This is a genomic window from Microbacterium deferens, from assembly GCF_045517775.1.
Taxonomy (GTDB): domain Bacteria; phylum Actinomycetota; class Actinomycetes; order Actinomycetales; family Microbacteriaceae; genus Microbacterium.
This window is the reverse complement of record NZ_JBEUWT010000001.1, coordinates 228,750-341,056: the sequence shown is the minus strand read 5'-3', so window position 1 is coordinate 341,056 and position 112,307 is coordinate 228,750. Positions and strand designations below refer to the sequence as shown.

The window sequence follows — 112,307 nt, the reverse complement described above, 5'->3', positions numbered from 1 at the left end:
GAGCTGATGAAGCAGGCCTCGAACATCCGCAAGGCGACCGATCCCGACGAGGTGCTGTTCGTCATCGACGCGATGATCGGTCAGGACGCCGTCAACACCGCCAAGGCCTTCCAGGAGGGCGTCGACTTCACCGGAGTGGTGCTGTCCAAGCTCGACGGCGATGCGCGCGGTGGAGCGGCTCTGTCGGTGGCCTCGGTCACCGGCCGTCCGATCATCTACGCGTCGACCGGTGAGGGCCTCGACGACCTCGAGCCGTTCCATCCCGACCGCATGGCGAGCCGCATCCTCGACCTCGGTGACATCCTGACCCTCATCGAGCAGGCCCAGTCGGCCTTCGACGAGGAAGAGGCGATGAAGGTCGCCGAGAAGCTCGCGACCTCGACCTTCACCCTCGAGGACTTCCTCGAGCAGATGCAGCAGATGAAGAAGATGGGCTCGATGAAGAAGATGCTCGGGATGCTCCCGGGTATGGGCTCCATGAAGCAGCAGATGGAGAACTTCGACGAGCGCGAGATCGATCGTACCGAGGCGATCATCCGTTCGATGACGATCGCCGAGCGTCGCAATCCGAAGCTTCTCAACGGTTCGCGGCGCCTGCGCATCGCGCGCGGTTCGGGCATGACCGTCACCGACGTGAACGCGCTCGTACAGCGCTTCGATCAGGCCGCGAAGATGATGAAGACGATGGCCCGCGGCGGGGTGCCCAACATCCCGGGCATGGGTCCGGTTCCCGGAGCGGGGCGTCCGGGAGCCTCCTCCAAGCGAGGCAAGCAGCAGAAGGCGAAGGGGTCGCGATCGGGCAACCCGGCCAAGCGCGCCGCCGAGAACGCCGGCATCGCCGCATCCGCCCCCGCCGCTCCGGCGGGGTCGGGTTTCGGCCTCGGTGGTGCCAAGGGCGCCGCTCCGTCGGAGGCCGACCTCGCCGAGCTGCAGAAGATGCTCGGCCGCGGCTGACGCGTCGCATGCGCCGTCTCGAACGTAGGAGATGGCGCGCACACAGGCCGTTTCTCCGCGTGTCGTCCTACCTCCGCGCCATGACCTACGCCGGGCACGGCTGATCGCGCCCGGCTCGTCCTCCCCAGCACGCTGAGAACGACAGTTCTCCACGGCGGCACCGGTTGGCGCCGTCACCGGGGCCCGTCGTGAGCGAACGTAGCGGGATGCGTCGTCCTCCCTTCACCGCGTGGCTCCGAGAGAACGGCGGGATCGCACATTCCGCCACCGCCCGGGGCGCGGGGTATTCTCAGCGCGCCATGGCCGACGCGGTGGCGGCCGGCCGCGTAGACCGGGTGCGTCGGTCGTGGCTGGTGACGCGTGATGCTGATGCCGTAGCGAGGTCGGCCATCGAGGTCGGTGGTCGTCTCACGTGTGTCAGCGCCGCGGCCCGATGGGGCCTCTGGGTTCCGCCCAGCGACGGACTCGTCCATGTGGCGGTCAAACCCACCGCCTCGCGCGTGGAAGGAGGGTCGCTCGTCGTTCACTGGGGGAATGGGCCCATGCCCGTGCCTCCCCACTGCGTCGAAGACCCCCTCATCGACGTGCTGTTCCACGTCGCTCGGTGTCAGTCGCGTCGAGACGCATTCGCGGTGTGGGAATCGGCGGTTCGGCTGGGCATGGTCGAGCCCTCCGAGCTCGCACGCGTGATGTGGAGGTCGACGGCCGCCGCAGACATCGCCGAGCATCTGTCGGCGCTCAGCGACTCCGGACTCGAGTCGATCTTCGTGCATGGCGTGCGGGCCCTCGGGCTCGCGGTGCGCCAGCAAGTGTGGATAGACGGGCATCCGCTCGACGCCGTCATCGGAGAACGCCTGCTCGTGCAGCTCGACGGATTCGCGCACCACTCGAACGCGCAGGATCGCCGGCGCGATATCCGAGCCGACGCCAGGCTCGCGCTCCGCGGCTTCACCACGCTGCGGTTCGACTGGTATCAGGTCATGTTCGACTGGGCGTTCGTTGAGCGAACACTCCTCCTCGCGGTGGCGCAGGGGCTGCACCTCGCACCGCCGAGGTTCTGAGCGTAGGACCCGGCGCGAGGGTAGGACGTTTCGCCGCAGATCGTCCTTCGTCGGCGCCATCTCCTGCTTTCGGCGCAGGGAGGGGCGGATGCTGCGCGCTACAGCGATGACAGCAGGTGCTCGCGCAGCGTGGGTCCGCCCCGGAACTCGCGGATCAGGTGCTGAACGACCTGGCGGAGATCGCCGTCGGCCGCGTCGGCGACCGCGATCTGGCGCGCGGAGCTGCCGCCGGTGGCGAGGATCGTCTGCAGGCCCTCGAACTCGCGCGCGCACTTGAGCTCCGACGCGACATCGCGCAGCCGATCGATCGTCTCGTGCAGGTGCTCGACGACGGGCTCTTCGCGTCCGTCCGCGTCGACGATGACCCTGGCGTCGAGCCCGTAGCGTGCCGCTCGCCACTTGTTCTCCCGGGCGAACCACGGCTGGATGCGGGGGAGTTCCCGCCCTTCGTCGAGATCGCGCGAGAACTGCTCGACCAACGTCTGGACCAGCGAGGCGACGGCGGCAAGCTCGGGAAGGGTCGACATGCCGTCGCAGGCACGCACCTCGATCGTTCCCCAGCGCGGCGCAGGGCGGATGTCCCAGCGCACCTCGGACGCATCGGCCATCACGCCGGTGCGCGCCATGTCGTCGAGATAGCCCTCGAACTGCGCCCAGTCGTCGAGCGGCCAGGGGAGTCCGGCCGTCGGGAGCTGTTGGAAGACCAATGCGCGATTCGATGCGTAGCCGGTGCGCTCGCCCGCCCAGAACGGACTGGAGGCCGAGAGCGCCTGCAGATGCGGCAGGTAGGTCGTGAGGGCGCCGATGATCGGCAGCACCTTGTTGACGTCCTCCACGCCGACGTGGATATGGATGCCCCAGATCATCATGTTGCGCCCCCACCATTGGGTGCGCTCGATGAGGCTCTCGTACCGGGTCTTGTCGGTGACCTGCTGGTCGTACCACTGCGCGAAGGGGTGGCTGCCGGCGCAGAGCAGCTCCAGATGGCGCGGCTCGGTCTCGGCCCGGACGGCGGCGATCGCGTCCGCGACGTCATCGACGGCCGCGGCGACCGTGTCGCCGATACCGCTCGTGATCTCGACCGTGTTCGTCAGGAGCTCGCCCGTGACGGTGAAGCGCTCGAGCGCCGTGGAGTCCTCCAGCGCATCCAGGATCTCGGGCGCGCGCGGGACGAGGTCGCCCGTATCCGCGTCGGCGAGCATGAGTTCCCACTCGATCCCGACCGTCGAACGGGGGGATGTCGCGAAGGGCACCGTCATGGCCACATTCTGACATCCCGCGATCCGCGAGCCGTCGTTTCGCGGCACGCGCCGTCATCTGGCAGAATAGAGGGTCGGACCCGGTACTCGACCCTCTATCCAGTTCCCGGTCCACCTATTTGAGCTTCCGCCGGGTGTGCACCCCACTCTCCAGGCGTTCGGTTCGTTCGCTTTCCACACATTCAGGAGAATCGTGGCTGTAAAGATCCGTCTCAAGCGCCTGGGCAAGATCCGTGCGCCGTACTACCGCATCGTCGTCGCCGACTCGCGCACCAAGCGCGACGGCCGTGTCATCGAAGAGATCGGCAAGTACCACCCCACCGAGGAGCCCTCGTTCATCGAGGTCGACTCCGAGCGCGCGCAGTACTGGCTCGGCGTCGGCGCTCAGCCGAGCCCGCAGGTGCTCGCGATCCTCAAGATCACCGGCGACTGGGGCACCTTCAAGGGCGACGCGAACGCGACGTCGACGCTGAAGACCAAGGCCGAGAAGGTCCCCTTCGAGGTCGACTCCTCGAAGAAGTCGGTCATCAAGCCCAAGGCCGACAAGCCCGCCGCGGCCCCGGCCGACGCTGAGGGCGACGCCGACGCGGCGTCCGCCTCCGAGTAAGCCGTTGCTCGCCGCCGCGCTCGAGCACGTCGTCAAGGGGATCGTGGATCACCCCGACGCCGTGTCCATCCGTTCCTCCACGTCGCCTCGCGGTGACGTGCTGGAGGTGCACGTCCACCCCGATGACCGGGGTCGCGTGATCGGGCGCGGCGGACGCACGGCCAAAGCCCTGCGGACGGTCGTCGGCGCTCTCGCCGACGGTCGCCGCGTGCGGGTCGACGTCGCCGATGACTGACGTGCCCGCCGAAGGCCGCGCGCACTCCCCGCGTCCGGCCCGCACCCAGCTGCGCGTGGGTCGCCTCGTCAAGGCGCACGGGCTCAAGGGTGCCCTCAAGATCGAGCTCTACACCGACGACCCCGACGGTCGTTTCGCGCCAGGGTCGACCTTCACGCTCCAGGTTCCCGAGTCGTCGCCGTGGCACGGCAAGCCGCTCACCGTGCGCGAGTTCCGCTGGATGAACAGCCACCCGGTCGCCTTCTTCGAGGGCGTCGACGACCGCAGCGGAGCCGAAGAGCTGGTTCGCGCCATCCTCTGGATCGACGAGGATGCTGAGTCCGCCCCCGTCGAGGACGACGCCTGGTACGACCACCAGCTGGTCGGCCTCGACGTCGTGCGTGACGGTGCCGTCGTGGGCCGCGTGATCCGCGTCGATCATCTCCCCTCGCAGGATCTGCTCGCCGTGCGCCCCGCGGGCGCCGCCGACGACGAGATCCTCGTCCCCTTCGTGAAGGCGATTGTGCCCGAGGTCGACATCTCCGCGGGGCGCGTCATCGTGACCCCTCCGGCAGGTCTGTTCGAGGAGCTCGAGTCCGACGAATCCGAGACGGCCGCCGGCAAGGCCGACGTGGCGGAGCCGGCGGCGACCGAGTCCTCCGAGGGCGACGACACGGACCGCTGACGTGCGCATCGACGTCGTCACGATCTTCCCCGCCTTCTTCGACGCTCTCGAGGTATCGCTCCTCGGCAAGGCCCGCGGCGCGGGCATTCTCGACGTACGTGTGCACGATCTGCGCTCCTGGGCGCACGATCGTCACCGGACGGTGGACGACACGCCCTACGGCGGCGGCGCCGGCATGGTGATGAAGCCCGAGCCCTGGGGCGCAGCGCTGGATTCGATCGTGGCGGATGCCGGCGACGACCCCACGGCGCAGCATCCGGTCATCATCTTCCCCTCGCCCGCGGGGGAGGTCTTCACTCAGGCCACGGCTCGCGAGCTCGCCCAGGAGTCCCACCTCGTGTTCGGCTGCGGTCGCTACGAGGGGATCGACGAGCGTGTGTTCTCGTACGCGGAGACGATCGGCCGCGTGCGGCTCGTGAGTCTCGGCGATTACGTGCTCAACGGGGGAGAGGTGGCGTCGATGGCGATGATCGAGGCCATCGGCCGTCTCGTGCCGGGCGTCGTCGGCAACCCGGCGAGCCTTGTCGAGGAATCGCACGAGGACGGCCTGCTGGAGTACCCGTCGTACACGAAGCCCGCTTCATGGCGCGAGCGGGAGGTGCCGCCGATCCTGCTCAGCGGCAATCACGGGGCGATCGCCGCGTGGCGTCGCGAGCAGCAGATCGAGCGGACGCGCGAGCGTCGTCCCGACCTGCTGCCCGAGTAGCCTTCCGCGCGTCAGTCGACGCCGAGGAACGAGCGGTCGGTCAGGACGATCGGGCCGTCGGACGTCATGGCCACGGTGTGCTCGGCGTGCGCCCCGCGTGAACCGTCGGCGCTGCGCAGGGTCCAGCCGTCTGCGTCGGTGACGAGCTTGTCGGTGGTGGCCAGGAACCACGGTTCGAGTGCGACGACCAGCCCCTCGCGCAGCGGGTATCCGCGTCCGGCTTTTCCGTCGTTGGGCACATGAGGATCGCCGTGCATGACCCGGCCGACACCGTGGCCGCCGAAGTCGGTGTTGATCGAGTAGCCGTCCGCGTGGGCGACGGCGGCGATCGCTGACGAGATGTCGCCGATCTTCTGGCCCACCACAGCCGCGTCGATGGCGGCGGCGAGGGCGCGCTCGGTGGTGTCGATGAGGGCGAGGTCCTCGTCGCGCGGGGTTCCGACGACGAACGAGACCGCCGAATCGGCGACCCATCCGTCGATCGCGACGGCGAAGTCGAGCGAGACCAGGTCGCCGTCGCGGAGGGCGTAGTCGTGGGGGAGTCCGTGCAGCACGGCGTCGTTGATCGATGTGCAGATGACTTTGCCGAACGGGCTCGCGCCGAACGAGGGGTGGTAGTCGATGTAGCAGGACTCTGCGCCGGCGCGCCGGATCAGTTCGTGCGCGCGGCGGTCGATGGCGAGGAGGTTCGTGCCGACCTTGGTGTCATCGCGGAGTGCGGCGAGCGTCTCGGCGACGAAGCGACCCGCCGGGCGCATGGCGTCGATCTCGGCCGGGGTGCGCAGTTCGATCATGGGTGTCCTTTCGACCGCTCTATTCTTCCGCGACACGACCGTGCGACCTATTCGTCACGGCGCGAATCCGAGAGGATGCTTCGGGCTCGCCCTGCAACGGCAGAGACGTCGAGACCGCCGCGTAGCATCGAAGCATGTGGCTCCGACGGCTGTTCTTCCACTGGCTCTTCCCGGCTGCCGTGGTGCTGCCCCTCTGGCTTCTCGTCGGGTGGGGTGTGTTCCAGGCGGGCGGGCTCGCCTTCCTCTGGGTGCTGTTCATCGCCGCGCCGTCGGTGCTGGTCGGGCAGACCGTGCTCGCTCTGCTCGTCCGCTCCCGCGGGAGCGTTCGTGCGGAGCGCGCCGTGTCGTGGTGGGACGTCCTGGCGTTCTCGGTCTGGCACGCGCTGATCATCGCGACGGGATTCTTCTCGTCGTGGTTCGCTCTCTCGCTCGTCCTGGCGATTCTCGCGGCGGTGGGGGTCTTCTGGGCGAGCGTCGCGCAACTCTGGCGCGAGAGCCGGGCATCGGTCATGCTCCTGCGCACAGCTGACGGCACCGGGTACATTCCGCCGACGCGGCCGTCGTCCACCCCGAGAGCCGATCCGACGGTCGTCGTCCTCGAGGAGCGCCCTCACCAGTCGTAGGGGGTTTTGGACCGCTGCCGCATCCGTGGCAGAATAGTCGTTTGTGTCCTGACCGGTTCTGCCACAGGGGAACCCGCCGCATTCGCGGCACGGACGCGTCATCCCATTCTTGAACACATCATGCTGTCGACCTGTGGCGGCCGCAGGAAGAGACGATCATGCAGATCCTCGACGCAGTCGACGCGGCTTCGCTCCGCACCGACATCCCGACCTTCGCCCCCGGCGACAACGTGAAGGTCCACGTCAACATCACGGAGGGCAACCGCTCCCGTATCCAGGTCTTCCAGGGCATCGTGCTCGGCCGCTCCGGCGACGGTGTTCGCGAGACCTTCACGGTCCGGAAGATCAGCTTCCAGGTGGGCGTGGAGCGCACCTTCCCCGTGCACAGCCCCGTGATCGACCACATCGAGGTCGTCACGCGCGGTGACGTGCGTCGCGCGAAGCTCTACTACCTCCGCAACCTCCGCGGCAAGAAGGCCAAGATCAAGGAGAAGCGCGACGCTCGCTGAGTCGCTTCTCTCGAACGCCCCGGGCTGATGCCCGGGGCGTTCGTCGTACCCCCGTCCGACATCGGTCGAGATGGGCGGTCCGGTGCACCGCAGGCGGCGGAGCGTGTGCGAACCTTGTGTGTGCGGTTCCCGAACGGCGGCGAGCCGAGTGAGGCATCCCATGAGCAGTGACCAGGCCGCCCCCGCCGACGAAACGGCCCCCGTTCTAGCGGAGGACAAACCGCGTCGTGGATGGTTGACGTTCCTGCGAGACGTCGTGGTCATCGTTCTGATCGCGCTGCTGGTGTCGTTCCTCGTCAAGACCTTCCTCGTGCGTTCGTTCTACATCCCGTCGGCGTCGATGAATCAGACGCTGATCGAGAACGACCGCATCCTCGTCGATGAGATCACCCCGCGCTTCGGCGGGTACGACCGTGGTGACGTCGTCGTCTTCCGCGATCCCGGCGGCTGGCTCGAGAAGGCGCCCCAGGTGCCCGTCTCGCCCTTCACCGAGAGCGTGGAGTGGGTGCTCTCGCTCGTGGGCCTCGCGGCCCCCGACAGCGACGAGCACCTGATCAAGCGCATCATCGGCGTCGGCGGCGACCACGTCGTCTGCTGCAACGCCCTCGGGCAGACGACGGTGAACGGGCAGGCGATCGACGAGACCGCCTACCTGAACCTCCTCCCCGGCAAGACAGCGCCCGATGTCATGGAGTACGACGTGACGGTGCCCGACGGCTCGATCTGGGTGATGGGCGACAACCGCGACAACTCGCAGGACTCCCGCTTCCACCAGGATCAGCCCGGGGGAGGGTTCGTTCCCGTCGACAACGTCGTGGGTCGCGCGTTCCTCATCACCTGGCCCTTCGACCGCTTCGGGCTGATCGACTTCCACCACGAGGTGTTCGCGGGGGTGCCTGCGCCGGAGGCCGCGCCGTGACGCTCCCCCCGGAGACGGCGTCGTGACCGTCATCGAGCCGCGTCTGACGCTGGAGCGTCGGCTGCTCAAGGACTACCCCCTGGTGATCGCCTGCGACGAGGTCGGGAGGGGCGCCCTTGCGGGTCCTGTCGCCGTCGGTGCTGCGGTCGTCGACCCCGCTCTGTCACGCACACGCATCCCGGCAGGGCTACGCGACTCCAAGCTGGTTCCTGAACCCCGGCGTGCCGACGTCGCCGCTCGGGCGGCATCGTGGGTGTCGGAGAGCGCGGTGGGGTGGGCGAGCTCGGTCGAGATCGACGAGATCGGGATCATGGCGGCGCTCGGTCTCGCCGCCGTCCGGGCACTGGCCGACCTGCGCGCACACGGGGTCGTGCCCGAGACGGCGATCGTGATCCTCGACGGCAACTACGACTACATCACCCCCGCCGGTGCCCAGGGGCTGCGCGTCACGCCGATCATCAAGGCAGACCGCGACTGCGCCAGCGCTGCCGCCGCCTCCGTGATCGCCAAGGTCGCGAGGGATGCGCTGATGGTGACGTTGCACGACGACCTGCCCGCGTACCACTGGGCGCGGAACAAGGGATACGCGAGTCTCGACCACCGCGAGGCGATATCCACGAACGGCCTCAGCGCCCATCACCGGCACTCCTGGGCCATCGCAGACGCACCGACGCTCTTCTGACCCCCGCTGTGCCGGGCGCACGCGCGCGCCCGTAGGATGGAGCAACCATGGATGACGATGCTTTCGAGGATTATGACCGCGAACTCGAACTCGCCCTTTACCGGGAGTACCGCGACGTTGTCTTGCAGTTCCAGTACGTGATCGAGACCGAGCGGCGGTTCTACCTTGCGAACGAGGTGAACGTCGTTCGTCGCGATACCGAGCACGACTTCTACTTCGAGATCTCGATGACCGACGTCTGGGTCTGGGACATCTACCGGGCCGACCGGTTCGTGAAGTCGGTGCGCGTGCTCACGTTCAAGGACGTGAACGTCGAGGAGCTTTCGCGGCGGGACTTCCAGCTGCCCGAGGAACTCTCGCTCGACAGCTGACGCCGCAGCATCCGTTCCTCCCCAGGAGGCGGATCATCCGTTGCGCCCACAGCTCGTCGGAGAAGCCCCGTCTGAGCTCCCCGCTCCGCGCACCATGGGGGCATGGCAGCCAAGGACGATTTCGGACGCGCCGGTGAACAGCGCGCCGCCGACCACCTGATCACCCTCGGATACCGGATCATCGACCGCAACTGGCGGTGTTCCCAGGGGGAGGTCGACATCGTCGCCGTCCGCGAACGGACGCTGGCGGTGGTCGAGGTCAAGACCCGGCGGTCACTGGCGTTCGGCCACCCCCTCGAGGCCATCGACGACCGGAAGGCCACGCGGCTCTGGCGTCTCGCGGCAGCGTGGATCGCCGCGCACCCGCAGGAGGCCCGGGGGCGCAGGCTTCGTCTCGACGCGATCGCGATCACCGGGGCGGATCCCGCGACGGGCGTGCTCGAGCACCTGGAAGACGCGCTGTGAGCGTCGCACGCACTCTGTCGGTCGCGCTCAACGGCCTCGAAGGAGCGATCGTCGAGGTCGAGGCCGACCTGTCGGAGCAGACGCCGAAGTTCGTGATCATCGGCCTCCCCGACAAGTCGCTCGGCGAGGCCGTGCAACGCGTGCACAACGCCTGCGTGAACAGGGGCCTGGCGCTTCCGCGACGGCGCCTCACCGTGAACCTCTCTCCCGCCAGCCTGCCGAAACAGGGATCCGGCTTCGACGTCGCCATCGCTGTCGCGGCGCTTGCGACGGAACGTGAGATGGATGCGGCGGGCGTCGCGTCGACCGTACATCTGGGCGAACTCGGTCTCGACGGGCGTCTGCGTCCGGTCCCGGGCGTTCTCCCCGCAGTCGCGGCGGCGGCACGCGCCGGGATTCGACGTGTGGTCGTGCCTCGCGCCAACCTCGCGGAGGCCGAGCTCGTCGACGGGATCGAGGTGTGCGGTGCGAGCTGCCTCGCCGAGGTCGTGCGGTGGCACGGGCTCGACATCGACATCCCCGCGGTAGAGCCGGTGGCGTTGGCCCGCGAACAGGTCTCCGCCGACGAGGTGCCGGAACTCGCTGACGTGATCGGCCAGCGCGAGGCGATCGACGCGCTGCTCGTCGCCGCGGCGGGAGGGCACCATCTGCTCATGAGCGGACCACCCGGCGCGGGCAAGACGATGCTCGCGCAGCGTCTCCCCGGCATCCTGCCTCCCCTCGACGAGGCCGCCGCGCTGGCCGTCGGTTCGGTGCGGTCGCTCTCGGGCGAGCCGGTGACCCGGCTCTCGAGGGTGCCACCCTTCGAGTCGCCGCATCACAGCACGAGCATCGCCGCGTTGGTCGGCGGCGGATCGAAGATCGTTCGTCCCGGCGCGATCGCCCGTGCGAGTGAGGGGGTGCTCTTCCTCGACGAGGCGGGGGAGTTCGCCTCGAGCGCGCTCGACGCGCTGCGCCAGCCTCTGGAGTCGGGGTCGATCGTCATCCATCGCTCCGGAATCACAGCCGCGTACCCCGCCCGGTTCCAGCTGGTCGTCGCCACGAACCCCTGTCCGTGCGGAAACTTCGCCGTGCCCGGGGCGGAGTGCGTCTGCCCGCCCCAAGCTATTCGGCGCTACTTCTCGCGGCTGTCCGGGCCGCTGCTCGATCGCATCGATATCGAGTTATCGATGCGACGAGTGGTCGTCGCCCGCAACGATCCTTCGCTCGGTGGGTCGATGACGACCTCCGCCGCACGCGAGAAGGTGGGCGAGGCCCGGGCGAGGGCAGCCCTCCGGCTGCGTGACACCCCGTGGCGGCGCAACGCCGAGGTGCCCGGCTCGTGGTTGCGGCAGGGGCCGCTGGCCCCGGCCCCGGTGGTGAGGCGCCCGATCGACGCGGCGTTGCATCGGGGGATGCTGACGCTGCGGGGCTACGACCGCGTGCTGCGCGTGGCATGGTCGCTGGCTGATCTGGCGGGGCGCGGAGCCATCGACGTGGGCGACGTCGGTCGCGCGCTGTACCTGAAGAAGGGAGTGCCGGCGTGATGCGGATCGAGGTGACCGCCGCGTCCGCCCGTGCGACGCTCTCGGGCGTGCGCGAGGTCGACGACGACGATGCGACGCTCATGGACGCCTTCGCTCGGTTGATCTGGGGGGTCGTCGTCGAGCCCGGCGACGGAGTGGCCGGACGCGTCGTGGAGCAGTGGGGCGCCGCCGAGGCTCTGCGGCGCCTGGTCGCGGGTCAGTCGTTGACGACGGACGGCATCGATGCGTCCGATCTGGCGAAGGGCCTCGCCCGGTGGAAAACCCGCGGCGACGCGACGGCTGTGCGGGCGGCCGTCGAGTCCGCGCGTCGGACGGGTGCTCGCCTGATCCTCCCCGGCGACCCCGGGTGGCCGGGCCGTCTTGCCGACCTCGGCGTCCACGGGCCGTTCGTGCTGTGGTCGCGGGGCGACACCGCGCTCGTCGCCGACGACCGGCGAACGGTCGCCATCGTGGGGGCGCGCGCAGCGACCGCCTACGGCGAACACGTGGCCGGGGAACTCGCGGCGGAGCTCGCATCGGCCGGGATCACGATCGTCTCCGGTGCCGCATACGGCATCGATGGCGTCGCGCATCGCTCCGCGCTCCACGTCGGTGGGCGGACGGTGGCTCTGCTGGCCGGGGGAGTGGATCGGCCCTACCCCTCGGGTCATGCCGCTTTAATCGATGCGACGGCGCGCTCCGGCGCAGTCCTCGCGGAGACCCCGTGCGGAACGCCCCCGACGAAATGGCGCTTCCTCGCGAGGAACAGGCTGATCGCGGCGCTGGCCGACGCGACCGTCGTCGTCGAGGCAGGTGTGCGCAGCGGTTCGCTGAACACCGCCGCGCACGAGGCCGCCCTCGGCCGGCCCCTCGGGGCCGTTCCCGGAGCGATCACGAGTGCGTCATCCGCCGGGTGCCATCGCGTCATCCGTGACTTCGACGGCGCGCTCGTCACCTGCGCCGGCGACGTGCGCGAGATGCTCGGCCTGAGCGACGCACCCACTCTGTCGTTCGATGAGACCCGCACCGATGAGATGACCCGTGTGCTCGACGCCATGAGCACCCGGCAGTCACGCAGCGCTGATGAGATCGCTCGGCGCAGCGGCATCGCACCTCAGGAGGCGGAAGGGTTGATCGCCCTCGCCGAGCTGTCGGGGCAGGCTCTCGAGCGGGCGGACGGGTGGCGACGAGCACCCTCCACCCGATGACGCGCCGACGCGGCACACCGCGGCGCCGGCAACGGAAGGCATGCTGGGCACATGGAATGGGAGCGAGCGGTGGAGGTCTACCTCCGTCAGCTGACGGAGGTGCGCCGACTCTCTCCCGCCACCGTCCGCGCCTATCGTTCCGATCTCGCCGACCTCCGATCTCATGTCGGCGACGTCGACCTCGATCGCATCGATCTCGAGGAGTTGCGCTCGTGGCTGTGGTCTGTGACCCAGGCCGGCTCGGCGCGGTCGACGATCGCGCGGCGAACGGCCACCGTCCGCGGGTTCTTCGCGTGGGCGGCCGAGCAGGGGCTGGTCGCCGTCGATCCGGCACTGCGTCTGGTGACACCCAAACGCGGTCGAACTCTTCCTCGCGTCGCGACGGCCGATGCACTGCGCGAGACCCTCGATGCCATGACGGACATCGCCGCCGAGGGCGACGCGATCGCGCTCCGCGACCACGCGATCCTCGAGCTGCTCTACGGGGCGGGGATGCGGGTCTCCGAGCTCTGTGGTCTCGATGTCGACGACGTCGACCGTGAACGTCGCACCGCGCGTGTGCTCGGCAAGGGGTCGAAGGAGCGCGTCGTTCCGTTCGGCGCTCCCGCGGGGCGCGCCGTCGATGCCTATCTCGTGCGCGGTCGTCCGGTGCTCGCCTCTCGTGCGGCGGCGGCCGGCAGAGCACTCCTGCTCGGTACGCGCGGCGGTCGAATGGGCGTCCGCAGCGTGTACGACCTCGTCTCGCGCACACTGGCGCCGCTCGTGGGAGCCAGCGTCGGCCCCCACGCCCTCCGCCACTCCGCGGCCACGCATCTGCTCGATGGGGGCGCCGACCTTCGAGCCGTCCAGGAGATCCTCGGCCACGCGAGTCTGGGAACCACCCAGATCTACACCCACGTCTCGAGCGAACGTCTGGCGGCCACGTACCGCCTCGCCCACCCCCGCGCCTGAACCGACCCCCGACGCTACGGTGGTGAAATGCGCACCCGAGCCCGCTCTCTCGCCGCCGCCCTCGCCCTCGTGAGTGCGCTCCTCGTGGCCGGATGCTCCGCGGTGTCGCAGCCCATCGTCACGCGCCTCCCTTCCGACGGCGCGCCGGCCGCCTCGGCCACGCCGTCCGCATCCGCCTCGTCGTCCGCATCCGGCACACCCACTACCTCGGCGAGATCCTCGTCGACCCCGTCGCCGTCGGTCGAAGACGCGGACGACTGCGGCGGTCAGGCGCGGACCATCACCGCGAGCGATCGAACCATCGTGCTGACCGGGCAGTGTCCGCTCGTTCGCATCGAGGGGAACGCGGTGTCCGTCGATGCTCGGGGCGCGAGCGTGGGCGCGGTGTCGATCGCGGGAGACCGCATCGCCCTTACCGCCGAAGCCATCGGCGACACGACGGTCGACGGCAATGACGCGTCGCTGGAGGTTTCATCGGTCGGTGCTCTGACGATCCGCGGTGATCGCAACGCGGTCACCGCACCGGGTGGCGGGGGAGACGTGGTCGTCTCGGGCAACGACAACACGGTCACCGCTCCGGTGTCGAACGTCACGGTCGACGGACAACGCAACCGCATCGGTTGATCAGCAGCAGGGGAGCAGTACCGCGCGCGGCACGCCGCCGAGCAGCAGCATCGGGTTGATGTAGTTCCCATCGAGGCGCACTCCGAAGTGGAGCACCCCCGGCGGTGTGTGCCCGCCCTCGCCCTGAGCGGCCACGATGTCGCCTCCGAAGACGACGGAACCGATCGCCGCCCGCGGCTCGACCGGCTCGAGTGTCGTCACCAGGCCCCCGCCGTGGTCGATGGTCACCACCCCGCGCCCGGCCACCGGCCCGGCGAAGACGATGATCCCCCCGGACGGTGCACGCACGGCGCCCCCGTCCCACACCAGGTCGACTCCGCGGTGGCCCGGGCCGTAGGCGTGCGCGGGCGCGGCGAAGGGTTCGACGACCTGGACGGTGTCGACCGGCCAGCGCCATCCGAGCGCCGAGAGGTCGACCGTCTCGGCCGACGATGCATCAGCGGTGGCGATGAGTGCGACCGCGGCTGCTGCCGCCGCGATCGGCAGGAATCGGGCGCGTGTCGACATGCCAGCGAGCCTCGCCTCTCGGAGCGCCAGGGGAGCGGACGCCGGTCACGCGGTGGTGAATGTCTTGCCTTCGGCGGCCTGGGGAGGAGAGGCCGGTCCCGAGCGGCGGGCGTGCCCGGGAAGCGGGGCGCGCTGATAGAGTAGACGTTGCACCCCGTGTATCGGGGTGACTCCGCGTGCCCTCAGCGCTTCGTGGTTCTTCGAACCGCACCGCGCGGCATCCCGCACCCATCGGTCCCTGAGAAGTTTCAGGGTGGGTGCGCGCCGGGCACCAGGCCCGCCGCTCCTCCGGACCGGCGAGATCAACCGCAGACGGCGCGTGCGCGCGCCGAGAACAGGAGAACGGCCATGGCCGTCGTCACCATTCGCCAGCTGCTCGACAGCGGCGTCCACTTCGGACACCAGACCCGCCGGTGGAACCCGAAAGTCAAGCGCTTCATCCTCACCGAGCGCAGCGGCATCCACATCATCGACCTCCAGCAGTCGCTGACCTACATCGACAAGGCGTACGAGTTCGTCAAGGAGACGGTCGCCCACGGCGGCACCATCCTCTTCGTCGGTACGAAGAAGCAGGCGCAGGAAGTCCTCGCCGAGCAGGCGACGCGCGTCAACCAGCCCTACGTGAACCAGCGCTGGCTCGGCGGTCTGCTCACCAACTTCCAGACGGTCTCCAAGCGCCTCGCTCGCATGAAGGAGCTCGAGGAGCTCGACTACGAGAACCCGGCCGAGAGCGGCTTCACCAAGAAGGAACTCCTTCTGAAGAAGCGCGAGCTCGACAAGCTCCACAAGTCGCTCGGCGGTATCCGCAACCTGCAGAAGACCCCCTCGGCCATCTGGGTCGTCGACGCCAAGCGCGAGCACCTCGCCGTCGACGAGGCCAAGAAGCTCGGTATCCCCGTGATCGGCATCCTCGACACGAACGCCGACCCCGACGAGTTCCAGTACCCGATCCCCGGCAACGACGACGCGATCCGTTCGGTGAGCCTGCTCACGCGCATCATCGCCGACGCCGCCGCCGAGGGCCTGATCCAGCGCCACAACCCCACCGACGAGGCGGCCACCGAGGCCGAGCCCCTCGCCGACTGGGAGCGCGAGCTGCTCGAGCAGGGTGCTCCGGCGCAGTCGTCGGCCGACACCGAGAAGGTCGCCGACCTGGGTGAGGCCACGGCCGAGGCCACCGAGCTCGTCGCCGACGAGCAGGTCGAGACGACCGAGCGCGCCACCGAGTCGATCGCCGACGCCCTGGGCGCCGAGGCGCACGACGAGGCCGTCGCGGCCGCCGCCGGCGAGTCGACCGAAGAGGTCGCCGCCGACGAAGCCGCCGACGCCAAGTAACCGGCGCTTTCCCCGCAGACGCTACGATCGGCGCGCCCGCCCTCCGACCCCGGTCGGAGCGGCGGGCGCGCCGGGCATCCGTCACCCACATACGAACCAAGGAGCCAGCACCCCATGGCAAACTTCACCATCGCCGACATCAAGGCGCTGCGAGAGCAGCTCGGCACGGGCATGGTCGACACGAAGAAGGCGCTCGAAGAGGCTGACGGCAACGTCGAGAAGGCCGTCGAGATCCTCCGTCTCAAGGGAGCGAAGGGCAACGCGAAGCGTGCCGACCGTTCCACGAGCGAGGGCCTTGTCGCCGCGCGCGAGCTGAACGGCAAGGTCACCCTCGTCGAGCTCGCCTGCGAGACCGACTTCGTCGCGAAGAACGAGCGCTTCATCGCCCTCGCCGACAAGGTCGCGGATGCTGCGGCCGCCGCCGCCGCGGACTCGGCCGAGGCGGCTCTCGCCGCCGACGCGAACGGCCAGACGGTCGACCAGCTCATCTCCGACGAGGCAGCGATCATCGGCGAGAAGGTCGAACTGCGTCGCGTCCGCACCCTGTCGGGCGACCACTTCGAGATCTACCTCCACAAGACGAGCAAGGACCTCCCGCCCCAGGTGGGCGTCGTCCTCGCCTACTCGGGTGACGACGCGGAGACCGCGCGCAGCATCGCGCAGCACGTCTCGTTCGCCAACCCGTCGTACCTCTCCCGCGACGACGTGCCCGAGGCCGACGTCGACAAGGAGCGCGAGATCGTCACCGAGATCTCCCGCAACGAGGGCAAGCCGGAAGCAGCTCTTCCGAAGATCGTCGAAGGACGCGTCAACGCGTTCTTCAAGCAGGTGTCGCTGCTCGACCAGGATTACGCGAAGGACAACAAGCTGTCCATCGCCCAGGTCGCGAAGAACGCCGGCATCACCCTGACCGACTTCGCCCGCTTCAAGGTCGGCGCGTAGCTCGTCTCCAGAGCCCGGGATGCATCAGCATCCCGGGCTCTTGTCTTGCCCGCGACATGCGCGCGGTACCTTTGAACCCGACGAGAGGACGACACCCGTGATCGATGAGAACTCCACCCGACGCAGGGTTCTGCTGAAGCTCTCCGGGGAGGCATTCGGTGGGGGGCAACTGGGGGTCAATCCCGACGTCGTGAGCCAGATCGCCCGCGAGATCGCCGCGGCCGTAGACCAGGTGGAGATCGCCATCGTCGTCGGCGGAGGCAATTTCTTCCGTGGTGCCGAGCTCAGCCAGCGCGGCATGGACCGCGGTCGTGCCGATTACATGGGCATGCTGGGTACGGTCATGAACGCCCTCGCCCTGCAGGACTTCCTCGAGCAAGCGGGTGCCGCCACGCGCGTGCAGTCGGCCATCTCGATGACACAGGTGGCCGAGCCTTACATCCCGCGCCGCGCCGTCCGGCACATGGAGAAGGGTCGCATCGTCATCTTCGGTGCGGGCGCCGGGCTTCCGTACTTCTCCACCGACACGGTGGCCGCGCAGCGCGCTCTTGAGACCGGTTGCACCGAGGTGCTGGTCGCGAAGAACGGGGTCGATGGCGTCTACACCGCCGACCCGCGCACGGATCCGACGGCGACCCGTATCGACCACATCACCTACATGGACGCCCTGCAACGCGGCCTGAAGGTCGTGGACTCCACGGCCTTCAGCCTCTGCATGGACAACCGGATGGATATGCGCGTGTTCGGGATGGAGCCCGCCGGCAACGTCACCCGTGCGCTGGTCGGGGAGCCGATCGGTACGCGCGTCTCGGTATGACGGTTCGTCGCGCCCGGGAAGCGCGCCGCACCGCCGTTAGAGTTATGGCACAGGTTTTACGAATGGAGTCACCGTGATCGCCGAAGTTATGGCCGATGCAGGAACGCGCATGGATCGCGCCGTCGAGGCGGCGAAGGACGACTTCGCCACCGTTCGCACCGGGCGGGCGAACCCGCAGATGTTCCAGAAGATCCTCGTGGACTACTACGGCACGCCGACGCCGCTTGCGCAGCTCGCATCGCTGAACAACGCCGAGGCTCGCACGCTCGTCGTGACCCCTTACGACAAGTCGGCGCTGAAGGCCATCGAACAGGCGATCCGCGACATGCCGAACCTTGGAGCGAACCCCACGAACGACGGCAACCTCGTGCGGGTGACGCTTCCCGAGCTGACGCAGGAGCGTCGCAAGGAGTACGTCAAGATCGTGCGCACGAAGGGCGAGGACGCGAAGGTGCACGTCCGCGGCATCCGTCGGAAGGCGAAGGATGACCTCGATGCGCTGAAGAGCGAGATCGGCGAAGACGAGATCTCCCGTGCCGACAAGGAGCTCGACTCCCTGACGCGTGCGCACGTCGACGCGATCGACGATGCACTCAAGCGCAAAGAAGCAGAGCTGCTCGAGGTCTGAGAATCCCCGTGACCGACGCCCCCGGGTCGGAAGGCTCTGAGCCGTCCGATCCTCCGATCAGCCGCCGTGAGAGCGGTGGGCTCCGACGCGCGCACAGCGCGGCCGATGCCCCCGCCACGACGGTGTCCGGCGCGCGTTCGGCGCGCGCGGAGTTCGAGACCCACGTCGCACACGCGCGGGCGGAGTTCGAAGAGGCGAACGAGCGGATCAAGCAGCGCACGGGCCGTGATCTCATCCTCGCGATCGTCATCGGAGTTGCGATCGGCGTCGTCGTCGTCGCGTCGCTGATCTTCTTCAAGTGGATCTTCCTGCTGTTCGCGATCGGCGCGACCTCGCTCGGCGTCTTCGAGTTCGTCCGTGCTCTGCGAGCGTCGGGCCGCCGCGTCGACCTGATCCCGCAGCTGCTCGGCGGCGTGGTGCTGATGCTGAGCGGCTACTTCGTCGATCTCTGGTTGCACTGGGTGCTCACGGTGGTCGTCGTCGTCGTGCTGATCGTCTGGCGGCTCCTCGGGCAGATGTTCTCCCATGACGGGCGCACGTACGGGGCGGTTCTGTCCGACGTGCTGATCACCGGTCTCGTCGTCCTGTACGTCCCGTTCCTCGGGAGCCTCGCGATGATCCTGCTCAGCCAGGACGGCGGGGAGTGGTGGGCCCTGGCTTTCATCATCATCACGGTGGCCGCCGACACCGGCGCCTACGTCACGGGGCTGACGATCGGTCGGCACCCGATGGCACCGCGGATCAGTCCGAAGAAGACGTGGGAAGGTTTCGGCGGCGCGTTCGTGGCGGCGCTGATCGCCGGCGTGCTCCTGTCGCTGTACATGCTCGGCCTGCCGTGGTGGACGGGGTTGATCATCGGTGCGGTCATTCTGGGAACGGCCACGATCGGCGATCTCGGAGAGTCGATGGTCAAGCGAGACCTGGGTATCAAAGACATGAGCTCCTGGCTCCCCGGACACGGCGGAGTGCTCGATCGTCTCGATTCGATCCTTCCGTCGGCGACGGCTGCGCTCGCGCTCTTCTACCTCCTCTCACCTCTGGCGGTGTCCTGACGATGTCTTCCGAAGTCGATACGGCCGCGACCGAGTCGCCGTTCCCCGAGACGTTCGGGCGCCAGAAGGGGTACGAGAAGCGTGCCGTCGACGCGTTCCTCGCGCAGGCGCGGGCCGCATTCGAAGCCGATGAGCCCGGCACCCTGCGATCCGCGGTCGTTCGGGAGACCGCGTTCCCTCTCGTGAAGAAGGGCTACGCGATCGCCCCGGTGGACGCCGCGCTCGGAAGGATCGAAGACGCGTTCGCCGCTCGTGAGCGCGAGCAGGCGATGTCGCGGCGCGGAGCCCGCGCCTGGGTCGCCGAATCGCGACAGACCGCGCAGGTCGTGCTCGATAGGCTCACCAGGCCCCGCAGGCATCGCTTCGACCGGGTCGGCGTGCTCCGGTACGGCTACCGCATCGACGAGGTCGATCTCGTGGCTGACAAGATCGCCCGCTACATCGCGTCGGGCGACCCCGTCACACCCGACCAGGTACGGGCGGTCGCTTTCCGCATGCAACGCGGCGGATACAGCGAGACGCAGGTAGACGCCGTGCTCGACGCCGTCGTCGAGGTCATGCTCGCGGTCGGGTGAACAGACGCGCCCCACGCGGGTGACAGCCCCGCTGCCCGCCCGTTAGACTCGACCGCATTGTGACTCCCGGCACCGACTTGACTCGCGCTTCTTCGCGCCGCCTCGCACGTCGGTCGGACGCGACGGTCGACGTCGTCTCGCCGGTGGCCTCCGTGCGTCCGCAGCCGCGCTGGTCGCGGCGTCGCGGTGTCCTGTCGGTCTTCGCCGGGTGCGCCGCACTGGCGTTCGCGGTCGCCTACGTCGGCCCTCTCGGAGGGGCGGTCGTCGACGCGCGAGCCGCGGAGTCGGACGGCGTCTCGCTCTACGCCGTCGCGATGGACGACGCCCAGTCGTTCGCGAGCGGGGCCGACGGCGCGGCGGCATCGCTCGACAGGGCGGGCTACTCCGTCTACGTGACCCCGAAGCCCACGCCGACCCCGACGCCGACTCCGAGTGCGAGCGCGTCGGGCGGCACATCTCCGCAGTCTATCTTCGCGCGCCCGCAGTACACCGGCGGCGGATCGGCCGCGGAGTGGATGGCCGCCGCGGGCATCGCCGAGAGCGACCGGGGCTACGTCGATTACATCGTGTCGCGCGAGAGCAGCTGGAACCCGAACGCCACCAACGCCTCGTCGGGGGCCTGCGGGCTCGTGCAGGCCCTGCCGTGCAGCAAGGTGCCGGGCAACGGCTACGACCCCGTGGACAACCTGCGATGGGCGACGGGATACGCCGAGGGGCGGTACGGCAGCTGGTCGGCCGCGTACGACTTCTGGACCCGCAACCACTGGTGGTGAGCGAGCCGCGTCATGCCCCGCTCACATCGCCGTCGTCCTGACCCCTCCTCGTCGGACGACTCCCTCGACCGTCTGATCGCAGGGTGGAAGCGCTCGGAGACTCGTCGCGGCGCCGAATGGACCGTGCAGCCCATCTCGGCGTCGAAGGCCGTCAAGGCCTACACCTGCCCGGGGTGCGGCCGCACGATCGCGGCCGGCACGGCGCACGTCGTGACCTGGCGCGCAGACGGCGTACTCGGCGATGCTGCCGACCTCGCGAATCGACGACACTGGCACACGCACTGCTGGAGATTGGGCTGACATGGAGATCCGAGGACCGATCGTGCTCCCCGCGCGCCGCGAGGACATCGAACTGCAGACCTCCGACGGCCTCCGGCTCGTCGGAGAGCTCGCTCTGCCCGAAGAGACCGCACCGGTCGCGACGCTCGTCACGCTGCATCCGTTACCCACGGCCGGCGGCTTCATGGACTCCCACATCATCCGCAAGGCTGCGGCGCGGCTGCCTGCCCTCGCCGATCTGGCGGTCCTGCGTTTCAACACCCGGGGCACCACCTCGCCGCGGGGGACGAGCGAGGGCACCTTCGACGGAGGGGCGGGGGAGAGGTTCGACGTCGCTGCGGCCATGCACGTGGTTCGCGAGCGGGGCCTGCCCCGCCCCTGGATCGTGGGGTGGTCGTTCGGCACCGAGCTCGCGCTCAAGTACGCCCGCGAGCACGACATCGAGGGCATCATCCTGCTCTCGCCTCCGCTGCACCGGGCAACGCCTGAAGAGGTGGCCGCGTGGGCGGGTGACGACCGTCGCGTCGTGATCCTCGTCCCCGAGTTCGACGACTACCTGCGCCCGGCCGAGGCCGCCGAACGGTTCGCGTCGATCCCCGATGCCGAGCTGATCGCCGTCGAGGGCGGGAAGCACCTCTGGGTCGGCGAGGCGCAGACCGCGCGCGTGCTCACCGAGATCGTCACAGCGGTCAACCCGGGCGCCCTGCCGCTACCGACCGAATGGCCGGAGAACCCCGAGGCGTCCTGACCCGCGTCAGCGTTCGTTCTGCCTCGGAATGATCACCTGGCGGTAGATGATCAGGATGCTGGCAGCCACCGGGATCGCCACGAGCGCGCCGAGCAGCTGGCCGAGCGCCGCGCCGGCGAGGGCGGCGATCACGACGACCGCCCCGGGAATGGACACGGCGCGGTTCATGATGCGCGGCGAGACGATGTAGGCCTCGATCTGCATATAGACGAGGTAGTAGACCGCCGCGACGAGGGCGAGAGTCGGCGACTGGAGACCGAAGAGGCCGCCCCCGCCGCCGAGGCCCGGGATCAGGCACGTCAAGACGATGATCGTCGAGCCGGTCAAGGTGCCCACGAGCGGGATCAGCGAGAAGAAGAAGGCGACGACGGCGAGCACGGCCGGGAACGGGGCGCCGATGATCGTCAGGAAGATCGCACTCAGCACGCCGTTGATGACGCCGAGGCTGATCTGGCCGATGACGTAGAAGCCGACCGAGTCGACGATCTGTTCGGCGAGGTCGATGAAGCGCGGACGCTTCGAGGCGGGAACGAGCTGATACACCGCGGACTTCAGCGACGGGGTCGAGGCGGTGAAGTAGATCGTCAGGATGAGCACGATGAACGCCCCTCCGAAACCGGTGATCACGGCGCCGAGGATCGCGATGATGCTGCCGCCGATCTCGCCGCCGATCGAGCCGACGTCGAGAGAGGTGTACCAGTTCTCGACGTATTGCCACGCCTGGTCGACGTTGATGCCCGGGAAGTTCGTCTGCACCCACTGCCGCACCTGTTCGACGATGTCGTCGAGGTTGCTCGTCTGGACGATGACGTCGATCTGACCGATGAGCTGCACGATCTGGTCGACGATGATCGGCACGACCGCGAGGATGATGCCGGCGAAGACCGCGAGGACGCCGAGGATGGTGACGAGCACCGCCGCCCAGCGTGGCAGTCGGCGCTTCTCGAGCCAGCCGACGATCGGCTCGAGGCCGAGTGAGAGGAACAGAGCCGTTCCGACGTACAGCAGGATCGTCGAGAGTGCTTGGATGCTGCCGATCAGCAGAAGCCCGACGCCGACGCCCAGCGTCGCAACGAGCGCGACGCGGAACGGGTTGTGGATTTTCACGGTGCGCTGCTCCTGACTCGGACCGGTCGTTGCCGGGGGTGAGGTCAGAATACGGCGCGGCGGGGGTGATTCGCGGAAGCGGGCCCATCGGGACAACTTTCAGGCGGTGTTGGATAGTCTGGAATGTCGAGTAGCGGTTTCCGCCCCGGAGACCGGCGATGGGGTAGGTGTATTCGTGCGTTTCGTGTGGGCCGTGGTGGCGTTCCTCATCGCTGCCGTCATGATCGGAGCGGGCATCGCCCAGCGGACGGTCTTCGAAGGTCCTTCTACCGAGACGCAGACGATCCAGACCGACGGCTCGGCCGCCTACACGCTCATCGACGGCGCGGTCCTCACCCGTCTCCCCGGCGCTCAGACGGTGACCGCCGAGGGCGACGGGGCGGTCTTCGCCGCCTACGGGCGCACCGCCGATCTTCGCGCGTGGCTCGCCGACACGACCTTCACCGAGGTCACCGTCGACGGCGAGGGCGCCGTGTCGAATGCGACGAGCACCCCGACACCCACCCCGACATCCACTCCGAGCCCCAGCGCGTCTGCGGGTGCGGCGGCCGACGAGGCCGCTACCGATGGCGAGTCCGCCGGTGACGACGCGGCCGCTCCGGTCGTGCGCAACCCCGCAGGATCCGACCTGTGGCTGGAAGAGTTCCAGGGCGACGGTTCGCTCACCATGCCGCTCCAGCTTCCCGACACCATGAGCGTGCTGCTCGCCTCGGACGGAAGCGAACCCGCACCGTCGACCATCGTGCTGTCGTGGCCCGTTCCCGTGACGACCCCCTGGGCCGGCCCGTTGATCGTGGGCGGATCGATCGTGCTGCTCGTGGGCATCTTCCTGTACGTGCTCGCGATCCGGCACTCGCGCCGGTCGCGCGGCCCGCGCAGGAAGGGCCTGCCCATGCCTGTGACCGAACCGATCGACCTCGCCGTCGAGGGTGCCGACAAGGGCGTGATTACCTCCGGTGCCCCCGCCTCGCGCAGGTCGGTGTCGTCGCGTCGACGCGCCCTCGTCGTCGTGCCTGCGGTGGCGGCGACGACGCTCCTGTTCGCCGGTTGCTCGGCCGACGCGTGGCCCGACCTCGCCAGCTCGGCCACCCCGACGCCCACCGAGACGGTGATCGTGCCCGAGGGTCAGCAGGCCCCGGCCGTCACCGAGAACCAGGCGGAGCGGATCGTCTCCGAGATGGCCGCGACGATCGCTTCGGCGGATGCCGCGGGCGACGCAGGTCTCGCCGCCACCCGTCTCGGCGGCGCGGCCCTGGCGGAGCGCCAGACCAACTACACCCTTCGCGCCGCGATCCCCGAGCACCCCGCCCTGCCGGCGATCCCCGCGTCGCCCGTCGAGATCGTGCTGCCGCAGGCGTTCGACGGCTGGCCCCGTTCGGTGCTGACCGTGGTGGAGAACGACGCCGACACCACTGTCGCCCCGACCATCATGCTCCTGACCCAGGAAGACCCCTGGTCGGACTACAAGGCGATGTACGTGGCGAGCCTCGAAGCATCCACCGAGCTTCCCGACGTCGCCGCATCCTATGTCGGTGCATACCAGGTGCCGCCCGACTCGGGCTTCCTCTCGCTCGCGCCGGACGACCTCGCCGCCGCGTACGCCGACGTCATCAACAACGGCGAGAACAGCGAGTACTGGTCGAAGTTCGACACGCAGGGCGACCTTCTCCTCGCCGGCATCCAGGCGAACAAGGACCAGCGCACCGCCGATCTGGCGCAGACCGGCACGAACACGGCCGAGATCGCCTTCGAGTCGGTTGCCGGGTCGCAGGAACCCTTCGCCCTCGCGACGCTCGAGGGCGGCGCGATCGTGGCGGTGAATGTCAACGACAACGACACGGTGAAGCCGACCAACACCGATGCCGTCATCAAGCTGCTCGACAACCCGGCGGTGAAGACCCTCACCGGCGTCGAGGAGTCGTCGACGGGCTTCTTCACCACCTACTCCGACCAGCTCTTCTTCTATGTCCCCGCCCAGGGCTCGAGCGAGCAGATCCGTCTGCTCGGGTATCGGTCCAGCATCCTCGAAGCAAAGGTGATCCCGTGAGCACGCCCGCACCCGGTGCCGTCATGCGCGGAGCGGTGGACCTGTCCACCCTGCGCAACCGTCCGCAGCCCCCCGCCGAGGGAGCGGCACCGCCGGCGCCGTCCGGCGACGCCGGAGCCCTCGTTCGCGACGTCACCGATCAGACGTTCGGCGAGATCCTCGAGCTCTCGCGCACCGTTCCGGTCGTCGTCGACCTGTGGGCCGAATGGTGCGGGCCGTGCAAGCAGCTCAGCCCGATCCTCGAGAAGGTCGTGATCGAGCTCGGCGGACGCGTCGTGCTGGCGAAGGTCGACGTCGACGCGAACCCGCAGCTCGCACAGGGCTTCCGTGCCCAGTCGATCCCCATGGTCGTCGCTCTCGTCGCGGGACAGCCGGTGCCGATGTTCACCGGCGCGGTGCCCGAGCAGCAGGTGCGCGAGGTCTTCGCGCAGCTCCTTCAGCTGGCCGCGCAGAACGGCGTGACCGGTTCGCTGTCGGTCTCGGAAGAGCCGGCGGATGCTGCCGAGCCCGAGGAGCCCGCATTGCCGCCGCTCCACGCCGAGGCATTCGAAGCCATCGAGGCGGGCGACTACCCGCGTGCCATCGCCGCCTACGAGAAGGCTCTCGCCGAGAACCCGCGTGACGACGACGCTCGCGCCGGGCTCGGCCAGGTGCGTCTGCTCGATCGCGTGCAGGGGCTCGACCTGCAGGCAGCTCGGGCGGCTGCCGCTGCGTCACCCTCCGACGTGCAGGCCCAGTTCGCGGTGGCCGACCTCGACATCGCCGGTGGCCACGTCGAGGACGCGTTCGATCGCCTGCTCGAGCTGTTCGCGGCTCTCCCCTCCGACGACCGCGCTCCGGTGCGGGAGCGCCTGCTCGAGCTGTTCGGCCTGGTCGGCGATGCCGACCCGCGCGTCGGCGTCGCGCGCCGCCGCCTGACGTCGCTTCTCTTCTAAACCGGCGAGACCACGTTCCACGCAACGAGACCCCGACATGATGTCGGGGTCTCGTTGCGTGGAACGGGTTTCGCGGTCAGGAGGCGGTGTGCTTCAGGAAGAGCACTCCGAGCGGGGGGAGCGTGGGGGTCGCGCGCCCGTGGTCGTCGGCGTGGACCACGCCGTAGTTTCCGACGCCCGAACCTCCGTAGACGGTGGCATCGCTGTTGAGCACCTCGGTCCATACGCCGCCCTCGGGCAGGTCGATGGCGTAGTCGTGCACCGGCTCACCCGAGAAGTTGGCGATGACGACGACGGTGTTCCCGTGCGAGTCTCGCCGCGAGAAGGCCGAGACGTTCGGGTTCCACGAGGGCCCCCCGAGCCGGCCGAAGGCCGCGCCGTCGTGATCGCGCGCCCACAGAGCCGACTCCTCGCGGTACACGCGGTTCAGCGCTGCCACGAAGTCGTGGAGCTGAGCGTGGGCGGGCTGCTCCAGCATCCACCAGTCGAGTCCTCGGCCCTCTGACCACTCGGACATCTGGCCGAACTCCTGGCCCATGAAGAGCAACTGCTTGCCCGGGTGCCCCCACATGTATGCCAGGTAGGCGCGCATGTTCGCAAGCTTCTGCCAGTGGTCTCCGGGCATGCGGCCGAAGAGGCTGCCCTTGCCGTGGACGACCTCGTCGTGGCTGATCGGCAGCACGAAGTTCTCGGTGAACGCGTAGACGAACGAGAACGACAGTTCGCCCTCGTGATGGGCGCGGTAGAGCGGGTCGCGGGAGATGTACTGGAGCGAATCGTTCATCCACCCCATGTTCCACTTGAAGCCGAAGCCGAGCCCGCCGTGCGAGGTGGGGGCTGTGACCCCGGGGAAGCTCGTGGACTCCTCGGCGATCATCGCGATGCCGGGGTAGCGCTTGTAGGCGGTGGCGTTCACCTCCTGCAGGAACCTGATCGCCTCGAGGTTCTCGCGGCCGCCGTACTGGTTCGGAGCCCACTCGCCCTCGTTGCGCGAGTAGTCGAGGTAGAGCATCGATGCGACCGCGTCGACGCGCAGCCCGTCGACGTGGAACTCCTCGAACCAGTAGAGGGCGTTCGCGACGAGGAAGTTGCGCACCTCGCTGCGGCCGTAGTCGAAGATCAGCGTGCCCCAGTCCTTGTGCTCGCCGCGCCGAGGGTCGGGGTGCTCGTACAGGGGCTCGCCGTCGAACTGCGCGAGAGCGAAAGCATCCTTCGGGAAGTGCCCGGGAACCCAGTCCATGATCACGCCGATGCCCGCCTGGTGCAGACGATCGATGAGATACCGCAGATCGTCGGGTCCGCCGAACCGGCTCGTCGGAGCGTAGTACCCGGTCACCTGGTACCCCCACGATCCGCCGAACGGGTGCTCGGCCAGGGGCATGAACTCGACGTGGGTGAACCCCTGCTGGGTCACGTACTCCACCAGGGGGTCGGCCGCGTCGCGATAGCCGAGGCCGGGCCGCCACGAGCCGAGGTGCACCTCGTAGATCGACATGGGCTGATCGGTCACCGGCGCCGAGGACCGTTGGGCAATCCAGGTGTCGTCGGTCCAGGTGTAGTCGGAGGAGGTGACCACGGATGCGGTGGCCGGGGGAACTTCGGCAAGACGGGCCATCGGATCGGCCTTCTCGATCCAGTTGCTCGCCCGCGTGAGGATCTCGAACTTGTAGCGGGCGCCGACACCGATCTCGGGGATGAACAGCTCCCAGACGCCGCTGCCCCCCATGGACCTCATCGAGTGCGCCTGGCCGTCCCAGCCGTTGTGATCACCGATCACGCGCACCGCGCGCGCATCGGGTGCCCACACCGCGAATGCGACTCCCGCTGTGCCGTCGAGCACGCGCTCGTGCGCGCCGAGCACCCGCCACAGCTCTTCGTGACGCCCCTCGGCGATCAGGTGCAGGTCGAGTTCGCCGATGGTCGGCACGTGCCGGTACGGGTCATCGGCGGTGTGCGACGATCCGTCGTCGTAGGTCGCGGTGATCGTGTAGCGCCCGGGCGCCGCGGCGATGTCGGCCTCCCAGATCCCTGCTCGGAGATGACTGAACTCGACGCTCGAGCCGTCGGCGAGCTCCGCCGTGACGGTCGACGCGAGAGGACGGCGCGTGCGCAGCACCCCGGTGCCGTCCGCGTCGGTGTGGACGCCCAGCACCGAGTGCGGATCGTGGTAGCTGCCCGTCGCGATGGTGTCGAGGACGACGTCGTCGGGGGTGGATGAGCGGCTCATCGGGTCTCCTTCACGTGCAGGATGTGGACGGGCTCGACGAACGCGTCGAGACGCACGAAGTTGTGCTGGCCCCACGTCCACTGGGCTCCTGTCACGAGGTCTTCCACCTCGAACGTCTCACCGGCTGCGCCGTCCACGCCCCAGATCCTCGTGTCGAGGTGGACGGTGGTCTCGCGAGCAGAGTGCGGGTCGAGGTTCGCCACGACGATGATCGTGTCGTCGCGACCGGTCGGACTCAGCGCCGCGTCGATGTGCTTGGAGTAGACGAGGATCGCGTCGTCGTCGGTCCAGTGGAACGAGATGTTGCGCAGTTGCGCGAGCGCGGGATGCGCGCGGCGGATCTCGTTGAGGCGGCGCAGGTACGGCGCGATCGACTCGTCGCGCTCCTCGGCTCCGGCCCAGTCGCGGAACTTGTATTCGTACTTCTCGTTGTCGATGTTCTCTTCCGACCCCGGCCGTGCGACGTTCTCGATGAGCTCGTACCCGGCGTAGACGCCGTACGTGGGAGCCGCGGTGGCGGCGAGCGCCGCGCGGGTCTTGTACGCCGGCCGACCGCCGTACTGCAGATACTCGGTGAGGATGTCGGGGGTGTTGACGAAGAGGTTCGGCCGCAGGAAGTCGGCCGTCCCGTGGGCGAGACCGGTGAGGAACTCGGTGAGCTCCTCCTTGGTGTTCCGCCAGGTGAAGTAGGTGTAGCTCTGCTGGAACCCGGCCATGCCGAGCCCCTGCAGCGGGGCCGGGCGGGTGAAGGCCTCGGCGAGGAAGACGACGTCGGGGGATTCGGCGTTGACCGTCGCGATGAGCCACTCCCAGAACTGCAGCGGCTTCGTGTGCGGGTTGTCGACGCGGAAGATGTTCACACCCTGCGCGATCCAGTGGCGGACGACGCGCAGCACCTCGGCGCGGATGCCCTCCGGGTCGTTGTCGAAGTTGACCGGGTAGATGTCCTGGTACTTCTTCGGCGGATTCTCGGCGTACGCGATCGAGCCGTCGGGGAGCGTCGTGAACCACTCGGGGTGCTCGGCTACCCAGGGGTGGTCGGGGGAGGCCTGCAGGGCGAGATCGAGAGCGATCTCGATGTCGTGGCGTCGGGCCTCCGCCACGAAGGCGCGGAAATCGTCGAGGTCGCCGAGGTCGGGGTGGATCGCGTCGTGTCCACCCGCGGCACCGCCGATCGCCCACGGCGATCCGGGATCGCCCGGCTTGGGGTCGAGCGTGTTGTTGGGTCCCTTGCGGTTCCGCTCGCCGATCGGGTGGATCGGCGGGAGGTAGAGCACGTCGAAGCCCATGCCGGCGACCCCGGCCAGTCGCGCGGCGGCGGTGCGGAACGTGCCGCTCACGACCGTGCCGTCCTCGGCGCGCACGGCACCCTCGGAACGCGGGAAGAACTCGTACCAGGCGCCGACACCGGCGCGCTCGCGCTCGACGAGGAGCGAGTGCTCGTCGCCGACGGTGGCCAGCGACGCGAGCGGGCGCCGGGCGAAGGACTTCTCGATCTCGGCGTAGCGGACGACCTCGAGTGCGGTCTCGTCGGATGCTGCGGGGTCGCGGAGGGTCACGGCGCCGCGCTCGAGCAGGCGCCGCTCTTCGGCCGGGCGCGACTTCTCTTTCGCGGCCCGACTGAACAGGAGGGCACCCGACTCACGCATGAGCGCCGCGTCGACTCCGGCGGAGATCTTCACGTCGGCCGCGTGCTGCCAGGTCGTGAAGTCGTCGGCGAACGCCTCGAAACGGAACTTCCACACGCCCTGCTCGAGCGGCACGATGAGGGTCGACCACCGGTCGAAGCCGTCGCCGAGCGCGCTCAGGCGGTGCAGCGACTCGTCGCCGCCGGGGGAGAACAGCCGCACGTGCACGCCGATGCGGTCGTGGCCCTCACGGAAGGCGGTGACGGTGAACGGCACCGCCTCGCCGACGTAGGCGGTCGGGTCGAACCTGCCACCCGGAACCTGCGGAAAGGGGAGGGCAAGCGGAATGCGAGGAGTCTGCGTCGCCCCCGGAGAGGGCGTCGCGACCACCGGTCGGACAGGGATGGACGAGGCGCTACGCCACGCCGAGGGGGAAGGAGTTCGCGTCGTCGGAGCCACGGTTGAAACCTACCGTGGCTCTCCGGCGCATGACAGCGGACCGGAAGCGGTTGACAGATGCGTCGTGATCACTCAGCGACGAAAAGTCGCATCGAGGTGCCCACGAGGGAGACGGTGTCGCCGGGCGCTGAAGCGCCGTCCTGCGCGGCGGGCCGCTCGTCCGCGCTCGACCAGACCGGCACGTAGCGTGCGACGCCGTCGAGCAGAGGAAGGGTGACGTCGATGGGGCGTTCGTCGCCGTGCACCATCAGGAGCACCGTGTTCGGGTCCTCGAATTCCGGAGTGGAGGTGGCCACGTACTGCAGCGTGCGGTGCGCCGGGTTCGTCCACCGGTCCTCCGACATCGTCTCGCCGCGCTCGTCGTACCAGGCCATCACCGAGGCGGACGGCGTCGACTCGCCGGAGCGAGCGAAGCGCGTCGGGCGCAACGCGGGGTTGGCCTGCCGGAGGCGGATCAGCTCGCGCACGTGGGCGAAAAGGTCTTCCTGCCAGGGCTCGTGCTGCCACGACAGCCAGGTCAGCGCCGAGTCGTGGCAGTAGGCGTTGTTGTTCCCGCGCTGGGTGCGTGCGAACTCGTCGCCCGCCGTCAGCATGGGTACGCCCGCCGACAGCAGCAGCGTGCCCAGCAGGTTGCGCATCGCTTTGCGGCGCGTTGCGAGGATGCCTTCGTCGTCGGTCTTGCCCTCGGCGCCGTGGTTGAAGGAGCGGTTGGTGTCGGCGCCGTCGCGATTGTGCTCGCCGTTGCCGATGTTGTGCTTGACGTCGTACGAGACGAGGTCGCGGAGGGTGAAGCCGTCGTGAGCGGTGACGAAGTTCACGCTCGCCAGGGGCCCGCGCTCGACGCTGAAGGTGTTCGACGACCCCGCGAGGCGCGTCGCGAAGCCGCCGACCCCGACGGGCGCGGTGTCGGCTCGTCGCGCATAGTCGACGTCGCTCAGCCAGAAATTGCGCACACGGTCGCGGTAGCGGTCGTTCCATTCCGACCAGCCGGCCCCGAAGTTGCCGGTCTGCCATCCGCCCATCCCGACATCCCAGGGCTCGGCGATCATCTTCACGTCGGCGAGCTGGGGGTCGTGGAGGATCGCCTGCAGGAGCGGATGCTGCGGGGTGAACGCGTGAGTCTCGTCACGGCCGAGTGTGGCCGCCAGGTCGAAACGGAAACCGTCGACCTGCACCTCCTGAGCCCAGTAGCGCAACGAGTCGATCACCAGTCTCGCGGCCGCGTCGGTCGAGGTGTCGACGGCGTTTCCGCACCCGGTGACGTCGATGTACGTGCCGTCTTCGGTCTGCCGGTAGTAGTTGCGGTTGTCGATGCCGCGAAAGCTCGTGCGCGGCCCTCCGATGCCCTCCTCCGCCGTGTGGTTGTAGACCACGTCGAGGATCACTTCGAGGCCCGCCTCGTGGAGCAGCTTCACCATGCCCTTGAACTCGCGGAGGATGGCCTCCGGCCCCTCCCGCCGGCTCTCGGCCGTCGCGTAGGCACCGTGAGGGGTGAAGAAGTTGAGGGAGTTGTACCCCCAGTAGTTCGTCAACCCGAGCTGGAGCAGCCGTGGCTCGGTGGCGAAAGCGTGCACGGGCAGGAGCTCGACGCTGGTCACACCGAGCGTCTGCAGATGCTCGATCATTGCGGGATGCGCGAGGCCGGCGTAGGTGCCGTGGAGCGCCGGGGGCACATCGGGGTGGCGTTTCGTGAGGCCCTTGACGTGACCTTCGTAGATGACCGTCCGATCGAGAGGGATGCGCGGTTTGCGCGCGTCGCCCCAGTCGAACCCGCCGTCGACGACGACGGAGCGCCAGTCCTCGTATCCGCCGGAGACGAGGCCTCGGGAGTACGGCTCGACCAGGAGTGTCGTCGGGTTGAAGGTGTTCCCGGAGCCGTGCGGACCGTTGACCCGGATCGCGTACCGCGCGCCGGGACGCAGCAGCTCGCTCGTGACGCTCCATACGCCGTCACCGGCGTCGGACATCGGGAGCACCGCGGTCGCCCAGTCGAGATCGGTGTCGTCGAAGACGACGAGATCCATCGCGTCGGCGGTGCCCGACCACACCCGGAGGGTGGCGATCCCGTCCGCGCCCCGTCGCACGCCCAGGTCATCGAGCGCGGGACCGAGGAAGCGGGGGCCGGAGAGGACGGAGGGCGTCTCGGTGCGGACCATGCGTCCTAGAGTAATGAGGCCGGAAGTCCGGAAAGTTACGCAAGGAGGCGGCGTGGCCGTCTACGTCGATCATGCGGCCACGACGCCGCTGCGCCCCGAGGCGCGAGCCGCGTGGCTCGAAGCCCAGGACGTCGTGGGCAACGCTTCGTCGATCCACGGCGGCGGACAGGCGGCTCGCCGCGTGCTCGAGGGCGCTCGCGAGCGTCTCGCCGCGGTGCTGGACTGCGACCCGGTCGAGGTGGTGTTCACCTCGGGTGGTACCGAGTCGATCAACCTCGCACTCAAGGGACTGTGGTGGTCACGGCGTCCGGCTGCCGCCTCTGTGGTGCTGCCCGATGGTGAGCACCACGCGACGCTCGACGCCGTCCGCTGGCTCGCCGACCACGAGGGCGCCGCGGTCGTCCCGGTGCCCCTCGACGCGGTGGGTCGCATCGATCCCGGCGCGTTCGCGCACGCGCTTCCCGGCGCGGCGGTCGCGACCGCTCTCGTGGCGAACAACGAGGTGGGCACGGTCAACGACGCCGCCGGACTCGCCGCTGCCGCCGCAGCCGCGGGGGTCGCGCTCCACCTCGACGCCGTCTCGGCCTTCGGACACCTGCCGGTGTCCTTCCGGCGGTGGCGGGCGGATGCGGCGGGCCCCACCGGGCTCGTCGCCGTGAGCGTATCGGGGCACAAGGTCGGAGCGCCCGTGGGCGTCGGTGCGCTCGTCGTGGGCCGGGCGGCGACCCCGACGCCGCTGCAGCACGGCGGCGGGCAGCAGCGGGGCCTCCGAGCCGGGACGCAGGACATCGCCGGCGCAGCCGCGTTCGCCGTGGCCGCGGAGCTCGCCGTGGGCGAGCGCGAAGAGGAGGCGCGGCGTCTCGACGGTCTTCGCGACGCGCTGGCACGCAGCATCCGAGACGCCCTTCCGGAAGCCGAGGTGCTCGGCGACCCGGTCGACCGCATCCCGGGCAATCTGCACGTGCTGTTCCCCGGCGCGGCGGGGGAGACCCTGCTGTTCCTGCTCGATCAGGCCGGCGTGTCGGTGTCGACGGGGTCGGCCTGCCAGGCCGGTGTTCCCGAACCCTCGCACGTCGTGCTGGCTCTGGGGCGGAGCGAACGCGACGCGCGCTCGGTGCTGCGGTTCACTTTCGGACGCACCTCCACCGCCGCGGATGCTGAGGCCGTCGCCCGTGCGCTGCCGCTCGCCTACGAGCGCGCCGCCGCCGCTCGCTGAGCCCCGGCGCGCGGCGCTCCGTAGACTGGAGGAATGCGGATTCTTGCAGCCATGAGCGGTGGCGTCGATTCGGCCGTCGCGGCCGCCAGAGCCGTCGACGCGGGCCACGAGGTCGTCGGCGTGCACCTCGCCCTCTCGCGCGCAGGCGGCACGCTCCGCGCCGGCAGCAGGGGATGCTGCACCATCGAGGACGCCATGGATGCCCGGCGGGCGGCCGACAAGCTGGGGATGCCGTTCTACGTCTGGGACTTCTCCGAGCGTTTCCGCGACGACGTGATCGACGACTTCGTGGCGGAGTACCGCGCGGGCCGCACCCCCAATCCCTGCATGCGCTGCAACGAGAAGATCAAGTTCGCCGCTCTCCTGGAGCGCGCCATCGAGCTCGGGTTCGACGCGGTGTGCACGGGGCACTACGCGACCCTCGTCGACGGACCCGACGGGCTCGAGCTCCACCGGGCGTCCGACTCCGCGAAGGATCAGTCCTACGTCCTCGGCGTGCTGACGGCCGAGCAGCTGGCGCACACGTATTTCCCGCTGGGCGACACGCCGTCGAAGGCGCTGGTGCGGGCCGAGGCCGCCGAGCGCGGGCTGACCGTGGCGCAGAAGCCCGATAGCCATGACATCTGCTTCATCCCCGACGGCGACACGCGCGGATGGCTCGCCGAGCGCGTCGGCGCCGAGCAGGGCGAGATCCTCGATCGATCGGGCGCGGTGATCGGTCGTCACGACGGAGCGCACGCCTTCACCGTCGGTCAGCGCAAGGGGCTCCAGCTCGGGGTTCCGGCCGCCGATGGCAAGCCCCGGTTCGTGCTCGAGGTGCGCCCGGTGTCGAACACGGTGGTCGTCGGTCCGAAGGAGGCCCTCGCGACCGCCGAGATCGCGGGGGAGCGCCACTCCTGGGCCGGTCGCGCGCCGGCTCAGACGGCGTTCGCCTGCGACGTGCAGATCCGTGCGCACTCGGATCCGGTGCCCGCGCGTGCGACGGTTGCCGACGGCTGGGTCACCGTGGTGCCGGACGAGCCCTTCGACGGGGTCGCTCCCGGCCAGACCGCCGTCCTCTACGACGGGACACGCGTGCTCGGGCAGTTCACGATCGCCCGCACCGTGTCGGCGGTCCCGGCCATCGTCTGACGCGACGGCGCGGTGGTGTCCACCCCGCGGAGATGTCTGCGCCGCTCTCTAAACTGACGGGATGGCTGACGGCGTCGACGAACTCCCCGACCTCACCCTCGATGAGGCGCGCGACGAGGTCACGTCGCTGGTCGAGCGCATCCTCGGCGCGCGCGACGCGTACTACGGCGCCGACGCAGAGCTCGTCGACGATGCCACCTACGACGGGTGGATGCGGCGGCTCGAGGCCATCGAACGTCTCCACCCCGAACTGCAGGGGCAGGACAGCCCGACGCTCTCCGTCGGCGCAGCATCCGGCACCATGTTCGCCCCGGTCCAGCACGCCGAGCGCATGCTCAGCCTCGACAACGTCTTCAGCGCCGACGAACTGCGCGAGTGGTGCGAGAAGGCCCAGGCGGCAGCCGGACGCGCCGTGCGGTGGCTGACCGAACTGAAGATCGACGGGCTGGCGATCAGCCTGCGCTACGAGAACGGCGTGCTGACTTCGGCTGCGACGCGCGGCGACGGCCGCACCGGCGAGGACGTCACCATCAACGCGGTCCGGGTGCACGGCATCCCGCAGCGGCTGACCGGCACCGGGCACCCGCCGATCGTGGAGGTGCGCGGCGAGGTGTTCATCCCCGTCGCGTCGTTCGAGCAGCTCAACGCCCTGCAGGCTCGGATGCGCGAGCGCGTCGTCGACGAGGCGCGTTCGCGAGGCAGGGGCTTCGACGAGGCCCGGGCGACGCTGAGCGCCGAGCGGCGATTCCCGGCGTTCGCGAACCCTCGCAACGCGGCGAGCGGCGGTCTGCGGCAGCAGCTCGAGAAGAAAGACGGCCTCGAACTCGAGGCAGGGCAGGCGCGTCTTGATTCGCTGCGCCTCCTGGTTCACGGCATCGGTGCCTGGCCGCACCCGCCGGTGGCGTCGCAGAGCGAGGTCTACGAGCTCCTCGCCTCCTGGGGGCTGCCGACCAGCCCCTACTACCGCACGTTCGACGACGTCGACGGCGTGCTCGGCTACGTCACCCATTACGGCGAGCACCGTCACGACGTCGAGCACGAGCTCGACGGCATCGTCGTCAAGGTCGATGAACTCGATCTCCACGACGAGCTGGGAGCGACCAGCCGCGCGCCGCGATGGGCGATCGCCTACAAGTACCCGCCCGAGCAGGTCAACACGAAGCTCCTCGACATCGTGGTGTCGGTCGGGCGCACCGGGCGAGCGACGCCGTTCGCGGTGATGGCGCCGGTGCGCGTCGCCGGCTCCGTTGTGAGGCAGGCCACGCTGCACAACCAAGACGTCGTGAAGGCGAAGGGCGTGCTGATCGGCGACACGGTCGTGCTGCGCAAAGCGGGCGATGTGATTCCCGAGGTGCTCGGTCCGGTCGCCGAATTGCGCGACGGAACCGAGCGCGCTTTCGTGATGCCCGAGCGGTGCCCCGAGTGCGGCACACCGCTCGCACCGGCCAAGGAGGGCGATATCGACCTGCGCTGCCCCAACGCGCGGTCGTGTCCCGCGCAGGTGCGCGGTCGCGTCGAACACATCGGCTCGCGGGGCGCTCTCGACATCGAAGCGCTCGGCGAAGTGACCGCGGCGGCGCTCACCCAGCCGGAGGTTCCCGAGCATCCGCCTCTCGACACCGAGGCGGGTCTGTTCGATCTCACCCTCGAAGAGCTCGTGCCGATCCAGGTCGTCGTCCGCGACTCCGAGACGGGGCAACCCCGGATCGATGAGGTCACCGGCGAGTACGTACGGCGCACTCCGTTCCAGAAACTCGGGCCTGCGACCTACCCGCCCGGCGCCGAACTGCTCGACGCCGCCGAGCGCCGACGAGCCGGAATCCGCAAGGATCATCGAGAGGTGCTGCCGTCGGAGCAGGCGATCAAGCTCATCGCCGAGCTCGAGAAGGCCAAGACCAAAGACCTGTGGCGGCTCCTGGTGTCCCTGAACATCCGCCACGTGGGCCCCGTCGCCGCCCGCGCGCTCGCTCACTGGTTCGGCTCGCTCGACGCCATCCGCTCGGCGTCGCGCGACGAGCTGGCGGCCGTCGAAGGCGTCGGCGGCATCATCGCCGACTCGCTGGTGGATTGGTTCGCCGTCGACTGGCATCGGGACATCGTCGATCGATGGCGCGACGCCGGCGTGAGGTTCGCCACACCCGGGCATCCCGGTCCGGGCGCCGCGGCGGGTGTCGGGGGCGTGCTCGAAGGTGTCACGGTCGTCGCGACCGGCTCCCTGGAGGGCTACAGCCGCGAGGGAGCGCAGGAGGCGATCCTCCAGGCCGGTGGCAAGGCCGCCTCGAGCGTGTCGAAGAAGACCGACTTCGTCGCGGCGGGCCCCGGTGCCGGCTCGAAGCTCGCCAAGGCCGAAGAACTGGGTCTGCGCATCATCGATGCGGCCCAGTTCCATGTGCTCGTCACCGAAGGCCCGAGCGCGCTCCCTCCGCGAGGTGACTCGGGCGACTGATCGGTGAGCCCGAGTGTCGTACCTTTGTTCTACTCTCGTCGCATCGAGAGAGGAACACCGATGACCACCATCGACTCAGCCACCCGAGCGTGGCTCGATCAAGAAGACCGTCGTACCGCTGATGTGATCCGCAGGTATGGCGTCGAGATCGTCTATGTCGGCGTCGACGCCTGCTGCGCGGCCTGCGGCACAGGCGTCGACGGCGCCAGGGCAGATGCCGCCCCGTCCGATGAGCTCACCTCGTTCGCCTATACCGTGGGGCTCTTCGGAATCGGTCATCCCGAAGTGCTCGTCTTCGGTCTTGGCCCGGCCGACTCGTGTCGATTGCTCAACGATGTCGCCGAACGAGTTCGGGAAGGGGGCGATCTCACGGAGGGCCAACTCCTGGAGTTCTCACACGGGCGACGACGGGTACTCGTCGAGCGGGTGCCCAACCCCGGTGAGATCGCGTTCGCGGCGAACAGGTTCTACCAGCGCCCCGCCCAGGCGTCTGTCGGACTCCTGCAACTCAGTTATGACGATGACGGAGGCCACTTCCCAGGTCAGCCCGGTTACTCGCTGGCGGGCTCGCTGCAGCCGAGACCCGGCACGTTCCGTGCCTGAGGATGCCGCTACTCGGCCGCACTCGCGAGAAGGCGATCACGCACCTGACGGCGCAGCACCTTGCCGATCAGCGACTTCGGCAGGTCGTCGACGACGACGACCCGGCGCGGCACTTTGTAGGGCGTGAGAATGCCACGCGCGAAGGCGCGGATGGCCTCCTCGTCCAGGGCTGCTCCGGGTGCCAGCACGACCGCGGCGACCACTTCTTCACCGCTGTGCTCATCGGGAAGGCCGACCACTGCGACGTCCTCGACCAACGGATGCTGCCGGAGCACGTTCTCGACCTCGGTCGGAGCCACGTTGAAACCACCCGTGATGATGAGCTCCTTGATGCGGTCGACGATACGGACGAACCCCGCATCATCGATCGTCACGATGTCGCCCGTGCGGAACCATCCGTCGACGAAGACCGCCTCGGTCTCTTCGGGGCGACCGAAGTAGCCGCCGAAGACCTGCGGACCCCGCACCAGCAGCTCGCCCGCTGCCCCGGGGGCGACGTCCGCCGTGGGGTTCTCGGGGTCGACGACGCGGCACTCGGTGCCGGGAAGCGGCAGGCCCACGGTGCCGGGCACCCGGTTCGCGGCGACCGGGTTCGCCATGAGCACCGGCGAGCATTCGCTGAGGCCGTAGCCCTCGACCAGGAATCCGCCCGACTCCGCCTCGAAGGGCACGACGAGGTCGTGCGGCAGCGCCATCGCGCCGGAGATGGCGATGTCGGTGCCGGTGAGCGGAACCCCCTTCTCGAGAGATGCCTTCAGCAGACGGTCGGCGATCGGCGGCACGAGAGGAAGGAACGTCGCCGGATGCTTCTTCGTCACCGCGAGCACCATGTCGGGATCGAAGCGGGGGAACAGGACGAGCCGGGCGCCCATCGACATGGCGAAGGTGAGGCAGAGCGTCAGGCCGTACGCGTGGAACATCGGCAGGACGGCGTAGACGACGCACCCCTCGCCGCGAACGATCTGAGGCACCCACGCCCGCGACTGGGCGGCGTTGGCGAGCAGGTTGCGATGGGTGAGAGACGCGCCCTTGGGTACCCCGGTCGTTCCACTCGTGTACTGGATGATCGCGAGATCGTCGGTCGCAGGACGAGGGTGCGAGGGCGAGAGCGAGGTGCCGGCGAGCAGCTTCTGCCACGGCACGGTGCCCGACACCCTCTCGGTGAGGGCCGCACGCGACTCGCGGGCTTTCGCGATGGGGAGGCGCAGGGCGAACCGCGTGGCGGCGGGCATCGCCCGCGTGACGTCGATCGAGACCAGCGCATGCACGCGCAGGTCTGCGGGGAACTCCTGGACGGTGCGCACGACCTTGTTCCAGACGATCGCGTGCTTCGCACCGTGATCCTCGAACTGCTTGCGCAGCTCCCGCGGCGTGTAGAGAGGGTTGTGCTCGACGACGACAGCGCCGAGTCGAAGGACGGCGTAGAACGCCACGATGTGCTGCGGACAGTTCGGGAGCACGATCGCAACCGGATCGCCGGCCTTCACTCCGAGAGCGCGCAGCCCCTCGGCGGCGCGGGCGATCTGCTCGTCGAGGTCGCGATAGCTGGTCACCCGGCCGAAGAACTGCAGGGCGGGGGCATCGGGATAATCCCGCGCCGAGGCGTCGACGATGTCGACGAGCGAACCCGACACGGCCTCGAGATCGGACGGCACCCCTTCCGCGTAGCTGGCGATCCAGGGGCGCGGCGGGTCGTAGGTCGTCACGCGCACAGCCTAGCCAGCGATGCGTCGGGCACCGAGGTGCGTCGCCGTGCAGACCTAGACTGGGGGAGTGTCTGAAATTACCCCCGATCTCGTGCGCCATCTCGGCGTGCTCGCCCGGATCCAGCTGAACGACGAGGAGGTCGAGCGCCTGACCGGCCAGCTCGACGCGATCGTCGACAACATCGCGAAGGTGTCGCGAGTCGCGACTCCCGACGTCGTCGCGACGAGCCACCCGGTGGCGCTGGAGAACGTCTTCCGAGCCGACGTGCCTGGCGGGGAGCTGAGTCGAGAGCAGGTGCTGCAGAACGCGCCCGATGCGACCGAAGACCGATTCCGCGTGACAGCGATCCTGGGGGAGGAACAGTGAGCGAACTCACTCGTCTGAATGCCGCCGACCTCGCGTCGGCGCTTGCTCGCGGCGAGGTGTCGAGCGTCGAGGCGACGCGCGCGCACCTCGACCGCATCGCGGCCGTCGACGGCGACGTCCACGCCTTCCTGCACGTCAGCGACCACGCGGTCGCTGTCGCCGAGGACATCGATCGGCGACGGGCCGCGGGCGAGGAGCTCGGCCCCCTCGCGGGCGTGCCGCTTGCGATCAAGGACGTGTTGGTGACCACCGACATGCCCTCCACGAGCGGCTCGAAGATCCTCGAGGGGTACATGTCGCCCTACGACGCGACGGTCGTTGCGCGCTCGCGCGCCGCGGGTCTCGTTCCCCTCGGCAAGACCAACATGGACGAGTTCGCCATGGGGTCATCCACCGAGCACTCGGCGTACGGGCCGACGCGCAACCCGTGGGACCTCGACCGCATCCCGGGCGGTTCCGGCGGGGGCTCAGCCGCCGCGGTGGCCGCCTTCGAGGCCCCTCTGGCGCTCGGTTCCGACACCGGAGGCTCGATCCGTCAGCCCGCGCACGTCACCGGCACCGTCGGCGTGAAGCCGACCTACGGGGGCGTCAGCCGCTACGGAGCGATCGCGCTCGCCTCGAGCCTCGACCAGGTCGGCCCCGTCACGCGCACGGTGCTCGACGCGGGCCTCCTGCACGACGTGATCGGCGGGCACGATCCGCAGGATTCGACATCGCTGACCGACGCCTGGCCGTCGTTCGCCGACGCGGCGAGGGACGGCGCCCGGGGCGACGTGCTGCGCGGTCTGAAGGTCGGAGTTGTCAAGGAACTGCCCGACAGCGGGTTCCAGGCCGGAGTCTCCGCGTCTTTCCGCGCGTCGCTGGCGGCCATGGAAGCGCAGGGCGCCGAGATCGTCGAGATCAGCGCCCCCCACTTCGAGTACGGGGTGGCGGCCTACTACCTCATTCTCCCGGCGGAGGCATCGAGCAACCTCGCGAAGTTCGACTCCGTGCGGTTCGGCCTGCGCGTGACGCCTCCCGGGGGCGCGACCGTCGAGGAGGTCATGGCCGCCACGCGCGAAGCAGGCTTCGGAGACGAGGTGAAGCGCCGCATCATCCTGGGCACCTACGCCCTGTCGGCTGGCTACTACGACGCTTATTACGGAAGCGCGCAGAAGGTGCGCACGCTGATCCAGCAGGACTTCGCCGCCGCGTTCTCGGCCGTCGACGTCATCGCGACACCGTCGGCGCCGACTACCGCGTTCCGCATCGGCGAGAAGATCGACGACCCGCTGCAGATGTACTTGAACGACGTGACCACGATTCCCGCGAACCTCGCCGGTGTGCCGGGGATCTCGATCCCCTCCGGACTCGCCGAGGAAGACGGCCTGCCCGTCGGCATCCAGTTCCTCGCGCCGGTTCGTGAGGACGCCCGCCTCTACCGCGTCGGCGCCGCGCTCGAAGCTCTGCTCGTCGACTCCTGGGGCGGCCCCCTGCTCGACCGGGCGCCGGTCCTTCGACAGGCTCAGGCAACGGAAGGTGTGGCGTGATGGCCAAGAGTGCATTGATGGACTTCGATGAGGCGCTCGAGCGCTTTGAACCCGTGATGGGTTTCGAGGTCCACGTGGAGTTGAACACCGCGACGAAGATGTTCTCGGGCGCGCCGAACCCCGCCAACGAGGCCAATCACGGCGCCGCGGCGAACACCCTCGTGGCTCCTGTCGACATGGGGTTGCCGGGGGCGCTCCCCAACGTCAACGCGGAAGCGGTTCGCTACTCGATCAGTCTCGGCCTCGCGCTCGGATGCTCGATCGCCCCGTCGAGCCGTTTCGCGCGCAAGAACTACTTCTATCCCGACCTCGGGAAGAACTACCAGATCTCGCAGTACGACGAGCCGATCGCGTTCGAGGGCGAGGTCGAGGTGGAGCTGGCGGACGGCACCCTGGTTCGCGTACCGATCGAGCGCGCTCACATGGAGGAGGACGCCGGCAAGCTCACGCACGTCGGCGGCGCGACCGGGCGGATCCAGGGCGCGGAGTACTCCCTCGTCGACTACAACCGCGCGGGGGTCCCGCTCGTAGAGATCGTCACCAAGCCGATCTACGGGGGCGAGCACCGTTCGCCCGAGATCGCCAAGGCCTACGTTCAGGCGATCCGCGACATCGTGCTGTCGCTCGGCATCTCCGAGGCGCGAATGGAGCGCGGAAACCTCCGCTGCGACGCGAACGTCTCCCTCCGCCCGCGCAGCGCCGAGGGCGAGGCGCCGGCGCCGCTGGGAACCCGCACCGAGACCAAGAACGTGAACTCCATGCGTTCGGTCGAGCGCGCCGTGCGCTACGAGATCCAACGGCAGGCGGCGATCCTCGCCGGGGGCGGCACGATCACTCAGGAGACCCGTCACTGGCACGAGGACACCGGGACGACCTCGCCGGGACGGCCGAAGTCCGATGCGGACGACTACCGGTACTTCCCCGAGCCCGACCTTCTTCCCGTCGCGCCCTCGATCGAGCTGATCGAGGAGCTGCGCGCGCAGCTTCCCGAGCCGCCGGCGGTGCGTCGTCGCCGGTTGAAGGCCGATTGGGGCTTCACCGACCTCGAGTTCCAGGACGTCGCCAACGGCGGTCTCCTCGCCGAGGTGGAGGCGACCGTGGCTGCCGGCGCGAGCCCGGCATCGGCGCGCAAGTGGTGGACCGGCGAGATCAGCCGTATCGCCAACGCCGCCGATCGCGAAGCATCCGATCTCATCGCTCCGGCCGACGTCGCCGCGCTGCAGAAGCTCATCGACTCCGGAACGCTCACCGACAAGCTCGCCCGCCAGGTTCTGGAGGGCGTCGTCGCGGGGGAGGGCACGCCGCAGGAGGTCATCGACGCGCGCGGGCTCGCGGTGGTCTCGGACGACGGTGCCCTGATCGCCGCGATCGACGAGGCGCTCGCGTCCCAGCCGGATGTCATGGCGAAGATCCGCGACGGAAAGGTGCAGGCCGCCGGTGCGATCATCGGTGCCGTGATGAAGGCGATGAAGGGTCAGGCCGACGCGGCGCGCGTGCGCGAACTGATCCTCGAGCGCGCCGCCCAGTGATGATCTCCTCGCCGCGATGTCGGTGGGGAGAGCGAGAATCGAGCCATGGGTCGAGCTGACGGATCGGGGCGCCTCGTCTCGTCGGATGCGGCGGACGACACCGGCGCAGGAATCCTGCACGTCGACATGGATGCCTTCTACGCGTCGGTAGAGGTGCTCGACGACCCGTCGTTGCGCGGCAAGCCCATCATCGTCGGCGGCACCGAGGGTCGCGGCGTGGTGTCGGCGGCCTCGTACGAGGCACGTCGATACGGCGTGCGGTCGGCGATGTCGATGGGGCAGGCGCTGCGCCTGTGTCCGATGGCCACAGTGGTCAGTCCTCACTTCGACCGCTACGTCGCACTGTCGAAGCAGGTGATGTCGATCTTCTCCGACGTCACCCCGCTGGTGGAGCCCCTCTCGATCGACGAGGCATTCCTCGACGTGCGCGGCGCGCGTCGTCTGTGGGGGAGTCCCGGCGTGATCGCGCGCGCTCTCCGTCAACGCGTGCGCGACGAAACCGGTCTCACGTGCAGCATCGGCGCGGCGGCGACGAAGCACGTGGCCAAGATGGCGTCGACCATCAGCAAACCCGATGGGCTGTTGATCGTGGCCGAGCACGAGACGGCGGCGTTCCTCGCGCCACGACCCGTCCGTGCGCTCTGGGGCGTCGGCCCCAAGGCGTCGGAGGCACTCGAGTCCCGAGGCATCCGCACGGTCGGTGACGTGCTCGGCACGCCTCGCCATGTGCTCGATCGAGCCCTCGGCGCGGCGATGGGGGAACGCATCTGGAACCTCGCGCGAGGCATCGATGTGCGCGAGGTCGACACAACCCGCGTCGAGAAGAGCATCGGCCATGAAGAGACCTTCTCCGACGACATCTCCTCGACCGAGGTTCTCCACGTCGAGCTGCGTCGTCTTGCCGACCGGGTGGGTTCACGGCTCCGCGGCCACGGGGTCGAGGCGTCCACGATCGCCATCAAAGTGCGCTTCTCGGATTTCACCACGCTCAGCAGGTCGCGCACGCTCGCCGAGCCGTCGGCCGTAGGCCAGCGCATCGGCGAAGCGGCGATCGAACTCTTCGACGCCATCGAGCGCCCACTGCCCGTGCGGCTGATCGGAGTTCGTGCCGAGAAGCTCCGCGCCCCCACGTCGGGCTTCGCCCTCTGGGATGACGACGAGGAGTGGCGCCGGGTCGAGGGTGCGCTCGACAACGCGACCGCGCGCTTCGGCAAAGGCGTCATCACGAGGGCAGCTCTGCTCGGACCGATGCGCGACACGGGGGCATTGCCGTCGCATCCCCGCCCGTCGTCTCACGAGCGCTGATCCGACCGTCTCGCCGCCGTCAAGGCCTGGGAACCCGGAAGTGCGGCGGGTACGGTGGGGTCATGCCCAATATCGCACTAGAGCTCGGTGAGCAGTCCGCCTCCTTCGGAGTGACGTCCTCCTACGGCGAGCAGCAGGACGTCGACGGGGTCCGCCTCATCCCGGTGGCTCTCACCTGGACCGGCTTCGGGGGCGGTTCTGACGAGTCCGGCAACGGCGGTGGCGGTGGCGGCGGGTACTCCCTGCCGCTCGGTGCCTACATTCGTCGCGGTGACGATCTGCGGTTCGAACCGAACATCGTCGCTTTCGCCGCCGTCGCTATCCCGCTCGTGTGGGTGGTCGGACGCGCGCTCAGCCGTGTCATCCGCGCACTCAAGAAGTAGCGTCGACCCGGTCGCTCGCGCACTCGACACGGCTGTCGCGCGCATCCTCGATGCTGTGATCGGGGTCGAGGCCGTGAACCCCGTCATCCTGATAGACGGGCAGAGCGGCGCGGGTAAGACCACCCTCGCGCAGCGCGTCGTCGAGAGATGGCCCGTGCCGGGCCGGGTTCAGTCGGTGGCGCTGGATTCCCTCTACCCCGGATGGGACGGGCTCGAGGCCGGCGTCGAATACGCACGCGGGGCCATCCTCATGCCGCATGCGCGCGGAATGATCGGAGTGTGGCATCGGTGGGATTGGGTCGAGGAGGCCCGCGCCGAAGCACACGCCGTCGACCCCTCGCTCCCCCTGATCGTGGAAGGCTCCGGACTCCTCACCCCGGCCACGGCGCGTCTGGGCGATGTCAGAGTGTGGCTGGAGTCTCCGGCACCGCAGAGACGTCGACGCGGCATCGCTCGCGACGGTGAGACGTATGAGCCGCACTGGGATCGCTGGGCGCTGCAAGAGGAAGCGCACATCGTCCGGGACGACCCGACCAGCCACGCCACGCTCGTTCTGGCGGTGCCGTGAGTCAGCGAGAGGCCTCTAGCGCCTGCACGAGACCGTCGAGGCGGAAGCCCAGCCACTCGTAGATTCCGAAGCGGGGGTCATCCTCGTCGTGGTCGTCTTCCGTCTCGATTCCGAGTCGCGATGCGAGCACGAGGCGTATGGCGGCGAGCACACGCATCCATGCCCCCGCTTCTTCGTCGTCGAGGGTGAGCACGAAGGCGCGCGTCAGCTCAGACTCTTCGGCCGTCGCGATGTCGAGCTCGGGCCCGCCGGTCGAGAGCGTCGCGAGCACCACGTCGGCGTCTTGCTGACGTCGGTCGAGCAGGTCGGAACCCGTCAACCTGCGGAACTCGGCGGAGGCGGCGGCGTCATCGGCATAGGCGTCGGGGAGGAGGCGCGCGACGGCGGGGTCGGGGGGAGTGGCGCCCTCGACGGACGTCGCTTCGAGCAGTTCGACGAACTGCCTCACCATTCCCGAGAGGTGCACGGCCTCGATGGCCGAGATCTCGAGGACGACGATCTTGTCGGTCATGACGATGCTCCATTTCGCACGGTCGCGCACAGGCCGTAGTCGTGCATGGCTTGGGTATGCAGTTCCATCTGTTCGCGCGGTCCGTGGGCGACGACCGCGTGCCCCTCGTGGTGCACCGCGAGCATCAGACGGGATGCCGTCTCGGCGTCGAAGCCGAAGTACTCCCGGAAGACATGTGCCACGTAGCTCATGAGGTTCACCGGGTCGTTCCAGACCACGGTCTGCCAGGCGTCGTCGCCGAGCCGATCCGTGTCGAGGTGCTCTTGGGCGTCGACAAGCGTGAGTGAGACCATCATGCCCATCCCAACTCATGCAGGCGCTCGTCGTCGATGCCGTAGAAATGCGCAATCTCGTGTACCAGCGTGGTGTGCACCTCGTCGCGCAGTTCTTCTTCGTCGTCGCATACGGCGAGATGGGCCTCGCGGTAGAGGATGATCCGATCGGGGAGTTCGCCGACGCCGTAGCGTTCCCGCTCGGTCAACGCCCAGCCGTCGTAGAGACCGAGGAGGTCGAGACTGCCGTCTTCCGCTCTGTCTTCGACGACGAAGACGACATTGTCGAGACCGTCGATCATCTCGTCGGGGAGTCGATCGAGCTCGTCCACGACGAGTCTCTCGAACGCGTCGGAACTCAGATCAAGCATTGGGGTGAGTAACGGGGCTCGAACCCGCGACATCGGCCACCACAAGGCCGCGCTCTACCAACTGAGCTATACCCACCATGTCTCCCGCTCGCGCGGGCAACCCAACAATTCTCTCACACTCCTGCCGTGAAAGACGACACGGTGGAGGCCGCGGCTGCCTTCGCCGCATCGCTGGTGGGCCCGGGCTCGGGCACGAACACCGCCTGGCGGTAATAGGCAAGTTCGCGGATCGATTCACGGATGTCGGCCAGCGCGCGGTGCCCGCCGTCTTTCGCCGGGGCGTGGAAGTATGCGCGCGGGAACCACCGGCGGGAGAGCTCTTTCACGCTCGAGACGTCGATGTTGCGGTAGTGCAGCCAGCGATCGACGCGGGGCATGTACTTCGCGAGGAACATGCGGTCGGTGCCGATCGTGTTGCCCGCCAGCGGCGCCTTGCCCTCGACCGGTGCGAACCGCTGAATGTACTCCAACGCTTGGAACTCGGCGTCGGCGAGGCTCACGCCGTGGGGGATCTCTTCGAGCAGTCCGGAGGAGCGGTGCATGTCGGTGACGAACTCGCTCATCGACGCCAGGGCCGAATCGTCGGGTTTGATAACGATGGAGAATCCGGGGTCGAGGATGCGGAGATCGAAATCCGTGACGACGACGGCGATCTCGACGAGTTCGTCGACGTCGAGATCGAGTCCCGTCATCTCGCAGTCGATCCAGACAAGTCGATCGTTCTCGGAGGCAGCCACCATGCGCCTCAGTCTAATGACGGCCGTCGACACAGGATGTGGAGTCCCCCAGGCACGATTCGAACGTGCGACAAACGGATTAGAAGGCCGTTGCTCTATCCACTGAGCTACTGGGGGCCGACGACCAGAGTACCGGGGGTCGCACCGGCACGCACTGGCGCACGCTCCGCGCCAGGCGTAGCGTCGGAACGACAGGCGTAAGGAGTCGATGATGACCGAAGCGAAGACGCGCAGGCTGTGGGTGGCCTACGGGCCGGCGGGTGCCGTGGGCAAGATTCAGACCGACGACGAGTCGTACGTCGTCCAGATGGCGGGTGCGGACGAGGAACTCGGGCGGTACCCGACCATGGAGATCGCCAAATCCGCCCTCACCGCGCATCTGAAGCCGGGGTCTGAGCGCCCCGAGTTCCGCGAGCACTGAGACAGGAGTGCCGGGCGGTCAGGCGTCGACCCGGACCCGGCGCCGTTCTTTCACGTCCAACAGCGGCAGCGCGTGGTGCACGAGCGGACCGATGCAGATCGCGAAGACCACGGTGCCCACGCCGACGGTCCCGCCCAGCAGCCAGCCGGCGATGAGCACTGTGGTCTCGACGAGGAGTCGGCACACCCAGATCGGCCACCCGAGACGGCGGTGCAGGCCGGTCATGAGGCCGTCTCGCGGTCCCGGGCCGAAAGCGGCTCCCAGGTAGAGGCCGGAGGCGAACGCGACCAGCAGAATCCCGCCGGCCAGCATCGCGCCGCCCGCCCAGAGGTCCGGTGCGGCAGGTACGAGCGCGAGTGTCGCTTGCAGAGAGGTGCCCACGAGCGCGACATTCGCGATGGTGCCGATTCCGGGCTTCTGTCGGAGCGGGATCCAGACGAGGAGCACGAGCCCGCCGAGGATGTTCGTCACCCAGCCGATGCCGATGCCGGTGTGGATCGAGATGCCTTCGGCGAAGACGGTCCACGGGTCGACACCCCACCCGGCGCGGACGGTCAGGGCGCATCCTGCGCCGTACAGCACCAGGCCGATGAGGAGTTGGAGGATGCGTCGAGCCATGCGAATATCCAATCAGGCAATTGGATCACACTGAACAGTCCAATACCGGTAATGTGGATTCATGGACTCACGGATATCGGCCCGCTCCCTCGCTGCCTCTCTGGGAGGGTGGCGGTCGAAGGAGCCGGTGTACGAGGCCCTCGCGGATGGCATCCGACTCCTGTGCCTCGACAATCGGATCGCACCGCGCACGGCGCTTCCGGCAGAGCGCGAACTCTCCGCCGAGCTGCGCCTGAGCCGCACGACCGTGGCGGCCGCGTACCGGAGCCTGCGCGACACCGGGCACATCGAGAGCGTTCGCGGCTCCGGCAGCATCACTCTGCCGCTGCGGCGCACGGATCCGGGGCATCGCGCCACCGGCGATGAGACGATCGACCTTCAGCAGGCGAGTCCACCGGCGTGGCCGGGACTCGCCGGCGTCATCACCGAGGTGGCCGCCGGCGCTGCGACGCTCGTCTCCACGGTCGGCTACGACATCGTCGGCCGCCCCGGTCTGCGAGATGCCATCGCCGCCCGCTACACGGCTCGGGGGATTCCGACGTCGCCCGACGAGGTGATGATCACGACAGGGGCGCAGAGCGCGATCCACCTCATCGCGTCGGTGCTGCTGGGCCGCGCCGACAGAGTGCTCATCGAGACGCCCACCTACCCCCACGCGGCCGACGCCTTCCGCCGAGCCGGCGCTCGCATGGTCGGCGTTCCGGTGACGACGTCGGATGGATGGGACCTCGATCGCGCCGAGCAGGCGTTCGCGCGAACCCTCCCGGTGCTCGCCTACCTGATGCCCGATTTCCAGAATCCGACGGGTCGCACGATGACGGCGCAGGAGCGTGCGATCATCGCTGCCGCCGCCGACCGTTCGGGCACGCTCGTCGTCGTCGACGAGACCACGTCGGATCTCAACATCGACCGAGCGGTCGAGCCGGAGCCGTTCGGTCGGGGGGAGGACCTGATCCGCCTCGGGTCGCTCGGCAAGACGGTGTGGGGTGGCCTGCGGATCGGTTGGATCCGCGCGGAGGTGGAGCTCATTCGTCGCCTGGTTTCGGCGCGGGCGGTGCACGACCTCGGCACGCCGGAGATCGAACAGGCGGTCGCGGAGGCGCTCCTGCCGCGTCTCGACGAGATCGCCCATCAACGCGCCCACCTGTTGCGACAGGGGCGCGATGCCGTCTCAGCGGCGCTGCGCGATCGGCTTCCTCAGTGGCGGGTGCCCGCCGCCGATGGAGGAGTCTCGCTGTGGGTCGAACTGGATGCCCCGCTGAGTTCCGGGCTGGTCATGGCCGCGCGAGCGCGGGGGTTGTACCTCTCGGCCGGTTCACGTTTCGCGGTCGAGGGCGGCTACGACCGCCACCTGCGCGTGCCCTTCACGGCCCCGGCGGCAAGCCTCGTCAGCGCCGTGTCGATCCTGGAGCAGGTCTGGCCGACCGTGCACGACGGTGCGCCTCGCGCGCTCGTCGACAGCTTCGACGCCGTGGTCTGAACGTCACCGCTGATAGCGGAGGCAGTCGAACGCGTCGGAGACGGCCCAGAATTCGCCGAGCGAGCGGAACGAACGCGTGCCGCCGTGGTAGCGCTCCGCCCGGAAGCTCCACTCGTCGCCGCTCGCTATTGCACGCACATGGCCGAGCGGTCTTCCGTCGGCGTCTGCCACTCGCCACAGCGTCGGCGCCGCGCGGGTGAGGCGCACCCACGGTGGGAGGTCGAATGTCGGGGTGTCTCGCTCCAGAATCTGCATGATCGTTCCTCCGTCCGAGTTCGAAGATATGTCCGACCTCCGACATCGCGCCCCGGGGCCAGCGGTTCGCCGATCGGCTCCTCCCCACCGGGTGACGGCGGCGTGGTCATCCCCAGAAGCACATCGTGCGCCGCCCCGCGTCGGCCCCACGGCGAAGCTGGATGCGCTCCGGCGCCCGACGGGCACTCGGGTGCCGGAGCATCCCCGACGGAAAGGAACCGAAATGACCGACACCATCACGTTCACGGGCAATCTCGCTGCAGAGCCGGAACAACGAATTCTCGGAGGCGGCGTGTCCGTCACCAATTTCCGCGTCGGGTCCACGCACCGCCGGTTCGACAAGTCGACCGAGCGATGGGTCGATGTGTACACGAACTGGTACCAGGTGTCGGCGTACCGCGCGCTCGGCGAGAACGCCTACGCTTCGCTCCACAAGGGGGATCGCGTGATCGTCACGGGCCGCCTGCGTCTGCGCGAGTGGGACAACGGCACCAAGCGCGGTCTCGCCGTCGAGGTCGAGGCGGACGCCGTCGGGCACGATCTGCTCCGGGGGCGCACGACCTTCCACAAGAACCGCGCCGCCGTCGAGCCCGGAGCGTCGGGCCCTGAGGTCGGGGCCGTCGCGGAGTCGTCGGGGCCCGCGCCCGTCGCCGTGGGAGCCTCGCCGGTCGCCGCGACCGACGCCGGCGGGTGGGGCATTCCGGCCGCGACGGTTGACCTCGCGCCCGAGGCCGAGCTCGCCGACACTCCATTCTGAGGTGCGCCCGTAGACTCGCAGCGTGATCGGATCCACCGCCTCCCGCCGTGCCGGCCTCGTCGTGCTCGCCGTCGCCGCGGCGACCGCTCTGGTCGGGTGCACCGATACGTCCGAGCCCGCGCCGACCGCGACGGTCTCGCTCACCCCGACGGCCGAGGCGCCGCCCACGGCCGAGGCGCCGACTCTCGTTCCGGACGGCGATGCTTCGGCGAACCTCCCGTATTTCGCGCAGATCGTGCAGTCGGTCGCTGCCGGACCCGACACCGGGCGTGCATACGTCGATGCCCTGGTCGCCGCGGGGTTCGACAAGGCGGCCATGCAGGTGACCGAGAACCAGTCGACGGTCGGCAATGCGGCAGAGAGCATGCAGTTCTCGGTGCGGTGGGGAGACGAGTGCCTGATCGGGCAGGTCGGCCCCTCGACAGGACAGCCCGTGGCCGTGGTCATGCCGGGACTCGCGGCCGGTCGGTGCCTCGTGGGCAACACCCGCCCGATCGATTGGTGACCCCGCGCCTCGGACGGCCCGGCTCGCGCCCCTAGACTGGGAACGATATGGCTGAGTACATCTATCAGATGGTCCGCGCGCGAAAAGCCGTGGGCGACAAATTGATCCTCGACGACGTCACGATGTCGTTCCTCCCCGGCGCGAAGATCGGAATGGTCGGTCCGAACGGTGCCGGTAAGTCGACGATCCTGAAGATCATGGCGGGGATGGACACGCCATCCAACGGCGAGGCGAAGCTCAGTCCGGGCTTCTCGGTCGGCATCCTGATGCAGGAGCCCGAACTCGACGAGACCAAGACCGTTCTGGAGAACATCCAGGAGGGCATCGCCATCAAGGCGAAGGTCGACCGCTTCAATGAGATCTCGGCGCTGATGTCCGACCCCGACGCCGACTTCGACGCACTCCTCGCCGAGATGGGCACCCTGCAGGAAGAGATCGACGCCGCCGACGCGTGGGATCTCGACTCACAGCTCGAGCAGGCCATGTCGGCGCTGCGCACCCCGCCCAGCGATGCGGCGATCGCCAACCTCTCCGGTGGTGAGAAGCGACGCGTCGCGCTCACCAAGCTCCTCCTCCAGAAGCCCGACCTGCTGCTGCTGGACGAGCCCACCAACCATCTGGATGCCGAGAGCGTGCAGTGGCTCGAGCAGCACCTGCAGAAGTATGCCGGCGCCGTCATCGCCATCACGCACGACCGGTACTTCCTCGACAACGTCGCGGAGTGGATCGCCGAGGTCGACCGCGGTCGCCTCATCGGATACGAGGGCAACTACTCGACCTATCTCGAGAAGAAGGGCCAGCGCCTCGAGGTGCAGGGCAAGAAGGACGCCAAGCTCGCCAAGCGCCTCTCCGAGGAGCTCGAGTGGGTGCGCTCCAACGCCAAGGGCCGCCAGGTCAAGTCGAAGGCTCGACTCGCACGCTACGAGGAGATGGCCGCCGAGGCCGACCGCACGCGCAAGCTCGACTTCGACGAGATCCAGATCCCGCCGGGCCCGCGCCTGGGCAGCATCGTGATCGAGGCGAAGAAGCTGCAGAAGGGCTTCGACGGGCGCTCGCTCATCTCGAACCTGAGCTTCAGCCTGCCGCCCAACGGAATCGTGGGCGTGATCGGTCCGAACGGTGTCGGAAAGACGACGCTCTTCAAGACGATCGTGGGGCTCGAGCCCGTCGACGGTGGCGAGGTCAAGATCGGCGAAACCGTCAAGATCAGCTACGTCGACCAGAACCGGTCGAACATCGACCCCCAGAAGACCCTGTGGGAGGTCGTGTCCGACGGACTCGACATCATCACGATCGGCAAGGTCGAGATCCCCTCGCGCGCCTACGTGTCGAAGTTCGGCTTCAAAGGACCCGACCAGCAGAAGAAGGCGGGCGTGCTCTCCGGTGGAGAGCGCAACCGTCTCAACCTGGCGCTCACCCTCAAGGAGGGCGGCAACCTCCTCCTCCTCGACGAGCCGACGAACGACCTCGACGTCGAGACGCTGAGCTCGCTCGAGAACGCGCTGCTCGAATTCCCCGGCTGCGCCGTGGTCATCACCCACGACCGGTGGTTCCTCGACCGCATCGCGACGCACATCCTCGCGTACGAGGGAACCGACGAGAATCCCGATCAGTGGTACTGGTTCGAGGGCAACTTCGAGGCGTACGAGGCGAACAAGGTCGAGCGGCTCGGTCCGGACGCCGCCAACCCCAGCCGCTCGTCGTACCGCAAGCTCACGCGTGACTGACACGTCCTCGGAGCGGGGGAGCGCCATCGAACCGGATGCTGCGCGCCCCCGCATCCACGTGTCCATCCATCTGCGATGGGGCGACCTCGACGCGCTCGGGCACGTCAACAACACCTCGATGCTGAAGCTGCTCGAGGAGGCTCGGCTCCGGGCGTTCTGGAAGGGCGACGGCGAGGCCGATCCTCTTCCTACCGCAGTCTTCGAGATGGACGTGCTCGAGAGCGGCGGGTCGCGTGCAACGCTCATCGCGCGCCAGGAGATCGAGTACTACCGGCCCGTCCCCTACGGACAGCGACCGCTCGACGTGCAGATGTGGATCGGGCGCATGGGCGGATCGAGCGCCGACATCTGCTTCGAGGTCTACAGCCCCCTGGGTGACGAGACCCCGGTGATCTACGCTCGCGCGACGGCGGTCGTGGTGATCGTCGATACCGCGAGCGGCCGGCCGACCCGTTGGAGCGAGCTGGAGCGCGCAGCGTGGGCGCCGTTCATCTCAGCGCCCATCGACTACCGGCGGGGCTCCGCGTCCTGACGCACCCGCACCATGACCTCTTGCGCGATGCTGGCGACGAGCGAGCCGTTCCGCGAATAGATCCGCCCGTTCGACAGCCCGCGGCCGCCTCGGGCGCTGGGCGACTCTTGAACGTAGAGCAGCCACTCGTCGACACGTGCGGGGCGGTGCCACCACAAGGCGTGATCGAGGCTCGCAACTTTCAGCCCGGGGGTCGTCCACGCGATGCCGTGCGCGCGCATGATCGACTCCTGAATGGTCATGTCGCTCATGTACGCGAGGGCTGCGCGGTGGATTCCCGCGTCGTCGGGCAGAGTGCGTTTCACGCGCATCCACACCGCCTGCCGGGCCACGGGTTCGTCGACCTCGACGTAGATGGGTGACGGCACGTGTCGAACGTCTATGGGGCGTTCGCGGAAGATCCGCCCGGAGTGCGGGTGCGCGCGAACGATCTCGCTCTCGATGTCGGGAAGCTCATCGGGGTCGGGGTACCCGTCGGGCATGGGCGCCTGATGCTCGAGGCCGGGATCCTCGTCCTGGAACGACGCGATCATCGAGAAGATCGGCACGCCCGACTGATAGGCCTGGGTGCGCCGCGTCGAGAACGAGCGACCGTCGTGGATGCGGTCGACCGAGAACGTGATGTCGGCGCTGGCGTCGCCGGGCCGGAGGAAGTACCCGTGCATGGAGTGCGGCGCGCGCTCGGCCGGGAGGGTGCGGGATGCAGCGACGACCGACTGGGCGAGCACCTGTCCGCCGTAGACGCGCCCGCCCGGCATCGCTTGCGAGACACCCGTGAAGATGTCCTCCGTCGTGCGCGCGCCCACGTCGCGGAGATCGAGCACCGCGAGCAGCGAGGCGACGGGATCGAGGGCGTGAGGCACGTGATTCTCCCGTTCCGACGAGCATCCGCCCGCCACTTGGTAGTTTAGGGCGGGTGTCCGCTCGCCTCGTGTTCCCCGATCCGCAGGGCGCCGCCGACGTCGTGACGTTCGCCTCCCGCGCCGCTCAGCTTGGCGACGGCGCCGTGCGGCTGCGCGCCGCAGAGGGGACTCTCGTGATGACGTCCGCCCCGCTCGCGCCGCGCGACCTGCTCGACGCCACCCCGACGGTGCTCGGCTTGCGCGCCACCGCGATCGATCCTGAGCTCGTCTGCGATCTCGTGCTGCCCGGCAGCGCTCTCGCGGTCGCTTCCGACGATGCGTCGCAGGTCGTCCTGCCCGATTCCGCCGTGACGGCGACGTGGGCCGGGATCTCGCCGCCGCGCGCGGGATGGCGACCCGTCGGTGAGGTCGCCGCATCCGTTCTCGCCTCGCGTGCGCAGGCGGGTATCGCCAGCGTCGCGCAGACCGTCCCGCGCGATGCGGGCGAGGAGATCGTGCAGAGCGTCCGGGCGGGCGTATGGGGTGCGGCCGAGCCCCTCCTCGACGGTCTGCCACTGGGCGCCGCCTTCGCGGCGTTCGCTCTCGGGTTCATCTCGGGCGAGGAGCAGGCCCAGGTGCGCGAAGCCGGCCCGTGGCGTCGGCTTTCGCTGCGACGGGGGCATGTGCTGGTGAGGACCACCGTCCGCAACGGGCTCACGGCCGTGCGTTCCACGGGCACCGCGGGTTAGACCGCCGACGCCGCGCGTCCGGCGATGCGCCCCGAGAAGAGGCAACCGCCGAGGAACGTGCCCTCGAGGGCCCTGTAGCCGTGCATGCCGCCGCCCCCGAAGCCGCTGGCCTCACCGGCGGCGAACAAACCCGGCACCGGGTGACCCCCGGCGTCGAGGACCCGTCCCTGTAGATCCGTCTGGAGTCCGCCGAGCGACTTCCTGGTGAGCACGTGGAGCTTCACGGCGATGAGAGGCCCCGCTGCGGCATCGAGGATGCGGTGGGGTGCGGCCGTGCGGACCAAACGGTCACCTCGAAAGGCGCGCGCGGAGCGCAGCATCGCGATCTGCGCGTCCTTGGTGACGTCGTTCACGATCTCACGGTCGCGCGCTTCGACCTCCGCCCGGACGCGCTCGACGTCGAGCAGATCGCCGCCGGGGAGCGCCCGCATACCGGCGAGGAGGTCGTCGAGGTTGTCGCGCACGACGAAGTCCGCGCCATTGTCGAGGAACGCTTGCACGGGCGCGGACGCGCCCTTTCCGAGACGTGAGCGCACCAGGAGCGGCACGTCCTTGCCCGTGAGGTCGGGGTTCTGCTCGCTGCCGGAGAGGGTGAACTCCTTCTCGACGATGCGCGAGGACAAGACGAACCAGGAGTGGTCGTGACCGGTACTGCGCAGATGAGCCAGTGTGCCGAGGGTGTCGAAGCCGGGGAAGAGGGGCACGGGGAGCCGCCGTCCCGTCGCGTCCAGCCAGAGCGAGGACGGCCCGGGCAGGATGCGGATGCCGTGATCGGGCCAGATCGACGACCAGTTCTGGATGCCTTCGACGTAGTGCCACATCCGGTCGGCGTTGATCACGTGCCCACTGGCGGCTTCGGCCACGGGGAGCATGGAGCCGTCGACGTAGGCGGGCACCCCCGAGAGCATCGTGGCGGGCGCGGTACCCAGGCGTTCGGGCCACATCGCCCGCACGAGGTCGTGATTGCCCCCGATTCCGCCGGACGAGACGATCGTGGCACGCGCACGCACGTCGAAGCGGTCGATCACGTCGCGGTTCGTGGCGGCGCCCCGTTCGGCGAGGCTCGGTGCCAGGACATCGCCCACCGCGCCCGTGACCACGCCGTCATGGACCGCCAGCTCCGAGACGCGGTGTCGGGGGAGCACCAGGAGGCGCCCGTCCGACTCGGCCTCATCGGCCGCGCGCAGGAACGGAGCGAGCACGCCCGGACCGGTTCCCCACGCGATGTGGAACCGAGGCACCGAGTTGCCCGGGCCGATCGCGCCGTATCCGCCGCGCTCGGCCCATCCCACCACGGGGAAGAAGCCCAGGCCGAGCCCGCGCAACCAGGAGCGCTTCTCACCGGCGGCGAAGTGCAGATACTCCTCGGCCCACCGGCGGGGCCACGCATCTTCCGCACGATCGAAGCCGGCGTTGCCGAACCAGTCCTGCCGCGCGAGGTCGAGCGAGTCCTTCACACCGAGACGGCGTTGCTCCGGAGAGTCGACGAGGAAGAGGCCGCCGAACGACCACCACGCCTGGCCCCCGAGGTTCGTGCGGGGCTCTTGGTCGACGATCACCACGCGCTTGTTCGCGAGGAGCGCCTCGCGCGTCGCCACCAGCCCGGCCAACCCCCACCCGACGACGAGCACGTCGGTGTCGTAGATGCGAGCGGTCATGGCGACTCCTTCGTCGTCGTGCGATGTCAGTCGGCGCTGTCGCTCCGGCTCGAGACGGGCAGCCCCGGGGCCGAACGCCCGTCGGAAGGGGTTCCGATGCCGGTCGGCTCGAAGGTGTTCACCATCGCCAGTGCCGCCCTCTGCAGATAATCCCACAGCGTGGCCTCGTGCAGGGGGGAGAGCTCCAGTTCGTCGACGGCAGCGCGCATGTGAGAGAGCCACAGGTCGCGGGCGTCGGGGTTCACGTGGAACGGCTGGTGCCGCATCCGCAGCCGCGGGTGACCGCGCTGCTCGCTGTAGGTGGTGGGGCCGCCCCAGTACTGCGCGAGAAAGAGTGTCAATCGCTCGGCGGCAGGACCGAGGTCCTCTTCGGGGTACATCGGCTTGAGCACCTCGTCACCCGCCACTCCCCGGTAGAACGTGTCGACGAGTCGCCGGAACGTGGGCATCCCGCCGATCTCGTCGTAGAAGCTCGTCTGCTCGGTCACTGGTCTTCCTCGCCGGTATCGGGTTTCGCCTTGGTGGCGGGGGGTGTCTTCTGCTCGCGGGCTTCGCCGCCCGGGTCGTTCGTCTTCGATCGCTTGCGCGGTTTCCACACCGGCCGATGCTCGACGGTCACCGGGTTGGGCCGGGTGCGGGGAGGATTCGCCCCGCGCACCCGCTGCGCGCCCTCGAGTCCGCTGAGGGTGATCGAGTTCAGCTGAGGAAGGGTGAGACCCAGTTCGTCGATCGCGTTCTTCAACCGCATCCGCAGCTCCCGGGCGACGTCGTCCTTCGCGTTGGCGCGGGTCTTCATGACGAGGCGGATGACGAGCGCGTCGCCGGAAACCGACTCGAGACCCCAGACCTCGGGCTGCTCGATGATGCGGGAGCGCCACTTCGGCTCGTCGGTGAGCGATTTCGCCGCGGCGAGCATGGCTCCCTCGACCTCCGGGATATCGGCGTTGGCCGGCACGGCGAGGTCGATGATGACCCGCGACCACCCCTGCGACATGTTGCCGATGCGCAGGATCTCGCCGTTGCGGACGTACCAGAGCGTGCCGTTCACGTCACGGACGTGGCTGACGCGCACGCTCACGTACTCGACGACGCCGGTCGCGAGCCCAAGGTCGACCACGTCTCCGATGCCGATCTGGTCTTCCGCCACGATGAAGATGCCGTTGAGGACGTCCTTCACGATGTTCTGCGCGCCGAAGCCGAGACCCGCACCCACGGCGGCGGTCAGCAGCGTCAGAGAGGCGAGCACGTCGGGGGCGACGACACCGACGATGAGCACGAGCGCGACGACGACGATGATGACGCTGAGGATGTTCTGCAGGATCGTGCCGAGCGTGCGCGTGCGCTGGACGAGCCGCACGGCCGCGAGCGGCGATCGCTCCAGTGCCTGCGTGTCGTCGACGTTCGCTTTGTTCTTCGCGCCGGAGACCACGCGGCCGACCACTCGACGGATGACCGAGCGAAGAAGCCACGACACCGCGAGAGCCACGACGATGATGCCGGCGACGCCGAGCAGGTTCATGCCGGCTGCCCGCAGCCAGTCCAGTACCGCTTGCCAGAACTCGGGGGTGAGGACCACGCCGGGGTTGGGCGGGTCGGTGGGTTCCGGGGAGGGCGCGGCGAGGAAGGAGGGCATCCCTCCCATGTTAACGACGAACGCCTCGGAGCCGGCTGGGCTCCGAGGCGTTCGAGTGGGTCGGTGTGCTACTCGGCGTCGCGCTCCTGCACCGACAGGGCGCGCTCGACGCCGGCGAGGTTCTCGTTCACGAGACGACGCAGCGCTGCGGGCGCCGAGGCGTTCTCGGCCAGCCATGCGCGCGTCGCGTCGCGCAGCGCGGTATCGGCGAGAGCCGCCGGGTAGAGCCCGACGATGAGGTACTGCGCGATCTGGTAGCTGCGCGAGTTCCAGATCGGCAGCAGCATGTCGAAGTACGGCGTGACGAAGTCACGCAGCACGCTCACGCCGGCGGGGTGTACGAGTCCGGCTGCCGCCGCGCGCACGATCGTGTTCGGGGCGTCGTCCTTGACCACGAGGGAGTCCCACGCGGCCCGCTTCGCCTCGACCGTCGGGAGTGCGGCCTTCGCCTGCGCCGCGAACTCGCCGCCTTTCGCCGTGTTGTCGGCGGCGAGGGCGTCGTCGATGTCCTTCGCCGCAACGGCACCGCCGGCGGCGAGCGAGACCAGCAGCTGCCATGACAGGTCGGTGTCGACGGTGAGACCGTCGAGCGTCGTGTCGCCGTCGCGGAGCGCGCGCACCCGGGCCCACTGCGCGTCGGTGGCGGCGGCGGAGGCGAAGGCGGTGACGAACTGCAGCTGGCTGTCGCTCTCGGGGGCTGCGGCTCGTGCCAGCTCCCACATCGCGTCAGCGACCTTGGCCCGGGTCTCGTCGCGCTTCTCGGGGGAGACGTAGGAATTCGCTGCGAGCTGCAGCTGGGCGAGCGTCGTGCGCACGGTCGTCGACTCCGTCTCGGAGCCGATGTTGCGCAGCACGAGGTCGACGTAGTCGGTGGCGGATGCTTCGGCGTCGCGCGTCTGGTCCCAGGCGGCTCCCCACACGATGGAGCGGGCCAGCGGGTCGCTGATGTCCTTCAGATGCGCGATGGCCGTTGCCAGCGACCGCTCGTCGAGACGGATCTTCGCGTACGCGAGGTCTTCGTCGTTGAGGAGCACGAGGTCGGGGCGCCGGACGCCGACGAGCTCGGGCACGTCGGTGCGGTCGCCGTCGACGTCGAGCTCGATGCGGTGCACGCGCTGCAGCGAGCCGCCCTTCAGCGAGTAGAAGCCGACCGCGAGGCGGTGCGGGCGGATGGTGGGGTAGTCGGCCGGGGCCGTCTGCACGATCGCGAAACGCGAGAGCGTGCCGTCGGTCGACTCCTCCAGCAGGGGGGAGAGCGTGTTCACGCCGGCGGTCTCGAGCCACTTTCGCGACCACGCGCCGAGCTCGCGGCCACTCGTCGCCTCGAGCTCGGTCAGCAGGTCGCCGAGCTCGGTGTTCGACCACTCGTGCTTGGCGAAGTAGGCGGCGACGCCGGCGAAGAACTGCTCGATGCCGACCCACGCCGCCAGCTGCTTCAGCACGGAGCCACCCTTGGCGTAGGTGATGCCGTCGAAGTTCACCTGCACGTCTTCGAGGTCGTTGATCTCCGCGACCACGGGGTGGGTGGAGGGAAGCTGGTCCTGGCGGTAGGCCCAGGTCTTCTCCATGGCGTTGAAGGTCGTCCAGGCCTCGGTCCACTCCGTGGCCTCGGCTGTCGCGATCGTCGAGGCCCACTCGGCGAACGACTCGTTCAGCCAGAGGTCGTTCCACCACTTCATCGTGACGAGATCGCCGAACCACATGTGGGCGAGCTCGTGGAGGATCGTGACGACGCGGCGTTCCTTCACCGCATCCGTCACCTTGCTGCGGAAGACGTACGTCTCGGTGAACGTGACCGCGCCCGCGTTCTCCATGGCTCCGGCGTTGAACTCCGGGACGAACAGCTGGTCGTACTTCGCGAAGGGGTACGGGTAGTCGAACTTCTCCTCGTAGTACGCGAAGCCCTGCCGGGTCTTCTCGAAGACGTAGTCGGCGTCGAGGTGCTCCCAGAGGCTCTTGCGCGCGAACACGCCGAGGGGGATCACGCGGCCGGAGGCGCTCGTGAGCTCCGAGAAGGTCGACTCGTAGGGGCCGGCGATCAGGGCCGTGATGTACGAGGAGATACGCGGGGTCGGCTCGAAGGTCCACGTGGCGACCCCCTCGCCCTGACCGGCGGGCTCGGGTGACGGCGAGTTCGACACGACGACCCAGGTCTCGGGGGCCGTGATCGTGAACTGGAACGTCGCCTTGAGGTCGGGCTGCTCGAACACCGCGAACACGCGGCGGGAGTCGGGAACCTCGAACTGCGTATAGAGGTACACCTCGCCATCGACCGGGTCGACGAAACGGTGCAGGCCCTCGCCGGTGTTGGTGTAGCTGCAGTCGGCGACAACGACGAGTTCGTTCCGTGCTTCGAGGCCGCTCAGGGCGATGCGCGAGTCGGAGTGCGCTGACACCGGAACGTCGCGGCCGTTCAGCGTGATCGAGTGAACGTAGCCCGAGATGAGGTCGATGAAGGTGTCGGCGCCCTCGACCGCGGAGAAACGGACGACGGTACGAGAACCGAAGACCTCCGCACCTCGCGTCAGGTCGAGCGCGATCTCGTACTCGATGCCACCGCCCGCGGCCGGGTCGACGACGGAGCGGCGCTGCTGCGCTTCGCTGCGGGTGAGGTTCTCTCCAGGCACTGACGTTCTCCCAGGGGTAGAGGGGTCGGATGCTGCGCGACGCGGCTGGCGCCGACGACAACCGTCCCACCCTATCTCCGGGGCCGATCGGCGCGGAGGGGTGGTTCGTTACACCATCGAGCTAACCCGGCGAAGCGAGGCGTCGGGAATGGAAGAATCGACGGCGTGACCGCCAACGAATCCCTCCAGCCAGCCCCGGCCGACGCCCACGCGACCGTGCTCTTCGCATCGCCCGCCGCGTCGTCAGGTGCTCCTCACGTCGAGACACCGGTCGCGTACGACGCGATCCTCCTCGCCGGATTCGGCGGCCCGGAGGGGCAGGACGACGTGATCCCGTTCCTGCGCAACGTCACGCGGGGTCGCGGCATCCCCGATGAGCGTCTCGAGGAGGTCGCCCACCACTACCGCCACTTCGACGGCATCAGTCCGATCAACGCCCAGAACCGCGCGCTGAAGGCGGCGCTGGAGGCCGAGATCGCCCGCCGCGGCCTCGGGCTCCCCGTCTACTGGGGCAACCGCAACTGGGCGCCGTACCTCGAGGAGGCCGTGTCGGATGCCGCCGCGGCCGGCGACACGACACTGCTGGCGGTGGCCACCAGCGCCTACAGCTCCTTCTCCAGCTGCCGGCAGTACCGCGAGGACTTCGCGCGCGTGCTGACCGAGACCGGAGCGGGAGCGTCGGTCACCATCGACAAGGTGCGCCAGTTCTTCGACCACCCGGGCTTCGTCGAGCCCTTCGTCACCGGAGTCCGTGACGCGGTGCAGGCCTTCGTCGCTCAGGACGTCGATCCCTCCGCCATCCAGGTGCTGTTCTCGACGCACTCCATCCCCACCGCCGACGCTGATCGCTCCGGCCCCCGCGACGTCGACTTCGGCGAGGGCGGCGCGTACGCGGCCCAGCACCGAGCCGTCGCGGAGGTCGTCATGGACGCCGTGTACGCCGCCGTCCCGGGGTCGGAGGGCGTGCTCGACTGGGAGCTCGTCTACCAGTCGCGCTCGGGCCCGCCCACGCAGCCGTGGCTCGAACCGGATGTCAACGACGTGATCGCCGAGCTGCCGGGCCGTGGCGTGGAAGCCGTCGTGATCGTGCCGCTCGGTTTCGTCAGCGACCACATGGAGGTGCTGTGGGACCTCGACACCGAGGCGATGGAGTCGGCGCAGGAGGTCGGCATCCGCGCGGTGCGCACACCGACGCCGGGCGTGGATCCGGCCTACGTCGCCGGTCTCGTCGACCTCATCGAGGAGCGCCTCAACGGCACGCCCGCCTCGGAGCGCCCCCATGAGACGAAGCTCGGGCCGTGGTTCGACGTCTGCCGGCCGGGCTGCTGCGAGAACGTGCGAGCGGGTTTCAAGCCCGCGGCCTCCGGTGTGCTTCCCTGATCCCGACTTCTGTCCCGACGCACTTCTAGGATGAGTGCCATGCGCATCCACATCGCGACCGACCACGCGGGTCTCGACTTCTCCACCCAGCTCCAGCACCACCTCGCGGCACAGGGCCACGAGGTCGTCGATCACGGCCCCATCGAGTACGACCCGGTCGACGACTACCCGGCGTTCTGCATCCGGGCAGCGCAGGCCGTGGTCCGCGACCAGGCCGCCGGCATCGACACCCTCGGCGCGGTGTTCGGAGGCTCGGGCAACGGCGAGCAGATCGCGGCGAACAAGGTGCGCGGGGTGCGAGCGGCGCTCGTGTGGAATATGGCGACCGCCGAACTGGCCCGCGAGCACAACGACGCCAACGTCATCGCGATCGGGGCGCGCCAGCACACGTTCGACGAGGCCGTCGCCTTCATCGACCGCTTCGTCGCTACGCCGTTCTCGGATGAGGAACGCCACGCGCGGCGCATCGCCCAGCTCGCCGCGTTCGAGAACGACGGTTCGCTGCTGCCCGACCCCCGTGCGGCGATCCGGGGCGGCGAAGACGTCGACGCCTTCGATCCGGAAGCAGGCTGATGCCTGCATCCGGATCCTTCGACGCTCTGCCCATCGAACTGCGAGCAGGCTGATGCCGGAGGGACACTCCGTCCACCGCATCGCCCGCCAGTTCGACCGCAACATCGTCGGGCGCCGCGTCGCAGCATCCAGCCCCCAGGGGCGCTTCGCCGACGGTGCCTCGATTATCGATGGTCGTGAGGCGACATCGGTGCGCGCGGTCGGCAAGCAGATGTTCCTGGAGTTCGATGACGTCTGGCTGCGCGTGCACCTCGGCATGTACGGCGCCTGGGACTTCGCCGGCGACATCATCGTCGATCCCACCATCGCCTCGTCGAACGGGCGCATGGGTCAGACGAATCAGCGCGGCACGGTCGTCGATGACGACAACGACGAGCCGATCATGGATGCGGCGGGCGAGAACTCCCTGTCGTCGATCGGGGCTCCCCGGCGCGCCCGGGGTCGTGTTCGGATGTCGGAGCAGACGCGAGGGCTCGAGGAGGAGACCGAATGGCCCCCGCCCGTCGTGGGCCAGGTGCGGCTCCGGTTGCTCACCGAACTGACGTGCGCCGATCTCCGCGGGCCGACGGCATGCCAGATCCAGACACCCGATGAGGTCGCTTCGACGATCGCCAAGCTCGGACCCGACCCGCTCGTCGACGATGTCGTCGAGGGGGAGGAGCGCTTCGTCTCCGTCGTTCGTCGCAAGCCGACGGCGATCGGCCTGCTGCTCATGGATCAGAGCGTCATCAGCGGGATCGGCAACGTGTATCGAGCCGAGATGCTGTTCCGAGCGCGTCAGAACCCCCACACGCCCGGGCGCGACGTGCCCGAGGAGATCGTGCGCGGCCTGTGGCGCGACTGGGTGCGGCTCCTCGCGATCGGTGTCGAGGCCGGCCAGATGATGACGATGGACGACCTCGACCCCCAGGCGTATCGCGCGGCCATGGCCAGCCGCGACGATCGCCACTGGGTCTACCACCGTGCGGGCCTGCCGTGTCGGGTCTGCGGGACGTCGATCATCGTCGAGGAAGCGGCCGGGAGGAAGCTGTACTGGTGTCCCCGGTGCCAGGCGTGACGGCTCTAGGCTGAGCGGATGCGGCAGAACCCGAGCTTCGCGATGACCGATGTGGGCGAGCTGCGTCGTCTCATCGAGCGGAACCCCTGGATGACCCTCGTGAGCAGTACGGACGACGGTCTCGTCGCCTCCCACTACGCGGTCCTGCTCGACGAGGATCGCGACGACCTCACCGTGGTCGGGCACGTCGGCAAGCCCGACGACCTGATTCTCGGGCTCGGTGAGCGCGAGCTGATGCTCGTGGTTCAGGGCCCGCACGGATACATCTCGCCGTCCTGGTACGGCGGCGCGGCCGCCGTCCCCACCTGGAACTTCGTGTCGGCCCACCTCACGGGCGTCCCCGAGATCCTCGCGCCGGAAGAGAACCTGCGCGTGCTCGACCGACTGGTCGAGCACTTCGAGCGGCGGGTGCCCGAGCCGCGGATGCTGTGGCAGAGACCGAACGACGACACCTTCGTCGAGCGGCTCGAAAGAGGAACCGTCGGATTCCGGATGACGCCCACGAGGATCGTCGCGAAGCGGAAGCTGAGTCAGAACAAGACGCCCGATGTGGTCGAGACCATCATCGCCGAGCTCAGCGGCGCCGGGGCGTACGCGCAGCCCGAGCTCGCCGCCGAGATGCGGCGCGCCGCGGACGCGCGCGTGCAGCGATGATCGGGGCGCAGATCGGCACGATCCGTGCTGCCCGCATCGCCGGAGCGGGACGGGAGGTGCTGCCGCACGACGGCGCCTTCGACGTGTTCATCGCCGCCGGACGCATCGTCGACATCGCGCCCACCGGGGTTCTGCGTGCGGTGGGCGAGGTCGTCGATGCAGACGGCTCGTGGCTCATCCCCGGGTTGTGGGACCACCACGTGCACGCGCTGCAGTGGGCTCTGGTCTCCCGGCGGATCGACCTGGGTCATGCGACGACCGCGCGCGAGGCGGTCACGATCATGGCGGCATCGACGCCGATCGACGGACGCCGCATCGGCGTCGGGTTCCGCGACGCGCTGTGGCCCGATGAGCCGTCGCTCGCGCTGCTCGACGAGGCGACCGGTGACCAGCCGGCCTACCTCATCAATGCCGACGTCCACAGCGTGTGGCTCAACACTGCGGCCTTCGCCCGGGAGGGATTCCCCGCTGACCCCTCGGGGTTCCTCCGGGAGGAGGACGCCTTCGAGATCTCGCGCCGGCTGAACGCCGCGGATCCGCTCGGGGGCGATCGGCTGGTAGAGGAAGCCGCGCGAGCGGCTGCGGCCCGCGGCGTCGTCGGGATGGTCGACCTCGACATGACGTGGAACGACGAGCCGTGGATGCGGCGCGCGGCCGCGGGGTTCGACGTGCTGCGCGTGCGCTACGGCATCTACCCGCAGCATCTCGACCGCGCGATCGCCGAGGGGCTGCGGACGGGCGATCCGGTTCGAGGTTCGGCGGGCAGCCTCATCCGCACCGGGCCGCTGAAGGTGATCACCGACGGCTCGCTCGGTACGCGGACGGCAGCGTGCGGGCACCCGTACTCCGACGACCCGCACAACCGGGGCGTGCTGACCGTCGATCCCGCAACCCTCACCGATCTCATGATGCGTGCGACCGGTGCGGGGCTGGAGTGCGCGATCCACGCGATCGGAGACGTCGCGAACTCCCACGCCCTCGATGCGTTCGCGGCGACCGGCGCGGTCGGAACGATCGAGCATGCGCAGCTGGTCGCCGCGGCCGACGTCCCGCGGTTCGCCCGTCTGGACGTCACGGCGAGCGTTCAGCCCGAGCACGCGATAGACGACCGCGACGTCACGGACGAGATGTGGGCGTCCCAGACCGCGACGGCCTACCCGCTGCGGGCTCTCGCCGACGCCGGTGTCAACCTCGTCCTCGGGTCGGACGCACCGGTCTCGCCGCTCGATCCCTGGGCCGCCATCGCGGGCGCGGTGTACCGCACCCGGGACGGCAGAACACCCTGGCGGCCCGAGCAACGGATCGACGCGGCGGTCGCGCTGGCCGCGTCGACGGCCGGTGGCTCGCGCGGCGGTGCGCGCATCGAGCCTGGGGCCCTGGCTGATCTGGCCCTCTGCGAGAACGACCCGCTGGGCGCGTCCGAACTCGAACTGCGCGGCATGCAGGTCTCGGCGACGCTGCTGGGCGGGCGGCTGACGCACTGCACGTGATACGACGAAGGGCTCCGGGATCGACCCGGAGCCCTTCGTCGTAGAGTGCGTGGTTACGCGGCGAGGTGCGCGAAAAGGAACCAGCGGTCCTTGTCGAGGCCCCGCTTGATCTCGATCGCGACGTCCTGGCTGGTGAGGTCTGTCTCGTCGAGTCCGTCGACAGCGGCCTGCAGGTCTCCGAGGACGGCGTCGATGTCGGCGAGGACCGCACGGATGATGACGTCGGACGGGGCGAACCCGGCGGGGACGCTGGTCTGCTTCGCCTTCGACGCGACGCTCTGCAGGCGCGAGTCGATGGGCAGCCCCAGGGCGACGATGCGCTCGGCGGCAAGGTCGGACCAAGCCTGAGCGTGGCTCACGATCGTGTCGAGCAGTTCGTGGACGCCGATGAAGTTCGCGCCGCGCACATGCCAGTGCGCCTGCTTGCCGTTGACGACGAGTGCCTCGAGGCCGAGGACGACGGGGGAGAGGAACTGGGCGGTGGCGGCGGCCATCGTGGGGTCGGCGACCGTCGCGGTCTCGGAAGTGGTGTGGATGTCAGTCATTTTCGCCTCCATGCTGGGCACATCGTGCCCCTATGGATGCCAACGCTACTCAGCCCCCCGCATTCCGCAAGCAAGCTGAGGCTCGGCTTACGCCCGCGTAAACACGCGTCGTTCCCGGGTCTGTGTGCGCCGTCGACTACCGTCGAGGGGTGCACTCCGCTGACTCTCGCTCCGGCGCCGACTCCCGCTCCGGACCGCAGAACCTCGGTGAGCCCGTCGCCACGCGGGCGAGGCTTCGGTCCGACCGCTCGCCCGAGCATGCGGAGCCGTCTCGTTTCCTGCCGCACGTGCAGGGGCTCCGGGCGATCGCGGTGCTCTTCGTCGTGCTGTATCACTTCTGGCCGGCTCGTCTTCCGGGCGGTTACGTCGGTGTCGACATCTTCTTCGTCATCTCCGGGTTCCTCATCACCGGTCACCTCATGCGGGAGCTCGCCGCGACCGGGACGGTGAAGCTCGGCCAATTCTGGGCGCGCCGCGCGCGGCGTCTGCTGCCGGCATCGCTGCTCGTCCTCCTCGTCTGCGCGCTCGTGGCGATGTCCCCCTATCTGACCCCCACGTCGGCGCTCCCGAACGAGGTGCAGGAGATCGTCGCCTCCACGTTCTACGTGCAGAACTGGTTCCTCGCCTTCACGTCGGCCGACTACCTCAACCACGGCGGCGAACCGACAACGGTCCAGCACTACTGGTCGTTGTCGCTCGAGGAGCAGTTCTACGTGGTCTGGCCGCTCCTCATGCTGCTCGCCGCCTGGGTCGCGGTGAAGTGGATCCGCGGAAACGTGCGCCGCACGGTGCTCATCACGCTCGGCGCCGTCTCGGTGGCCTCGTTCGTCTTCTGTGTCGTCTTCACCCTCACGAACCCTGCGCCGGCCTACTTCGTCACCTTCACGCGCATGTGGCAGTTCGGGGTCGGCGCGATGATCGCCCTCGTGCCGATACTGCGCGTGCGCAATCGATGGCTGAGCTTCGTCCTCGGCTGGGGCGGGGTCGTCGTTCTTCTCTTCGTCGCCTTCCGCTTCGACGGTCAGACACCGTTCCCCGGCTACATGGCGGCTCTCCCGACGCTCGGCGCCGCGGCCATCATCGCTGCATCGAACACCGAGCGCTGGTGGTACCCGACGCGGGTGCTGTCCCTCCGTCCGGCTCAGTTCATCGGCGACATCTCCTACTCGCTCTACCTGTGGCACTGGCCACTGATCGTCATCGCCCCGTCTGTTCCGTTCTGGGGTCTGACGATCTACCACCGCGTCGCCCTCCTGGGCATCTGTTTCGTGCTCGCCTGGTTGACCAAGAGGTTCGTCGAAGATCCGACGCGCAGCTGGAAGGTGCTCACCTCCCGGCCCGCGAAGGTGACGCTGTGGACCTCGCTCGCGGCGATGCTCGTCGTCGCTCTCGCCGCCGGTGGGGCATGGGCCGTCAACGCGACCACCTACCGCGACGGGGTCACCACCCTCGCGCAACTGCGCGAAGACCCGCCCGACTGCTTCGGAGCGGCGTCGGTGCTCGAACAGGGGTGCGAGACCGTGGATTTCGGCGACAGCATCCTCCCCGCCCCGGGCTTCGCCGGCGTCGATCGGCCGGGTGACGAGCAGTGCTTCATCCAGCTGAACGATTCACGCGCCCAGCAGTGCGATTTCGGCTCCGACGCACCCGACGCCCCGCGTATCGCTCTCGTGGGGGACAGCCACGCCTTCCAGCTCCTCTCGACGATGCAGCGCGTTGCGGATGCCGAGGGATGGCACCTGACGACCTTCTTCAAGGGCGCGTGCCCCTGGAACGCGACGCCCCTGTCGACGCCGGGAGCGTTCGGAGACGCGTGCTCCGATTGGCGCGCCGGCGTGCAGAAGAGCCTCGATTCGCAGGAGTTCGACGCCGTGTTCACCGCGGCGATCGCGACGACACCGTACTCGTCGGCCGGCTATGACTCGTCGTACGACGCAGCGGTGGCCGGGTACCGAGAGGCCTGGTCGACCATGACCGGCCGCGGGATCCCCGTGGTGACGGTGGTCGACAATCCGGTCTGGGAGACCGACCCGAACAAGTGCCTGCGCACGCGTGACGCAGCGGAATGCGCGGGTGCCCGGGCCGACGTCCTCGTCGAGAACGACCCCCTGCGCGGAGCGGCGGACGGGCAAGACCTCGTCACGCTCCTCGACTTCACCGACGTGTACTGCGACGACGAGGTCTGTCATCCCGTGGTCGGAGGCGCGAACATCTATCGCGACCAGGACCACGTGACCGTGACGTTCGCCGATTCGCTCGCACCTCAGATCACCGCGGCGCTGAGAGATGCCATGACGCGGTGAGCGGATGCGGACGGCTCATCGCACGACGCGGCCGAGCTTCGTCGGGGTCTGTCAGTAGGGTCGATGGATGACCAGCGCCAACGATGCCAGTGTTCTCCGCCTCGGCGAGGCGGTCCCCTTCGTTCATGAATCGGCCTTCGTGGCCGCGGGCGCCCGGGTGATCGGGGCGGTGTCGCTCGAACGGGAATCGAGCGTCTGGTACAACGCGGTGCTCAGGGCCGACGGCGACACCATCGTCATCGGGGCCGGCAGCAACCTTCAGGACAACGTCTCCGTGCACGTCGACAAGGGGCATCCTGTGCGCATCGGTGAGAACGTGTCGGTCGGCCACAACGCGGTCGTCCATGGGTGCACCATCGGTGACGGGACGCTGATCGGGATGGGGAGCGTGGTGCTCTCCGGCGCCGTGATCGGCGAAGGGTGCCTGGTGGCCGGGGGAGCGGTCGTACGGGAAGGGGCCGTGATCCCTCCGGGATCGCTCGTGGCCGGCGTCCCCGCGAAGGTGCGTCGCGAACTCACCGACGATGAGAAGGCGAAGATCCTCCGCAACGCGGAGGTCTACCGGGCAAGGCTGGACGAGCACCGCGCGGCGGCCGACGTGATCGGCGACCGGCCGGAGTGACGCGGATCGCCGCGTCAGCCGAGTTCGATGACGATGCGCCCGCCGTGGATGACCCCCGGACCATCGCCGGGAGTGGGCGTGGGAGCGGGGAGCTCCTGTTTCGATTGCCACTCGTCGCGCGCGTCGGAAGCCGTCGGGTGGAAGAGGGCGAAAACGTCCATTCCCCCAGCCAACCCGAGGGGGAGAGGCGGCGCATCAACCGAATGGATGATCTTTGGAGGGGCTGACGGGAATCGAACCCGCATCATTAGTTTGGAAGACTAAGGCTTTACCACTAAGCTACAGCCCCGCGATTTTCAGTTATCCGCGGCTCAGCCGCAGCATCCGAAAGTCTACCGGTTCCGGACGCCCGTTCTGCACATCCGCCCCGTCCGGCGGGTGGTGGCGGCCCCATCGTCTAGACTTCTCGGGGCCGTATCGTCGCACGTCCGCGTGCACCGCCCGGGGCGTAGCTCAGCTTGGTAGAGCGCCCGCTTTGGGAGCGGGAGGCCGCAGGTTCAAATCCTGTCGCCCCGACGAACGAGCCCCGCAGACCCCAGACCCTTCCGAACGCCGCGCTGTGCGCGGTCCATCACGAGGAGAACGAACAGGCATGGTCAACAGCACCGTCGAGAAGCTCAGCCCGACCCGGGTGAAGCTGCACATCACTGTCTCGCCGGAGGAGCTCAAGCCGAGCATCGCTCACGCGTACGAGCACATCGCGCAGGACGTGCAGATCCCCGGTTTCCGCAAGGGCAAGGTGCCCGCCCCCATCATCGACCAGCGCGTCGGCCGCGGCGCCGTCGTCGAGCACGCCGTCAACGAGGGCCTCGACGGGTTCTACCGTGCGGCCGTCGAGCAGCACAGCCTCCGCGTCATCGGTCGTCCGAACGCCGAGGTCGTCGAACTCCCCGAGCTCAAGGACTACTCCGGCGACCTCATCGTCGATGTCGAGGTCGACGTGCGCCCCGAGTTCGATCTGCCCGCCTACGAGGGCATCACGCTGACCGTCGACGCTGTCGAGGTCGACGAGGCGGCCATCGACGCTGAGCTCGACAGCCTGCGCGCCCGCTTCGGCACCCTCGTCACGGTCGACCGCCCCGCGGCCACCGGCGACTTCGTCGAGCTCGACCTCGTCGCCACGATCGACGGCTCCGAGATCGACCGCGCCGAGGGCGTGTCGTACGAGGTCGGCTCCGGCGAACTGCTCGAGGGCATCGACGAGGCTATCGAGTCGCTCACCGCGGGCGAAGACACCACGTTCCGCTCGAAGCTTGTCGGCGGAGACCACGCCGGCGAGGAGTCCGAGGTCTCGGTCAAGATCACCGCCGTGAAGGAGCGCGAGCTCCCCGAGGCCGACGACGACTTCGCGCAGATCGCGAGCGAGTTCGACACCATCGCCGAACTGCGCGACAGCCTCAAGGAGCGCGTGGCCCAGCAGTCGACCTTCACGCAGGGCTCCGCCGCTCGCGACAAGCTGATCGAGGAGCTGCTCTCGCAGGTCGAGATCCCCGTTCCCCCGCAGCTGATCGAAGACGAGGTTCACAACCACCTCGAGGGCGAGAACCGCCTCGAGGACGACGAGCACCGCGCCGAGGTCACCGAAGCGAGCGAGAAGCAGTTCCGCACGCAGATGATCCTCGACAAGATCGCCGAGGACGGCAACGTCCAGGTCTCGCAGGAAGAGCTGACTCAGTACCTCATCCAGTCGGCCGCCCAGTACGGTATGGCTCCGCAGGAGTTCGTCGAGGCGCTGCAGCAGGGCAACCAGCTGCCCGCGCTCGTCGGCGAGGTCGCCCGCAACAAGGCGCTGGCCGTCGCGCTCGGCCGCGTCACCGTCGTCGACTCGAACGGCGCTCCCGTCGACCTGAGCGGCTTCGTCGCGATCGAGGACGAGCCCGAGGCCGAGGCCGAGGTCGTCGAAGAAGCCGAAGAGATCGCGGATGCTGCGGCAGACGCTTCCGACGCCGAGACGGTCGAAGCCGAAGAGAAGCCCAAGAAGAAGGCCCCCGCCAAGAAGAAGGCTGCGGCCAAGGAGTAAGACCCTTCGAGAAAGGGGCGGATGCAGCAGCATCCGCCCCTTTCTCGTCCCCGGAGGAGCAGGGCGATGAGCGAGCAGAGCTGGCAGGACCGCGTGGACGCGGTGTGGGCGGATGATACCCTCGCCCCCGACGACGTGATCACGGCGATCGACGCGCTCGCTTCGGAACGGCCGGAGGACGACCCTGTGGCGTTGTTCGAGCGAGCCGGTGCCCGCGACTCGGCCGGCCGGGAGTCCGAGGCCGAGACGATGTACCGGCGCGCGCTCGAGCTCGGGCTGGATGATGAGCGCCGCGCACGCGCGACCATCCAGCTCGCGAGCACGATCCGCAATCTCGGTCAGGTGCCGGAGGCACTCGCCCTTCTGCGTGAGGAGTACGAACGCGCCCCCGGCACGCCGATGAACGACGCCGCCGCGGCGTTCTACGCACTGGCGCTGGTCTCGGCGGGGCAGGCCGACCGCGCGGCATCCGTCGCGCTTCGTGCGCTCGCCCCGCACCTCCCGCGTTACACGCGGTCGGTGCGGGGCTACGCCGAGGAGATCGTGAATGGACACGCTTGATCTGCCCACGGCGAACACGACCTCGGGCCTGAAACCGCGCCGGTAGATTCGAAGCCGACCCCGAGGAATCAGGAGTATTCATGGCCGAACCACTAATGGCAACCAGCGTCTTCGACAGGCTCCTCAAAGACCGCATCATCTGGCTGGGCTCAGAGGTGCGTGACGAGAACGCCAACGAGATCTGCGCCAAGATCCTGTTGCTCGCCGCCGAAGACCAGGAAAAGGACATCTTCCTGTACATCAACTCGCCCGGCGGATCGATCACCGCGGGTATGGCGATCTACGACACGATGCAGTTCGTGCCGAACGACATCGTGACCGTCGGTATCGGCATGGCGGCCTCGATGGGCCAGCTGCTGCTCACCAGCGGCACGAAGGGGAAGCGGTACATCACCCCCAACGCGCGCGTGCTCCTGCACCAGCCGCACGGCGGGTTCGGCGGCACGTCGAGCGACATCCAGACCCAGGCCCAGCTCATCCTCGACATGAAGCGTCGCCTGGCCGAGATCACGGCGGGCCAGACGGGCAAGGACGTCGAGCAGATCAACGCCGACGGCGACCGCGACCGTTGGTTCTCGGCCGAGGAAGCACTCGAGTACGGCTTCGTCGACCACATCCGCTCCAGCGCGCTCGACGTGACCGGCGGCGGCGGAACGACCGCCGAGTAACGCACCCGAAGGCGAAAGAGAGAGAACCCACATGCACACCCCCACCTTCGGAGCCGCGGCCGGCCAGGGCATCCAGATGCCCGGCAGCCGTTACATCCTGCCGCAGTTCGAAGAGCGCACGGCCTACGGGTACAAGCGCCAGGACCCCTACAACAAGCTGTTCGAAGACCGCGTGATCTTCCTCGGCGTGCAGGTCGACGACGCGTCGGCCGACGACGTGATGGCACAGCTGCTCGTGCTCGAGAGCCAGGATCCCGACCGCGACATCATCATGTACATCAACTCGCCCGGCGGCTCGTTCACGGCTATGACGGCGATCTACGACACGATGCAGTACGTCTCGCCGCAGATCCAGACGGTCGTGCTCGGCCAGGCGGCGTCGGCGGCGTCGGTGCTCCTCGCCGCGGGTGCGCCCGGCAAGCGTCTCGCGCTGCCGAACGCCCGTATCCTCATCCACCAGCCCGCCGTGGGCGAGTCGGGTCACGGGCAGGCATCCGACATCGAGATCCAGGCCGCGGAGATCCTCCGCATGCGCACCTGGTTGGAGGCCACCCTCTCCAAGCACTCGAACAAGACGCCGGAAGAGGTCAACAAAGACATCGACCGCGACAAGATCCTCTCCGGCGAGGAGGCCGTGGCGTACGGCCTCATCGACCAGGTGCTGACCACGCGCAAGCGCACTCCGGCGGCACTCACCTCCTGATCGGATGCTTCGAAGCCCCCGTCGCAGCTCGCGGCGGGGGCTTCGTCGTGTTCGCCGACGGCGGGAGGAACAGTCGATCTCCAATGCCATCCGATGTCGCGGGCAGAGGTTAGGCTCGTGAGTGCGCACGGGGGAGTGGCTCCCGTGGTGGCGAGGAGGAGCCGCAATGGCACGTATCGGTGAGAGCGCCGACCTGTTCAAGTGCTCCTTCTGCGGGAAGAGCCAGAAGCAGGTGCAGCAGCTCATCGCTGGACCCGGCGTGTACATCTGCGACGAGTGCGTCGAGCTGTGCAACGAGATCATCGAAGAGCGCATGGCCGAGTCGTCCGCCGGCGTGGTCTCCGACTTCGATCTGCCCAAGCCGCGCGAGATCTTCGCGTTCCTCGAGGAATACGTCGTCGGGCAGGAAGATGCCAAGCGCTCCCTGGCCGTCGCTGTGTACAACCACTACAAGCGTGTCCGCGCGCACGGAACGATCCAGCCCGCCGAGCAGCGCGCCGACGAGATCGAGATCGCCAAGAGCAACATCCTCATCCTCGGGCCGACCGGTACCGGCAAGACCTATCTCGCGCAGACCTTGGCGAAACGACTCAACGTTCCGTTCGCCGTGGCCGATGCGACGGCTCTCACCGAGGCGGGCTACGTCGGCGAAGACGTCGAGAACATCCTCTTGAAGCTGTTGCAGGCCGCAGACTTCGACACCAAGCGCGCTGAGACCGGCATCATCTACATCGACGAGGTCGACAAGATCGCCCGCAAGGCCGAGAACCCCTCGATCACCCGCGACGTCTCGGGCGAGGGCGTGCAGCAGGCACTGCTGAAGATCCTCGAGGGCACTGTTGCGTCGGTGCCGCCGCAGGGCGGCCGCAAGCATCCGCACCAGGAGTTCATCCAGATCGATACGACGAACGTCCTGTTCATCGTGGCGGGTGCGTTCGCCGGTCTCGAAGACATCATCTCGGCGCGCGTGGGCAAGCACGGTGTCGGCTTCGGCGCCCCCCTGCACAGCAAGGGTGAAGACCTGAACCTGTTCAGCGAAGTGCTGCCCGAAGACCTCCACAAGTTCGGACTGATCCCCGAGTTCATCGGGCGTCTTCCCGTGGTCGCGTCGGTATCGCCGCTCGACCAGAACGCGCTCATGGAGATCCTCACGGAGCCCAAGAACGCGCTCGTGAAGCAGTACCAGCGCATGTTCGAGATCGACGGGGTCGAGCTTGAGTTCGAGCGCGACGCATTGCTCGCCATCGCTGACCGCGCCGTCGGGCGCAAGACCGGTGCACGCGGTCTCCGCGCGATCCTCGAAGACGTCCTCGGACCGATCATGTTCGACGTGCCGTCGTCCGACGATGTCTCGAAGGTCATCATCACGCGGGCCTGCGTCGAGGACGGCGCCGCCCCGACGATGGTGCTCGAGCAGAAGCGCAAGAGCGCCTGACGACATCGCGAAGATGAGAGCGGCCGGGGGATTCCCGGCCGCTCTTCACTTTCAGTCCTCCAGGCCGCGGCGCTTCAGGAGCGGCGCGATCTCGGCGGTTCGCCCACGGAAGTCGCGGTAAGCCTCGAGCGGGTCCTTCGACCCGCCGACGCCGAGCAGGCGGTCGCGGAAGCGGTCGCCGTTCTCCCTCGTCAGCCCGCCGTTCTCACGGAACCATTCGACGGTGTCAGCATCGAGCACCTCGCTCCAGATGTACGAGTAGTAGCCCGCGCTGTAGCCGCCCGAGAAGACGTGCGCGAAGTAGGTCGACGAGTAGCGCGGTGGCACGGTCGGCTCGTCGAGGCCGATATCGGCGAGAGCCGCTCGTTCGAAGTCAGCCACATCGATCTCTCGCGACGACTCCGCGGCCGACAGGGAATGCCACGCCTGATCGATCCAGGATGCGGCGAGGTACTCGCTGGTCGCGAAGCCCTGGTTGAAGGCCTCCGTCGCCGCGAGTTTGGCGACCACAGTGGAAGGGAGCGGCTCGCCCGTCTCGTGGTGGCGGGCGTAGTTCGCCAGCACCTCGGGCCAGAAGATCCACATCTCGTTGACCTGGCTGGGGAACTCGACGAAGTCGCGGAAGACAGCAGTACCGCCGAACGACGGATAGGTGACCGTCGCGAACAGCCCGTGCAGAGCGTGCCCGAACTCGTGGAACAGCGTGGTGACCTCGTCGAGCGAGAGCAGAGCGGGCTGGCCGGCGGCAGGGCGGTTGACGTTGAGGTTGTTCACGACGACGGGCGAGGCGCCCCGCAGGACGGACTGGACCACGATCGAGTTCATCCAGGCCCCGCCGCGTTTGGTGTCGCGGGTGTAGAGGTCGAGGATGAACAGGCCGAGAGCGGAACCGGCGGGGTTCGTCACCTCGAAGACCCGGGCCTCGGGGTGATAGGCGGCGAGATCGTGGCGCTCGGAGATCGTGATGCCGTAGAGCTTCTCGGCCGCGAAGAAGACGCCGTCCTTCAGAACGCGCTCTGCCTCGAACCACGGTCGAAGCGCAGCGGTGTCGAGGTCGTACTCGGCCTGACGCACTTTTTCGGTATAGAACGCCCAGTCGTGGGCTTCGACCTCGACGCCGTCGGCGGCGGCGATGGCCCGCAGCTTCTCGCGTTCGACCTGCGCGTTGCGCGCGGCGGGAGCGGCGAGGCGGCGCAGCAGGTCGTGCACCGCAGCAGGTGAGCCGGCCGTCTCATCCGCCGTCACGTAGGCGGCGTGGCTGTCGAAACCGAGCAGCGCCGCCCGCTCGGCGCGGAGCCGCACGATCTCGAGGAGCACGGGACGGTTGTCATGCGCGCCCGGGTGGCGGCCGCGCAACCGGGATGCGTCGAGAATGCGGCGACGACTCTCGCGGTTCGTCAGGGCCGCGAGGTAGGGGTGTCCGGTGAACAAGGGGAGTGTCACGACGTACCGACCGTCGAGGCCGCGATCCGACGCCGCTTGCGAGGCGGCCGACAACTGGCCCGCGTTGAGTCCGTCGAGCTCGGCGGCGGAGTCGAAGACGACGGCGAGAGCGTTCGTATCGGAGAGAAGGTTCTTCTCGAACGTGGTGGTGAGGATGGCGAGCCGTTCGTTGACGGCCGTGAGCCGCGTCTTGTCGGTCTCGCCGAGGCCGGCTCCGGCACGCGACATCTCGCGGAAGCGACGCTCGACGAGGTAGCGCTGCTCTCCGGAGAGGTCGAGATCGCCGAGCTGATCGTGAAGGGTACGCACGCGATCGAACAGTCGCACGTCGAGTTCGATCGCATCGTGGTGGGCAGACATCTGGGGCGCGAGGGCCTCCTCGATCTCCTGCACTGCAGCCGTGGCATCCGCGGAGGCGATCGTATAGAAGGCGCTGGCCACCCGTCCAAGGAGTTCTCCACTCTTTTCCAGGGCGACCATCGTGTTCTCGAAAGACGGCGCATCGGTGTTCGTGGCGATGCGCTCGACCTCGCCGCGGTGCCGGGAGAACCCCTCCGCGAAAGCCGGAAGGTAGTGATCCGTGTCGATCGACCCGTAGTCGGGAAGCCCGAAGGGAAGGGTGGGCGGGCGCAGCAAGGGGTTATCAGCAGCCATTCGTCCACCCTACGTCGGAGGTCGATGACCGCCGTTGCGGGCATGTCGAAGATGCGCATACGCAGCGGATGCGCGAGCGCGCGGAGGGCCCCGACATCGAAAACGCGGTCTGTTCTCGCGGGGAAGGCGGGGGGGAATCGAGCTGACCAACCCCGATGCGATGAAGACGCCGGCGGGGAGGGCCGTCTGGCAGATGGTGATGAGCGAGTTTCTCCGCAACCGTCACGAGCAGCTGGCGGAATTCTCCGAACGCGGGATCGACGCGGAAACGGCCGAGTGGCGCGATGCGGTGATCCTGTCCACCGCGAACACGCGGCTCGGTCGCCATGCAACGGATGCCGCGGTGACATCCCGCCGTGGCGGCGCTCTCGGCCGGGCTGATCAGGAGCGGGGCTGCTGGATGCGCACCATGTTGCCTGCGGGGTCGCGCACCGCGCAGTCGAAGATGCCGTAGGGCTGCTCGGTCGGCTCCTGCACGATCTCGACCCCCGATGCCTCCAGCGTCTCGAAGGTCGCCAGCAGGTCGGGCGTCGCGAGGTTGATGCCGAAGTAGCTTCCCTTGGCGATGAGGTCGAGCAGGATCCGGCTCTCTTCCTCGGTGAGATCGGGGTTGGCCGTCGGCGGGTGCAGCACGATCGCGGTGTCCGGCTGTCCGGCCGGACCGACGGTGAGCCACCGCATCCCCTCGTACCCGACGTCGGTACGCACCTCGAAACCGAGGAGGTCGCGGTAGAACCGCACAGACGCCTCGGGATCGGTGTGCGGCAGGTATGACTCGCGAATCGTGATGTCCATGTCGCTCACGCTAGAGCGCCGGCACGACGGACGCTTCTCGATTCCTGACCGGTCGCATGACGAATCGCGTGACGCAGCTGGGCAGCTCCGCAGCGATCCCCGCCGTTTCGCGGCGGTAGACGCTCGGCGACGTGCCGACGATCTCGGTGAACCTCGTGCTGAACGTGCCGAGCGAGGAGAAACCCACCGCGAAGCACACCTCGGTCACCGAGAGGTCGCCGCGTCGCAGCAGCGCCATGGCGCGCTCGATGCGCCGTGTCAGGAGGTACGCGTAGGGCGATTCGCCGTAGGCGAGACGGAACTGGCGACTGAGGTGGCCCGCCGACATGTGCGCCCCGCGAGCGAGGGCTTCGACGTCGAGGGGGCGGCCGTGCTCGCGGTCGATACGGTCGCGCACCCTTCGAAGCCGCGTCAGCTCATCGAGCCGCGGGTCGGGGATGCTGGCCATGCCGCCATCGTGCCAGAACCTCGGCCCGACGGTCAGTCCTGTCCGGAGTAGTCCCGGTCGGAGAACTGCTCGTGCTCGTCGTGCGTGACGACCGCCTCACCCGAACGATCCAGCGTGACGATGATGCCCGTATCGAGCTCGACGACCGGACGCCCCTCGAGCCAGGTGAGCGTCCACCGCGGTGCCGGCTGGCCGAACTGGTCGGCCGGGAGCGAGTTCTCGACCGCGGCGATCTGGGCATGCAGGCTGGCCGGGACCGCCGACGGGGGAGTGGATCCTGAGGTCCAGCGTGTACCGAGTTGCATATCAGGCCTCCTGGGGGGCGAGTTCGATGCCCGTGACGGCGGTCGTCTCGGCGTCTTCGAAAACGATCGTCTCGATGCGGCCGACGGCCTTGAGGTCGCCCTCGGCCGATTTCAGCGCAGCGGTATGCGGGGAGGCGACCGTGGCGACGGCCACCACGGTCTTCTGCGAGACCTTCGCCTCGGTCTTGGCCCGGCGGATACCGATGAGCGCCTCGCCGACGGCGCTCAGTACTGCTGGGTCGCCCGGGGAGCCGACCGGTACCGGCCACTCGGCGTGGTGCACCGAGCCCTCGTTGAACCACGACCAGGCCTCCTCCGAGGCGAACGACACGACCGGCGCGAACAGGCGCAGAAGCGTCGAGAGCGCGACCCTCAGCGAGAGCGCGGCCGATGCCTGTCCGACGTCGGTCTGGTCGTACGCGCGCTCCTTCACCAGTTCGAGGTAGTCGTCGCAGAAGGTCCAGAAGAACGACTCGGTGATCTCCAGGGCACGGGCGTGATCGTAGGCTTCGAGGGCCTTCGTCGCATCACGCACCACCTGGTCGAGCGTCGCGAGCATCGACGCGTCGAGGGCGTGCGTGACCTCGGCGTCATCGGGCACCGGGAACGACAGCACGAACTTCGCCGCGTTCAGGATCTTGATGGCGAGGCGCCGCCCGATCTTGATCTGGGTCGGGTTCTGTGGGTCGAAGGCGGCGTCCGTGCCCAGGCGGCTCGACGCCGCCCAGTAGCGCACGGCATCCGAACCGTGCTGGTGGAGGACGTCGGCCGGGGTGACCACGTTGCCCTTCGACTTCGACATCTTCTTGCGGTCGGGGTCGACGATGAAGCCGGAGATCGCGGCGTCCGACCACGGTGAGCGGTCGTCCTGCAGCGCGCTGCGCAGCAGGGTGGAGAACAGCCAGGTGCGGATGATGTCCTGCCCCTGCGGGCGGAGGTCGAACGGGGCGACGAGCTTCCAGAGGTCTTCGTCGCGCTGCCAGCCGCCGGCGAGCTGCGGGGTGAGCGACGACGTCGCCCACGTGTCGAAGATGTCGCGCTCGGCGTCGAAACCACCCGGCACGCCTCGCTGGTCTTCGGTGTACCCCGGGGGGACGTCGGTCGTGGGATCGACGGGCAGGGACGCAGCATCGGGCGTCAGCACGCGGGCGTAGTCGCGGTCACCGTTCTCGTCGAGCGCGTACCAGACCGGGATCGGCACACCGAAGAACCGCTGACGCGACACGAGCCAGTCGCCGGTGAGGCCGTTGGTCCAGTTCTCGTAGCGAACGCGCATGAAGTCGGGGTGCCAGGAGATCTCGCGGCCGAGTCCGAGGAGGCGCTCGCGCAGCGACTCGTCGCGGGCGCCGTTTCGCAGATACCACTGACGGGTCGAGACGATCTCGAGCGGACGGTCGCCCTTCTCGAAGAACTTCACGGCGTGCGTGAACGGGCGGGGATCGCCCTCCATCTCACCGGACTCCTGCAGCAGCTCGACCACACGCTTCTTGGCGCTGAACACGGTCTTGCCTGCGAGCTCGGCATAGGCGGCCTTCGCGGCATCCGTCTCGATCGCGTCGGGGGCCTCGGCGACGATGCGGCCGTCCTTGCCGATGATCGTGCGGTTGGGCAGATCGAGTTCGCGCCACCAGATGATGTCGGTCACGTCGCCGAAGGTGCAGATCATGGCGATGCCGGAGCCCTTGTCAGGCTGGGCCAGCGGGTGGGCGAGCACCGGCACCTCGACGTCGAACAGCGGGGTGCGCACCGTCGTGCCGAACAGCGGCTGGTAACGCTCGTCATCCGGGTGTGCGACGAGCGCGACGCAGGCGGCGAGCAGCTCGGGACGGGTGGTCTCGATGTGCACATCGCCCGAGCCGTCGACCTTGTGGAAGCCGAGGCGGTGGTAGGCGGCCGGCTGATCACGATCCTCGAGCTCCGCCTGCGCGATAGCCGAGCGGAAGTCGACGTCCCAGAGGGTGGGAGCGAGCGCCTGGTACGCCTCGCCACGGTCGAGGTTCTGAAGGAACGCGGACTGGCTGGTGCGGATCGTGTCGCCGGAGATCGTGCGGTAGGTCTGCGTCCAATCGACGCTGAGGCCGAGATCGCGCCAGAGCGCCTCGAACGCCTTCTCGTCTTCGGCGGTCAGCTTCTCGCAGAGCTCGATGAAGTTGCGGCGGCTGATCGGGCGCTGGTCGGCTGCCTTCGTGCTCTTGTTGTCGCCGCCCTCGAACGGGGGAGTGAAGTCGGCGTCGTAGGGCAGCGACGGGTCGCACCGCACGCCGTAGTAGTTCTGCACACGCCGCTCGGTCGGCAGACCGTTGTCGTCCCAGCCCATCGGGTAGAACACGGTCTTCCCGCGCATGCGCTCGAAGCGCACCTTGACGTCGGTGTGCGTGTAGCTGAACACATGACCGATGTGAAGACTCCCCGATGCGGTGGGCGGGGGAGTGTCGACCGAGAAGACGCCGGCGCGTCCGACCTCGGCGGCCTTCGCGCGATCGAAGTCGTAGGTTCCGGCTGCGGTCCATGCCGCATCCCACTTCGCTTCGAGGCCTTCGAGTACGGGCTTGTCGGGGATCTGCGCGTCGGACATCGAGAGCTCCTCGGTATGTGCGGCACTGTGTGAGCGTGCCTGAGTGTGGGTCGCCGCCAGTCTACCGGCGGGTGCGCAGGAGTCATTCCCGCTCGGTGTCAGGGCTCGGGCCTCAGCTGCAGCATCCATTCGTCCCGCGTGATCTCGAAGACGAGGTGGGGCATGTCGACGCCGCGGTAGTGGGTCACGGTGCGCTGACGCACCGACATGCCGTTGCGGATCGCGACGTTCATGCTGGCGAGGTTCGTGTCGCGGATCTTGGAGCACACCACGTCGACAGGCAGGTTGCGGAAAGCCCAGTCGCGGCAGGCCCGGGCGGCCTCCAGCGCGAATCCGCGGTGCCACCAACGGCGGTCGAAGAGATAGCCGATCTCCACCATGGATCGCCCGTCGATGAGCTGGCGGGTCGGTCCGCATTGGCCGATCATCTCGCCCGTCTCCCGCAGAGTCACCGCCCAGAGTGCGAAACCGTCGTCGGCGTAGCGCTGTTGCGATCGAGCGAGCCAGGTGGCGATCTCGGTCGCGTCGAACGGCCCCTCGTAGGCGGTCATCGTCTCGGCGTCACCCATGATGGCCGTGAGCGACGAGAGGTCGTCGGGGCCCATCTCGCGAAGGAGCAGCCGGTCGGTGGCGGGCAGAGGGCGCGTCATCCTCCGACGATAGAGCGGCGCGTCACGGCGCAGAACGACCCGGTCGACGTCGGGCGTTGATCCACCCAGTCCAAGAACTGGATAGAATTGCCTCTTCCCCTCCGAATCGAGACCGAGGTCCTGCATGCCTTCTTCCTTCTCCCGCAGGCTTGTCGCGCTTGCGGCGATCGCGCTCGTGCCCGGCTTGGCGCTCAGCGCCTGCGCAGCGCCCGGTGACGACGAAGCGGCGGGCGGCGAGGTCGTCTGGGCGATCGAAGGGGCGAATCTGTCGGCGGGCCACATGGACCCGCAGACGAGCCAGCTCGACGTGTCGGCCATGGTGCAGCGGGTCGTGCTCGATTCGCTCGTGTTCGAAGAACCGGACGGGTCGTACTCGCCCTGGCTCGCCGAGTCGTGGGAGATCTCCGACGACAGCACTAGCTACACGTTCCGTCTGCGCGACGATGTCGTGTTCCATGACGGCGAGCCGTTCAACGCCGCCGCCGTGAAGGCGAACTTCGACCGCATCGCCGACCCGGCGACGGCGTCGGCACAGGCGGCGACGATGTTGGGCGGCGAGTTCTATGCCGGTACGGAGGTCGTCGACGAGTACACCGTTCGCGTCGATTTCACTCAGCCGTTCGCACCGTTCCTCCAGGCGGCCAGCACGGCGCTGCTCGGGTTCTACTCGCCCGCGGTGCTCTCCGATTCGGCTGATCTGCTCAAAGCCGGCGGCCCGGATGTGACCGTCGGCACCGGTCCGTTCGAGCTGACCGAGTACACCCCCGACCAGGAGATCGTCTACACGCGCAACGATGCGTACGCGTGGGCCCCGGAGAGTCATGGGGCGCCCGGGTTCGACACGCTGCGGGTCGAGATCCTCCCGGAAGCCACCGTTCGGGCCGGGGTCGTCGAGAGCGGCGAGGCCGATCTCGCCAGCAACCTGCCCCCCAACCTGGCCAAGGACCTCGGCGAACCGCTGACCGTCGAGGCGAAGGAGTACCCGGGTCTGCCGTACTCGCTGTACCTCAACGAGAAGTACGGGGTCTTCGCCGACGAGCGCGTTCGCCAGGCGTTCAGCCGTGCGATCGACATCGATACGGCGGTCGAGGAGATCTTCTACGGGCAGTTCCCGCGCGCATGGAGCATCCTCGGTGCGACGACACCGGGGTACGACGCGTCTCTCGAGGGCACCTGGCCCTTCGACCCGAACGTCGCCAACCAGCTGCTCGACGAGGCGGGATGGACGGGGCGGGATGCTGACGGCTACCGCACCAAGGACGGCCAGCGGTTGTCGGCACGCTGGATCGCGTACACGCCCGTTCCCGACGACCGGACAGCGCTGGCGAACACCATCCAGTCCGACCTGAAAGCCGTGGGTTTCGATCTGGTACGCGAGGTGCTCGAACCGGGCGCATACAACGAGCAGTACGGCCCGAAGACCTTCGACCTCACCGACTGGGGGTTCTCGGGCGTCGATCCCGACCTGCTGCGCAGCCACCTGCACACGGATGGCTTCCAGAACGCCTCGCAGGTCTCCGATCCTGCGATCGATGAGCTGCTCGAGACGGGTGTGGCCACGGTCGACCCTGACGCGCGGGCGGCGGTGTACGGCGAACTGCAGCAGTGGAACGGCGAGCACGTTGCGATCGTGCCGCTGTACAGCCCCGCGCTGATCACGGCCGTCGGCGATACGGTGTCAGGGCTGAGCTACGACCTGTACGGACGTCCGCTGTTCTTCGACGTCACCGTCCGCTGATCGGGCGCCCCGACCGGGCGCGGGGGACACGATGACCGCACGATCGCGCACCGCGCGCGGCATTCTGCTGCGCGCGGGCGGCCTCGTCGTCTCGATGGTGCTCGTGTTGTGGGGCGCGGCCACGGTGGCCTTCGTGGCCTTTCGATTGATCCCGGGCGACCCCGTCGACGTCATGCTCGGCCCGCAGGCGCAGGTGAGCGACGCGGTCAAAGACGCCCTGCGAGCCGATCTCGGCCTCGATCGCCCCGTTCTGGAGCAGTACCTGACCTATCTCGGGCAGCTTCTGCGCGGTGATCTCGGCGAGTCCTATCAGCTGCGGATGCCCGTGACCGAGGTGATCGGCCGCCAGCTCGGCGCGACGGTTCAGCTCACGTCGCTCGCGCTGGTCTTCGCGATCGTGCTCGCCCTCGCCGTCGCCCTCCTCGCGCGCTCCGTGCCCGCGCGCACGGCCGCCGCGGCGGTCGAGCTGGTGGTGCTGTCGTCGCCGGTCTTCTGGATCGGGCTGCTGCTGCTGACGATCTTCGCGTTCGGGCTCGGATGGTTCCCCGTCTCGGGATCGAGGGATCCGGCCACGATCGTGCTCCCCGCCGTCACGCTCGCTCTCCCCGTCGCGGCGTTGCTCGGGCAGGTGCTGCGGGACGGGATGGAAGACGCCGAGAGGCAACCGTTCGCCACCACCGTTCGCGCGCGCGGGGCAGGGTGGACCCGACTGACCCTGCGCCACACCCTGCGCCACGGGGCGAGCGGCGCCATCACCCTCGCTGCCTACTTCGTGGGGTCGCTGCTGGGAGGCGCGGTGCTGGTCGAGACGGTCTTCGCCCGGCCGGGGATCGGCCGGGTCACACTGACCGCGATCACCGACCGCGATCTCCCCGTCGTCACCGGTGTGATCCTGCTCAGCGCGGCGGTCTTCGTCGTCGTCAACCTCCTCGTCGAGCTCGCGTATCCGCTGATCGACCCGCGGCTGCGACGCACGCCGTCGGTGCGGGCGCGACGCCCCGAGGTGACCGCGTGAGCCGCGCGCGCCGCGTGGCCCTCGCCGCGGCGGTGGTCATGCTCGCGACGGTGGCGGTGGCGGCGCTCGCCCCCCACCTGCTCGCCACTCACGATCCGGTGCTCACCGACGTGCGGTCCGCTCTTCTGCCCCCCAGCACCGATCACTGGTTCGGCACCGATCAGAGCGGGCGCGACGTGTACTCCCGTGTCGTGTACGGAGCCGCGGCCTCCGTCAGCATCGCCCTTCTCGCCACGGGCCTCGCGTTCGTGGTCGGGGTCGTGGCGGGTTCGCTCTCGGGCATCGCCCCCCGGGCCGTCGACGGGGTCGCCATGCGCGTCACCGACGTGCTGCTCGCCTTTCCCGAGTTCCTCGTCGCCCTCGTCGTCGTCGCCGTCCTCGGCCCCGGTTCCGCGAACGTGGCGGTGGCCGTGACGATCGCAGCCGTGCCCGTCTATGTGCGGCAGGCCCGCTCCCGGACCCGCACCCTCGTGGGCGCCGAGCATGTCGAGGCCGCGCGGATCCTGGGCGTGCCGGCGCCGCTGGCCTTCACCCGCCACGTCGTGCCGGGCGTGGTCGGCTCCCTGAGCGTGCTCGCCACGATCGGGATCGGCTCCAGCATCCTGGCCGCCGCCGGGCTCAGCTTCCTCGGGCTGGGGCCGACCGAGCCGACACCGGAATGGGGACTGATGCTCGCCGGCGGCCGTAACGTGATCGGCCAGGCCTGGTGGGTCGCGGTCTTCCCCGGCGCGGCGATCACCCTCACCGTGCTCGCCGCGAGCGTGGTCGGACGCATCGTGCGCGCACGCGCGGAGGGAAGGACCTCATGAGCGTTCTGCGGGTGGCGGGTCTGCGGATCGCCTTCGGTGACGCCCCCGTCGTGGAGGGGGTCGACCTGACGGTCGCGGCGGGCGAGTGCTTCGCCATCATCGGCGAGTCGGGAGCCGGCAAGTCGCTCACGGCCCGGGCGCTCCTGGGCCTCGTGCCCGAGGGCGCCCGCGTCGACGCCGACGAACTCACCGTCGACGGCGTCGATGCGCGCCGCCTCGGCGAGCGCGGGTGGCGCCGCCTCCGAGGAGCTCGGATCGCGTTCGTCTCACAGGATGCGCTCGTCTCGCTCGACCCCCTGCGGCGGGTCGGCTCCGAGGTCGGCGAGGCACTGCAGATCCATGAGCACCGGATGCCGCGGGCCGCCCGCCGTGCGCGGGTCGCCGAACTGCTCTCGCGGGTCGCGATGCCCGATCCAGACCGACGCGCGCACCAGTACCCGCACGAGCTGTCGGGCGGGCTGCGGCAACGTGCGCTCATCGCCTCCGCGCTCGCGGCGGACCCGGTGGTGATCGTGGCCGATGAGCCTACGACCGCGCTCGATGCCACGGTGCAGGCGAAGGTGCTCGATCTTCTCCGGCGCATCGCCGACGAGGGCGTCGCGGTGGTCTTCGTGAGCCACGATTTCGCCGCCGTACGACGGGTCGCCGATCGCGTCGCCGTCATGCGCGACGGGCGGTTCGTCGAGGAGGGAGCCGTCGTCGACGTGCTCGACTCCCCGCAGCATCCGTACACCCGTGAGCTCGTCGCGGCGTCGGGCCACGAGTCGCGGGTCGCGACCCCGGTGACCGGCGCCCCCGCGCTCCTGGTCGCGCGCGGTCTATCGAAGACCTTCGACCGACCCGCCGTGCGAGACGCGTCGTTCGCGCTGCACCGAGGCCGCACGCTCGGCGTGGTCGGCGAATCGGGATCGGGCAAGACCACGCTCGCGCGGATGATCGTGGGCGTCGAGCGGCCCGACGGCGGAACCGTGGAGATCGACGGCGTCGGATGGACGCGCGCGCACGAGGCGCGTCTTCGTCGCCGCGTGCAGCTCGTGCATCAGAACCCGCTGGCCGCGTTCGACCCGCGCTGGTCGATCGATCGATCGCTGCGCGAAGCACTCGCGGCAGGCCGCGTGCCGCGTGCCGGTCGCTCGGCGGCGGCCGCGGCCCTCCTCGAAGAGGTGGGGCTCTCGGCTGCGCTCGGGCGTCGGCGCCCTTCTCGCCTGTCGGGCGGGCAGCGTCAGCGCGCCGCGATCGCGCGTGCTCTCGCCACCGACCCCGACGTACTCGTGCTCGACGAGCCCGTCTCGGCGCTCGATCCGACGGTGCGCGAGCGCATCCTCGCCCTCCTCCGCCGGCTGCAGGCCGATCGGGGACTCACGATGGTGTTCGTCTCGCACGACCTCGACGTCATCGCGGCGATCGCCGACGACGTGCTCGTCATGCAGGACGGTTCCGTGGTGGAGGCGGGACCGACGGCGGAGGTGTTCGGCGCCGCGCGCCACCCGTTCACGCGCGAGCTGCTCGCGGCCGCCCTGCCGCGGGATGCCGCGGCAGGGCGAGACGCGTAGACTTCGAGGACGAGTTTCGATCCGGCCATCACCGGGGAGCTCCCGGAAGAACGCGTCGACTCCCGAGTCGCGTCAGTAGAACCGGGCGGGGCAGGCCCGTCACAGCCGCTGTGAAAGTGGACGACTCGGTCCGTGAGCCTGTCGAAGGGCCCGAGACGTCACGCGGGGTGGTACCGCGGCTCGATGGAGTCGTCCTCGCAGGCTGATCCTCGACCTGCTGGAGTGACATGACCTACCCCAAGTCCTCGTTCGGACCCGCTGCCGACGCGTCGGCGAGCGCGGCGCTCGGAATCGTTCCGAGCCCGCGCTTCCCCTCGCTCGAAGAGCAGACGCTCGCGTTCTGGACCTCCGACGACACGTTCCGCGCGTCCATCGCCCAGCGTGAGGGCGCCGAGGAGTGGGTGTTCTACGACGGACCTCCGTTCGCGAACGGCCTGCCGCACTACGGTCACCTGCTCACGGGCTACGCCAAGGACGTCTTCCCCCGCTTCCAGACCATGCGGGGCAAGAAGGTCGACCGCGTCTTCGGCTGGGACACGCACGGTCTGCCGGCCGAGCTCGAGGCGATGAAGCAGCTCGGCATCACCGAGAAGGACGACATCGAGCGCATGGGCGTGGCGACCTTCAACGCCAAGGCCCGCGAGTCGGTGCTCGAGTACACGCGCGACTGGCAGGACTACGTGACCCGCCAGGCGCGGTGGGTCGACTTCGACAACGGCTACAAGACGCTCGACACCACCTACATGGAGTCGGTGCTGTGGGCTTTCAAGACCCTGCACGAGAAGGGGCTCGCCTACGAGGGCTACCGCGTGCTGCCCTACTGCTGGCGTGATGAGACGCCGCTGTCGAGCCACGAACTGCGCATGGACGACGACGTCTACAAGATGCGTCAGGACCCGTCGGTCACCGTCACCTTCCCGCTCGTGGGCGCCAAGGCCGAAGCGCTCGGACTGACGGGCGTGCGTGCGCTCGCCTGGACGACCACGCCCTGGACCCTTCCGACGAACCTCGCGCTCGCTGTGGGCCCCGCCATCCGCTACGTCGTCGTCCCCGGCGGACCGGCGGGTGCCGCCGACGTGCACCACACTCCCGACGGGCTCGCCGACGACGCGATCGAGGCCACCGCTCACCGCTACCTCCTCGCCGAAGACCTCCTGGGCGGCTACGCCAAGGATCTCGGGTACGAGTCGACCGACGCCGCCCGCGACGCCGTGCAGCAGACGGTCCTCGGCTCCGAGTTGGAGGGCGTCGCGTACGACCGTCTGTTCGACTACTACGCCGACGCCGACGAGTGGGGCACGCAGAACGCGTGGCGCATCCTCGTCGACGACTACGTCACGACCAGCGACGGCACCGGCATCGTGCACCAGGCGCCCGCCTACGGCGAGGACGACAAGCGGCTGGCGGATGCTGCGGGCCTGCCCACCATCCTGTCGCTCGATGACGGCGGCCGGTTCCTCTCCGACGTGAGCGATGTGGCGGGCGAGCTCTGGCTCGACGCGAACACCCCGCTCATCCGCATCCTGCGCCAGAACGGACGCCTGCTGCGCATGGCGAGCTACGAGCACTCGTACCCGCACTGCTGGCGATGCCGGAACCCCCTCATCTACAAGGCCGTCTCGAGCTGGTTCATCCGCGTCACCGACGTGAAGGAACGCATGATCTCGGGCAACGCCGAGATCACCTGGGTTCCCGAGAACGTCAAGGAGGGCCAGTTCGGCAAGTGGATCGAGGGCGCCCGCGACTGGTCGATCAGCCGCAACCGCTACTGGGGCTCGCCGATCCCGGTGTGGAAGAGCGACGACCCGGAGTACCCGCGCCTGGACGTCTACGGTTCGCTGGCCGAGATGGAGGCCGACTTCGGTCGCCTACCGCGTAACACCGAGGGCGAGGTCGACCTGCACCGTCCGTTCATCGACGACCTCACCCGCCCGAACCCCGATGATCCGACGGGGCAGAGCGTGATGCGCCGCGTCGAGGACGTGCTCGACGTCTGGTTCGACTCCGGCTCGATGCCCTTCGCCCAGGTGCACTATCCGTTCGAGAACCACGACTGGTTCGAGCAGCACGCGCCCGCCGACTTCATCGTGGAGTACATCGGCCAGACGCGGGGCTGGTTCTACGTCATGCATGTGCTGTCGACGGCGCTGTTCGACCGCCCGGCGTTCCGCGCCGTCTCGGCGCACGGGATCGTGCTCGGCAGCGACGGTCAGAAGATGTCGAAATCGTTGCGCAACTACCCCGACGTGCGAGAGGTGTTCGACCGCGACGGATCCGATGCGATGCGCTGGTTCCTCATGTCGAGCTCGGTGCTGCGCGGCGGCAACCTCGTGGTCACCGAGGAGGGCATCCGCGCGGGCGTGCGCGAGTTCCTGCTTCCCCTGTGGAACACGTGGTACTTCTTCTCCACCTACGCCAACGCCGCGCGGGCTACCACCGGTCGGTCTGCGGGTGCGGAGTCGGGATACGACGCATCCTGGCGCACCGACTCGACCGACGTGCTGGATCGTTACATCCTCGCCCTCACGGGTGATCTCGTGCGCGGCGTCGCCGCCGACCTCGACGGTCTCGACTCGACGACCGCCGCGGAGCGACTTCGCGACTTCGCCGAGGTGCTGACCAACTGGTACATCCGTCGCTCGCGCGACCGGTTCTGGGTCGGAGTGCGCGACGACGACGCGTCGTCGACGGAGGCGTTCGACACGCTCTACACCGTGCTCGAGACCCTCACGCGCGTCGCCGCCCCGCTCATCCCTCTCGTCTCCGAGCAGGTGTGGCAGGGGCTTACGGGTGGACGCAGCGTGCACCTCACCGACTGGCCCGATGCCGACGCCTTCCCGACGTCGGCCGACATCCGTGTCGCGATGGACGCCGTTCGTGAGGTGTCGAGCGTCGCCAACGCGCTGCGCAAGCGCGAGGGCAAGCGCGTGCGGCTGCCGCTTCCCCGTCTCACGGTGGTCGTGGCGGATGCTGCCGCCCTCGGCCAGTTCGAAGACATCCTCCGTGACGAGCTCAACATCAAGTCGGTCGAACTGGTCGAACTCGTCGACGGGGCGTCGGCCTCGTACGGCATCTCGCATCGCCTGACGGTGAACGCACGCGTCCTGGGCCCCCGTCTCGGAAAGCAGGTGCAGCAGGTCATCCAGGCCGCGCGCGCCGGAGACTGGTCGGAGACCGACGGCGTCGTCGTCGCGGGTGGCGTGGAACTGCAGACCGGAGAGTACGAGCTGGTGGTCGAGACGTCCGGTCGCCCCGACGGTGAAGCGCTCGCCGTGCTCGCCGGTGGCGGGTTCGTGCTCCTCGACACGACGACCGACGACGCGCTCGAGGCGGAGGGTCTCGCGCGCGACGTCGTCCGCGCGGTGCAGGACACCCGCAAGGCGGCAGGATTCGACGTGAGCGATCGCATCCGGTTGATGCTGAGCTTCAGCGACGAGGATGATGCAGCGGCGGTATCGGCCGCGTTCGACGTCGCGGACGTCGCCGGGGAGACCCTCGCCCGAGAAGCCGCGATCGTCGGATCCGACGGCGCGACCACCCTGTCGAGGGGTACGCTGCGCGGCACGCCCTCGGAGACGCCCGAACACCAGGCCGAGTTCGCGAAGGGCACCTTCGCCAACGCCGGCGCATTCACCGTCTCGGTGACCCGTTTGAACGAGGAGAGTGGCGAATGAGCGACCGCGACCGCGCCGACGCCGTGTATGCGGCCCTGCTGACGCGGCAGGGCGAGCAGTGGATCCAGCCCCGCATCGAGCGCACGCGGCGGGTGCTGGAGCTGCTCGCAGACCCCCAGCGCACCTACCGGGTGATCCACGTCACGGGGACGAACGGCAAGACCTCGACCAGCCGCATGATCGAGAGTCTCGTCAGGTCGACCGGGCTGCGCACCGGTCTGTTCACGAGCCCGCATCTCGTGCGCTTCACCGAGCGGATCATGATCGATGGCGAGCCCGTCTCCGACGCGGCCGTCGCCGATGCGTGGGATGAGATCGCACCGTTCGTCGAGCTCGTCGACGCCGAGCTGGCCGCGGCGGGCGACGCCGCACTCACCTTCTTCGAGCTCTTGACGGTTCTCGGCTTCGTCGTCTTCGCCGATGCGCCGGTGGACGTCCTCGTGCTCGAGGTCGGCATGGGCGGTGCCTGGGACTCGACCAACACGGCCGATGGAGACGTCGCCGTGTTCGCCCCGATCGCGCTCGACCACGCCGACCGCCTCGGCTCCTCCATCCGCGAGATCGCGACCGTCAAGTCGGGGATCGTCAAGGACGGTGCGGCTGTGGTCTCCGCCCGCCAGGAACCCGAGGCGGCAGCCGTGCTGCGCGCCGCTGCTGCTGCCCGCGGGGCCACGATCGCCTTCGAGGGCGAGGAGTTCGGCCTCTCGTCCCAGCGGCTCGCGGTCGGTGGACAGCTCATCTCGGTGCGCGGTCTGTCCGGCACCTTCGATGAGCAGTACCTCCCGCTCTACGGCTTCCATCAGGGCGCGAACGCCGCGCTCGCGATCGCCGCCGTCGAGTCGCTCTTCGGAAGCATCGGCGCCGAGGTCGTCACCGACGGCCTCGCCCAGGCGACATCGCCGGGGCGCCTGCAGCTCGTCGGATCGCACCCCATCGTCGTCGCGGACGCCGCCCACAACCCGCACGGTGCGCGGGCGCTCGTCGCGGGCCTGCGCGAGACGTTCGACGTCGACGAGTGGGGCGTCGTGGTCGGCGTGCTCGGAGACAAGGACGCCGCCGGCATCGTGGATGCGCTGGCGCCGGTGGCGGCGCGCGTGTTCGCGACAGCCCCGGAATCGGAACGCGCCAGCGACCCCGACCTCGTGGCCGACCTCGCCGAGGCTCGCGGCGCGACGGTCTCGGTGCACCCGGGGCTCGACGACGCGGCGGAGGCCGCACGCGAGTGGGCCGCAGCATCCGATCGCCGGGCCGTGGTCATCGCCGGTTCCGTCGTGCTGGCCGGCGAGGCGCTGCGCCTCTCCGAAGCAGAGGACTGGAAGAACGGGTGGCAGGAATGAGCCCCCGCGAGCGCACGCCGCGGGTGCGGCGTCAGCGCGGCGCGCAGGAGTCGCTCGGTTCGGTCGTGCTCGGCTTCGAGTCGATCGTGGTCTTCCTCGGCGGCCTCGTCGTCTTCGGACTGCAGGTGCTGCCCGACGGCATCGAACCGTGGTGGGGGATCGTCGGCGGGGTCGTGCTGGCCCTGTTGATGGTCATCACGTCGGGGTTCCTCCGCCACCGGTGGGCGATCGTCGCGGGATGGGGGCTGCAGGTCGTCCTCGCCCTCGGCGGATTCCTCGTACCGGCGCTTCTTCTCGTCGCTCTCATTTTCGGCGGCATGTGGGCGTATGCGACGATCAAGGGGGCGTCCCTCGACCGCCGAAACGCCGCACTGGCCGATCCCCGCACACCGAACGGAAACTGACTCATGGCGACCGAAGAGACCCTTGTACTCGTGAAGCCCGACGGCGTGGCCCGCGGCCTCACCGGCGCGATCCTCGCCCGCATCGAAGCGAAGGGGTACGCCCTCGTCGACATCCGGCTCGTCGAGCCCGAGCGCGCGACCCTGGAACAGCACTACGCAGAGCACGAGGGCAAGCCGTTCTACGAGCCGCTGCTCGAGTTCATGCTCTCCGGCCCGTCGGTCGCCATCCGACTCGCCGGCAACCGTGTGATCGAGGGCTTCCGCTCGCTCGCGGGCACCACCGACCCCACGACCGCGGCGCCCGGCACAATCCGCGGTGATTTCGGGCGCGACTGGGGCCTGGCCGTGCAGCAGAACCTCGTGCACGGCAGCGACAGCCCCGAGTCGGCGGCGCGCGAGCTCGCTATCTGGTTCTGACCCGACGGGTCAGACGAGAGATCCGATCACGTCCAGCCGCAGCTGCGCGACGATCGCGATGATCGCGTAGCTACCGACGGCGAGGAGCGGCATCCACCCCATGGTGGCGGCCGCTCCTCGACGCACCCCTGCGGGCACGGGCACGATGCCCGTCCGCAAGACGTGGAGCAGCACGACGTAGAAGGTCGGGATGGTCACGGACCACGTCACCATGCACCACGGGCAGAGCGTGCCGATGACGAAGATGCTCTGCACGATCAGCCACACCACGAACGCGAACGCCCCGGCGGTCCCGAGGGTGAAGATCCACCAGAACCATCGAGCGAACCGCGCGCCGGCCAGGATCGCCACCCCGACGAACAACGGCGCCATCCAGCCGGCGAGACCGATGATCGGGTTCGGGAATCCGAGCACGCTTCCCTGCGCGGAGACGAGGTTCTTGCCGCATTGGATGAGCGGGTTGAAATCGCACGAGGCGGTGGCGTCGGGGTCGGCCAGGAGGTGCAGGCGCTCCATCGTGAGGGAGAAGGCGGCCCACCACCCGACCACCCCCGCGATGATCAGCCAGACCGCCATCACGGTCGGACGGTGCGGGGATGCTGCCGGTGCGCTCATGGCTCGGATTATGGCACCCGTACCTCTGGTCCGGCTCGGCGATGAACCGACTCTCGAAGCGTTGGTCTGCATTACCGGCGGGGGAGTGCGATAATGGTCGGTGATGCCCGCGGCCGCGCCGCACCGGCATCACGACAGACTTCGGGCGATGGACGCCCTTGCAGTTAGAGCCTCGGGCCGGCTGCAGACCAAATGAGTTCGCGGCCCCGCCGGGTGTGGCGCCGCACGAGATTTCGTCGGACGATGCGCGGTGTCGTCCGCAAGGAGCACCCCCGTGATGGCCGATGAGACCGAGAACCGCAACGACACCCCCGCGAGCGATGTGCCGCAGGACGCCCCCGAGCAGCTGACGACGATCGCCGACATGGAGGCCGTGCTCGACGCGGTCGAGGCGACCGAGGGTGACCGCAGTGCGATCCCCGCAGCCGACGCGTCCGGGCCCGATGCCGTCGCGTCGGATGCCGCCCCGGAACCCGGCGCGGCCGATGAGCCCGCCGCCGAGGAGAAGATCCCCGCGGTCGAGGCCGCCGAGGCGCCGGTCGCGGATGCCGCCGGTGCCGACGAGCAGTCCTCGGTCGGCTCGAGCGCGGACGCTCCCGCGCCGGAGCAGGTGCCGGTCGAAGAGGCTCCCGCGCAGGAGCCGGCCCCCGAGGAGTCGGCCCCCGAAGAGCCGGCCGAGCTGACGGCCGTCGCTCTCGGCCTGCTGCCCGAGGTGTTCGTCTCGGCCGTCAGCACCCAGTTGCACTTCTACGCCCCACCCGTCGTCGCTCTTTCGCCGCGTGCGGAGGAATTCGACGAGCCCGACGAGGCTCCTGCAGCCGGAACCTCGGCACGTCGACGCAATCGCCGTCGCGGCGAGAGCGGTGGCAGCGAGGATCGCGCGGAGTCCGCGCCTGCGGCACCCCGCCAGCGCGCGGTGGAGTACGTCACCGAACCGCAGCGCATCAAGGGGTCCACGCGCCTCGAGGCGAAGAAGCAGCGTCGCCGCGACGGTCGCGAGGCCGGTCGTCGCCGCCCGGTGGTGACCGAGGCCGAGTTCCTCGCCCGTCGCGAGGCCGTCGACCGCGAGATGATCGTCCGCTCCAAGAACGGCCGTGTGCAGATCGCCGTGCTCGAGGACCACGTGCTCGTCGAGCACTACGTCGCCCGCAACCAGGACGCCTCGCTCATCGGCAACGTCTATCTCGGCCGCGTGCAGAACGTGCTGCCGAGCATGGAGGCCGCGTTCGTCGATATCGGTCGCGGTCGCAACGCCGTGCTGTACTCGGGCGAGGTCGACTGGGACGCCGTGGAGACGGGCAACCAGCCGCGCCGGATCGAGCTCGCGCTGAAGTCGGGCGACAAGGTGCTCGTCCAGGTCACGAAAGACCCGGTGGGGCACAAGGGCGCCCGTTTGACGAGCCAGATCTCGCTCCCCGGGCGGTACCTCGTCTACGTGCCCGGCGGCGCGATGAACGGCATCTCGCGCAAGCTTCCCGACACCGAGCGCGCGCGCCTGAAGAAGATCCTGAAAGAGGTCCTCCCCGAATCGTCGGGCGTCATCGTGCGCACCGCGGCCGAGGGGGCCACCGAGGACCAGCTGACGCGCGACGTGCAGCGACTCACCAGCCAGTGGGAGCACGTGAGCCGCCAGATCGAGACGATCCAGGCACCGGCACTGCTGCACTCCGAGCCCGACCTCCTCGTCAAGATCGTGCGCGACGTCTTCAACGAGGACTTCACGAAGATGCTCATCCAGGGCGAGGATGCACATCAGACGATCACGAGCTACCTCGCGAGCGTCGCACCCGACCTGCTCGACCGCGTCGAATCGTACGAGGCCGACCGTGACCCGTTCGACGAGTTCCGCGTCACCGAGCAGATCGAAAAGGCTCTCGACCGCAAGGTGTGGCTGCCCTCGGGCGGCTCGCTCGTCATCGACCGCACCGAGGCGATGACCGTGGTCGACGTCAACACCGGCAAGTTCGTCGGTTCCGGCGGAAACCTCGAAGAGACCGTCACCAAGAACAACCTGGAAGCGGCCGAAGAGATCGTCCGCCAGCTGCGATTGCGAGACATCGGCGGAATCATCGTCGTCGACTTCATCGACATGGTGCTCGAGTCCAACCGGGACCTCGTCCTGCGCCGTCTGGTCGAGTGCCTCAGCCGTGACCGGACCAAGCATCAGGTCGCCGAGGTCACCTCGCTCGGACTCGTGCAGATGACCAGGAAGAAGCTCGGCCTGGGGCTTCTGGAAACCTTCAGCGAGGCGTGCGAGGTCTGCGCCGGTCGCGGCGTCGTCGTGCACCACGACCCGGTGGTGAAGCACCGCTCCAACGGGGGCGGATCGTCGTCGAACAACGGTTCGTCCAACCGGCGCTCGCGCGGTTCCGGCAACGGGGGCGGCAACACGAGCACTGGCGGCAACAGCGCCACGGGCGGAACCCACGTCATCACCGAAGGCGTGAAGTCGGCCCTCGCGCAGATCGCGGCGTCGACCATCCAGCCCAACGGCGAGGAGGAAGCCCCCGCGATCGAACCGGTCGTCGTGGAAGCTCCCGTCGCGGAGGCGGAGCCGGTCAAGCGCCCGCGCAAGAAGCGCACCGACGCCGCATCGAAGAACCCGCGCACCGAGAAGGAAGTCCTGCTCGATTCGGTGCTGAGCGCGCTTCCCGAGCCCAAGGCGCCCGGCCAGGGTCGCTCGCGCCGCCGTGTGACGACGGCGGCTCTGAGTGGCACTCCGGTGCAGGCCGGACCGACCGAAGAGGGCTGAGTGCTCTCAGCGGATGCTGCGCCGCTCCCGAGCGGTCACACGCAGTCCTGACGCGATCAGACGCCGAACGAGTTCACGACCTTCGACATGGGTGGCGCCCGCGGCGACGAGCCGCGGGTGCGCCTCGTCGGGGACGTCGTAGTGGTCGAGGTCGAACGCCCGCCGCGGGATGCCGTTCGCGCGGGCGAAGGCGTGGAGTTCGGCCAGGTCGGAATCGCTGACCAGGTGCGCCCACAGCCGTCCGTGTGCCGGCCACAGGGGGTTGTCGATCAGGATCGTCACGTCGAGATCCTATGCGGGCACCGCGACACGCGGCTCCGAGCTTTTGCCAGGGGAGTCGGCATCGGGTAGCATTTCCCTTTGGTGCGTTCGTGTCACGTGCCCGGCAGCGGCGGTCTGAGAAGGACGCCGGCCCGGATGACGCGGTCGACGCGGACGATTCGCACCAAGACTTCCGTCATCAGACAAACCGGAGCCTCGTGCTCCCGAACGAAACAGGTATGAAGTGGTTTACGCAGTAGTGCGGGCCGGTGGCCGGCAGGAGAAGGTAGAGGTCGGCACGATCGTCGTTCTCGATCGCCTCGCGGCCAAGGTAGGCGACAACGTGCAGCTTCCTGCCGTGCTCCTCGTCGACGGCGACGCCGTCACGACCGACGCAGAGAAGCTCGCGGGCGTCTCGGTGACCGCCGAGGTGCTCGGTGAGCTGCGCGGACCGAAGATCGTCATCCAGAAGTTCAAGAACAAGACCGGCTACAAGAAGCGCCAGGGGCACCGTCAGGACCTCACGCGCGTCAAGGTCACCGGCATCAAGTAAAGCCAGGGAGACGCAGAGATGGCACATAAAAAGGGCGCAAGCTCCACCCGTAACGGTCGTGACTCCAACGCTCAGCGCCTCGGCGTGAAGCGCTTCGGCGGCCAGGTCGTCGGCGCCGGCGAGATCATCGTCCGCCAGCGCGGCACGCACTTCCACCCCGGCGCCAACGTGGGCCGTGGCAAGGACGACACCCTCTTCGCCCTTTCGGCCGGTGCTGTCGAGTTCGGCCAGAAGGGCGGCCGCAAGGTCGTCAACATCGTCGCGGGCGCGGAGTAACCTCCGACACGCACGAGCAGCGGCTCCGGTCGCACAGCTCTGGAAGGGGGCGGGCTTTTGCCCGTCCCCTTCACCGTTTCACCATGGCCCTCCCGGGCCCTCGTCCCGCATCACCGCACGAAAGGAACACGCATGGTCACGTTCGTAGACCGCGTCACACTGCACCTTCGTGCGGGGCGCGGTGGAAATGGCTGCGTCTCGGTCAAGCGCGAGAAGTTCAAGCCGCTGGCAGGCCCCGACGGTGGCAACGGCGGGCACGGGGGCGATGTCGTCCTCGTCGCCGACCCGCAGACCACCACGCTGCTGTCGTACCACCACTCGCCGCACCGGTCCGCCGGCAACGGCGGGTTCGGCATGGGCGACCACCGCTCCGGTGCCGCCGGTGAACCCGTCGAGCTCAACGTGCCGGTGGGCACGGTGGTGAAGGATGCCGCGGGCGAGACCATCGTCGACATGATCACCCCCGGAATGCGGTTCATCGCCGCGCAGGGCGGTATCGGCGGTCTCGGCAACGCGACCCTGGCAAACCCCAAGCGCAAGGCGCCCGGGTTCGCTCTCCTCGGCACTCCCGGGTGGGAGGGTGATCTCAACCTCGAGCTGAAGACGGTGGCGGACATCGCCCTGGTCGGCTTCCCCTCGGCGGGCAAGTCGAGTCTCGTCGCCGCCGTCTCGGCGGCGCGTCCGAAGATCGCCGACTACCCGTTCACGACGCTGCACCCCAACCTCGGTGTCGTGCAGGCCGGCGACGTGCGCTTCACGATCGCCGACGTGCCCGGGCTCATCGAGGGTGCCAGTGAGGGGCGCGGTCTCGGCCTCGAGTTCCTCCGCCATGTCGAGCGCTGCACGGCTCTCGTGCACGTGCTCGACTGCGCCACGCTCGAGCCCGGTCGCGACCCTCTCACCGACCTCGACATCATCCTCGCCGAGCTCGCGGCCTACCCGGTTCCCGAAGGCCAGGTGCCCCTCATCGAGCGGCCCCAGCTCGTCGCCCTGAACAAGGTCGACGTCCCGGAGGGCAAAGACCTGGCCGACCTCGTTCGTTCCGAGATCGAAGCGCGTGGTTTCCGCGTGTTCGAGATCTCGACCGTGAGCCGTGCCGGTCTCCGCGAACTCACGTTCGCCCTCGGCGAGGTCGTCGAGAAGCACCGCGCAGAGCTCGCCGCCGCACCGGCACCCGAGCGGATCGTCATTCGTCCGACGGGTTCGGAGAAGGCTTTCACCGTGCGCGTCGAAGGCGGAACCTACGGGCCGATCTTCCGCGTGCTGGGCGAGAAGCCGGTTCGTTGGATGCAGCAGACCGACTTCCAGAACGAGGAAGCCGTCGGCTATCTCGCCGACCGCCTGGAGAAGCTGGGCGTCGAGACCGAGCTGTACAAGGTGGGCGCGACGCCCGGGGCGACCGTCGTCATCGGCGAGGACGACGCCGTCGTGTTCGACTGGCACCCGACGATGTCTTCGCCCGCGGAGCTCATGACCGCTCCCCGTGGAACCGATCCGCGCCTCGACCTCAACCCCCGTCGCACGACGGATCAGCGTCGCGAGCGCTACAAGGAGCGGATGGACGCCAAGGCGGCCGCTCGCGCCGAAGACGAGGTCGAGCGCAAGGCGCGCCACGCTGAGGAGATCACCGAGCAATGACGGCGCAGACCCGCGCAGACCTCCCCGGAGCTCAGCGCGTCGTGGTGAAAGTGGGTTCGTCGTCCATCGGCGGCGAGGGTGCGCACCGCATCGACACGATCGTCGACGCTCTTGCCGCCGCGTCGGCGCGGGGAACGGAGATCGTGCTGGTCTCCTCCGGTGCCATCGCCACAGCGCTACCGCTGCTCGATCTCGCCGGTCGCCCCAACGATCTCGCAACGCAGCAGGCCGCCGCAGCGGTCGGGCAGAACGTGCTCATGTGGCGCTACCAGACGGCCCTCGACCGACACGGGCTCCTCGCCGGACAGGTGCTCCTGACAGCGGGCGATCTCGAGAACGCGACGCACCGATCGAATGCGCGACGCGCGATGGAGCGGCTCCTGGGTCTGCGCATCCTGCCGATCGTCAACGAGAACGACACGGTCGCGACGCACGAAATCCGCTTCGGCGACAACGATCGGCTGGCGGCTCTCGTGGCGCAGCTCATCGGCGCGGATGGGCTCGTGCTCCTCAGCGACATCGCGTGCCTCTACACGCGCCCGCCCGGCGAACCGGGAGCCCGGCCCATCACCCACGTCGAGTTCGGTGACGACCTCTCGGGTTTCGAGTTCGGCACGGTCGTCGTCAACAGCGTCGGCACCGGGGGAGCGGCCACCAAGGTATCGGCTGCTCGGCTGGCTGCAGCATCCGGTGTCGGCGTGCTGGTGACCAGTGCCGACCTCGTCGCCGAGGCGCTCGGCGGCGAAGAGATCGGCACGTGGTTCGCTCCGAACCCCGATGCAGCCCCCACGCTCACCGGGCCCGTCGGTGCGGTGAGCGCCGCCGATAGGCTGGGCTGATGACCGCTCTCGTCGCCTCGGCCCACGACCGGATGCTGCGCGCGAAAGACTCCGCGCGCACGATCGGGCTGCTGACCTCCACGCAGAAGACCGCTGCCCTGCAGGCGATCGCGGCGCAGCTCGACGCGGACTCCCACGACATCGTCGCGGCGAACGCGGAAGACCTCGAGCGTGGCCGGGCGAACGGCATCGGCGACGCGCTGCTCGATCGCCTGCGCCTCGATGACAGTCGTGTCGCGGCGCTCTCGGCGGCTGTGCGCGACATCGCCGAACTGCCCGATCCTGTGGGGCGCGTGCTCGACGAGCGCGTGCTGCCGAACGGTCTGAGGCTGACGAAGGTGTCGGTGCCGTTCGGTGTCGTCGGGTCGATCTACGAAGCGCGTCCGAACGTCACCGTCGACATCACGGCACTCGCGCTGCGCTCCGGCAATGCGGTCGTCCTCCGCGGCGGTAGTGCTGCCGAGAGCTCGAATGCGGCGCTCGTGGCGAGTATGCGCGCTGCTCTCGCGACGCAGGGTATCGACCCGGAGGCCATTCAGACCGTCGACGAGTTCGGTCGCGACGGAGCCCGCGAGCTCATGCGCGCCCGCGGACTCGTCGACGTGCTCGTGCCGCGCGGAAGCGCTCAGCTGATCGAGACGGTCGTCACCGAGTCGCTCGTACCCGTCATCGAGACAGGGGCGGGCGTCGTCCACGTCGTCGTCGATGCCTCCGCGCGCGCCGACTGGGCTCGCGACATCGTCGTGAACGCCAAGGCCCAGCGCCCGAGCGTCTGCAACGCCGTCGAGACGGTGCTGGTCCACCGAGATGCCGCCCCCCGTGTCCTTCCCGGAATGTTGTCGGCGCTCAAGGAGTCGGGTGTCACTGTGCACGGTGATGAGCAGACCGCGGCGTACGACACCTCCGTCGTTGCCGCCACCGATGACGACTGGGCGCGCGAGTACCTCAGCCTCGACCTCGCCGTGCGTATCGTCGACGACCTCGACGATGCGCTGGCTCACATCCGCCGCTACTCCACGCACCACACCGAGTCGATCATCACCGATGACGCGGCCAGCGCCGAGCGGTTCCTCGCCGAAGTGGATTCCGCGGTCGTCATGGTGAACGCGTCGACGCGGTTCACCGACGGCGGAGAGTTCGGATTCGGCGCAGAGGTGGGGATTTCGACCCAGAAGCTGCACGCGCGGGGTCCGATGGGTCTCGCCGAACTGACCAGCACGAAGTGGCTGGCGCGCGGTGACGGACAGACCCGTGCCTGACGGCCTAAACTCGTACATGCGCGTCGCCGCCGCGCGAACCCGAACGGAGCCTCGATGACCATCGCCACGCTGATCGCCTTCGCCGCTGAAGAAGCCGAACACCACGGCAACGTCGCCCTGGAGACGTTCTGGTACGGCGCCGTGGCCCTCGCCGTCTTCACCCTCCTCGGACTCGTCACGCTCTCGTACCGCAACGTGGCCAACCGTCACGCGCACAAGGCCGACGCCTACGCGCGCACGCACGGAACGCCGACTCCCGAGAGGCACGGCCACTGAGGCTCACTGCATGACGACGACGCGCGCCCCGCGGATCGGGGTCATGGGTGGAACGTTCGACCCGATCCACCATGGCCACCTCGTCGCGGCGAGCGAGGTCGCGCAGTCGTTCGATCTCGACGAGGTCGTCTTCGTTCCCACGGGACGCCCGTGGCAGAAGCAGCAGGTCTCGCCGAGCGAAGACCGCTACCTGATGACGGTGATCGCAACGGCGTCAAACCCTCAGTTCACTGTCAGCCGGGTGGATATCGACCGGGACGGCTTCACCTACACGATCGATACCCTGCGCGATATCAAGGCTCAGCGCCCCGGCGCAGATCTGTTCTTCATCACGGGTGCGGATGCCGTGGCGCAGATTCTCGGGTGGAGGGACCATGATGAGTTGTGGGGCCTCGCCCACTTCGTCGCCGTTTCACGCCCAGGTCACGTGCTCAGCACGGACGGTCTGCCGCGAGACAACGTGAGCCAGCTCGAGATCCCCGCCCTCGCGATCTCGTCGACCGACTGCCGAGACCGCGTCCGCAGGGGCAATCCGGTCTGGTATCTCGTACCCGACGGCGTCGTCCAGTACATCGAGAAGCATCACCTCTATCGGAGCAAGGCATGAGCACACCCGATCAGCCCGACACGCCTCCGCTGACCCGTCGGCGGTTGCGAGAGATCCGCAACACGGGCGCCACTCCCGTCCTCACCCCCGAAGACATCGCCAAGAACGAAGCCTTCCTGAGCGAGGCCGACGATCGCGCTGCGGCTGCACAGCGTGACAAGGACGCGCAGCAGAACGCCCACGCCGACGACGCCATCGACACGGCGGAGCCCATCGATGCCGACGCGATCGAGTCCGAACCGCAACTCGATTCGGGGATGGCGTCGTCCGAGCCCGATGCGGCCGCCGAGCCGGAGACGCACGTTGAGCCCGACGCCGATGCCGAGCGACCTGCGGAGACGGCGGAGCCTGTCGCCCTTACGCCGTCGGTCGCGGGGGAGGAGCCGGTCACGCCCGCATCCTTCGCAGATCTCGCCGTGACCCCCCTGACCCGTCGCCAAGCGCGCGAGGTCGAGCGGATCCGCACCGCGTCGGTCCCGATCATCGCGCCGGATGGGGCTCCCTCGCCGACCCCGGACGCCGACACGACGACGCACGCAGACGAGCCGGAGGCCGTGTCTGCCCGCTCCGGCGACGCGGAGTCGGGAGCAGCGATCGCCGACGTCCCCGGGCTCGTTCGCCCCTCCGCTGTCGGCGACGAACCCATCGCCGTGGTGAACCCCCACTTCGGGTCGGGCCTTCTCGCCGGGGAGACCCCCGTCGTGGAGCTGCCTCCCTCGTTCGACCAGCTGATCACCCGGACCGGATCGACGGGGGTCTCGTCATCGACGCCGAACGCGCTGATCCTCTCTCAGACTCCCGCTGCCGCGCCGCTCGTCGCTCCGGTGACGGCCACCGGCGAGGTGCTCATCACCGGCACCTTCGACCTCCCCGAAGGGCTCGGCTCCGTCGGGCACGCGCCGGGGATGCACGACGGGAAGGATGTCGACGCCGTCCTCGTCGACGGAGAGCTACCCGCAGCATCCTCACCCACCCCGATCGCCGCCAGCGCAGCCATCAGTCAGGTGCGCAACTCTGACGAGATCATCCGGCCCCCCGCCCCTGAGAAGGGCGGCAGGCTGCTCATCGCGCTGACGATCACTGCCGGCGCGTTGCTCGTCACCGTTGCCGGACTTCTCGTCCTCGCTTTCACGACAGGAATCTTCTAAATGGTCGCCACCGACAACTCCCGCGAGATGCTGCAGATCGCGGCTCGCGCCGCCGACGCCAAGAGCGGCGAGGATCTGGTCGCTCTCGACGTCTCCGAGCCGCTGCCGCTCGTCGACATCTTCCTCATGGTCACCGGGCGCAACGAGCGCAACGTCGCGGCCATCGCCGACGCCATCGAGGAGGATCTTCTCGAAGCGGGGCACAAGCGTCTGCGCAGAGAGGGCCGCCAGGAGTCGCGCTGGGTGCTGCTCGACTTCGGCGATCTCGTCGTGCACGTCTTCCATGAGCAGGAGCGTGTCTTCTACGGGCTCGAGCGTCTCTGGAAGGACTGCCCTGTGGTTCCCATCGATTTGCCGGCACCCGCGAATCAAGAGTGACGAATCGCGCTCCCTGGTTCGTGGCATCCCTTCGGATGTAGTAATCTAGGGGGGTTGCCTTGTGAGGCAGCGTAAGGGCCTGTGGCGCAGCTGGTAGCGCACCTGCATGGCATGCAGGGGGTCAGGGGTTCGAGTCCCCTCAGGTCCACCACTGGACGCCCGATCGGTCATGCGAAAGCGTGTCTGATCGGGCGTTTCTCTTTCGCTTTTGGTATATGCGTGGCCGCGTTTTCCGCATTCATGGAGTAGCTGAGAGCACCGCAAGACCACAAGGCTTCCTATCCTGGCCAGAACATTTCAGGTGGGGATTTGTTCTCGGGCCCAGCAAGTGTCGCCCAGTAGCTAGCACGAAGGTCCGTTAGTGCTCCGGTCGCGCCATTGAGGTGATGTAGCAGGACGCGCTTTATCCTTCGTCGGAACGTCGCTCGGAGTCGGCATCGTGATGTTCGGCTTCACGCGCGTAGTCCTCAGCCATTCCGCGGAGAATCCTCGCTGTGCGGGGCCATCTGCTGGTGATTTGCGTCGACCATGCTCGGTATGTGTCCTCCAATGTCCTCTCCTGGGCTCCGCCGTCAAAGAGATCGCGCGAGTGTATGCCGCGTTGGTTAAAGCGGCCGATCGCGAGACCCGTATCAAGCCGTGCGCTGCCGACGCTCTCCACGATCTCCCGCACTGGCTCGGCAGGCCACGCGCCGTCGGCGCCGATCGGGCTGGTGGCGAGAATTTCACCAATGACCTCGTCGCCGATAGATGTCCGCGCGCTCTCCGAGAAGGCGAGCCGTGCTGCTCGGACCCAGGTCGTGAGATGGTCGCCGTCGATCGTGCCGTCAGGTTGCGCACCGGGAGTGGCACTCCATTCGTGAAGCACGCTCCACGAAAGGTGCGCTCGCGCTTGGTCATGGGCGGATGGATCGCCAGCCGGCTCGTTCTCGCCTCGGTACACCATGCTGACGAGCGCGACGAACTCCGCAGGGTCCGCGTTCAGCAGCCTGTAGAGGGCGGCAGATGGCCGATGATCATGAAGAAGCTCGAAGAAAGTGAACTCGAACACCGGCAGTCGTGGGTGATCGGGTGCCTCTTGCTCCAAGAAGGTGAGCGCCTGCTCCAGGTGATACGACGTCATCTGATGGTCCGTGAGTGGCTCATGCGTCATCACGAGTGCGTCCACGACGAACTCGACGATCGAGATCGTCGGCTTCGGCTCCTTGGTCAGCGAGGACGAAAGAAGTTCGAGCGCTTGCCACGGACGGCCACGTTCGCAGAGGAGGCGAAGGGCGTCCTCGAGTTCGTCCGGCTCGACCTGGAAGGGTCGGACGCTCCTCCAATAGCGGTCCTGGAGCGAATCCGTAAGAGTCGAAGCCCATTCCCACTCGGCCCGTCCGAACGGAAGCATGCCCAAGGCGTTGATCTGGGCGCGCTCGCTCTCGACGTGGCCCGAGTCGAGAATTGTCTCGAGACCCGACAGGCCGTTCTCGGCGATGCGGCGCCCTACAAAAGCCATAGCGACCTGGGCAAGGTTCTGCTGTTCGCTGTCGAGCCAATCGAGAAGTTCGTCGCCAGGCGCATCGCTTCGAGCGCCGAGGGCGGCGCCGAGCGAGCGAGCGTCGTCGACGGCCAGGGCAAGTTTGGTGAGTGCTTCGATCCCTTGCGGAAGAACAGCATCTACCGCTTCGCGCTGCAGGCGATCTCGCGCGATCCGGTACTCGTCGGTTGACCGAGGCACACCCGGGATTGGGGTCCGCCAACCGAAGGCACTCACGAAGCGCTCCGGATCATCGGCTGGCTCGATAGCAGAAGCGATGGCCTCGAGACGCTGCACATGCTCTTCGGGCATCGCCCACTGACTCGTGCTGAACTCGCGATGTTGGAGAGTTTCCGTCTCGATCGTCCGCCAGATGGATGTTCGTTCACTTTGCGACCAGACGCTTTCATGTGCGGCCTGCTCGAGTGCGTCGAGGACCGTATCTCGGAAGGCCCGGGGTAGCTCATCGATCCTCGGAATGAGGTCACGCCATCGATCGGCGTTGACTCCGGCGGCGTTGACGGATAGCGCTGTTATTGACTCCGTGAATCGGCCCCAGTCCGCCCACGTCACTGATTCCCTCGAGGCGGTCCAATCCCGATGTTTCGGCTTCTGGGGCGGTGACGCCACAGCGTGTCGAGTGGGTAACAGGGCGAGGATGAGCTTCCATGCCACCTCCGGATCTCGTTGGTGGAGCTGGCGAGCGAATTCGATCTTGTCGTCGATGCTTGCACCGCTGTTCACGAGCCAACCGAGCTCGACACTTGCGAGACTCTCGGCGGGGCGATTGCTGAGTCGTCCCCCCGGGTCGATGCGTGTGAGCTTGGCTAGCATCGATGCGCTGCGAGAGAAATAGATGGGGGACCAGCAGAGCAGTTCGAGTGCCCAGAGCAGACTGGGATGCGGGGACGACGGGCCCCAGAAGTCGGCGGACTTGTCCTGAAAGAGGGCGGCCAACTGCGGGTCGACGGCGCTGAGATCGTTGTCGACCGCATCGAGGAAAATGTCCGGTGACGCTTCGGCGAGGGCGGGCAACGATGCTGAGAGCAAAATCCAACCAGTACCGCCGCGGGTGCTCGACTCTTTAAGAAGTCGGTGAACGATCCGGTCGATCTGAAGTTGAATCCGGAAAGTGGGCAGGTCTTCGCTCGTGGCTGCAGCGAGGGCGAGGGCGTTTGCGATCCCACGCTTCATTGTCTCGGAAGTTGGTGTCCGTATCCCGCTGGCCTGCGCCTGCATCCGTTCGAAACTGTCCATTCCGTCGTACGGGTCTGCTTCGAGGAGCACCTCCAACGCGACGTCGGACCAGACCCGGTACTGGTCTGAGGTGAGCTTCGGCAGGAGGCTCAGCGCCGCCTCCGCGGGCGACGCGAGTGTCCAGTTACCGCCAGAGCGCACAAACGGGGGATCCGGTTTGGTGGCTAGCGAACTCAGGAGGCGTTCGATCTGTGCCTTCGGGGCTCCAGTGAGTCGTTCGATCACCGCCTGGTCACCAACCGAGCTCGTCCAGGAGCCAGCGGAGAGTAGCGGCGCAATAACTGCGGCTGTGTCTGGTTCTTCGACCCAGGGCGGCAGCTGGTAGCGGGACTCACGCCCAATCCTTCTAAACAGGGCTGGCATGCTGCGACGGGCGAGTGCTACAAGGCTCCCCACATCCTGATCAGTGACTTCGCGCAATGCTGCCGCGCCCTCGACGCGTCCGATTCGGGGCAGAGTTACATGTCGGTCTCCGCGGACGATGTCGTCCGTGCCTGCCGGCAAGATCACCTGGTGGCCGCGATCAATCGCAGCGGCCAGGTCGAGACCATCCCTGTGAAGGGGAATGAGAATGAGCTGCTCACGTGACTCCGAGATCCGCTGCCACGCAGACTCGTCCTGAACGACGACGATCCGCTCGTGCGCACGGTCGACATTCGCGGTCGCGGCGAAAACGAACGCGATGACCTCCTCGGCCCACGGGGCGGAGATTGTTATCGGCTCAGCGTTCGATCCCGCGCTGAGGAAGTTCGCGAGCTTCTCGGATTCGGACTCGCGACCCGCGATGAAAAAGCTCTCCGGAAGCCTCGGGCTAGTGCTTGACGAGAACCGACTCCACCATGTCGTGATCGTGTAGGCGTCGCGCGGCCGATAGCCCAGGCGCTCGGACAGCCAGTAGTGTACGGCTGGCGCCGTGAGCAACCACGCTTCGATCGAATGGGCGTCCAGCACGCGCACGCCAGCGAAGTGCTGGTCGCGAGCTCGCTCGATCGCCCATTCTTGACCACCTGCCCAATTTCGCGGCGTTGCGAACACGAAGGTTGCACCGGAGTCTTCCGCAGGGGGAGGGACGCGCTTGTCGTAGTCGCTCTGCGCCTTCTGTTTCGGTTTCGCATCCGTGCCGAGCTCGAAGCGAAGCGGTCCGTTCGGCAGAACGGCGGCGCCGGTCGAGGTCACGGTGCCATCCCAACCTGGTGCCGCAACGCCCTCGTGGGCGCGCATCTCGAGATTCGTGATGCCGGGCGTACTGGCGAGGAGGCGACGGATGAGATCAGGGAACGCACTCTTGGCGTCGAGAGTTGCGCCCCATCGATCAATGTCGATGGCGCGAGCAAGCTCGGGCCCGATGGTGCTGAACGAAGGGGCGGCCGCGGACTTCGATTCGCCTCGTTCTCGTGCCATACGTTCGATGTAATCGCGCGAGAAGCGGTGCGCCGAGGAGCCGGGGACGCGGGAAGAAACCAAAACGCCTGACTTGACCCAGTTTCGAACCGTGTTCTCATGAACACCGAGGGCGGCGGCCGTCTGCCGTACATTCAGATACTCGCTCGATGCACCATTCATGACAATAGGATACCAGATTGTTGACTTTGTGTACATGAATCTCAATGTCGCTGCGCCTTCGCGATGTCGCGCAGCCTAGGCCGAATGCGTCAAGACGGTGCTGGGACGACGGTCACTCTGCGAGCAGCAGTTTCGTCCTTCTTCGGTGCCTCTGGTCTCCTTCATTCACCGCCGGATCTCAACTCCATGGTCGCGCAGTACCTTCAACACCACGTGCGTGCTGAAACCCACCTCGCGTCCGACTACGGCTGCGGATGCACCCTCCCTGTAGCGTCGGATTGCTTGCGTCGCCTGCTCCTTACTCATCCAGATGACAGTGAGGATGCCGACGCGCGCGAGATGATGCCCGACGGTCTGCCTCGTGATCCCCAACTCTCGAGCGGTGGCAGCAACGCTGGCTGTCGCTCGGTAGCTCACGATCAGGGCCTCGACCTCCTGGGGTTGGAGTTGCCGTGCCGTCCGTGGCCCCGTCCTCTTAATGCTGGGGCGGTCCGCTCGTCGGAGCTCCGCCAACAGCTCGGCCGGACGAGGCGCGACCGAGGATTGTTTGGAGTAGACATGCAGTAGGTCCACACATCACGAAGACCCCCGGGAAACCGGGGGTCTTCGTCGTTTGCGGCGAGGGATGCGGCGTCCCTGTCGTGCTGCCTCCCCGCGATGGCATCGGTGCTGATAGCGTCAGCCGTACGGCACCCGAATTGAGAGCCCGAACATTCAACGGAGGTGGACGGGTGAGTATGGATACATCCCTCCCCGGCGACGATCGTGCGGCTTTCTCAGAAGCGCTCGCGCGTCTCTCCGCCGCCCGGAAGGGCGATGACCTGTGCGGCCCTTTTGTGGGCGCGGCGCAGGTCTCGGGTGCCTCCATCTCCACTCTCGGTCGTCCGCTGGGGAGCGAGACCGTCTGCGCCAGTAACCGCACCGCGGCCCGAATCGACGAGATCCAGATCGATCTCGGCGAAGGACCGTGCTGGGACGCCCTGAGCGACCGACGACCGGTGCTCGAGACAGACCTTGCGCGGACGACGTCGACGAACTGGCCGAGTGCCCGGGAGGCATTCCGCCTGCTCGACGTCGGCGCGATCTACTCGTTCCCGCTCTATGTCGGCGAGCTGAGCGTCGGGGCAGTCGACCTCTACAACGACCGACCGCGCGACTTGACCGCCCGCGCGGTCGCCGACGTCACGACTCTCGCTGAAATCGCATCCAGACGGATTCTCCAGCGCGCGCTCGACGACGTCGAGCACACCGAAGACGGTCTGCCGGACGGTCCGCACTCCCGCCGTGAGATGCACCAGGCCTCCGGCATGGTCGCCGCGCAACTCGGCATCGGGGTGGAAGACGCCCTGCTCGTGCTGCGCGGGCGCGCCTATTCCACCAGCCGAACGGTGGCGCAGGTCGCCGAAGACGTCGTCGCACGCCGTCTGAGATTCGATCTCTGAGCTGGAACGGTACCTACACTCAACTATGAGCACCCGCGAAGAGCACCTGCTGCGAACCGTGGCGAAACTGGCCGACTCGCTCGTCGACGATTTCGACATCGTCGATCTGCTGCAGCTCTTGGTCGACGACTGCACCGATATCTTCGACGCCACGGCGGCCGGCATCCTGCTGGCCGGGCCTGACCGTCAATTGGAGGTCATCGCGTCCACCAGCGAGCGCAGCGAGCTCATCGGACTCCTCCAGGTTCACGTCGGTGAGGGTCCCTGTGTCGAAGCCGCTCTGACCGGTGACGTCGTCTCGGTCCCCGATCTCCGGCACGTCACCGACAAGTGGCCACGATTCGCGGCCGACGCGCATCGATCCGGGTATGCCTCTCTGTACGCGATCCCCATGCGGCTGCGCGATTCGGTCATCGGTTCGCTCAACCTCTTCCGCGATCGGACCGGCGAGCTCAATCACGCCGATGCCACAGCGGCGAAGACCCTCGCCGACATCGCGACGATCAGCATCCTGCAACAGCGGCTCACCGAAGAATCCGTCATGGCTCAGAGGCAGCTGCAGAGGGCCCTGAACAGCCGGGTGGTCATCGAACAGGCCAAGGGGTATGTGTCGTTCAGCCACGACATCGATATGGACGCAGCCTTCCGGCTGCTGCGTATGCACGCTCGCTCCACCCGGTCGCCTATTAGCGCTGTCGCGGCCGAGGTGATCGCAGGCCGGCTCAAGCTCTAGCGGATGGGCTCCACCCGCGACTCGGGTGGATTGAACGAGAAACCGTCGCCGAGCCGGGTGAGCAGGCTTATCCGGATATCGGCCGCGCGCACGCTGAACGCGCGCTGGCGTCGTCCGTATTCGGTCTTTCCTTCGACCGTCTCGATCGCTACCGGCTCGTAACCCCAGTCCCGCAGATCGTACGGTGAAGCCTGCATGTCGAGCGTGCGGATGTCTCGCGCGAGTTCGAACGCATCGAGCAGCACCTCACCCGGTACGAGAGGCCCGAGTTTGACCGCCCACTTGTAGAGGTCCATGCCGGCGTGCAGGCAGCCCGGTTGCTCGCGGGCGACCTGAAGGTCGCGGCTCAGGGGCTCATGATTGCGGGGCACCGCGGCATCGGTGAAGAACCGGTACGCGTCGAAGTGGGTGCAGCGAAGCTCGGATGCTTCGACCACGGCATCTGTCTCGGCTGCGCTCAGGCGCAGCGGGACGTCGTGTCGGGGTGTTGCGTCTCGGTAGACCATCGCCCATTCGTGGAGTCCGAAGCATCCGAAATGGGCCGGTCGCTGCGATGTCGCCCGGAGGAGGCGAGAGACGGCCGTGATCAGATTGCCGCGATCCGCGCGGAACGCGTCGGTGTCGACGACGACGACGCCGCCGTCGCTGGAGCGATACCACCGCCACCCGGCACGTTCGTCGGCGTCGGCGAGAGCGACACCGGCACCGGGGTGCCAGCGTCGTAGCACCGAGGGCTTGTACGAGTAGTAGGTGAACAGGAAGTCGTCGACCGGGTGAGTCTCGCCGCGAGATGCCCGGGCTCGCCGTCCCGCCGTGAGGGCGTCAGCGCGTGCCGCGTGCGTCTCGGCTATCGCTCGCCACTCGTCGCCGCTCAGTACGGTCGTGGTCGCGGTCTGCTGTGTGGGCGACGTCACTCGTCGACCGGCTCGATCAGCTCCGAGGAGTTGTTGCGCACGTTGCCCACTGCCGTGGAGACGACGTGGTCGTCGAGGGTGTCGGCGACGGTGGGCGCCGCATCGATGGCGGCGTCGAGGATGTCGCCGACGTTGTCGGTCGATGGGTCGAGCCACGCGTCGGCGTAGTCGGCGTCCATGAACAACGGCATACGGTCGTGGATCGACCCCAGCCGACCGATCGAGGCGCGGGTGAGGATGGTGAAGCTCAGCATCCACCGAGCTGGATCGTCATCGCCGAGCTCGGGGTTCTTCCACCATTCGTAGAGCCCGGCGAAGAACAGAGGCGATCCGTCGGCGGGGTGGATGTAGTGGGGAACCTTGCCGTCGTCGGTCGTCTTCCACTCGTAGTAGCCCGACGCAGGCACGATGGCACGGCGCTTCTCGAGCGCCCCCCGGAACATCGGCTTGTTCTCGATCTCTTCCGATCGGGCGTTGAAGGCCTTGACGCCGATTCCCGGATCTTTCGCCCACGACGGTACGAGGCCCCAGCGCGCTGGTTCGAGCCGCCGGGTGGGCGGATCGGTCTTCACCGAATCGAGCACGATCGCCGCCGACGCCGTGGGGGCGATGTTGTACGACGGAGCGGGGAGAACGTCGTTCTCGACGTCGACGCGCAAGACCCCCACGAGTTCGGAACCGACATTGGCAACCACGAATCGACCGCACATGGTTCCACCGTAGACGGGCCCTACGACACCGTCACTTCTCGGGGTCGTCTTCCGCGGCGATGCCGACGGCCGCGAGTCGATCGAGGAGGCCCGCGCCGTCCGACGCCGTGACCCAGGGCACCTCCGCTGCGGAGTGATCGTCGACGACCGTGCGGCCACCGGCGAGCACCGCCTCGGCGGGTGAGAGCTTGCGGATCGCCACGCCGGCGACGTTCGCGGGGTGGTCGATCGCGAAACCCGTGTAGATCTCGTCGTCGTGCTGACCGTCGTCTCCGACGAGCAGCCATTGGATGTCGGGGAACTCCTCGGCCAGTCGCCGCAGGTTCGTCTTCTTGTGGTCTTTGCCGCTGCGGAACCACCGGTCGTGGGTCGGACCCCAGTCGGTCAGCAGGATGGCCCCCGCGGGGTAGAGGTGACGGCGGAGGAAGCGGATGAGCGTGGGGGCGACGTTCCACGCGCCCGTCGACAGGTAGATGACCGGCGAACCCGGGTGCTCCCGGGTCAGCCGCTCGAGCATCACCGCCATGCCCGGTACGGGCTGGCGGGCATGCTCATCGACGACGAAAGAGTTCCACGCGGCCAGGAGAGGCCGGGGGAGCGCGGTCACCATGACGGTGTCGTCGACATCGGAGACCAGGCCGAAGCGTACGCCGGAGGCCACGATGAACACCCGAGATTCGACCGGCTCGCCGTCCTCGACGGTCACCGTGATCGTCTGCCAGCCCGGTTCGAGGCGGGCCGGCAGCACGGTGTCGATGACGCCGCCGCGGTCGGCGCGCACATCGTGGCGCTCGCCCTCGATGGTGACCGTCACCTGCGCGAACGCCACGGGAACGGCCGCGAAGCTGCGCCACCCGCGGACGCTGGAGTACTCGCCGGATGAACTCTGCTTCACAGCCGGGACGA

The 112,307-nt window shown here is 68.5% G+C and carries 108 protein-coding genes, 5 tRNA genes and 1 pseudogene (2 of these 114 cut by a window edge); 78 read left to right on the top strand and 36 right to left on the bottom strand.

From position 1 onward, the window contains the following. Both ffh and ABTU82_RS01645 read left to right on the top strand, forming a co-directional pair. Positions 1 to 954 carry the 3' portion of a signal recognition particle protein gene (gene ffh, locus ABTU82_RS01650; protein WP_407171273.1) on the top strand. The gene continues 609 nt to the left of window position 1, outside the view, so only the last 954 of its 1,563 coding nucleotides appear in the window; its start codon lies beyond the left edge, outside the window; it ends in the stop codon at positions 952 to 954. A gap of 206 nt (positions 955 to 1,160) precedes the next feature. Next, the gene (locus tag ABTU82_RS01645; protein ID WP_407171271.1) at positions 1,161 to 2,015 is read left to right on the top strand and encodes a DUF559 domain-containing protein; all 855 of its coding nucleotides are present in this window, start codon (positions 1,161 to 1,163) and stop codon (positions 2,013 to 2,015) included. Positions 2,016 to 2,113: 98 nt separating this feature from the next. Here the strand turns inward: ABTU82_RS01645 and ABTU82_RS01640 are convergent, their stop codons facing one another. Further along, complete coding sequence (locus ABTU82_RS01640; RefSeq protein WP_407171269.1) at positions 2,114 to 3,274, bottom strand: glutamate--cysteine ligase; 1,161 nt, start codon at positions 3,272 to 3,274, stop codon at positions 2,114 to 2,116. Positions 3,275 to 3,467: 193 nt separating this feature from the next. Between ABTU82_RS01640 and rpsP the strand changes: the two genes are divergently transcribed. Genes rpsP through trmD form a run of 4 tightly spaced genes read left to right on the top strand, consistent with a single transcriptional unit; the run spans position 3,468 to position 5,486 of the window. Beyond that, a complete protein-coding gene (rpsP, locus tag ABTU82_RS01635; RefSeq protein WP_116646360.1) occupies positions 3,468 to 3,881 on the top strand; it encodes a 30S ribosomal protein S16 in 414 nt (137 codons plus the stop codon). A gap of 4 nt (positions 3,882 to 3,885) precedes the next feature. Continuing rightward, positions 3,886 to 4,116: an RNA-binding protein gene (locus ABTU82_RS01630; protein WP_116646361.1), complete on the top strand. Its 231-nt coding sequence runs from the start codon at positions 3,886 to 3,888 to the stop codon at positions 4,114 to 4,116. Continuing rightward, positions 4,109 to 4,780, top strand: a complete 672-nt coding sequence (gene rimM, locus ABTU82_RS01625) for a ribosome maturation factor RimM (RefSeq protein WP_116646362.1) — start codon at positions 4,109 to 4,111, stop codon at positions 4,778 to 4,780. The genes ABTU82_RS01630 and rimM overlap by 8 nt, the downstream gene beginning before the upstream one ends. 1 nt (position 4,781) lies before the next feature. Further along, positions 4,782 to 5,486 carry a tRNA (guanosine(37)-N1)-methyltransferase TrmD gene (gene trmD, locus ABTU82_RS01620; RefSeq protein ID WP_116646363.1) on the top strand — a complete coding sequence of 235 codons (705 nt, stop codon included), beginning with the start codon at positions 4,782 to 4,784 and terminating at the stop codon, positions 5,484 to 5,486. A gap of 11 nt (positions 5,487 to 5,497) precedes the next feature. Here trmD and map read toward each other — a convergent pair whose 3' ends face one another. Then, positions 5,498 to 6,280: a type I methionyl aminopeptidase gene (gene map, locus ABTU82_RS01615; protein ID WP_116646364.1), complete on the bottom strand. Its 783-nt coding sequence runs from the start codon at positions 6,278 to 6,280 to the stop codon at positions 5,498 to 5,500. A 134-nt stretch (positions 6,281 to 6,414) separates the two neighbouring features. Here map and ABTU82_RS01610 point away from each other — a divergent pair, with 134 nt between their 5' ends. From ABTU82_RS01610 to ABTU82_RS01565, 10 genes are all read left to right on the top strand, one after another. Beyond that, positions 6,415 to 6,903 carry an MFS transporter permease gene (locus ABTU82_RS01610; RefSeq protein ID WP_116646365.1) on the top strand — a complete coding sequence of 163 codons (489 nt, stop codon included), beginning with the start codon at positions 6,415 to 6,417 and terminating at the stop codon, positions 6,901 to 6,903. 158 nt (positions 6,904 to 7,061) lie between these two features. After that, positions 7,062 to 7,412, top strand: a complete 351-nt coding sequence (gene rplS, locus ABTU82_RS01605) for a 50S ribosomal protein L19 (RefSeq protein ID WP_116646366.1) — start codon at positions 7,062 to 7,064, stop codon at positions 7,410 to 7,412. A gap of 160 nt (positions 7,413 to 7,572) precedes the next feature. Next, the gene (gene lepB / locus ABTU82_RS01600) at positions 7,573 to 8,331 is read left to right on the top strand and encodes a signal peptidase I (RefSeq protein ID WP_407171262.1); all 759 of its coding nucleotides are present in this window, start codon (positions 7,573 to 7,575) and stop codon (positions 8,329 to 8,331) included. Positions 8,332 to 8,353: 22 nt separating this feature from the next. Then, positions 8,354 to 9,013, top strand: coding sequence for a ribonuclease HII (locus ABTU82_RS01595; RefSeq protein WP_407171260.1), 660 nt, complete (start codon positions 8,354 to 8,356; stop codon positions 9,011 to 9,013). 47 nt (positions 9,014 to 9,060) lie between these two features. Beyond that, entirely contained in the window at positions 9,061 to 9,384 is a 324-nt protein-coding gene (locus ABTU82_RS01590; RefSeq protein ID WP_116646369.1) for a DUF2469 family protein, read from the top strand. Between the two features lie 102 nt (positions 9,385 to 9,486). After that, positions 9,487 to 9,849 (top strand): YraN family protein, encoded by a 363-nt coding sequence (locus ABTU82_RS01585; RefSeq protein WP_116646370.1) that lies wholly within the window; start codon positions 9,487 to 9,489, stop codon positions 9,847 to 9,849. Continuing rightward, positions 9,846 to 11,375 carry a YifB family Mg chelatase-like AAA ATPase gene (locus ABTU82_RS01580; protein ID WP_407171257.1) on the top strand — a complete coding sequence of 510 codons (1,530 nt, stop codon included), beginning with the start codon at positions 9,846 to 9,848 and terminating at the stop codon, positions 11,373 to 11,375. The genes ABTU82_RS01585 and ABTU82_RS01580 overlap by 4 nt, the downstream gene beginning before the upstream one ends. After that, positions 11,375 to 12,562 carry a DNA-processing protein DprA gene (gene dprA, locus ABTU82_RS01575; RefSeq protein WP_407173271.1) on the top strand — a complete coding sequence of 396 codons (1,188 nt, stop codon included), beginning with the start codon at positions 11,375 to 11,377 and terminating at the stop codon, positions 12,560 to 12,562. The genes ABTU82_RS01580 and dprA overlap by 1 nt, the downstream gene beginning before the upstream one ends. A 51-nt stretch (positions 12,563 to 12,613) precedes the next feature. Continuing rightward, positions 12,614 to 13,513, top strand: a complete 900-nt coding sequence (locus tag ABTU82_RS01570; RefSeq protein WP_407171255.1) for a tyrosine recombinase XerC — start codon at positions 12,614 to 12,616, stop codon at positions 13,511 to 13,513. 27 nt (positions 13,514 to 13,540) lie between these two features. Continuing rightward, positions 13,541 to 14,137: a DUF3060 domain-containing protein gene (locus tag ABTU82_RS01565; protein ID WP_407171253.1), complete on the top strand. Its 597-nt coding sequence runs from the start codon at positions 13,541 to 13,543 to the stop codon at positions 14,135 to 14,137. Here the strand turns inward: ABTU82_RS01565 and ABTU82_RS01560 are convergent, their stop codons facing one another. Continuing rightward, a complete protein-coding gene (locus tag ABTU82_RS01560; protein ID WP_407171251.1) occupies positions 14,138 to 14,644 on the bottom strand; it encodes a murein hydrolase activator EnvC family protein in 507 nt (168 codons plus the stop codon). Positions 14,645 to 14,992: 348 nt separating this feature from the next. Here ABTU82_RS01560 and rpsB point away from each other — a divergent pair, with 348 nt between their 5' ends. The 9 genes from rpsB to ABTU82_RS01515 all read left to right on the top strand — a co-directional run bounded on the left by rpsB (position 14,993) and on the right by ABTU82_RS01515 (position 21,793). Next, positions 14,993 to 15,979: a 30S ribosomal protein S2 gene (gene rpsB / locus ABTU82_RS01555; protein ID WP_407171249.1), complete on the top strand. Its 987-nt coding sequence runs from the start codon at positions 14,993 to 14,995 to the stop codon at positions 15,977 to 15,979. Between the two features lie 114 nt (positions 15,980 to 16,093). Next, the gene (tsf, locus tag ABTU82_RS01550; protein WP_116646377.1) at positions 16,094 to 16,921 is read left to right on the top strand and encodes a translation elongation factor Ts; all 828 of its coding nucleotides are present in this window, start codon (positions 16,094 to 16,096) and stop codon (positions 16,919 to 16,921) included. Positions 16,922 to 17,018: 97 nt separating this feature from the next. After that, positions 17,019 to 17,738 carry a UMP kinase gene (gene pyrH / locus ABTU82_RS01545; protein ID WP_116646378.1) on the top strand — a complete coding sequence of 240 codons (720 nt, stop codon included), beginning with the start codon at positions 17,019 to 17,021 and terminating at the stop codon, positions 17,736 to 17,738. 73 nt (positions 17,739 to 17,811) lie between these two features. Further along, on the top strand, positions 17,812 to 18,366 hold the full coding sequence (frr, locus tag ABTU82_RS01540; RefSeq protein ID WP_407171243.1) for a ribosome recycling factor: 555 nt from the start codon (positions 17,812 to 17,814) through the stop codon (positions 18,364 to 18,366). A gap of 8 nt (positions 18,367 to 18,374) precedes the next feature. Then, entirely contained in the window at positions 18,375 to 19,418 is a 1,044-nt protein-coding gene (locus tag ABTU82_RS01535) for a phosphatidate cytidylyltransferase (RefSeq protein WP_407171241.1), read from the top strand. A gap of 2 nt (positions 19,419 to 19,420) precedes the next feature. Then, on the top strand, positions 19,421 to 19,993 hold the full coding sequence (locus tag ABTU82_RS01530) for a DivIVA domain-containing protein (RefSeq protein ID WP_116646380.1): 573 nt from the start codon (positions 19,421 to 19,423) through the stop codon (positions 19,991 to 19,993). A gap of 59 nt (positions 19,994 to 20,052) precedes the next feature. Beyond that, the gene (locus ABTU82_RS01525; protein WP_407171239.1) at positions 20,053 to 20,766 is read left to right on the top strand and encodes an aggregation-promoting factor C-terminal-like domain-containing protein; all 714 of its coding nucleotides are present in this window, start codon (positions 20,053 to 20,055) and stop codon (positions 20,764 to 20,766) included. A 12-nt stretch (positions 20,767 to 20,778) separates the two neighbouring features. Next, positions 20,779 to 21,066: a hypothetical protein gene (locus tag ABTU82_RS01520; RefSeq protein WP_116646381.1), complete on the top strand. Its 288-nt coding sequence runs from the start codon at positions 20,779 to 20,781 to the stop codon at positions 21,064 to 21,066. Position 21,067: 1 nt separating this feature from the next. Next, positions 21,068 to 21,793 carry an alpha/beta hydrolase gene (locus ABTU82_RS01515; protein WP_407171237.1) on the top strand — a complete coding sequence of 242 codons (726 nt, stop codon included), beginning with the start codon at positions 21,068 to 21,070 and terminating at the stop codon, positions 21,791 to 21,793. A gap of 6 nt (positions 21,794 to 21,799) precedes the next feature. Here the strand turns inward: ABTU82_RS01515 and ABTU82_RS01510 are convergent, their stop codons facing one another. Continuing rightward, on the bottom strand, positions 21,800 to 22,900 hold the full coding sequence (locus ABTU82_RS01510) for an AI-2E family transporter (protein WP_116646383.1): 1,101 nt from the start codon (positions 22,898 to 22,900) through the stop codon (positions 21,800 to 21,802). Between the two features lie 175 nt (positions 22,901 to 23,075). Here ABTU82_RS01510 and ABTU82_RS01505 point away from each other — a divergent pair, with 175 nt between their 5' ends. Together ABTU82_RS01505 and ABTU82_RS01500 are read left to right on the top strand one after the other, a co-directional pair. Beyond that, positions 23,076 to 24,947: a DUF8094 domain-containing protein gene (locus ABTU82_RS01505; RefSeq protein ID WP_407171234.1), complete on the top strand. Its 1,872-nt coding sequence runs from the start codon at positions 23,076 to 23,078 to the stop codon at positions 24,945 to 24,947. Continuing rightward, on the top strand, positions 24,944 to 25,882 hold the full coding sequence (locus tag ABTU82_RS01500) for a tetratricopeptide repeat protein (protein WP_407171232.1): 939 nt from the start codon (positions 24,944 to 24,946) through the stop codon (positions 25,880 to 25,882). Before ABTU82_RS01505 ends, ABTU82_RS01500 begins: the two co-directional genes overlap by 4 nt. Before the next feature lie 76 nt (positions 25,883 to 25,958). Here ABTU82_RS01500 and glgB read toward each other — a convergent pair whose 3' ends face one another. The 3 genes from glgB to glgX form a co-directional block, all read right to left on the bottom strand. Beyond that, positions 25,959 to 28,109, bottom strand: coding sequence for a 1,4-alpha-glucan branching protein GlgB (glgB, locus tag ABTU82_RS01495; RefSeq protein ID WP_407171231.1), 2,151 nt, complete (start codon positions 28,107 to 28,109; stop codon positions 25,959 to 25,961). Beyond that, entirely contained in the window at positions 28,106 to 30,127 is a 2,022-nt protein-coding gene (locus ABTU82_RS01490; RefSeq protein WP_407171229.1) for an alpha-1,4-glucan--maltose-1-phosphate maltosyltransferase, read from the bottom strand. The genes glgB and ABTU82_RS01490 overlap by 4 nt, the downstream gene beginning before the upstream one ends. A gap of 137 nt (positions 30,128 to 30,264) precedes the next feature. Further along, positions 30,265 to 32,352, bottom strand: a complete 2,088-nt coding sequence (gene glgX / locus ABTU82_RS01485; RefSeq protein WP_116646388.1) for a glycogen debranching protein GlgX — start codon at positions 32,350 to 32,352, stop codon at positions 30,265 to 30,267. 52 nt (positions 32,353 to 32,404) lie between these two features. Here glgX and ABTU82_RS01480 point away from each other — a divergent pair, with 52 nt between their 5' ends. From ABTU82_RS01480 to ABTU82_RS01465, 4 genes are all read left to right on the top strand, one after another. Next, the gene (locus ABTU82_RS01480; protein ID WP_407171226.1) at positions 32,405 to 33,568 is read left to right on the top strand and encodes a cysteine desulfurase family protein; all 1,164 of its coding nucleotides are present in this window, start codon (positions 32,405 to 32,407) and stop codon (positions 33,566 to 33,568) included. A 33-nt stretch (positions 33,569 to 33,601) separates the two neighbouring features. Continuing rightward, on the top strand, positions 33,602 to 34,699 hold the full coding sequence (gene mnmA, locus ABTU82_RS01475) for a tRNA 2-thiouridine(34) synthase MnmA (protein ID WP_407171225.1): 1,098 nt from the start codon (positions 33,602 to 33,604) through the stop codon (positions 34,697 to 34,699). 61 nt (positions 34,700 to 34,760) lie between these two features. Beyond that, the gene (ligA, locus tag ABTU82_RS01470) at positions 34,761 to 37,145 is read left to right on the top strand and encodes an NAD-dependent DNA ligase LigA (RefSeq protein ID WP_407171222.1); all 2,385 of its coding nucleotides are present in this window, start codon (positions 34,761 to 34,763) and stop codon (positions 37,143 to 37,145) included. Positions 37,146 to 37,205: 60 nt separating this feature from the next. Then, the gene (locus tag ABTU82_RS01465; protein WP_116646392.1) at positions 37,206 to 37,748 is read left to right on the top strand and encodes a DUF4262 domain-containing protein; all 543 of its coding nucleotides are present in this window, start codon (positions 37,206 to 37,208) and stop codon (positions 37,746 to 37,748) included. An 8-nt stretch (positions 37,749 to 37,756) separates the two neighbouring features. Here the strand turns inward: ABTU82_RS01465 and ABTU82_RS01460 are convergent, their stop codons facing one another. Next, on the bottom strand, positions 37,757 to 39,454 hold the full coding sequence (locus tag ABTU82_RS01460) for a long-chain-fatty-acid--CoA ligase (RefSeq protein WP_407171218.1): 1,698 nt from the start codon (positions 39,452 to 39,454) through the stop codon (positions 37,757 to 37,759). Between the two features lie 67 nt (positions 39,455 to 39,521). Here ABTU82_RS01460 and gatC point away from each other — a divergent pair, with 67 nt between their 5' ends. The 6 genes and pseudogenes from gatC to ABTU82_RS01430 all read left to right on the top strand — a co-directional run bounded on the left by gatC (position 39,522) and on the right by ABTU82_RS01430 (position 45,135). Beyond that, positions 39,522 to 39,821, top strand: coding sequence for an Asp-tRNA(Asn)/Glu-tRNA(Gln) amidotransferase subunit GatC (gene gatC / locus ABTU82_RS01455; protein ID WP_116646394.1), 300 nt, complete (start codon positions 39,522 to 39,524; stop codon positions 39,819 to 39,821). After that, on the top strand, positions 39,818 to 41,350 hold the full coding sequence (gene gatA / locus ABTU82_RS01450) for an Asp-tRNA(Asn)/Glu-tRNA(Gln) amidotransferase subunit GatA (protein ID WP_407171214.1): 1,533 nt from the start codon (positions 39,818 to 39,820) through the stop codon (positions 41,348 to 41,350). Before gatC ends, gatA begins: the two co-directional genes overlap by 4 nt. Then, positions 41,350 to 42,879 (top strand): Asp-tRNA(Asn)/Glu-tRNA(Gln) amidotransferase subunit GatB, encoded by a 1,530-nt coding sequence (gene gatB, locus ABTU82_RS01445; RefSeq protein ID WP_116646396.1) that lies wholly within the window; start codon positions 41,350 to 41,352, stop codon positions 42,877 to 42,879. The genes gatA and gatB overlap by 1 nt, the downstream gene beginning before the upstream one ends. 33 nt (positions 42,880 to 42,912) lie before the next feature. Continuing rightward, a pseudogene (locus ABTU82_RS01440) lies at positions 42,913 to 44,184 on the top strand (DNA polymerase IV); the annotation flags it as partial. A 62-nt stretch (positions 44,185 to 44,246) separates the two neighbouring features. Then, the gene (locus tag ABTU82_RS01435) at positions 44,247 to 44,567 is read left to right on the top strand and encodes a hypothetical protein (RefSeq protein WP_116646398.1); all 321 of its coding nucleotides are present in this window, start codon (positions 44,247 to 44,249) and stop codon (positions 44,565 to 44,567) included. Then, positions 44,542 to 45,135 (top strand): nucleoside/nucleotide kinase family protein, encoded by a 594-nt coding sequence (locus tag ABTU82_RS01430; RefSeq protein ID WP_407171210.1) that lies wholly within the window; start codon positions 44,542 to 44,544, stop codon positions 45,133 to 45,135. Before ABTU82_RS01435 ends, ABTU82_RS01430 begins: the two co-directional genes overlap by 26 nt. A 1-nt stretch (position 45,136) precedes the next feature. On the opposite strand, the gene ABTU82_RS01425 is transcribed toward ABTU82_RS01430, so the two are convergent. From ABTU82_RS01425 to ABTU82_RS01400, 6 genes are all read right to left on the bottom strand, one after another. Beyond that, positions 45,137 to 45,646 carry a DUF2017 family protein gene (locus ABTU82_RS01425; protein WP_407171207.1) on the bottom strand — a complete coding sequence of 170 codons (510 nt, stop codon included), beginning with the start codon at positions 45,644 to 45,646 and terminating at the stop codon, positions 45,137 to 45,139. Further along, positions 45,643 to 45,939, bottom strand: coding sequence for an ATP-dependent Clp protease adapter ClpS (gene clpS / locus ABTU82_RS01420; protein WP_407173270.1), 297 nt, complete (start codon positions 45,937 to 45,939; stop codon positions 45,643 to 45,645). The genes ABTU82_RS01425 and clpS overlap by 4 nt, the downstream gene beginning before the upstream one ends. Beyond that, entirely contained in the window at positions 45,939 to 46,289 is a 351-nt protein-coding gene (locus tag ABTU82_RS01415; RefSeq protein WP_116646400.1) for a metallopeptidase family protein, read from the bottom strand. Before ABTU82_RS01415 ends, clpS begins: the two co-directional genes overlap by 1 nt. Then, positions 46,290 to 46,365 (bottom strand) — tRNA-His (locus ABTU82_RS01410). Positions 46,366 to 46,402: 37 nt separating this feature from the next. Continuing rightward, positions 46,403 to 47,029: an oligoribonuclease gene (orn, locus tag ABTU82_RS01405; protein WP_116646401.1), complete on the bottom strand. Its 627-nt coding sequence runs from the start codon at positions 47,027 to 47,029 to the stop codon at positions 46,403 to 46,405. Between the two features lie 41 nt (positions 47,030 to 47,070). Then, positions 47,071 to 47,143 (bottom strand) — tRNA-Arg (locus ABTU82_RS01400). 94 nt (positions 47,144 to 47,237) lie between these two features. On the opposite strand from ABTU82_RS01400, the gene ABTU82_RS01395 reads away from it, so the two are divergent. After that, positions 47,238 to 47,447, top strand: a complete 210-nt coding sequence (locus ABTU82_RS01395) for a methyltransferase (RefSeq protein WP_116646805.1) — start codon at positions 47,238 to 47,240, stop codon at positions 47,445 to 47,447. Positions 47,448 to 47,465: 18 nt separating this feature from the next. Here ABTU82_RS01395 and yczE read toward each other — a convergent pair whose 3' ends face one another. Beyond that, positions 47,466 to 48,065 carry a membrane protein YczE gene (gene yczE / locus ABTU82_RS01390; RefSeq protein WP_407171202.1) on the bottom strand — a complete coding sequence of 200 codons (600 nt, stop codon included), beginning with the start codon at positions 48,063 to 48,065 and terminating at the stop codon, positions 47,466 to 47,468. Positions 48,066 to 48,126: 61 nt separating this feature from the next. On the opposite strand from yczE, the gene yczR reads away from it, so the two are divergent. Beyond that, a complete protein-coding gene (gene yczR, locus ABTU82_RS01385) occupies positions 48,127 to 49,545 on the top strand; it encodes a MocR-like transcription factor YczR (RefSeq protein ID WP_116646403.1) in 1,419 nt (472 codons plus the stop codon). 3 nt (positions 49,546 to 49,548) lie between these two features. Here yczR and ABTU82_RS01380 read toward each other — a convergent pair whose 3' ends face one another. Next, positions 49,549 to 49,800, bottom strand: a complete 252-nt coding sequence (locus tag ABTU82_RS01380; protein WP_116646806.1) for a hypothetical protein — start codon at positions 49,798 to 49,800, stop codon at positions 49,549 to 49,551. 223 nt (positions 49,801 to 50,023) lie between these two features. Between ABTU82_RS01380 and ABTU82_RS01375 the strand changes: the two genes are divergently transcribed. Genes ABTU82_RS01375 through ABTU82_RS01360 form a run of 4 tightly spaced genes read left to right on the top strand, consistent with a single transcriptional unit; the run spans position 50,024 to position 53,321 of the window. Continuing rightward, positions 50,024 to 50,557: a single-stranded DNA-binding protein gene (locus ABTU82_RS01375; RefSeq protein ID WP_165817903.1), complete on the top strand. Its 534-nt coding sequence runs from the start codon at positions 50,024 to 50,026 to the stop codon at positions 50,555 to 50,557. 22 nt (positions 50,558 to 50,579) lie between these two features. Next, the gene (locus ABTU82_RS01370; protein WP_240606778.1) at positions 50,580 to 51,062 is read left to right on the top strand and encodes a DUF6993 domain-containing protein; all 483 of its coding nucleotides are present in this window, start codon (positions 50,580 to 50,582) and stop codon (positions 51,060 to 51,062) included. Between the two features lie 47 nt (positions 51,063 to 51,109). Continuing rightward, positions 51,110 to 52,789: an energy-dependent translational throttle protein EttA gene (gene ettA, locus ABTU82_RS01365; protein ID WP_116646405.1), complete on the top strand. Its 1,680-nt coding sequence runs from the start codon at positions 51,110 to 51,112 to the stop codon at positions 52,787 to 52,789. Then, positions 52,782 to 53,321, top strand: a complete 540-nt coding sequence (locus ABTU82_RS01360; RefSeq protein WP_407171198.1) for an acyl-CoA thioesterase — start codon at positions 52,782 to 52,784, stop codon at positions 53,319 to 53,321. Before ettA ends, ABTU82_RS01360 begins: the two co-directional genes overlap by 8 nt. On the opposite strand, the gene ABTU82_RS01355 is transcribed toward ABTU82_RS01360, so the two are convergent. Then, positions 53,297 to 54,184 carry an acyl-CoA thioesterase gene (locus ABTU82_RS01355; RefSeq protein ID WP_407171196.1) on the bottom strand — a complete coding sequence of 296 codons (888 nt, stop codon included), beginning with the start codon at positions 54,182 to 54,184 and terminating at the stop codon, positions 53,297 to 53,299. The genes ABTU82_RS01360 and ABTU82_RS01355 overlap by 25 nt on opposite strands. 53 nt (positions 54,185 to 54,237) lie before the next feature. Between ABTU82_RS01355 and ABTU82_RS01350 the strand changes: the two genes are divergently transcribed. Beyond that, positions 54,238 to 54,912 (top strand): DUF8185 domain-containing protein, encoded by a 675-nt coding sequence (locus ABTU82_RS01350; RefSeq protein ID WP_407171194.1) that lies wholly within the window; start codon positions 54,238 to 54,240, stop codon positions 54,910 to 54,912. Here ABTU82_RS01350 and ABTU82_RS01345 read toward each other — a convergent pair. The 4 genes from ABTU82_RS01345 to pepN all read right to left on the bottom strand — a co-directional run bounded on the left by ABTU82_RS01345 (position 54,909) and on the right by pepN (position 60,830). Then, on the bottom strand, positions 54,909 to 56,570 hold the full coding sequence (locus tag ABTU82_RS01345) for an FAD-binding dehydrogenase (protein WP_407171192.1): 1,662 nt from the start codon (positions 56,568 to 56,570) through the stop codon (positions 54,909 to 54,911). The genes ABTU82_RS01350 and ABTU82_RS01345 overlap by 4 nt on opposite strands. Positions 56,571 to 56,596: 26 nt before the next feature. Further along, positions 56,597 to 57,058, bottom strand: coding sequence for a globin (locus ABTU82_RS01340; RefSeq protein WP_407171190.1), 462 nt, complete (start codon positions 57,056 to 57,058; stop codon positions 56,597 to 56,599). Next, a complete protein-coding gene (locus ABTU82_RS01335; protein ID WP_407171188.1) occupies positions 57,055 to 58,203 on the bottom strand; it encodes a mechanosensitive ion channel family protein in 1,149 nt (382 codons plus the stop codon). The genes ABTU82_RS01340 and ABTU82_RS01335 overlap by 4 nt, the downstream gene beginning before the upstream one ends. A 68-nt stretch (positions 58,204 to 58,271) precedes the next feature. Then, positions 58,272 to 60,830, bottom strand: coding sequence for an aminopeptidase N (gene pepN / locus ABTU82_RS01330; protein WP_407171186.1), 2,559 nt, complete (start codon positions 60,828 to 60,830; stop codon positions 58,272 to 58,274). Positions 60,831 to 60,995: 165 nt separating this feature from the next. Between pepN and ABTU82_RS01325 the strand changes: the two genes are divergently transcribed. The 5 genes from ABTU82_RS01325 to ABTU82_RS01305 are packed head-to-tail and all read left to right on the top strand — an operon-like array spanning position 60,996 to position 65,984. Beyond that, entirely contained in the window at positions 60,996 to 62,210 is a 1,215-nt protein-coding gene (locus ABTU82_RS01325) for a ferrochelatase (RefSeq protein WP_407171184.1), read from the top strand. Between the two features lie 39 nt (positions 62,211 to 62,249). Next, complete coding sequence (locus ABTU82_RS01320; RefSeq protein ID WP_407171182.1) at positions 62,250 to 62,783, top strand: ribose-5-phosphate isomerase; 534 nt, start codon at positions 62,250 to 62,252, stop codon at positions 62,781 to 62,783. 52 nt (positions 62,784 to 62,835) lie between these two features. Then, positions 62,836 to 63,840 (top strand): Fpg/Nei family DNA glycosylase, encoded by a 1,005-nt coding sequence (locus tag ABTU82_RS01315; protein WP_407171180.1) that lies wholly within the window; start codon positions 62,836 to 62,838, stop codon positions 63,838 to 63,840. An 18-nt stretch (positions 63,841 to 63,858) separates the two neighbouring features. Next, a complete protein-coding gene (locus ABTU82_RS01310; RefSeq protein WP_407171177.1) occupies positions 63,859 to 64,494 on the top strand; it encodes an FMN-binding negative transcriptional regulator in 636 nt (211 codons plus the stop codon). After that, positions 64,491 to 65,984 carry an amidohydrolase gene (locus ABTU82_RS01305; protein WP_407171175.1) on the top strand — a complete coding sequence of 498 codons (1,494 nt, stop codon included), beginning with the start codon at positions 64,491 to 64,493 and terminating at the stop codon, positions 65,982 to 65,984. The genes ABTU82_RS01310 and ABTU82_RS01305 overlap by 4 nt, the downstream gene beginning before the upstream one ends. A gap of 53 nt (positions 65,985 to 66,037) precedes the next feature. Here the strand turns inward: ABTU82_RS01305 and ABTU82_RS01300 are convergent, their stop codons facing one another. Beyond that, positions 66,038 to 66,529 carry a Dps family protein gene (locus ABTU82_RS01300; RefSeq protein WP_116646415.1) on the bottom strand — a complete coding sequence of 164 codons (492 nt, stop codon included), beginning with the start codon at positions 66,527 to 66,529 and terminating at the stop codon, positions 66,038 to 66,040. A gap of 149 nt (positions 66,530 to 66,678) precedes the next feature. Between ABTU82_RS01300 and ABTU82_RS01295 the strand changes: the two genes are divergently transcribed. Together ABTU82_RS01295 and ABTU82_RS01290 are read left to right on the top strand one after the other, a co-directional pair. Beyond that, positions 66,679 to 68,832, top strand: a complete 2,154-nt coding sequence (locus ABTU82_RS01295) for an acyltransferase family protein (RefSeq protein WP_407171172.1) — start codon at positions 66,679 to 66,681, stop codon at positions 68,830 to 68,832. Between the two features lie 67 nt (positions 68,833 to 68,899). Further along, positions 68,900 to 69,454, top strand: a complete 555-nt coding sequence (locus ABTU82_RS01290) for a gamma carbonic anhydrase family protein (RefSeq protein ID WP_116646417.1) — start codon at positions 68,900 to 68,902, stop codon at positions 69,452 to 69,454. Between the two features lie 14 nt (positions 69,455 to 69,468). Here the strand turns inward: ABTU82_RS01290 and ABTU82_RS01285 are convergent, their stop codons facing one another. Together ABTU82_RS01285 and ABTU82_RS01280 are read right to left on the bottom strand one after the other, a co-directional pair. After that, a complete protein-coding gene (locus ABTU82_RS01285; protein ID WP_407171168.1) occupies positions 69,469 to 69,615 on the bottom strand; it encodes a hypothetical protein in 147 nt (48 codons plus the stop codon). A gap of 54 nt (positions 69,616 to 69,669) precedes the next feature. Then, positions 69,670 to 69,743: transfer RNA gene (locus tag ABTU82_RS01280), tRNA-Gly, on the bottom strand. Positions 69,744 to 69,896: 153 nt separating this feature from the next. On the opposite strand from ABTU82_RS01280, the gene ABTU82_RS01275 reads away from it, so the two are divergent. From ABTU82_RS01275 to clpX, 6 genes are all read left to right on the top strand, one after another. Next, positions 69,897 to 69,970: transfer RNA gene (locus ABTU82_RS01275), tRNA-Pro, on the top strand. A gap of 76 nt (positions 69,971 to 70,046) precedes the next feature. Continuing rightward, positions 70,047 to 71,474 carry a trigger factor gene (gene tig / locus ABTU82_RS01270; RefSeq protein ID WP_407171166.1) on the top strand — a complete coding sequence of 476 codons (1,428 nt, stop codon included), beginning with the start codon at positions 70,047 to 70,049 and terminating at the stop codon, positions 71,472 to 71,474. Positions 71,475 to 71,540: 66 nt separating this feature from the next. Then, a complete protein-coding gene (locus ABTU82_RS01265) occupies positions 71,541 to 72,035 on the top strand; it encodes a tetratricopeptide repeat protein (protein WP_407171165.1) in 495 nt (164 codons plus the stop codon). Between the two features lie 80 nt (positions 72,036 to 72,115). Then, the gene (locus ABTU82_RS01260; RefSeq protein WP_116646420.1) at positions 72,116 to 72,703 is read left to right on the top strand and encodes an ATP-dependent Clp protease proteolytic subunit; all 588 of its coding nucleotides are present in this window, start codon (positions 72,116 to 72,118) and stop codon (positions 72,701 to 72,703) included. Positions 72,704 to 72,734: 31 nt separating this feature from the next. Beyond that, on the top strand, positions 72,735 to 73,406 hold the full coding sequence (locus ABTU82_RS01255) for an ATP-dependent Clp protease proteolytic subunit (RefSeq protein WP_116646421.1): 672 nt from the start codon (positions 72,735 to 72,737) through the stop codon (positions 73,404 to 73,406). A gap of 166 nt (positions 73,407 to 73,572) precedes the next feature. Further along, positions 73,573 to 74,841: an ATP-dependent Clp protease ATP-binding subunit ClpX gene (gene clpX, locus ABTU82_RS01250; protein WP_116646422.1), complete on the top strand. Its 1,269-nt coding sequence runs from the start codon at positions 73,573 to 73,575 to the stop codon at positions 74,839 to 74,841. 51 nt (positions 74,842 to 74,892) lie between these two features. Here the strand turns inward: clpX and ABTU82_RS01245 are convergent, their stop codons facing one another. The 6 genes from ABTU82_RS01245 to ABTU82_RS01220 all read right to left on the bottom strand — a co-directional run bounded on the left by ABTU82_RS01245 (position 74,893) and on the right by ABTU82_RS01220 (position 81,711). Further along, the gene (locus tag ABTU82_RS01245) at positions 74,893 to 76,938 is read right to left on the bottom strand and encodes a M3 family metallopeptidase (protein WP_407171162.1); all 2,046 of its coding nucleotides are present in this window, start codon (positions 76,936 to 76,938) and stop codon (positions 74,893 to 74,895) included. Positions 76,939 to 77,319: 381 nt separating this feature from the next. After that, positions 77,320 to 77,733, bottom strand: coding sequence for a VOC family protein (locus ABTU82_RS01240; RefSeq protein ID WP_407171160.1), 414 nt, complete (start codon positions 77,731 to 77,733; stop codon positions 77,320 to 77,322). Between the two features lie 10 nt (positions 77,734 to 77,743). Continuing rightward, positions 77,744 to 78,181 (bottom strand): helix-turn-helix transcriptional regulator, encoded by a 438-nt coding sequence (locus tag ABTU82_RS01235; protein ID WP_407171158.1) that lies wholly within the window; start codon positions 78,179 to 78,181, stop codon positions 77,744 to 77,746. 32 nt (positions 78,182 to 78,213) lie between these two features. After that, the gene (locus ABTU82_RS01230; protein WP_116646425.1) at positions 78,214 to 78,486 is read right to left on the bottom strand and encodes a hypothetical protein; all 273 of its coding nucleotides are present in this window, start codon (positions 78,484 to 78,486) and stop codon (positions 78,214 to 78,216) included. A gap of 1 nt (position 78,487) precedes the next feature. Next, positions 78,488 to 81,061 carry a valine--tRNA ligase gene (gene valS, locus ABTU82_RS01225; RefSeq protein WP_407171156.1) on the bottom strand — a complete coding sequence of 858 codons (2,574 nt, stop codon included), beginning with the start codon at positions 81,059 to 81,061 and terminating at the stop codon, positions 78,488 to 78,490. A 98-nt stretch (positions 81,062 to 81,159) separates the two neighbouring features. Then, positions 81,160 to 81,711 (bottom strand): GNAT family N-acetyltransferase, encoded by a 552-nt coding sequence (locus tag ABTU82_RS01220; RefSeq protein WP_407171155.1) that lies wholly within the window; start codon positions 81,709 to 81,711, stop codon positions 81,160 to 81,162. A 124-nt stretch (positions 81,712 to 81,835) separates the two neighbouring features. On the opposite strand from ABTU82_RS01220, the gene ABTU82_RS01215 reads away from it, so the two are divergent. The 8 genes from ABTU82_RS01215 (at position 81,836) to ndk (ending at position 92,658) form a co-directional block, all read left to right on the top strand. Beyond that, positions 81,836 to 83,449 carry an ABC transporter substrate-binding protein gene (locus ABTU82_RS01215; protein WP_116646428.1) on the top strand — a complete coding sequence of 538 codons (1,614 nt, stop codon included), beginning with the start codon at positions 81,836 to 81,838 and terminating at the stop codon, positions 83,447 to 83,449. A 31-nt stretch (positions 83,450 to 83,480) separates the two neighbouring features. Next, complete coding sequence (locus tag ABTU82_RS01210) at positions 83,481 to 84,464, top strand: ABC transporter permease (protein ID WP_116646429.1); 984 nt, start codon at positions 83,481 to 83,483, stop codon at positions 84,462 to 84,464. Next, positions 84,461 to 85,273, top strand: a complete 813-nt coding sequence (locus ABTU82_RS01205; RefSeq protein WP_407171152.1) for an ABC transporter permease — start codon at positions 84,461 to 84,463, stop codon at positions 85,271 to 85,273. The genes ABTU82_RS01210 and ABTU82_RS01205 overlap by 4 nt, the downstream gene beginning before the upstream one ends. After that, the gene (locus tag ABTU82_RS01200; RefSeq protein WP_407171150.1) at positions 85,270 to 86,826 is read left to right on the top strand and encodes a dipeptide ABC transporter ATP-binding protein; all 1,557 of its coding nucleotides are present in this window, start codon (positions 85,270 to 85,272) and stop codon (positions 86,824 to 86,826) included. Before ABTU82_RS01205 ends, ABTU82_RS01200 begins: the two co-directional genes overlap by 4 nt. Positions 86,827 to 87,053: 227 nt before the next feature. Next, positions 87,054 to 90,500: an isoleucine--tRNA ligase gene (gene ileS / locus ABTU82_RS01195; protein WP_407171148.1), complete on the top strand. Its 3,447-nt coding sequence runs from the start codon at positions 87,054 to 87,056 to the stop codon at positions 90,498 to 90,500. Then, positions 90,497 to 91,837, top strand: coding sequence for a bifunctional folylpolyglutamate synthase/dihydrofolate synthase (locus tag ABTU82_RS01190; protein ID WP_407171147.1), 1,341 nt, complete (start codon positions 90,497 to 90,499; stop codon positions 91,835 to 91,837). Before ileS ends, ABTU82_RS01190 begins: the two co-directional genes overlap by 4 nt. Further along, a complete protein-coding gene (locus tag ABTU82_RS01185; RefSeq protein WP_407171146.1) occupies positions 91,834 to 92,241 on the top strand; it encodes a DUF4233 domain-containing protein in 408 nt (135 codons plus the stop codon). The genes ABTU82_RS01190 and ABTU82_RS01185 overlap by 4 nt, the downstream gene beginning before the upstream one ends. A 3-nt stretch (positions 92,242 to 92,244) precedes the next feature. Further along, positions 92,245 to 92,658: a nucleoside-diphosphate kinase gene (ndk, locus tag ABTU82_RS01180; RefSeq protein WP_116646434.1), complete on the top strand. Its 414-nt coding sequence runs from the start codon at positions 92,245 to 92,247 to the stop codon at positions 92,656 to 92,658. A 9-nt stretch (positions 92,659 to 92,667) separates the two neighbouring features. Here the strand turns inward: ndk and ABTU82_RS01175 are convergent, their stop codons facing one another. Next, positions 92,668 to 93,273 carry a vitamin K epoxide reductase family protein gene (locus ABTU82_RS01175; protein WP_116646435.1) on the bottom strand — a complete coding sequence of 202 codons (606 nt, stop codon included), beginning with the start codon at positions 93,271 to 93,273 and terminating at the stop codon, positions 92,668 to 92,670. Between the two features lie 277 nt (positions 93,274 to 93,550). Between ABTU82_RS01175 and ABTU82_RS01170 the strand changes: the two genes are divergently transcribed. Next, the gene (locus ABTU82_RS01170; RefSeq protein WP_407171144.1) at positions 93,551 to 96,025 is read left to right on the top strand and encodes an Rne/Rng family ribonuclease; all 2,475 of its coding nucleotides are present in this window, start codon (positions 93,551 to 93,553) and stop codon (positions 96,023 to 96,025) included. Between the two features lie 6 nt (positions 96,026 to 96,031). Here the strand turns inward: ABTU82_RS01170 and ABTU82_RS01165 are convergent, their stop codons facing one another. After that, complete coding sequence (locus ABTU82_RS01165; protein ID WP_116646437.1) at positions 96,032 to 96,307, bottom strand: DUF4031 domain-containing protein; 276 nt, start codon at positions 96,305 to 96,307, stop codon at positions 96,032 to 96,034. Positions 96,308 to 96,530: 223 nt separating this feature from the next. Here ABTU82_RS01165 and rplU point away from each other — a divergent pair, with 223 nt between their 5' ends. The 10 genes from rplU to ABTU82_RS01115 all read left to right on the top strand — a co-directional run bounded on the left by rplU (position 96,531) and on the right by ABTU82_RS01115 (position 103,411). Beyond that, positions 96,531 to 96,839, top strand: coding sequence for a 50S ribosomal protein L21 (rplU, locus tag ABTU82_RS01160; RefSeq protein WP_121149321.1), 309 nt, complete (start codon positions 96,531 to 96,533; stop codon positions 96,837 to 96,839). 18 nt (positions 96,840 to 96,857) lie between these two features. Continuing rightward, positions 96,858 to 97,115 (top strand): 50S ribosomal protein L27, encoded by a 258-nt coding sequence (gene rpmA / locus ABTU82_RS01155; RefSeq protein ID WP_116646439.1) that lies wholly within the window; start codon positions 96,858 to 96,860, stop codon positions 97,113 to 97,115. Between the two features lie 132 nt (positions 97,116 to 97,247). Beyond that, positions 97,248 to 98,753, top strand: coding sequence for a GTPase ObgE (gene obgE / locus ABTU82_RS01150; protein WP_116646440.1), 1,506 nt, complete (start codon positions 97,248 to 97,250; stop codon positions 98,751 to 98,753). Beyond that, positions 98,750 to 99,592: a glutamate 5-kinase gene (gene proB, locus ABTU82_RS01145; protein ID WP_407171140.1), complete on the top strand. Its 843-nt coding sequence runs from the start codon at positions 98,750 to 98,752 to the stop codon at positions 99,590 to 99,592. The genes obgE and proB overlap by 4 nt, the downstream gene beginning before the upstream one ends. Then, positions 99,592 to 100,851, top strand: a complete 1,260-nt coding sequence (locus tag ABTU82_RS01140; protein WP_407171138.1) for a glutamate-5-semialdehyde dehydrogenase — start codon at positions 99,592 to 99,594, stop codon at positions 100,849 to 100,851. The genes proB and ABTU82_RS01140 overlap by 1 nt, the downstream gene beginning before the upstream one ends. A gap of 54 nt (positions 100,852 to 100,905) precedes the next feature. Further along, the gene (locus ABTU82_RS01135; RefSeq protein WP_116646443.1) at positions 100,906 to 101,127 is read left to right on the top strand and encodes a hypothetical protein; all 222 of its coding nucleotides are present in this window, start codon (positions 100,906 to 100,908) and stop codon (positions 101,125 to 101,127) included. Between the two features lie 10 nt (positions 101,128 to 101,137). Continuing rightward, positions 101,138 to 101,734, top strand: coding sequence for a nicotinate-nucleotide adenylyltransferase (gene nadD, locus ABTU82_RS01130; RefSeq protein ID WP_116646444.1), 597 nt, complete (start codon positions 101,138 to 101,140; stop codon positions 101,732 to 101,734). Continuing rightward, positions 101,731 to 102,882: a hypothetical protein gene (locus ABTU82_RS01125; protein ID WP_407171135.1), complete on the top strand. Its 1,152-nt coding sequence runs from the start codon at positions 101,731 to 101,733 to the stop codon at positions 102,880 to 102,882. Before nadD ends, ABTU82_RS01125 begins: the two co-directional genes overlap by 4 nt. After that, positions 102,883 to 103,260, top strand: a complete 378-nt coding sequence (gene rsfS / locus ABTU82_RS01120) for a ribosome silencing factor (protein WP_116646445.1) — start codon at positions 102,883 to 102,885, stop codon at positions 103,258 to 103,260. It abuts the gene before it with no gap. Positions 103,261 to 103,335: 75 nt separating this feature from the next. After that, positions 103,336 to 103,411, top strand: a tRNA-Ala gene (locus tag ABTU82_RS01115). A gap of 252 nt (positions 103,412 to 103,663) precedes the next feature. Here the strand turns inward: ABTU82_RS01115 and ABTU82_RS01110 are convergent. After that, positions 103,664 to 107,602 (bottom strand): helix-turn-helix domain-containing protein, encoded by a 3,939-nt coding sequence (locus tag ABTU82_RS01110; RefSeq protein ID WP_407171132.1) that lies wholly within the window; start codon positions 107,600 to 107,602, stop codon positions 103,664 to 103,666. A gap of 737 nt (positions 107,603 to 108,339) precedes the next feature. Here ABTU82_RS01110 and ABTU82_RS01105 point away from each other — a divergent pair. Next, positions 108,340 to 109,044 carry a GAF and ANTAR domain-containing protein gene (locus ABTU82_RS01105; RefSeq protein WP_407171130.1) on the top strand — a complete coding sequence of 235 codons (705 nt, stop codon included), beginning with the start codon at positions 108,340 to 108,342 and terminating at the stop codon, positions 109,042 to 109,044. 25 nt (positions 109,045 to 109,069) lie between these two features. Further along, positions 109,070 to 109,777, top strand: coding sequence for an ANTAR domain-containing protein (locus ABTU82_RS01100; RefSeq protein WP_407171127.1), 708 nt, complete (start codon positions 109,070 to 109,072; stop codon positions 109,775 to 109,777). On the opposite strand, the gene ABTU82_RS01095 is transcribed toward ABTU82_RS01100, so the two are convergent. The 3 genes in view from ABTU82_RS01095 to ABTU82_RS01085 are tightly spaced (at most 31 nt apart) and all read right to left on the bottom strand, a layout consistent with a single transcriptional unit that may run on beyond the window. Further along, the gene (locus ABTU82_RS01095) at positions 109,774 to 110,691 is read right to left on the bottom strand and encodes a 3-methyladenine DNA glycosylase (RefSeq protein ID WP_407171124.1); all 918 of its coding nucleotides are present in this window, start codon (positions 110,689 to 110,691) and stop codon (positions 109,774 to 109,776) included. The two genes, ABTU82_RS01100 and ABTU82_RS01095, sit on opposite strands and share 4 nt — an antisense overlap. Beyond that, positions 110,688 to 111,401 carry an SOS response-associated peptidase gene (locus ABTU82_RS01090; protein ID WP_407171122.1) on the bottom strand — a complete coding sequence of 238 codons (714 nt, stop codon included), beginning with the start codon at positions 111,399 to 111,401 and terminating at the stop codon, positions 110,688 to 110,690. The genes ABTU82_RS01095 and ABTU82_RS01090 overlap by 4 nt, the downstream gene beginning before the upstream one ends. 31 nt (positions 111,402 to 111,432) lie before the next feature. Further along, positions 111,433 to 112,307, bottom strand: the 3' portion of a protein-coding gene (locus ABTU82_RS01085; protein ID WP_116646461.1) for an App1 family protein. 172 nt of this gene lie beyond the right edge of the window; 875 of the gene's 1,047 nt are visible here — the last part of the coding sequence; the start codon falls outside the window, past its right edge; it ends in the stop codon at positions 111,433 to 111,435.

Coding starts and splice junctions, on each gene's coding strand:
- ABTU82_RS01645 (WP_407171271.1), top strand. CDS start 1,161: ATGCGTCGTCCTCCCTTCACCGCGTGGCTCCGAGAGAACGGCGGGATC.
- ABTU82_RS01640 (WP_407171269.1), bottom strand. CDS start 3,274: ATGACGGTGCCCTTCGCGACATCCCCCCGTTCGACGGTCGGGATCGAG.
- rimM (WP_116646362.1), top strand. CDS start 4,109: ATGACTGACGTGCCCGCCGAAGGCCGCGCGCACTCCCCGCGTCCGGCC.
- map (WP_116646364.1), bottom strand. CDS start 6,280: ATGATCGAACTGCGCACCCCGGCCGAGATCGACGCCATGCGCCCGGCG.
- ABTU82_RS01610 (WP_116646365.1), top strand. CDS start 6,415: ATGTGGCTCCGACGGCTGTTCTTCCACTGGCTCTTCCCGGCTGCCGTG.
- rplS (WP_116646366.1), top strand. CDS start 7,062: ATGCAGATCCTCGACGCAGTCGACGCGGCTTCGCTCCGCACCGACATC.
- lepB (WP_407171262.1), top strand. CDS start 7,573: ATGAGCAGTGACCAGGCCGCCCCCGCCGACGAAACGGCCCCCGTTCTA.
- ABTU82_RS01590 (WP_116646369.1), top strand. CDS start 9,061: ATGGATGACGATGCTTTCGAGGATTATGACCGCGAACTCGAACTCGCC.
- ABTU82_RS01585 (WP_116646370.1), top strand. CDS start 9,487: ATGGCAGCCAAGGACGATTTCGGACGCGCCGGTGAACAGCGCGCCGCC.
- dprA (WP_407173271.1), top strand. CDS start 11,375: ATGCGGATCGAGGTGACCGCCGCGTCCGCCCGTGCGACGCTCTCGGGC.
- ABTU82_RS01570 (WP_407171255.1), top strand. CDS start 12,614: ATGGAATGGGAGCGAGCGGTGGAGGTCTACCTCCGTCAGCTGACGGAG.
- ABTU82_RS01565 (WP_407171253.1), top strand. CDS start 13,541: ATGCGCACCCGAGCCCGCTCTCTCGCCGCCGCCCTCGCCCTCGTGAGT.
- ABTU82_RS01560 (WP_407171251.1), bottom strand. CDS start 14,644: ATGTCGACACGCGCCCGATTCCTGCCGATCGCGGCGGCAGCAGCCGCG.
- rpsB (WP_407171249.1), top strand. CDS start 14,993: ATGGCCGTCGTCACCATTCGCCAGCTGCTCGACAGCGGCGTCCACTTC.
- tsf (WP_116646377.1), top strand. CDS start 16,094: ATGGCAAACTTCACCATCGCCGACATCAAGGCGCTGCGAGAGCAGCTC.
- ABTU82_RS01530 (WP_116646380.1), top strand. CDS start 19,421: ATGTCTTCCGAAGTCGATACGGCCGCGACCGAGTCGCCGTTCCCCGAG.
- ABTU82_RS01520 (WP_116646381.1), top strand. CDS start 20,779: ATGCCCCGCTCACATCGCCGTCGTCCTGACCCCTCCTCGTCGGACGAC.
- ABTU82_RS01515 (WP_407171237.1), top strand. CDS start 21,068: ATGGAGATCCGAGGACCGATCGTGCTCCCCGCGCGCCGCGAGGACATC.
- glgB (WP_407171231.1), bottom strand. CDS start 28,109: ATGAGCCGCTCATCCACCCCCGACGACGTCGTCCTCGACACCATCGCG.
- glgX (WP_116646388.1), bottom strand. CDS start 32,352: ATGGTCCGCACCGAGACGCCCTCCGTCCTCTCCGGCCCCCGCTTCCTC.
- mnmA (WP_407171225.1), top strand. CDS start 33,602: ATGCGGATTCTTGCAGCCATGAGCGGTGGCGTCGATTCGGCCGTCGCG.
- ligA (WP_407171222.1), top strand. CDS start 34,761: ATGGCTGACGGCGTCGACGAACTCCCCGACCTCACCCTCGATGAGGCG.
- ABTU82_RS01465 (WP_116646392.1), top strand. CDS start 37,206: ATGACCACCATCGACTCAGCCACCCGAGCGTGGCTCGATCAAGAAGAC.
- gatB (WP_116646396.1), top strand. CDS start 41,350: ATGGCCAAGAGTGCATTGATGGACTTCGATGAGGCGCTCGAGCGCTTT.
- ABTU82_RS01435 (WP_116646398.1), top strand. CDS start 44,247: ATGCCCAATATCGCACTAGAGCTCGGTGAGCAGTCCGCCTCCTTCGGA.
- ABTU82_RS01425 (WP_407171207.1), bottom strand. CDS start 45,646: ATGACCGACAAGATCGTCGTCCTCGAGATCTCGGCCATCGAGGCCGTG.
- clpS (WP_407173270.1), bottom strand. CDS start 45,939: ATGGTCTCACTCACGCTTGTCGACGCCCAAGAGCACCTCGACACGGAT.
- ABTU82_RS01415 (WP_116646400.1), bottom strand. CDS start 46,289: ATGCTTGATCTGAGTTCCGACGCGTTCGAGAGACTCGTCGTGGACGAG.
- orn (WP_116646401.1), bottom strand. CDS start 47,029: ATGGTGGCTGCCTCCGAGAACGATCGACTTGTCTGGATCGACTGCGAG.
- ABTU82_RS01395 (WP_116646805.1), top strand. CDS start 47,238: ATGACCGAAGCGAAGACGCGCAGGCTGTGGGTGGCCTACGGGCCGGCG.
- yczE (WP_407171202.1), bottom strand. CDS start 48,065: ATGGCTCGACGCATCCTCCAACTCCTCATCGGCCTGGTGCTGTACGGC.
- yczR (WP_116646403.1), top strand. CDS start 48,127: ATGGACTCACGGATATCGGCCCGCTCCCTCGCTGCCTCTCTGGGAGGG.
- ABTU82_RS01380 (WP_116646806.1), bottom strand. CDS start 49,800: ATGCAGATTCTGGAGCGAGACACCCCGACATTCGACCTCCCACCGTGG.
- ABTU82_RS01375 (WP_165817903.1), top strand. CDS start 50,024: ATGACCGACACCATCACGTTCACGGGCAATCTCGCTGCAGAGCCGGAA.
- ettA (WP_116646405.1), top strand. CDS start 51,110: ATGGCTGAGTACATCTATCAGATGGTCCGCGCGCGAAAAGCCGTGGGC.
- ABTU82_RS01345 (WP_407171192.1), bottom strand. CDS start 56,570: ATGACCGCTCGCATCTACGACACCGACGTGCTCGTCGTCGGGTGGGGG.
- ABTU82_RS01335 (WP_407171188.1), bottom strand. CDS start 58,203: ATGCCCTCCTTCCTCGCCGCGCCCTCCCCGGAACCCACCGACCCGCCC.
- ABTU82_RS01320 (WP_407171182.1), top strand. CDS start 62,250: ATGCGCATCCACATCGCGACCGACCACGCGGGTCTCGACTTCTCCACC.
- ABTU82_RS01315 (WP_407171180.1), top strand. CDS start 62,836: ATGCCGGAGGGACACTCCGTCCACCGCATCGCCCGCCAGTTCGACCGC.
- ABTU82_RS01310 (WP_407171177.1), top strand. CDS start 63,859: ATGCGGCAGAACCCGAGCTTCGCGATGACCGATGTGGGCGAGCTGCGT.
- ABTU82_RS01305 (WP_407171175.1), top strand. CDS start 64,491: ATGATCGGGGCGCAGATCGGCACGATCCGTGCTGCCCGCATCGCCGGA.
- ABTU82_RS01300 (WP_116646415.1), bottom strand. CDS start 66,529: ATGACTGACATCCACACCACTTCCGAGACCGCGACGGTCGCCGACCCC.
- ABTU82_RS01290 (WP_116646417.1), top strand. CDS start 68,900: ATGACCAGCGCCAACGATGCCAGTGTTCTCCGCCTCGGCGAGGCGGTC.
- ABTU82_RS01285 (WP_407171168.1), bottom strand. CDS start 69,615: ATGGACGTTTTCGCCCTCTTCCACCCGACGGCTTCCGACGCGCGCGAC.
- tig (WP_407171166.1), top strand. CDS start 70,047: ATGGTCAACAGCACCGTCGAGAAGCTCAGCCCGACCCGGGTGAAGCTG.
- ABTU82_RS01265 (WP_407171165.1), top strand. CDS start 71,541: ATGAGCGAGCAGAGCTGGCAGGACCGCGTGGACGCGGTGTGGGCGGAT.
- ABTU82_RS01260 (WP_116646420.1), top strand. CDS start 72,116: ATGGCCGAACCACTAATGGCAACCAGCGTCTTCGACAGGCTCCTCAAA.
- ABTU82_RS01255 (WP_116646421.1), top strand. CDS start 72,735: ATGCACACCCCCACCTTCGGAGCCGCGGCCGGCCAGGGCATCCAGATG.
- clpX (WP_116646422.1), top strand. CDS start 73,573: ATGGCACGTATCGGTGAGAGCGCCGACCTGTTCAAGTGCTCCTTCTGC.
- ABTU82_RS01245 (WP_407171162.1), bottom strand. CDS start 76,938: ATGGCTGCTGATAACCCCTTGCTGCGCCCGCCCACCCTTCCCTTCGGG.
- ABTU82_RS01240 (WP_407171160.1), bottom strand. CDS start 77,733: ATGGACATCACGATTCGCGAGTCATACCTGCCGCACACCGATCCCGAG.
- ABTU82_RS01235 (WP_407171158.1), bottom strand. CDS start 78,181: ATGGCCAGCATCCCCGACCCGCGGCTCGATGAGCTGACGCGGCTTCGA.
- ABTU82_RS01230 (WP_116646425.1), bottom strand. CDS start 78,486: ATGCAACTCGGTACACGCTGGACCTCAGGATCCACTCCCCCGTCGGCG.
- valS (WP_407171156.1), bottom strand. CDS start 81,061: ATGTCCGACGCGCAGATCCCCGACAAGCCCGTACTCGAAGGCCTCGAA.
- ABTU82_RS01220 (WP_407171155.1), bottom strand. CDS start 81,711: ATGACGCGCCCTCTGCCCGCCACCGACCGGCTGCTCCTTCGCGAGATG.
- ABTU82_RS01215 (WP_116646428.1), top strand. CDS start 81,836: ATGCCTTCTTCCTTCTCCCGCAGGCTTGTCGCGCTTGCGGCGATCGCG.
- ABTU82_RS01210 (WP_116646429.1), top strand. CDS start 83,481: ATGACCGCACGATCGCGCACCGCGCGCGGCATTCTGCTGCGCGCGGGC.
- ABTU82_RS01200 (WP_407171150.1), top strand. CDS start 85,270: ATGAGCGTTCTGCGGGTGGCGGGTCTGCGGATCGCCTTCGGTGACGCC.
- ileS (WP_407171148.1), top strand. CDS start 87,054: ATGACCTACCCCAAGTCCTCGTTCGGACCCGCTGCCGACGCGTCGGCG.
- ABTU82_RS01190 (WP_407171147.1), top strand. CDS start 90,497: ATGAGCGACCGCGACCGCGCCGACGCCGTGTATGCGGCCCTGCTGACG.
- ABTU82_RS01185 (WP_407171146.1), top strand. CDS start 91,834: ATGAGCCCCCGCGAGCGCACGCCGCGGGTGCGGCGTCAGCGCGGCGCG.
- ndk (WP_116646434.1), top strand. CDS start 92,245: ATGGCGACCGAAGAGACCCTTGTACTCGTGAAGCCCGACGGCGTGGCC.
- ABTU82_RS01175 (WP_116646435.1), bottom strand. CDS start 93,273: ATGAGCGCACCGGCAGCATCCCCGCACCGTCCGACCGTGATGGCGGTC.
- ABTU82_RS01170 (WP_407171144.1), top strand. CDS start 93,551: ATGGCCGATGAGACCGAGAACCGCAACGACACCCCCGCGAGCGATGTG.
- rpmA (WP_116646439.1), top strand. CDS start 96,858: ATGGCACATAAAAAGGGCGCAAGCTCCACCCGTAACGGTCGTGACTCC.
- obgE (WP_116646440.1), top strand. CDS start 97,248: ATGGTCACGTTCGTAGACCGCGTCACACTGCACCTTCGTGCGGGGCGC.
- proB (WP_407171140.1), top strand. CDS start 98,750: ATGACGGCGCAGACCCGCGCAGACCTCCCCGGAGCTCAGCGCGTCGTG.
- ABTU82_RS01140 (WP_407171138.1), top strand. CDS start 99,592: ATGACCGCTCTCGTCGCCTCGGCCCACGACCGGATGCTGCGCGCGAAA.
- ABTU82_RS01135 (WP_116646443.1), top strand. CDS start 100,906: ATGACCATCGCCACGCTGATCGCCTTCGCCGCTGAAGAAGCCGAACAC.
- nadD (WP_116646444.1), top strand. CDS start 101,138: ATGACGACGACGCGCGCCCCGCGGATCGGGGTCATGGGTGGAACGTTC.
- ABTU82_RS01125 (WP_407171135.1), top strand. CDS start 101,731: ATGAGCACACCCGATCAGCCCGACACGCCTCCGCTGACCCGTCGGCGG.
- rsfS (WP_116646445.1), top strand. CDS start 102,883: ATGGTCGCCACCGACAACTCCCGCGAGATGCTGCAGATCGCGGCTCGC.
- ABTU82_RS01110 (WP_407171132.1), bottom strand. CDS start 107,602: ATGAATGGTGCATCGAGCGAGTATCTGAATGTACGGCAGACGGCCGCC.
- ABTU82_RS01105 (WP_407171130.1), top strand. CDS start 108,340: ATGGATACATCCCTCCCCGGCGACGATCGTGCGGCTTTCTCAGAAGCG.
- ABTU82_RS01100 (WP_407171127.1), top strand. CDS start 109,070: ATGAGCACCCGCGAAGAGCACCTGCTGCGAACCGTGGCGAAACTGGCC.
- ABTU82_RS01090 (WP_407171122.1), bottom strand. CDS start 111,401: ATGTGCGGTCGATTCGTGGTTGCCAATGTCGGTTCCGAACTCGTGGGG.